The organism is Cryobacterium algoricola, from assembly GCF_004402485.1.
GTDB lineage: Bacteria > Actinomycetota > Actinomycetes > Actinomycetales > Microbacteriaceae > Cryobacterium > Cryobacterium algoricola.
Window position 1 is genome coordinate 1 of record NZ_SOFG01000011.1, and the last position, 113,353, is coordinate 113,353.

General features: G+C 65.3%; 115 protein-coding genes, 2 tRNA genes, 2 pseudogenes and 1 riboswitch (1 of these 120 cut by a window edge). Of the genes and pseudogenes, 51 read left to right on the top strand and 68 right to left on the bottom strand.

The window, feature by feature from the left end; translation table 11 throughout:
• Positions 1 to 843: 843 nt before the first annotated feature.
• On the top strand, positions 844 to 1,599 hold the full coding sequence (locus E3O44_RS06680) for a GDSL-type esterase/lipase family protein (protein ID WP_166792570.1): 756 nt from the start codon (positions 844 to 846) through the stop codon (positions 1,597 to 1,599).
• A gap of 75 nt (positions 1,600 to 1,674) precedes the next feature.
• Here the strand turns inward: E3O44_RS06680 and E3O44_RS06685 are convergent, their stop codons facing one another.
• Positions 1,675 to 2,844, bottom strand: coding sequence for a sensor histidine kinase (locus tag E3O44_RS06685; protein ID WP_134533790.1), 1,170 nt, complete (start codon positions 2,842 to 2,844; stop codon positions 1,675 to 1,677).
• A complete protein-coding gene (locus E3O44_RS06690) occupies positions 2,834 to 3,508 on the bottom strand; it encodes a response regulator transcription factor (protein WP_134533791.1) in 675 nt (224 codons plus the stop codon). Before E3O44_RS06690 ends, E3O44_RS06685 begins: the two co-directional genes overlap by 11 nt.
• Positions 3,509 to 3,665: 157 nt before the next feature.
• Between E3O44_RS06690 and E3O44_RS06695 the strand changes: the two genes are divergently transcribed.
• The 4 genes from E3O44_RS06695 to E3O44_RS06710 are packed head-to-tail and all read left to right on the top strand — an operon-like array spanning position 3,666 to position 7,915.
• Complete coding sequence (locus tag E3O44_RS06695; RefSeq protein WP_134533793.1) at positions 3,666 to 4,868, top strand: acyltransferase family protein; 1,203 nt, start codon at positions 3,666 to 3,668, stop codon at positions 4,866 to 4,868.
• A gap of 3 nt (positions 4,869 to 4,871) precedes the next feature.
• The gene (locus E3O44_RS06700) at positions 4,872 to 5,939 is read left to right on the top strand and encodes an efflux RND transporter periplasmic adaptor subunit (RefSeq protein WP_134533795.1); all 1,068 of its coding nucleotides are present in this window, start codon (positions 4,872 to 4,874) and stop codon (positions 5,937 to 5,939) included.
• Positions 5,940 to 5,942: 3 nt separating this feature from the next.
• Positions 5,943 to 6,692: an ABC transporter ATP-binding protein gene (locus tag E3O44_RS06705; protein ID WP_134533797.1), complete on the top strand. Its 750-nt coding sequence runs from the start codon at positions 5,943 to 5,945 to the stop codon at positions 6,690 to 6,692.
• A complete protein-coding gene (locus E3O44_RS06710; protein ID WP_241976113.1) occupies positions 6,680 to 7,915 on the top strand; it encodes an ABC transporter permease in 1,236 nt (411 codons plus the stop codon). Before E3O44_RS06705 ends, E3O44_RS06710 begins: the two co-directional genes overlap by 13 nt.
• A 912-nt stretch (positions 7,916 to 8,827) precedes the next feature.
• Here E3O44_RS06710 and E3O44_RS06715 read toward each other — a convergent pair.
• Positions 8,828 to 9,247 (bottom strand): YkvA family protein, encoded by a 420-nt coding sequence (locus E3O44_RS06715; RefSeq protein WP_134533799.1) that lies wholly within the window; start codon positions 9,245 to 9,247, stop codon positions 8,828 to 8,830.
• On the bottom strand, positions 9,244 to 9,840 hold the full coding sequence (locus E3O44_RS06720; protein ID WP_134533801.1) for a cation efflux transmembrane domain-containing protein: 597 nt from the start codon (positions 9,838 to 9,840) through the stop codon (positions 9,244 to 9,246). Before E3O44_RS06720 ends, E3O44_RS06715 begins: the two co-directional genes overlap by 4 nt.
• 434 nt (positions 9,841 to 10,274) lie before the next feature.
• Here E3O44_RS06720 and E3O44_RS06725 point away from each other — a divergent pair, with 434 nt between their 5' ends.
• The 15 genes from E3O44_RS06725 (at position 10,275) to E3O44_RS06790 (ending at position 20,691) form a co-directional block, all read left to right on the top strand.
• Complete coding sequence (locus tag E3O44_RS06725; RefSeq protein ID WP_241976115.1) at positions 10,275 to 10,784, top strand: universal stress protein; 510 nt, start codon at positions 10,275 to 10,277, stop codon at positions 10,782 to 10,784.
• Positions 10,785 to 10,797: 13 nt separating this feature from the next.
• A riboswitch (Fluoride riboswitch) is annotated at positions 10,798 to 10,870 on the top strand.
• A 203-nt stretch (positions 10,871 to 11,073) separates the two neighbouring features.
• The gene (gene eno / locus E3O44_RS06730) at positions 11,074 to 12,381 is read left to right on the top strand and encodes a phosphopyruvate hydratase (RefSeq protein ID WP_134533805.1); all 1,308 of its coding nucleotides are present in this window, start codon (positions 11,074 to 11,076) and stop codon (positions 12,379 to 12,381) included.
• Between the two features lie 68 nt (positions 12,382 to 12,449).
• Complete coding sequence (locus E3O44_RS06735) at positions 12,450 to 13,016, top strand: fluoride efflux transporter FluC (RefSeq protein WP_338144727.1); 567 nt, start codon at positions 12,450 to 12,452, stop codon at positions 13,014 to 13,016.
• Complete coding sequence (gene crcB / locus E3O44_RS06740) at positions 13,013 to 13,390, top strand: fluoride efflux transporter CrcB (RefSeq protein ID WP_134533807.1); 378 nt, start codon at positions 13,013 to 13,015, stop codon at positions 13,388 to 13,390. The genes E3O44_RS06735 and crcB overlap by 4 nt, the downstream gene beginning before the upstream one ends.
• The gene (locus E3O44_RS19745) at positions 13,387 to 13,521 is read left to right on the top strand and encodes a hypothetical protein (RefSeq protein WP_255454347.1); all 135 of its coding nucleotides are present in this window, start codon (positions 13,387 to 13,389) and stop codon (positions 13,519 to 13,521) included. Before crcB ends, E3O44_RS19745 begins: the two co-directional genes overlap by 4 nt.
• The gene (locus tag E3O44_RS06745) at positions 13,518 to 13,904 is read left to right on the top strand and encodes a type II toxin-antitoxin system death-on-curing family toxin (RefSeq protein WP_134533808.1); all 387 of its coding nucleotides are present in this window, start codon (positions 13,518 to 13,520) and stop codon (positions 13,902 to 13,904) included. Before E3O44_RS19745 ends, E3O44_RS06745 begins: the two co-directional genes overlap by 4 nt.
• Positions 13,901 to 14,392: an inorganic diphosphatase gene (locus tag E3O44_RS06750; protein WP_134533810.1), complete on the top strand. Its 492-nt coding sequence runs from the start codon at positions 13,901 to 13,903 to the stop codon at positions 14,390 to 14,392. Before E3O44_RS06745 ends, E3O44_RS06750 begins: the two co-directional genes overlap by 4 nt.
• Positions 14,393 to 14,397: 5 nt before the next feature.
• Entirely contained in the window at positions 14,398 to 15,183 is a 786-nt protein-coding gene (locus tag E3O44_RS06755; protein ID WP_134533812.1) for a hypothetical protein, read from the top strand.
• A gap of 269 nt (positions 15,184 to 15,452) precedes the next feature.
• Positions 15,453 to 16,703, top strand: coding sequence for an MFS transporter (locus E3O44_RS06760; protein ID WP_134533814.1), 1,251 nt, complete (start codon positions 15,453 to 15,455; stop codon positions 16,701 to 16,703).
• Between the two features lie 355 nt (positions 16,704 to 17,058).
• Positions 17,059 to 17,781: a phosphatase PAP2 family protein gene (locus E3O44_RS06765; protein WP_241976117.1), complete on the top strand. Its 723-nt coding sequence runs from the start codon at positions 17,059 to 17,061 to the stop codon at positions 17,779 to 17,781.
• A gap of 29 nt (positions 17,782 to 17,810) precedes the next feature.
• Positions 17,811 to 18,119, top strand: a complete 309-nt coding sequence (locus E3O44_RS06770) for an arsenate reductase/protein-tyrosine-phosphatase family protein (RefSeq protein WP_134533818.1) — start codon at positions 17,811 to 17,813, stop codon at positions 18,117 to 18,119.
• 83 nt (positions 18,120 to 18,202) lie between these two features.
• Positions 18,203 to 18,613 (top strand): arsenate reductase ArsC, encoded by a 411-nt coding sequence (locus E3O44_RS06775; RefSeq protein WP_134533820.1) that lies wholly within the window; start codon positions 18,203 to 18,205, stop codon positions 18,611 to 18,613.
• A 10-nt stretch (positions 18,614 to 18,623) separates the two neighbouring features.
• The gene (locus tag E3O44_RS06780; RefSeq protein WP_134533822.1) at positions 18,624 to 19,295 is read left to right on the top strand and encodes an arsenate reductase ArsC; all 672 of its coding nucleotides are present in this window, start codon (positions 18,624 to 18,626) and stop codon (positions 19,293 to 19,295) included.
• The gene (gene trxB, locus E3O44_RS06785) at positions 19,292 to 20,299 is read left to right on the top strand and encodes a thioredoxin-disulfide reductase (RefSeq protein ID WP_134533824.1); all 1,008 of its coding nucleotides are present in this window, start codon (positions 19,292 to 19,294) and stop codon (positions 20,297 to 20,299) included. The genes E3O44_RS06780 and trxB overlap by 4 nt, the downstream gene beginning before the upstream one ends.
• Positions 20,296 to 20,691, top strand: a complete 396-nt coding sequence (locus E3O44_RS06790; RefSeq protein WP_166792571.1) for an arsenate reductase/protein-tyrosine-phosphatase family protein — start codon at positions 20,296 to 20,298, stop codon at positions 20,689 to 20,691. Before trxB ends, E3O44_RS06790 begins: the two co-directional genes overlap by 4 nt.
• Before the next feature lie 16 nt (positions 20,692 to 20,707).
• On the opposite strand, the gene E3O44_RS06795 is transcribed toward E3O44_RS06790, so the two are convergent.
• Complete coding sequence (locus tag E3O44_RS06795; protein ID WP_241976121.1) at positions 20,708 to 20,995, bottom strand: ArsR/SmtB family transcription factor; 288 nt, start codon at positions 20,993 to 20,995, stop codon at positions 20,708 to 20,710.
• 188 nt (positions 20,996 to 21,183) lie between these two features.
• Here E3O44_RS06795 and E3O44_RS06800 point away from each other — a divergent pair, with 188 nt between their 5' ends.
• From E3O44_RS06800 to E3O44_RS06810, 3 genes are all read left to right on the top strand, one after another.
• Positions 21,184 to 22,233 carry a permease gene (locus E3O44_RS06800; RefSeq protein WP_134533830.1) on the top strand — a complete coding sequence of 350 codons (1,050 nt, stop codon included), beginning with the start codon at positions 21,184 to 21,186 and terminating at the stop codon, positions 22,231 to 22,233.
• A gap of 26 nt (positions 22,234 to 22,259) precedes the next feature.
• Positions 22,260 to 22,502, top strand: a complete 243-nt coding sequence (locus tag E3O44_RS06805; RefSeq protein WP_134533832.1) for a thioredoxin family protein — start codon at positions 22,260 to 22,262, stop codon at positions 22,500 to 22,502.
• Positions 22,503 to 22,964: 462 nt separating this feature from the next.
• Entirely contained in the window at positions 22,965 to 24,410 is a 1,446-nt protein-coding gene (locus E3O44_RS06810) for a competence protein CoiA family protein (RefSeq protein WP_134533834.1), read from the top strand.
• Between the two features lie 215 nt (positions 24,411 to 24,625).
• Here E3O44_RS06810 and E3O44_RS06815 read toward each other — a convergent pair whose 3' ends face one another.
• From E3O44_RS06815 to E3O44_RS06845, 7 genes and pseudogenes are all read right to left on the bottom strand, one after another.
• Entirely contained in the window at positions 24,626 to 26,320 is a 1,695-nt protein-coding gene (locus tag E3O44_RS06815; protein WP_134533836.1) for a UvrD-helicase domain-containing protein, read from the bottom strand.
• On the bottom strand, positions 26,317 to 27,966 hold the full coding sequence (locus E3O44_RS06820; protein WP_134533838.1) for an ATP-dependent nuclease: 1,650 nt from the start codon (positions 27,964 to 27,966) through the stop codon (positions 26,317 to 26,319). The genes E3O44_RS06815 and E3O44_RS06820 overlap by 4 nt, the downstream gene beginning before the upstream one ends.
• 194 nt (positions 27,967 to 28,160) lie before the next feature.
• Positions 28,161 to 29,153, bottom strand: a pseudogene (locus E3O44_RS06825) (IS481 family transposase).
• A gap of 130 nt (positions 29,154 to 29,283) precedes the next feature.
• Positions 29,284 to 29,445 (bottom strand): annotated as a pseudogene (locus E3O44_RS06830) (recombinase family protein); the annotation flags it as partial.
• A gap of 44 nt (positions 29,446 to 29,489) precedes the next feature.
• Positions 29,490 to 31,994 (bottom strand): DEAD/DEAH box helicase family protein, encoded by a 2,505-nt coding sequence (locus E3O44_RS06835; protein ID WP_166792572.1) that lies wholly within the window; start codon positions 31,992 to 31,994, stop codon positions 29,490 to 29,492.
• Between the two features lies 1 nt (position 31,995).
• Positions 31,996 to 33,960 carry a site-specific DNA-methyltransferase gene (locus E3O44_RS06840; protein WP_134533843.1) on the bottom strand — a complete coding sequence of 655 codons (1,965 nt, stop codon included), beginning with the start codon at positions 33,958 to 33,960 and terminating at the stop codon, positions 31,996 to 31,998.
• 283 nt (positions 33,961 to 34,243) lie between these two features.
• Positions 34,244 to 34,828 (bottom strand): GIY-YIG nuclease family protein, encoded by a 585-nt coding sequence (locus tag E3O44_RS06845; protein WP_134533845.1) that lies wholly within the window; start codon positions 34,826 to 34,828, stop codon positions 34,244 to 34,246.
• Positions 34,829 to 35,509: 681 nt separating this feature from the next.
• On the opposite strand from E3O44_RS06845, the gene E3O44_RS06850 reads away from it, so the two are divergent.
• On the top strand, positions 35,510 to 36,034 hold the full coding sequence (locus tag E3O44_RS06850; RefSeq protein ID WP_166792573.1) for a hypothetical protein: 525 nt from the start codon (positions 35,510 to 35,512) through the stop codon (positions 36,032 to 36,034).
• A gap of 421 nt (positions 36,035 to 36,455) precedes the next feature.
• Here the strand turns inward: E3O44_RS06850 and E3O44_RS06855 are convergent, their stop codons facing one another.
• From E3O44_RS06855 to E3O44_RS06890, 9 genes are all read right to left on the bottom strand, one after another.
• Entirely contained in the window at positions 36,456 to 36,821 is a 366-nt protein-coding gene (locus E3O44_RS06855; protein WP_134533848.1) for a single-stranded DNA-binding protein, read from the bottom strand.
• A 129-nt stretch (positions 36,822 to 36,950) separates the two neighbouring features.
• Positions 36,951 to 37,385: a DUF3846 domain-containing protein gene (locus E3O44_RS19175; RefSeq protein WP_166792574.1), complete on the bottom strand. Its 435-nt coding sequence runs from the start codon at positions 37,383 to 37,385 to the stop codon at positions 36,951 to 36,953.
• A gap of 278 nt (positions 37,386 to 37,663) precedes the next feature.
• On the bottom strand, positions 37,664 to 38,749 hold the full coding sequence (locus E3O44_RS19180; RefSeq protein WP_166792575.1) for a hypothetical protein: 1,086 nt from the start codon (positions 38,747 to 38,749) through the stop codon (positions 37,664 to 37,666).
• Between the two features lie 7 nt (positions 38,750 to 38,756).
• Complete coding sequence (locus E3O44_RS06865; RefSeq protein WP_166792576.1) at positions 38,757 to 39,914, bottom strand: ATP/GTP-binding protein; 1,158 nt, start codon at positions 39,912 to 39,914, stop codon at positions 38,757 to 38,759.
• 293 nt (positions 39,915 to 40,207) lie between these two features.
• Positions 40,208 to 41,869 (bottom strand): SCO6880 family protein, encoded by a 1,662-nt coding sequence (locus tag E3O44_RS06870; protein ID WP_134533854.1) that lies wholly within the window; start codon positions 41,867 to 41,869, stop codon positions 40,208 to 40,210.
• Positions 41,866 to 43,344: a hypothetical protein gene (locus E3O44_RS06875; RefSeq protein ID WP_134533856.1), complete on the bottom strand. Its 1,479-nt coding sequence runs from the start codon at positions 43,342 to 43,344 to the stop codon at positions 41,866 to 41,868. Before E3O44_RS06875 ends, E3O44_RS06870 begins: the two co-directional genes overlap by 4 nt.
• A gap of 11 nt (positions 43,345 to 43,355) precedes the next feature.
• Positions 43,356 to 43,769, bottom strand: coding sequence for a hypothetical protein (locus E3O44_RS06880; RefSeq protein ID WP_134533858.1), 414 nt, complete (start codon positions 43,767 to 43,769; stop codon positions 43,356 to 43,358).
• Between the two features lie 267 nt (positions 43,770 to 44,036).
• The gene (locus E3O44_RS06885) at positions 44,037 to 44,354 is read right to left on the bottom strand and encodes a pilin (protein ID WP_241976123.1); all 318 of its coding nucleotides are present in this window, start codon (positions 44,352 to 44,354) and stop codon (positions 44,037 to 44,039) included.
• Positions 44,355 to 44,383: 29 nt separating this feature from the next.
• On the bottom strand, positions 44,384 to 45,331 hold the full coding sequence (locus tag E3O44_RS06890) for a hypothetical protein (RefSeq protein WP_134533860.1): 948 nt from the start codon (positions 45,329 to 45,331) through the stop codon (positions 44,384 to 44,386).
• 869 nt (positions 45,332 to 46,200) lie between these two features.
• On the opposite strand from E3O44_RS06890, the gene E3O44_RS06895 reads away from it, so the two are divergent.
• A complete protein-coding gene (locus E3O44_RS06895; protein ID WP_134533862.1) occupies positions 46,201 to 47,124 on the top strand; it encodes a DNA-processing protein DprA in 924 nt (307 codons plus the stop codon).
• An 8-nt stretch (positions 47,125 to 47,132) separates the two neighbouring features.
• On the opposite strand, the gene E3O44_RS06900 is transcribed toward E3O44_RS06895, so the two are convergent.
• The 7 genes from E3O44_RS06900 to E3O44_RS06930 form a co-directional block, all read right to left on the bottom strand.
• Complete coding sequence (locus E3O44_RS06900) at positions 47,133 to 49,058, bottom strand: type IV secretory system conjugative DNA transfer family protein (protein ID WP_134533864.1); 1,926 nt, start codon at positions 49,056 to 49,058, stop codon at positions 47,133 to 47,135.
• Entirely contained in the window at positions 49,055 to 49,786 is a 732-nt protein-coding gene (locus E3O44_RS06905; protein WP_134533866.1) for a hypothetical protein, read from the bottom strand. The genes E3O44_RS06900 and E3O44_RS06905 overlap by 4 nt, the downstream gene beginning before the upstream one ends.
• Before the next feature lie 426 nt (positions 49,787 to 50,212).
• Positions 50,213 to 50,578, bottom strand: a complete 366-nt coding sequence (locus tag E3O44_RS06910; protein ID WP_134533868.1) for a hypothetical protein — start codon at positions 50,576 to 50,578, stop codon at positions 50,213 to 50,215.
• A gap of 28 nt (positions 50,579 to 50,606) precedes the next feature.
• Positions 50,607 to 50,972 carry a single-stranded DNA-binding protein gene (locus E3O44_RS06915; protein WP_134533869.1) on the bottom strand — a complete coding sequence of 122 codons (366 nt, stop codon included), beginning with the start codon at positions 50,970 to 50,972 and terminating at the stop codon, positions 50,607 to 50,609.
• 34 nt (positions 50,973 to 51,006) lie between these two features.
• Positions 51,007 to 51,288, bottom strand: coding sequence for a glutaredoxin domain-containing protein (locus E3O44_RS06920; RefSeq protein ID WP_134533871.1), 282 nt, complete (start codon positions 51,286 to 51,288; stop codon positions 51,007 to 51,009).
• A gap of 139 nt (positions 51,289 to 51,427) precedes the next feature.
• Entirely contained in the window at positions 51,428 to 51,952 is a 525-nt protein-coding gene (locus E3O44_RS06925) for a hypothetical protein (protein WP_134533873.1), read from the bottom strand.
• 143 nt (positions 51,953 to 52,095) lie between these two features.
• Positions 52,096 to 52,290, bottom strand: coding sequence for a helix-turn-helix transcriptional regulator (locus E3O44_RS06930; RefSeq protein ID WP_241976126.1), 195 nt, complete (start codon positions 52,288 to 52,290; stop codon positions 52,096 to 52,098).
• A gap of 102 nt (positions 52,291 to 52,392) precedes the next feature.
• On the opposite strand from E3O44_RS06930, the gene E3O44_RS06935 reads away from it, so the two are divergent.
• Together E3O44_RS06935 and E3O44_RS06940 are read left to right on the top strand one after the other, a co-directional pair.
• Positions 52,393 to 52,992 carry a helix-turn-helix domain-containing protein gene (locus E3O44_RS06935; RefSeq protein ID WP_134533877.1) on the top strand — a complete coding sequence of 200 codons (600 nt, stop codon included), beginning with the start codon at positions 52,393 to 52,395 and terminating at the stop codon, positions 52,990 to 52,992.
• A gap of 119 nt (positions 52,993 to 53,111) precedes the next feature.
• Positions 53,112 to 54,383 carry a tyrosine-type recombinase/integrase gene (locus E3O44_RS06940; RefSeq protein WP_134533879.1) on the top strand — a complete coding sequence of 424 codons (1,272 nt, stop codon included), beginning with the start codon at positions 53,112 to 53,114 and terminating at the stop codon, positions 54,381 to 54,383.
• 115 nt (positions 54,384 to 54,498) lie between these two features.
• Here the strand turns inward: E3O44_RS06940 and E3O44_RS06945 are convergent, their stop codons facing one another.
• The 7 genes from E3O44_RS06945 to E3O44_RS06975 all read right to left on the bottom strand — a co-directional run bounded on the left by E3O44_RS06945 (position 54,499) and on the right by E3O44_RS06975 (position 60,238).
• Entirely contained in the window at positions 54,499 to 54,729 is a 231-nt protein-coding gene (locus tag E3O44_RS06945; protein WP_134533881.1) for a hypothetical protein, read from the bottom strand.
• Between the two features lie 9 nt (positions 54,730 to 54,738).
• A complete protein-coding gene (locus E3O44_RS06950; protein WP_134533883.1) occupies positions 54,739 to 55,632 on the bottom strand; it encodes a hypothetical protein in 894 nt (297 codons plus the stop codon).
• A 721-nt stretch (positions 55,633 to 56,353) separates the two neighbouring features.
• Positions 56,354 to 56,425, bottom strand: a tRNA-Arg gene (locus E3O44_RS06955).
• A 38-nt stretch (positions 56,426 to 56,463) separates the two neighbouring features.
• On the bottom strand, positions 56,464 to 57,321 hold the full coding sequence (locus E3O44_RS06960; protein ID WP_166792577.1) for a CHAP domain-containing protein: 858 nt from the start codon (positions 57,319 to 57,321) through the stop codon (positions 56,464 to 56,466).
• A gap of 196 nt (positions 57,322 to 57,517) precedes the next feature.
• Complete coding sequence (locus E3O44_RS06965) at positions 57,518 to 58,015, bottom strand: HNH endonuclease (RefSeq protein ID WP_134450064.1); 498 nt, start codon at positions 58,013 to 58,015, stop codon at positions 57,518 to 57,520.
• Positions 58,016 to 58,406: 391 nt separating this feature from the next.
• Complete coding sequence (locus E3O44_RS19550) at positions 58,407 to 59,258, bottom strand: C40 family peptidase (RefSeq protein WP_241976128.1); 852 nt, start codon at positions 59,256 to 59,258, stop codon at positions 58,407 to 58,409.
• A gap of 272 nt (positions 59,259 to 59,530) precedes the next feature.
• Complete coding sequence (locus E3O44_RS06975) at positions 59,531 to 60,238, bottom strand: iron-dependent transcriptional repressor DtxR (protein ID WP_134533887.1); 708 nt, start codon at positions 60,236 to 60,238, stop codon at positions 59,531 to 59,533.
• Positions 60,239 to 60,308: 70 nt separating this feature from the next.
• Here E3O44_RS06975 and serC point away from each other — a divergent pair, with 70 nt between their 5' ends.
• A complete protein-coding gene (gene serC / locus E3O44_RS06980; RefSeq protein ID WP_134533889.1) occupies positions 60,309 to 61,427 on the top strand; it encodes a phosphoserine transaminase in 1,119 nt (372 codons plus the stop codon).
• Between the two features lie 9 nt (positions 61,428 to 61,436).
• Positions 61,437 to 61,670, top strand: coding sequence for a DUF2530 domain-containing protein (locus E3O44_RS06985; RefSeq protein ID WP_134533891.1), 234 nt, complete (start codon positions 61,437 to 61,439; stop codon positions 61,668 to 61,670).
• Positions 61,671 to 61,695: 25 nt separating this feature from the next.
• Here the strand turns inward: E3O44_RS06985 and E3O44_RS06990 are convergent, their stop codons facing one another.
• Both E3O44_RS06990 and E3O44_RS06995 read right to left on the bottom strand, forming a co-directional pair.
• Entirely contained in the window at positions 61,696 to 62,301 is a 606-nt protein-coding gene (locus E3O44_RS06990; RefSeq protein WP_134533893.1) for a DUF3027 domain-containing protein, read from the bottom strand.
• On the bottom strand, positions 62,294 to 62,674 hold the full coding sequence (locus E3O44_RS06995) for a cold-shock protein (RefSeq protein WP_134450059.1): 381 nt from the start codon (positions 62,672 to 62,674) through the stop codon (positions 62,294 to 62,296). The genes E3O44_RS06990 and E3O44_RS06995 overlap by 8 nt, the downstream gene beginning before the upstream one ends.
• 93 nt (positions 62,675 to 62,767) lie before the next feature.
• On the opposite strand from E3O44_RS06995, the gene E3O44_RS07000 reads away from it, so the two are divergent.
• From E3O44_RS07000 to E3O44_RS07010, 3 genes are read left to right on the top strand one after another with little or no spacing between them, the layout of a single operon-like run.
• Positions 62,768 to 63,043: a hypothetical protein gene (locus E3O44_RS07000; protein WP_134533895.1), complete on the top strand. Its 276-nt coding sequence runs from the start codon at positions 62,768 to 62,770 to the stop codon at positions 63,041 to 63,043.
• 4 nt (positions 63,044 to 63,047) lie between these two features.
• Entirely contained in the window at positions 63,048 to 64,952 is a 1,905-nt protein-coding gene (locus E3O44_RS07005) for a helicase-associated domain-containing protein (protein WP_134533897.1), read from the top strand.
• Positions 64,953 to 65,006: 54 nt separating this feature from the next.
• Positions 65,007 to 66,683 carry a DNA repair helicase XPB gene (locus E3O44_RS07010; protein WP_134533899.1) on the top strand — a complete coding sequence of 559 codons (1,677 nt, stop codon included), beginning with the start codon at positions 65,007 to 65,009 and terminating at the stop codon, positions 66,681 to 66,683.
• 23 nt (positions 66,684 to 66,706) lie between these two features.
• Here the strand turns inward: E3O44_RS07010 and E3O44_RS07015 are convergent, their stop codons facing one another.
• From E3O44_RS07015 to E3O44_RS07025, 3 genes are read right to left on the bottom strand one after another with little or no spacing between them, the layout of a single operon-like run.
• Positions 66,707 to 67,423, bottom strand: a complete 717-nt coding sequence (locus E3O44_RS07015) for a pyrimidine reductase family protein (RefSeq protein ID WP_134533901.1) — start codon at positions 67,421 to 67,423, stop codon at positions 66,707 to 66,709.
• Positions 67,424 to 67,426: 3 nt separating this feature from the next.
• Positions 67,427 to 68,323 carry a dihydropteroate synthase gene (gene folP / locus E3O44_RS07020; protein WP_134533903.1) on the bottom strand — a complete coding sequence of 299 codons (897 nt, stop codon included), beginning with the start codon at positions 68,321 to 68,323 and terminating at the stop codon, positions 67,427 to 67,429.
• Between the two features lies 1 nt (position 68,324).
• Complete coding sequence (locus E3O44_RS07025; protein ID WP_134533905.1) at positions 68,325 to 69,656, bottom strand: NAD(P)/FAD-dependent oxidoreductase; 1,332 nt, start codon at positions 69,654 to 69,656, stop codon at positions 68,325 to 68,327.
• A 175-nt stretch (positions 69,657 to 69,831) separates the two neighbouring features.
• Between E3O44_RS07025 and E3O44_RS07030 the strand changes: the two genes are divergently transcribed.
• The 3 genes from E3O44_RS07030 to E3O44_RS07040 all read left to right on the top strand — a co-directional run bounded on the left by E3O44_RS07030 (position 69,832) and on the right by E3O44_RS07040 (position 72,698).
• Positions 69,832 to 70,524, top strand: a complete 693-nt coding sequence (locus tag E3O44_RS07030) for a response regulator transcription factor (RefSeq protein ID WP_134450053.1) — start codon at positions 69,832 to 69,834, stop codon at positions 70,522 to 70,524.
• Positions 70,525 to 70,555: 31 nt separating this feature from the next.
• Positions 70,556 to 72,289, top strand: a complete 1,734-nt coding sequence (locus E3O44_RS07035; RefSeq protein ID WP_134533907.1) for a sensor histidine kinase — start codon at positions 70,556 to 70,558, stop codon at positions 72,287 to 72,289.
• Positions 72,290 to 72,407: 118 nt separating this feature from the next.
• A complete protein-coding gene (locus E3O44_RS07040; protein ID WP_134533909.1) occupies positions 72,408 to 72,698 on the top strand; it encodes a WXG100 family type VII secretion target in 291 nt (96 codons plus the stop codon).
• Between the two features lie 112 nt (positions 72,699 to 72,810).
• Here E3O44_RS07040 and groL read toward each other — a convergent pair whose 3' ends face one another.
• The 5 genes from groL to E3O44_RS07065 all read right to left on the bottom strand — a co-directional run bounded on the left by groL (position 72,811) and on the right by E3O44_RS07065 (position 77,121).
• Complete coding sequence (gene groL, locus E3O44_RS07045) at positions 72,811 to 74,430, bottom strand: chaperonin GroEL (RefSeq protein ID WP_134450050.1); 1,620 nt, start codon at positions 74,428 to 74,430, stop codon at positions 72,811 to 72,813.
• Positions 74,431 to 74,559: 129 nt separating this feature from the next.
• Complete coding sequence (locus tag E3O44_RS07050) at positions 74,560 to 75,567, bottom strand: DUF3048 domain-containing protein (RefSeq protein WP_166792578.1); 1,008 nt, start codon at positions 75,565 to 75,567, stop codon at positions 74,560 to 74,562.
• Positions 75,568 to 75,725: 158 nt separating this feature from the next.
• Complete coding sequence (locus E3O44_RS07055; protein ID WP_134362230.1) at positions 75,726 to 75,929, bottom strand: cold-shock protein; 204 nt, start codon at positions 75,927 to 75,929, stop codon at positions 75,726 to 75,728.
• A gap of 225 nt (positions 75,930 to 76,154) precedes the next feature.
• Entirely contained in the window at positions 76,155 to 76,736 is a 582-nt protein-coding gene (locus tag E3O44_RS07060; protein ID WP_134533912.1) for a LytR C-terminal domain-containing protein, read from the bottom strand.
• Between the two features lie 70 nt (positions 76,737 to 76,806).
• Positions 76,807 to 77,121, bottom strand: a complete 315-nt coding sequence (locus E3O44_RS07065) for a DUF3263 domain-containing protein (RefSeq protein WP_134533914.1) — start codon at positions 77,119 to 77,121, stop codon at positions 76,807 to 76,809.
• A 250-nt stretch (positions 77,122 to 77,371) separates the two neighbouring features.
• On the opposite strand from E3O44_RS07065, the gene msrB reads away from it, so the two are divergent.
• From msrB to E3O44_RS07085, 3 genes are all read left to right on the top strand, one after another.
• Positions 77,372 to 77,773: a peptide-methionine (R)-S-oxide reductase MsrB gene (gene msrB / locus E3O44_RS07070; protein ID WP_134533916.1), complete on the top strand. Its 402-nt coding sequence runs from the start codon at positions 77,372 to 77,374 to the stop codon at positions 77,771 to 77,773.
• A 3-nt stretch (positions 77,774 to 77,776) separates the two neighbouring features.
• Positions 77,777 to 78,355 (top strand): nitroreductase family protein, encoded by a 579-nt coding sequence (locus E3O44_RS07075; RefSeq protein WP_134533918.1) that lies wholly within the window; start codon positions 77,777 to 77,779, stop codon positions 78,353 to 78,355.
• Between the two features lie 253 nt (positions 78,356 to 78,608).
• Positions 78,609 to 78,983: a hypothetical protein gene (locus tag E3O44_RS07085; protein WP_134533919.1), complete on the top strand. Its 375-nt coding sequence runs from the start codon at positions 78,609 to 78,611 to the stop codon at positions 78,981 to 78,983.
• Positions 78,984 to 79,030: 47 nt separating this feature from the next.
• On the opposite strand, the gene E3O44_RS07090 is transcribed toward E3O44_RS07085, so the two are convergent.
• Positions 79,031 to 80,356, bottom strand: coding sequence for a glycoside hydrolase family 16 protein (locus E3O44_RS07090; RefSeq protein ID WP_134533921.1), 1,326 nt, complete (start codon positions 80,354 to 80,356; stop codon positions 79,031 to 79,033).
• A gap of 440 nt (positions 80,357 to 80,796) precedes the next feature.
• Here E3O44_RS07090 and E3O44_RS07095 point away from each other — a divergent pair, with 440 nt between their 5' ends.
• Complete coding sequence (locus E3O44_RS07095) at positions 80,797 to 81,396, top strand: DinB family protein (RefSeq protein ID WP_134533923.1); 600 nt, start codon at positions 80,797 to 80,799, stop codon at positions 81,394 to 81,396.
• 130 nt (positions 81,397 to 81,526) lie between these two features.
• Here the strand turns inward: E3O44_RS07095 and E3O44_RS07100 are convergent, their stop codons facing one another.
• The 9 genes from E3O44_RS07100 to E3O44_RS07140 all read right to left on the bottom strand — a co-directional run bounded on the left by E3O44_RS07100 (position 81,527) and on the right by E3O44_RS07140 (position 88,213).
• The gene (locus tag E3O44_RS07100; protein ID WP_241976130.1) at positions 81,527 to 82,459 is read right to left on the bottom strand and encodes a cytochrome b/b6 domain-containing protein; all 933 of its coding nucleotides are present in this window, start codon (positions 82,457 to 82,459) and stop codon (positions 81,527 to 81,529) included.
• 198 nt (positions 82,460 to 82,657) lie between these two features.
• Positions 82,658 to 82,948: a DUF4287 domain-containing protein gene (locus tag E3O44_RS07105; protein WP_134533925.1), complete on the bottom strand. Its 291-nt coding sequence runs from the start codon at positions 82,946 to 82,948 to the stop codon at positions 82,658 to 82,660.
• 173 nt (positions 82,949 to 83,121) lie between these two features.
• Positions 83,122 to 83,358 carry a hypothetical protein gene (locus E3O44_RS07110; RefSeq protein WP_134533927.1) on the bottom strand — a complete coding sequence of 79 codons (237 nt, stop codon included), beginning with the start codon at positions 83,356 to 83,358 and terminating at the stop codon, positions 83,122 to 83,124.
• 160 nt (positions 83,359 to 83,518) lie between these two features.
• Positions 83,519 to 83,767, bottom strand: a complete 249-nt coding sequence (locus tag E3O44_RS07115; protein WP_134533929.1) for a helix-turn-helix domain-containing protein — start codon at positions 83,765 to 83,767, stop codon at positions 83,519 to 83,521.
• Positions 83,768 to 83,771: 4 nt separating this feature from the next.
• Positions 83,772 to 84,365, bottom strand: a complete 594-nt coding sequence (locus E3O44_RS07120; RefSeq protein WP_134533931.1) for a hypothetical protein — start codon at positions 84,363 to 84,365, stop codon at positions 83,772 to 83,774.
• A gap of 227 nt (positions 84,366 to 84,592) precedes the next feature.
• Positions 84,593 to 86,167 (bottom strand): murein biosynthesis integral membrane protein MurJ, encoded by a 1,575-nt coding sequence (gene murJ, locus E3O44_RS07125; RefSeq protein ID WP_134533933.1) that lies wholly within the window; start codon positions 86,165 to 86,167, stop codon positions 84,593 to 84,595.
• A gap of 115 nt (positions 86,168 to 86,282) precedes the next feature.
• Positions 86,283 to 86,660, bottom strand: a complete 378-nt coding sequence (locus E3O44_RS07130; RefSeq protein ID WP_134533935.1) for a hypothetical protein — start codon at positions 86,658 to 86,660, stop codon at positions 86,283 to 86,285.
• Positions 86,661 to 87,096: 436 nt separating this feature from the next.
• A tRNA-Thr gene (locus E3O44_RS07135) sits at positions 87,097 to 87,172 on the bottom strand.
• A gap of 120 nt (positions 87,173 to 87,292) precedes the next feature.
• A complete protein-coding gene (locus E3O44_RS07140) occupies positions 87,293 to 88,213 on the bottom strand; it encodes a DsbA family protein (RefSeq protein WP_134533937.1) in 921 nt (306 codons plus the stop codon).
• Positions 88,214 to 88,468: 255 nt separating this feature from the next.
• On the opposite strand from E3O44_RS07140, the gene E3O44_RS07145 reads away from it, so the two are divergent.
• Both E3O44_RS07145 and E3O44_RS07150 read left to right on the top strand, forming a co-directional pair.
• Positions 88,469 to 89,566: an ABC transporter ATP-binding protein gene (locus tag E3O44_RS07145; RefSeq protein ID WP_134450030.1), complete on the top strand. Its 1,098-nt coding sequence runs from the start codon at positions 88,469 to 88,471 to the stop codon at positions 89,564 to 89,566.
• Between the two features lie 133 nt (positions 89,567 to 89,699).
• On the top strand, positions 89,700 to 91,022 hold the full coding sequence (locus E3O44_RS07150; protein WP_134533939.1) for a DUF4032 domain-containing protein: 1,323 nt from the start codon (positions 89,700 to 89,702) through the stop codon (positions 91,020 to 91,022).
• Positions 91,023 to 91,082: 60 nt separating this feature from the next.
• Here the strand turns inward: E3O44_RS07150 and rlmB are convergent, their stop codons facing one another.
• From rlmB to E3O44_RS07170, 4 genes are all read right to left on the bottom strand, one after another.
• Entirely contained in the window at positions 91,083 to 92,177 is a 1,095-nt protein-coding gene (rlmB, locus tag E3O44_RS07155; RefSeq protein ID WP_134533941.1) for a 23S rRNA (guanosine(2251)-2'-O)-methyltransferase RlmB, read from the bottom strand.
• Positions 92,177 to 93,592 (bottom strand): cysteine--tRNA ligase, encoded by a 1,416-nt coding sequence (cysS, locus tag E3O44_RS07160; protein WP_134533943.1) that lies wholly within the window; start codon positions 93,590 to 93,592, stop codon positions 92,177 to 92,179. Before cysS ends, rlmB begins: the two co-directional genes overlap by 1 nt.
• The gene (ispD, locus tag E3O44_RS07165) at positions 93,589 to 94,848 is read right to left on the bottom strand and encodes a 2-C-methyl-D-erythritol 4-phosphate cytidylyltransferase (RefSeq protein WP_134533945.1); all 1,260 of its coding nucleotides are present in this window, start codon (positions 94,846 to 94,848) and stop codon (positions 93,589 to 93,591) included. Before ispD ends, cysS begins: the two co-directional genes overlap by 4 nt.
• 113 nt (positions 94,849 to 94,961) lie before the next feature.
• A complete protein-coding gene (locus tag E3O44_RS07170; RefSeq protein WP_035879449.1) occupies positions 94,962 to 95,444 on the bottom strand; it encodes a CarD family transcriptional regulator in 483 nt (160 codons plus the stop codon).
• Between the two features lie 178 nt (positions 95,445 to 95,622).
• Between E3O44_RS07170 and E3O44_RS07175 the strand changes: the two genes are divergently transcribed.
• On the top strand, positions 95,623 to 96,102 hold the full coding sequence (locus E3O44_RS07175; RefSeq protein WP_134533947.1) for a hypothetical protein: 480 nt from the start codon (positions 95,623 to 95,625) through the stop codon (positions 96,100 to 96,102).
• Positions 96,103 to 96,240: 138 nt separating this feature from the next.
• Here the strand turns inward: E3O44_RS07175 and E3O44_RS07180 are convergent, their stop codons facing one another.
• Entirely contained in the window at positions 96,241 to 96,921 is a 681-nt protein-coding gene (locus tag E3O44_RS07180) for a response regulator transcription factor (RefSeq protein WP_134533949.1), read from the bottom strand.
• Entirely contained in the window at positions 96,918 to 98,072 is a 1,155-nt protein-coding gene (locus E3O44_RS07185) for a sensor histidine kinase (protein WP_134533951.1), read from the bottom strand. Before E3O44_RS07185 ends, E3O44_RS07180 begins: the two co-directional genes overlap by 4 nt.
• Before the next feature lie 180 nt (positions 98,073 to 98,252).
• On the opposite strand from E3O44_RS07185, the gene phoU reads away from it, so the two are divergent.
• Positions 98,253 to 98,915 (top strand): phosphate signaling complex protein PhoU, encoded by a 663-nt coding sequence (gene phoU / locus E3O44_RS07190; RefSeq protein WP_134533953.1) that lies wholly within the window; start codon positions 98,253 to 98,255, stop codon positions 98,913 to 98,915.
• 92 nt (positions 98,916 to 99,007) lie between these two features.
• Here phoU and E3O44_RS07195 read toward each other — a convergent pair whose 3' ends face one another.
• From E3O44_RS07195 to E3O44_RS07210, 4 genes are all read right to left on the bottom strand, one after another.
• Entirely contained in the window at positions 99,008 to 99,754 is a 747-nt protein-coding gene (locus E3O44_RS07195; RefSeq protein WP_134533955.1) for a phosphoglyceromutase, read from the bottom strand.
• Between the two features lie 45 nt (positions 99,755 to 99,799).
• On the bottom strand, positions 99,800 to 100,981 hold the full coding sequence (gene ygfZ, locus E3O44_RS07200; protein ID WP_134533957.1) for a CAF17-like 4Fe-4S cluster assembly/insertion protein YgfZ: 1,182 nt from the start codon (positions 100,979 to 100,981) through the stop codon (positions 99,800 to 99,802).
• Between the two features lie 67 nt (positions 100,982 to 101,048).
• Entirely contained in the window at positions 101,049 to 101,747 is a 699-nt protein-coding gene (locus E3O44_RS07205; RefSeq protein ID WP_134533958.1) for a heme-binding beta-barrel domain-containing protein, read from the bottom strand.
• 191 nt (positions 101,748 to 101,938) lie between these two features.
• Complete coding sequence (locus E3O44_RS07210) at positions 101,939 to 102,202, bottom strand: hypothetical protein (protein WP_134533960.1); 264 nt, start codon at positions 102,200 to 102,202, stop codon at positions 101,939 to 101,941.
• Between the two features lie 73 nt (positions 102,203 to 102,275).
• Between E3O44_RS07210 and E3O44_RS07215 the strand changes: the two genes are divergently transcribed.
• From E3O44_RS07215 to pstB, 8 genes are all read left to right on the top strand, one after another.
• On the top strand, positions 102,276 to 102,968 hold the full coding sequence (locus E3O44_RS07215) for a winged helix-turn-helix transcriptional regulator (RefSeq protein ID WP_241976132.1): 693 nt from the start codon (positions 102,276 to 102,278) through the stop codon (positions 102,966 to 102,968).
• Positions 102,943 to 103,869, top strand: a complete 927-nt coding sequence (mshD, locus tag E3O44_RS07220) for a mycothiol synthase (RefSeq protein WP_134533963.1) — start codon at positions 102,943 to 102,945, stop codon at positions 103,867 to 103,869. The genes E3O44_RS07215 and mshD overlap by 26 nt, the downstream gene beginning before the upstream one ends.
• Positions 103,870 to 103,925: 56 nt before the next feature.
• A complete protein-coding gene (locus E3O44_RS07225; protein ID WP_134533965.1) occupies positions 103,926 to 106,100 on the top strand; it encodes an RNA degradosome polyphosphate kinase in 2,175 nt (724 codons plus the stop codon).
• Positions 106,097 to 107,047 (top strand): NUDIX hydrolase, encoded by a 951-nt coding sequence (locus E3O44_RS07230; RefSeq protein ID WP_241976134.1) that lies wholly within the window; start codon positions 106,097 to 106,099, stop codon positions 107,045 to 107,047. The genes E3O44_RS07225 and E3O44_RS07230 overlap by 4 nt, the downstream gene beginning before the upstream one ends.
• 158 nt (positions 107,048 to 107,205) lie before the next feature.
• Positions 107,206 to 108,303, top strand: coding sequence for a phosphate ABC transporter substrate-binding protein PstS (gene pstS, locus E3O44_RS07235; protein ID WP_134533967.1), 1,098 nt, complete (start codon positions 107,206 to 107,208; stop codon positions 108,301 to 108,303).
• Between the two features lie 162 nt (positions 108,304 to 108,465).
• Positions 108,466 to 109,410, top strand: a complete 945-nt coding sequence (gene pstC / locus E3O44_RS07240; RefSeq protein ID WP_134533969.1) for a phosphate ABC transporter permease subunit PstC — start codon at positions 108,466 to 108,468, stop codon at positions 109,408 to 109,410.
• A complete protein-coding gene (gene pstA / locus E3O44_RS07245) occupies positions 109,410 to 110,510 on the top strand; it encodes a phosphate ABC transporter permease PstA (protein WP_134533971.1) in 1,101 nt (366 codons plus the stop codon). Before pstC ends, pstA begins: the two co-directional genes overlap by 1 nt.
• Positions 110,511 to 110,547: 37 nt before the next feature.
• Positions 110,548 to 111,327 (top strand): phosphate ABC transporter ATP-binding protein PstB, encoded by a 780-nt coding sequence (gene pstB, locus E3O44_RS07250; RefSeq protein WP_134533973.1) that lies wholly within the window; start codon positions 110,548 to 110,550, stop codon positions 111,325 to 111,327.
• 29 nt (positions 111,328 to 111,356) lie between these two features.
• Here the strand turns inward: pstB and E3O44_RS07255 are convergent, their stop codons facing one another.
• The 3 genes in view from E3O44_RS07255 to E3O44_RS07265 are tightly spaced (at most 20 nt apart) and all read right to left on the bottom strand, a layout consistent with a single transcriptional unit that may run on beyond the window.
• On the bottom strand, positions 111,357 to 112,244 hold the full coding sequence (locus E3O44_RS07255; protein WP_134533975.1) for an aminodeoxychorismate lyase: 888 nt from the start codon (positions 112,242 to 112,244) through the stop codon (positions 111,357 to 111,359).
• Positions 112,245 to 112,264: 20 nt separating this feature from the next.
• The gene (locus E3O44_RS07260) at positions 112,265 to 113,188 is read right to left on the bottom strand and encodes an anti-sigma factor (protein WP_134533977.1); all 924 of its coding nucleotides are present in this window, start codon (positions 113,186 to 113,188) and stop codon (positions 112,265 to 112,267) included.
• Positions 113,185 to 113,353, bottom strand: the final stretch of a protein-coding gene (locus E3O44_RS07265) for a sigma-70 family RNA polymerase sigma factor (RefSeq protein WP_241976136.1). It continues 416 nt past the right edge of the window; 169 of the gene's 585 nt are visible here — the last part of the coding sequence; the start codon falls outside the window, past its right edge — the gene reads right to left on this strand; its stop codon occupies positions 113,185 to 113,187. Before E3O44_RS07265 ends, E3O44_RS07260 begins: the two co-directional genes overlap by 4 nt.

Below are 113,353 nucleotides of genomic sequence, written 5' to 3' on the forward strand. Positions count from 1 at the left end.
AAGGCAGCCCTCAACGCCTTCGACATCACCTTCAACGGCCGACTGTCCATCCGAGACAACTAAAAAATCAAACCCAGTTACACCGAAAACTTGACAGACCCGTGCATTCGCTGCCAGCGATGTACTTTTCCCCTGCGCCAGTTGACACCCCCAGCACTGGGAAGGACAGTGAACGCTGCCAACGCTGGATTTGTTGGGGTCACCTGCTTCGCAACGGTTCCCCAGAGGAGGATCGCGCCAGTCTCGGTGCCTGCGCCTGTGCCTGTGCCTGTGCGGATCTGCCCGAAGTGATTCATGCCGAGAGCGATGAACGGCGGGCCCCCGGGTCGACCTGATCGACCGGGACCGGGCCGCGAGGCCCCCGTTATCGCCGTGTCAGCGTTCTTCGAAAAATAGGACAGTAACGCTGGCAACGAGGCGAAAGGTGGTTCGAAGCGGCATCAAGTCAGCACTCGGGCACGGAACGTCACCGTTCCGGCGAATGCCCCGAGAATATAACAATCTCGTCTTCGAAAATCGAGACGCTGACGCAACGTCGCACCGAATGAGATGGGTGCTGTCCATACTCATGTCGAACGAGCCCACCCGGTTGCCAGCAAATACAGAATTATGAAAGGACAAGATGTCCAGAATCCTCGAAATTTCCGCAGCATTGTCGGAGGCGGCGAGGAGTAGCCGAGTTGGCAACCGGCGGCGTCCCTGGACGGATCGGTACCACGGACTGCTGGGAGATGTTGGTCGCTCTCGGGTCGTTGGTGCAATTGACCTCCTCACGGGATGCATCCGTTGAGCCCCCGCCCAGCGCGAGGACGATTCACGGCGCTGTCTGACCCGATCGCGTGGGTGTCGTTCCTCACATTGGTCCTGATCGTCGTGAGTGGAGCGTTCTGGCTGAATATTGTCGGGAGGACATCGACGGTTTCGGCGCAGGCCAGTTTGTCGGTGTCCCAAGACGCGGGCGGACCGGCTGAAACGGATCGCACAAGCACCGAGCCAGCGGTCGTCGTCATCGGCGCATCAATCTCGGCCGGCCACGCCGTGGGCCCGGGTCAGGCCTGGCCCGATCTCGTGCAACAGCGTCTGGCCGTCTCGGGAGCTCCCCTGCGTGTGGTGAACGCCAGCATCGGCGCGACGCGACTCCTGAACAGTTATCCGGGCCTGCCGAGCAGCCTCTCCCGTGAATCCCGTGATGGTCTCGACGTTCCGGGAGTCCGAACACTCATTCTGACGGATATCATCAACGACATTCAGAACACACCGCACGAGTACGACTCCGGAAAGATTGTCGAGGGAATCCGATCGTTTGTCCAAGCCGCCCACGCCCGGGGCGACCAGGTGACCATACTCACTCTCACGCCGTATGGCGGCTTCGCGACCTTCGAAGTCGCTGGGGAAGCGTGTCGGATTGCCGTCAACGAGGCCTTGCGCACGGATACACTCGCCGACGGCGTCGTCGACGCCGACCTCGCACTGGCCGATCCTGGACAACGCGACAGAATCCGACCCGAGTATGACTCAGGCGACCATCTCCACCCGAACGCCGCCGGTCAGGGCGCCCTCGCTGCCGCCGTCATGCAGACCCTCGCCCCGGCCGGCTAGCTCACCAGGCTGCGATTCACGGCACAATAGTTAGGCGCGACCCGGGGAGGACTAATCAGTCCGCGAACCATCGGCTCAGATCTGTTCGTGCGAAAGGGGATGTTGCCCCACTGGCATTCCTATGTCAGACGTCAGGACAGGAAACCAGACTTCGACGACCAGACCATCGGGGATTCCTGAAACGAGGACCAGCCGGGCACCGTGGGCCTCAACGATGCTCTTGACCAAGGCCAAACCGAGTCCGTGGCCACCAGTGTCCGCGCCACTGGCCGTCCGTAGATCTGACCGGAAGAATGCTTCGGCGAGGAGCGGGATCGTGGCGGCATCGATCACGCTCCCGCTGTTGGCGACCCGCAGGTAGGTGCCCTCTGTGCGTTTCTGCACGAGCACGTTGACGAATCCGTTGTCACGGTTGTGTCGTATGGCATTCTGGATGAGGTTGCGAGCCAGGAGCTGCAAGAGCATCGGCTCCCCGGCTACCAGCGCGTCGTCGACGGAACTGGTCACGCGCAGACCCGCCGCAACCAGGGATGTCGTTTGTTCATCGAGCTCTTCGCGAACGATGCCCGCAAGATCGACCGTGTGTGGACCGTCGAGTCGACTGCTCCCGGCGAGGTTGAGTAGAGCGTGGGTGATGTCAATCGTGCGGTCGTTGGTAATCATCAGTCGCTGCAGGAGTTTGCGGTTCTCCGCGGATTGCGGTCTCTTGTCGGCCACTTGCAGCAGCGTTTTGGTCGTCGCCAGGGGTGTTCGAAGCTCATGGCTGACGTTAGCCCCGAATCTTGCTTGCGTGGCGAAGGAGACTTCAAGTCGCTCGAGCATTCCATCGATGGTGTCCGCGAGGACGTGTACCTCGTCCTTGGGACCCTCAAGGGCGATGCGGGTTCCCAGCGAGCGCCCGTCGAGGGTTTGGGCGGTGTGCGCAATGTCGGTGAGCGGCCGGAGCGCTCGCCCAGTCGTGAACCAACTGACTGCCGCCCCGAGGCCACCAACGACAGTCAGGATGGGGACGGCCACGAAGGCCAGCAATCGTAAGAGGTCACTCTTGTCCTGGACGTTGATGGACGGTGTGCCCATCACGCCACTGGGATATTGACCCTGGGTGAAATAGTACCCAGGAATGATCGCAAGGACGATCGCGACCGCGACCAGCACGCTGAAACCGGTCAGGAGGATCAGGAGCGTGTACGTGATCGTGAGCCGCATCCGCAAGGTGACCCGGGTACGGCGTGCCTCAGTTCTCATCGGGCATCTCCCGAACGCAGTACCCGACTCCCGCGATCGTGGTGACGGGCGAGGGCGCACCCAGCTTTTTCCTCAGGTTGGATATTGTGATGCGGACGGCGTTCGTGAACGGGTTCGCGTTCTCATCCCATGCCTTCTCCAGCAGGGTTTCGGCGCTGACCACACCGCCTCCGGCGCGCACGAGGACCTCCAGAACGGCGAATTCTTTGCGGCTGAGCCGGATGAATCGTCCTTTCCGATACACCTCACGCCGGAACACGTCGACCGTCAGATCTCCGCAGACCAGTGATGGAGGTACAGCGTCCTTGGAGCGACGATTCAGCGCCCGGAGCCGGGCAACAAGCTCCTCCAGATCGAAAGGTTTGGCCAGGTAGTCGTCTGCTCCCAGTTCCAGACCGTCCACTTTGTTCCGCAGCGTTCCGGAGGCGGTCAACATGAGTATCCTTGGCGGTCGCTCCGAAGCAACGAGGCGACGGCACACCTCGTCACCGTGCAGCTTGGGAATGTCTCGATCCAGGACGACGACGTCGTAGTCGTTGACCCACACCTTTTCCAGTGCCATCAGCCCATCGGACGCGATGTCAGCGGCAATCGCCTCCAGCCGAAGACCGGCCTGGATCGCTTCGGCCAAGAAGAGTTCATCTTCCACAATCAAAACCCGCATGCGCTCCGCCTTTCGAAGCCCACTACCAGGCCGTCCCCCCTAGTCGACCACATCCGACCTATGGAAAACGTATGCGGTACCCAAGACGGTGACGCAACAGCCACTCGAGTGTACTTACTCACGGCACCCGAAATCAGGGTTCCGGAAGGAGACATCCATGTACGCCAACGCGACCGTCCGCTTACCAGGACGGCTTCCGTCCCTCACCGGGCTCCGCTGGGTGGCGGCACTGGTCATCTTCGCCTACCACACGCGCAATGTGATCCATTTCCCGGCCTCCGGCCATGCTGTCCTCACCCTGGTCTTTGGCGCTGGCCCGACCGCCGTGTCGCTTTTCTTCATCCTGTCCGGATTCGTCCTCGCCTGGTCGCACGACTCCAGGACCACCGCACGTAAGTTCTGGACGCGCCGTGCCGCCAGCATCGCGCCTGTTCATCTGGCAGCACTGGCTCTGGCACTAGCGCTGGCCGCCACGCTCATTCCCTCCATCCGCACTGAGGATCCCTGGGCCATCCTGGCCAACGGCTTCCTCGTGAACAGCTGGAACCCCCATTGGTGGCAAGCGGGAAACCCCGTGAGCTGGTCCCTAGCCTGCGAAGCCTTCTTCTACGTGGCATTCCCGGTTCTCATTCGAATAATGCGACGCTTCGGCCCAGTGCAACTCTGGGGCGTCCTGGCCTTGCAGGTGGGAATCGTGTTTGCCATCCCCACCTTTCACGACCAGCTCCCCCTCATCATCAGCGCCAATAGTTCCCCCCTAGGCCGGCTTCCCGAATTCATCATCGGCGTCACCCTCGGTCTGATGATCAAAACCGAGGTGTGGCGGGGACCCCGGCTCCGGGTCGGTGTGACCGCAGCCGTCAGCGGATACCTGATCGCGACGCTTGCGCCGGATACGGCCTACACGAATGCCGCGGACACTGTCATCGGATTCGCGCTCCTGATCAGCGCCTCCGCCCGCTGTGACGTCGAAGGACGGCACTCTCCGCTCGGGTCACGAACCATGACGCGATTGGGGACACTCTCTTTCGCGTTCTACCTCATCCATGTCCTCGCGCTGCAAAGTATCTCTTCCCTCTTTCCGGAACAGCTCCCCGAATCGTCCTCCTTCGTCGGAGTCGTCCTCGCCGCGGCAGCATTCGCGGTCTCTCTCGCCGGCGCCGAGTTACTCAATCGAGTGGTGGAGCGCCCGGCAAGGCAGCTGATCCTGCGACGAAAACGCGCTACCCCTTCCGAAAGTGACGTCTCCCCGTCCCGGCGGCCGGTGCTGTGGACATGGAAGCAAGACGAGCGCCGCGACACAGGCACAGGCACAGGCACAGGCACAGGCACAACGCAAACATTGCAAGCAAGGAGATAGAACGTGGACGTAGTTCGTAAATGGGTTTTTCCGATTCTGCGCCTGGTGTTGGTCGCGCTAGTCGCAGTGGCCTTGGGGAAGCTGGCTTTCTTCCCGGACGGCCCGGCCGAGGCGGGCCCGGAGAAGCCGACCGGCCAGGTCACCGAACCTCAAGTCACCGTCACCACAGCAACCATCTCAAATGACGTCACCTTGAAGGGAACGGTGACTTCAGATCCGGCAGTTCCGATTCGCGCCACGAATGCGGGCACAGTCGACGAGCTCGCTGTCACGGTCGGTCAGGCCGTCTCTGCAGGAGACCGGATCCTTGATATCAAGATTGAGACCCAGCGCGACCCGATCGCATCAACCGGACCGGATGGCCTCGTCACCACCACACCTCGAAAGCCGGTCATTACCTACGTTGTCGTCACCGCGCCTATCACCGGTATTGTGAGCGCCCTGCCCGTTCTGGCCGATCAGACCCTCTCCGTCGGAGATATCGTCGGTCGCATTGCCCCACCCAGCTTCTCCGTCACCGGGGCGCTCGCGCCGGCGCAACAGTATCGGCTCGTGAGCAAACCTACGGAGGCGACGGTAACGATCGCGGGTGGCCCTGCACCATTCACGTGCACCGGCCTCACGATCGTCACGCCGCTCGCGGGTGCGGAACCCGGTAACACCTCAGTGGACACCAGTTCTGGAGCCAGCGGTGTCGGGGCGGTGGGCGGTGCCAGTTCGGGCGGAATGAGCACGGTGACCTGCGCGGTACCGCCGGAGGTCACTGTCTTCGGTGGACTCCCTGCTGATGTCAGCATCGCAGCAGGAAAGGCCGAAAACGTCCTAAGCATCCCAACCACGGCCGTCCAGGGGACGGCTGGCACGGGCAACGTGTGGGTCGTTACCCCGGATGGTACCCATGAGACACGGCCCGTCACCCTCGGTATCACCAACGGCCACGAGGTGCAGGTGAGTTCCGGCCTCGTCGCGGGCGACAGCATCCTTCAGTTCGTTCCCGGCGCTCCGGAACCGAATGCCTGCGAGGGCACACCCGGCTGTTCCCCGACCACCAGCGTTCCTACGGCGGGCTAACCGATGCCGTTCCTGGAGCTTCACGGTGTCGGCCGCACGTTAACACGGCTGGATGATCGCCCCCTCACCATCCTCAGCGGCATCGACCTGTCGATCGAACAGGGTGACAGAATCTCCGTCGTCGGCCGATCAGGATCGGGGAAATCCACTCTGTTGAACCTGCTCGGCCTGCTCGATTCACCGACGGAAGGAGAGATTCGCCTCGAAGGCCTTGATGTTTCCCAGTTCTCGAACCGGCGACGCGACCTCACTCGCGGCAGGGATATTGGTTTCGTCTTCCAGCAGTTCAATCTCCTGCACGGACGAACCGCATTGGAAAATGTCTCAACGCCCCTTCTCTATGAGCGTGGAGCAACATTCTGGAAGCGCACAGCGATCGCTGCCGAGATGCTTGAACGCGTCGGTCTCGGGAACCGGCTCTCTTCGACCCCGGTCCAACTGTCCGGAGGAGAACAACAACGCGTCGCGGTGGCCAGAGCCCTCGTCCGGCGCCCCCGGCTGATCCTGGCCGACGAGCCAACCGGCGCCCTGGACATTGAGACCGGCGAGACTGTCATGGCGCTGCTCGACGAGATCGCTACGGCCTCGAACGCGGCCCTGGTAACGATCACACACGACCCGTCGATCGCCGCCCGCGCGCACCGGCAATACACACTAGAAGACGGTGGCCTCATTGCCCGCGATCTGATCACCCCTGACCTGATATCTCGCGGCCCGGTCACCAGGGCCAAGCTGTCCGGATGCAACTCATGACGGGCCTCCTGGCCGCTTGTGTCGGCTCAGTTATTGAAGCCTGGACCGAGTTGCGCGTCCACCGCACCCGGGTGCTTCTCTCCCTGATAGGGGTGGCAGTGGCGGTGTGCTCACTGACGAGCGTCGTAGCGCTGGGCGATATCGCCCAGCAGGCCACGATCGAGTCGAGTGAGCGTTCGAATGGACGCCCGGCGGCCCTGTCGCTGTCTCTGCAATCCCAGGACGACCAGCCCACCGATGACGCACTCGTGCAGACGGCGTGGACGGAGGCACTCACGCGTTACGACGTGACGTTCGCGAGCCGGATCATTCCGCGCCAGGTCGACGTGCAGTTCGTCGATGGTGTGGCCGCGGTTACCTCAACCATGGTCGATCCGGCCTACGGCGCAATGCACCGGGTGTCGCCCGAGCACGGGAGGTGGTTCACCGCGACAGACATCAACCGTCTGGCACCGGCCGTGATCATCGACGAGCGTCTCTGGGCTCGGCTCGGCTCCCCCGACCTCGCTCTGAACCCGACAATCAGCCTCTTTGGCGTCAACCCCGTCACGGCCGTCGTGGTCGGCATCGTGAAGAGCCCGCCGTACAACCTGGAACCGACGATGTTCATGCTCAATGCTGCTTACTCCCGGATCGAGTCGACTCTGCAAGCCGCCACAGTCCAGCCCGCACACCCTGCTTACGAGCTGTGGGTACCCCCCGAAAACGCGGCCGACCTGATGACGCACCTGCAATCGGACTTCACGGCCACACTCGGCGAAGGAACCATCGTCAGCGTCAACCGGCAGGACTACGCGGCCTACGGGCAAGACCCCAATCTGTCCCTCAAACTCTTAGTCAGCGGTGTCTCTGTGCTCCTTCTTCTCCTGGGCGCGCTCGGCCTTCTGAACATCTCACTCGTCACCATCCGCCAGCGCATCCAAGAGATCGGCATCAGACGAAGCTTTGGAGCAACCGCGGCGCGAGTCTTCTTCGCCGTGATGATGGAAAGCGTCGTAGCGACCGTCGCGGCCGGAATCGTGGGAGTGATGTTATCGATGCTCCTCGTGAAGAGCCCCTGGGCCACCGACCTCGTCAGCCAAGGCGCAACTGATCTCCCGCCCTTTCCCCTCGAAGCCGCCGTACTCGGCCTCGGTATCGCGACCCTGGTTGGTGCTCTCGCGGGACTTCTGCCGGCTCTCGTCGCAGTCCGTGTCAAGGTCATCGATGCGATCCGCTACTGAACCGGCAGGGGACGAGGCAATCGAGCACGCCACGCGCTTGACGACTCCGAAGGTAATTTGCCCTCGTTTTCGGAGAATTTAACAGCGGCGGCCTTTTCGCCGACCAGGTCAATCCCGCGTTCCCAAGACTCCCGAACATGGTTCGCGGCGCGACGCCCAATCATTCGTCCGAGCACACATCTGATGTTCACGGGTTGGCATCGAACAAATCAGGGAGCCTGGCACTTATGCGTGGCGGCGACTGCCCCACATCTAGAAAACGAGCTACGTCACTAGTATGAAGGGGGGTACCCTCGCCGCCGTCGGGCCCGAAACGAACCCACCCTGGAACGTTGTTGGTTCGGACGTCGTTGCTGCAGGTGGCACCAATGGTGGCGCCCCGCCGATGAAGTTCAAACCATTCCCCGTTGGTATATACAAGGGTGTACATACTCTCAACAGCAGAAACCGCGGATAGCTACCGTCAAACCAAACAAAAATGCCGATTATGCCCAATTTCACTCGAAAAAGTGTGCTTCTGGAGGGATTCGAACCCTAGTCACGGCCCAGTCAGGGCCTCGCACAGGGCCAACTTCCGCGTAATTTCAACGTTTTTCGGTCACTTCGCTACCATCAGAATCAGGGTGATTTCTTTCAAATGTGGGCAAAATGTGGGCACGATGTCCTGAGACATAACACTGAGGCATTACATCGCATAGCGCCCTGTCCCAACAAGCCATAGTGGCCATACGGACTTGATGCACGTCGCTGATCAGCCTTAGGAACGACATGAGTTGACGTTGGATTCGCCAGTGCCCGATTGGCTCGTGATCACCACAGAGAATGCGTTCCAGGGCCGACTCGTATCACCTCGTATCTGAAATTGAGGTTGGACTCTTTGTCCGACGAGGATGGAGTCGACGGCCGAATCGTCTACAAGCCGCTCAGCCCGGCCAGGCGCAGTATCGCTGCAAGTCCTTCCGGCGTACCCGGCCAGTGGTGTTCCACGGCGTCCCGGCCCGCACGCTGGACCGCGAATCGGAGTGCGATCGCCACCACCAACGCGTCGTCTGCGTAGCCGAGCACCGGTATGAAGTCGGGGATCAGGTCTATCGGCGAGACAAGATAGACCAGCAGGACCCCGAGCCAGATTCGAACGCCGATCGACACAGTCCGATCAGTGGCCAACCGTTTCAGAAGCCGAACGACGTCTGGGGCGAGACGGAGCAGATCGCGAAGGGACGCACCACCGGGGTGACGGCGCTGTTCGACCCACAGGATGAGAACCAGGATCACCCAGAGGAGCGCGAGCCCACCGAGGACTGCCAGCGTGGCCTGCCAGAACGGGGTCATGAGCGGAAAATGTGGCTGGCTTCCCGGGCCGCGTAGTAGACGATCACGTAGCCGGCGAGCGGATCGGCCCACCACCAGCCGAGGAACAGGTCAAGGGCCAAGCCTCCGAGCACGGCGACGGCGAGCAGACCATCGATGAACGTCACGCGCCCCTCCACAACTAGCACGGGATTGCCCAGGGCTCGGCCCGTTCGGGCCTTTCCGAAGGCCAGCGCGAACATGACCGCCGCGGTGACGCCGGTCCAGACTATTCCAGCGATGCTGGGCGACGCGTGGTGATTGGACAGCAATGCCACGGTCGATTGCACGGCGAGGTACACCGCGAGCGCGATGAACGCGATGCCGATCAACCGCAGGGCCCGGCGCTGCCGGGCGTCCCCCGTTCCTGACAGCTCCCAGAGCACGACAGTGCTGGCACCGATTTCGATGAGGCTGTCCAGCCCGAACCCGACGAGAGCTACGGAAGAGGAGGTCACGGCGAGGACGGCCAGTATGCCGACCCCGACAACGTTCCACCCCAGGGTGGCATATTCGAGCAGTCGTCCCCGCCCGACGAGAAGTGCTGTGGCCTGTCCGGCCGGCGTTGAACGCATGCTGCCATTCTCTCAACCATCGCGTGAAGGACGAACCGTCGTCCCGGTCGCCTACGGAACCGGAATGTCAACCCTCTTTTCTCTCCAAGTAGAAATTTCCCCGTGACCGGCTGGAATGTGTCAAGCTGGACCCAGCGCTGATGCGCTACGGCGGTGGGGCTCGCCGTAACCAACTTCGACATTCGTCGACAACAGTCCCTATCTCAAGCCATTTGGCGTGCCATGAGATAGGACCCCACCGTGACCCCCTCCCGCTTTGTTCGCCGCCGGAATCCGTCACCGACCGCCGCGAGATTCAACTCAGCCTCGTCAGCCGCTGATGCCGCGCCCGACCTCGGCCGCACCTGGCTTTCTGGCTATGGTCTCGATGAATGGTCAGGTCACACCCAACAACTCGGGAGCCTCAGCCGATTCGATTCCAGAGGGAGCGCATCGTGAGCGATAGTCGTCCAGCACGTGTCATCGTCGGCGTCACACGTCACCAGCCCGATGCCGTCGTCTTGGAGGCCGCCGTGTTCGCCCGGCATTTCCAGGCCGAACTCGTCTGCGCTTCCGTCGATTCCAGCCGATACATGGTGAGCGAGTCGCCCGATGGCAGCATGACCTCGCTGCCGTTCGATCCGGACCTGCCCGACCTCACGCCGACCGGCTTCGACCCTCGGCTTGAAGCGCGCCTTGCGGCGGCCCTCACAGACCAGGGCGTGGCCTGGTCGACTTTGGCGTTGGCGGGCGACCCCGCGCGAGCCCTCGGCCACCTCGCGGAGACTCTCGGCGCCTCGATGATCGTCGTCGGGACCCGGGAGCCGACCGCCCGACACGGCCTGCAATCCTTCTTCGGGGGATCGGTAGCCGTGCACCTCGCGCACCGTCAGCACCGCCCCGTTGTCATCATTCCGCTCGCTCCCGTTCCCTTCGACGACGCACTGCCGTGGGAATCTGCCTGATGTCGGGTATATCCTGTAATTCGGCGATGGATCCCGCCGGAGCGCAAGCTCGAACGGCACTGTCCGCTAATGGTTCCTACCTTCTCCGCAATCTGAGAACAGGTAGGTGACCCATGCGTACGACAAGCGAGTTGATCCTCTCCCCGTGCCGCACCCGGTTTACCGCCCTTGCGTGCAGCCCTCATCTCCGCGCCCCGTCATCTCGGGCACTCCGCGCCAACTGCCATCCCATTCACGACGTCACCGTGGGAGCAGCCGCTCTCGCGAGGACGAAAACAGGAGGAACCAAATGAGCGAAAACACCACCACCAACACCACCGGCACGCCGGCTGGAGCGATAGAGATCACCGCCGTTACAGCGCGCCAGATCCTGGACTCGCGCGGCAACCCGACCGTGCACGTCAACCTCACCCTGGGTGATGGCACGCTCGTGGAAGCGTCTGCCCCGTCGGGAGCATCCACCGGCGCCTTCGAAGCGATCGAACTGCGCGACGGCGGAAGCTCCTACGGGGGCCTGAGCGTGCACCGTGCCGTGGACGGCGTCAACACCGAGATCGCACCACTTCTCCTGTCGAAGACGTGGACGAGCATCCGTGAGATCGACGACGCGATGCGCGACCTCGACGGCACCCCGAACTACTCGAGGCTCGGTGCCAACGCCACCGTCGCCGTCTCCATCGCCGCGAGCCGTGCCCTGGCGCACGCGGCCGGGCTGCCCCTGCACGCGTGGATCGCGCAGCAGACCGGCAACACCGAGCTCCTTCCGGTGCCGCACTTCAACGTCCTCAACGGCGGAGCCCACGCGGCAAACGACCTCGACTTCCAGGAATTCATGATCGCCCCGGTCGGCGCAGCCAGCGAAGAGCTCGCAGTTCAGGCCGGCGCGGAAATCTATCACGCCCTGGCCAAGCGCATCCGGGCCCGCTACAACGCGACCGGCCTCGGCGACGAGGGCGGCTTCGCCCCGCCCATCAGTAGCCCCGACGAAGCCCTCGAGCTCCTCGTCCAGGCCATCACGGATGCCGGGTACACGCCGGGCATCGACCAGATCGCGATCGCCATGGACCCCGCGGCAAACGGCTTCTACGACGGCGATGGCGTCTACCGGATCGCCGGCGTTGCCAAGTCCCGCGCCGAACTGGCCGACTACTACGCCGAGCTCTGCGCGAAGTACCCGATCTGGAGCATCGAGGACGGCTTCGCCGAAGACGACCACGCAGGCTGGAAAATCCTCTTCGACAAGCTCGGCGACACCGTGCAGCTCGTCGGCGACGACCTCTACGTCACGGATGCTGTTCGGATCCGGGATGGCGCCACGAACGGCTACTCGAACGCGGCGCTCATCAAGCCGAACCAGATCGGCACCGTCAGCCAGACGTTCGACGCGATCGCGGCGGCCCGGGAGACCGGCATGCAGAGCATGGTCTCGCACCGCTCCGGTGAGACGTCCGACACCTTCATCGCCGACCTCGTCGTCGGAACCGGAGTCGGTCAGATCAAGACCGGCGCCCCGGCACGCGGCGAACGGGTCGCCAAGTACAACCGCATGATGGAGATCGAAGCGACCACCACGGGGCTGCGCTACGGACTCAAATAAGCACCCGACCACCCCTTCTCGGTAACAACCACGACCCCTGCCACCGCACAGACACGGAGACCCCGCGCGTGAACACCATCGACCCCTCCCCCACTTCGACCCGGCCAACCGGAACGGCCGACGACACCGAGGGCCTGCTGCCCCTGGACAGCGACCTCGAAGTGGGAGAGACATCGACAGACCACGCGCGGCCCGTGCACCTGCGGTGGCAGTACCTGGGCCTCGTCGCGATCGGGGGAACAGCCGGCACCGCCCTACGGGAGCTGCTCAGCATCACTGTTCCTCCGATCGGTCAGGTGCCCGTCGTGACCATCGGGATCAATATTGCCGGGGCATTCCTGCTCGGCGCACTCCTCGAATCACTCGCCAAACGAGGACCGGATGAAGGCAGACGGCGCCACCTGCGCCTGCTGCTGGGCACCGGAACGTTGGGCGGCTTCACCACCTACAGCGCCCTGGCCACCGATACGAGCCTCCTGATTGCCCGGGACAGTCTCGGCCTTGCGCTGCTCTACGCCCTGGCGACGATCGTTGTCGGCGCCATCGCCACCTGGGCCGGAATCTCCGTCTCCGCAGCCGCACGACAACGGAGTCGTCCCACGGACGCTCCGGGAACGCGGGAGTCGAGCAAGTGACCCCGCTCGTGTTCGCAGGCCTGTCCCTCGCGGGCGGGGTCGGTGCCGCGCTCCGGCTCCTCATCGACGGACTCCTCCGTGCGCGCGTGCGCACCACGCTGCCCGTGGGAACCTTCGCCATCAACCTGACTGGATCGCTCCTCCTCGGCCTCATCACCGGGCTGACCCTGAACAGTCTCCTACCCGAGGAACTGCACCTGATCCTCGGTGGCGGTTTGATGGGCGGCTTCACCACGTTCAGCACCGCAAGCTTCGAGACCGTCCGGCTGGCCCAGGACCGCCGGTACCTCGCAGCCCTGGCCAACGGCCTCGGAATGCTCATCGCCGCCGCGGCCGCCGCCGGACTCGGCCTCTGGATTGGAGTCCAACTATGACCAAGCACGGCGAAGCGAACGATCTCCCGGCGGTACAGGTCACCATCGCAGACAACGCCCGGGTGATCGAATTGGCCCGCGCATCCGTCGAACGCTGGGCCATCGCCCTGGACAGGTTGGCGCGGCAATGACCGCTTTCCTCCTGCCCGAGCAGGTACTCGCGATCCACGACCTCCAGTCCTCTCAACCGCTCCGCAGCGAAGGAGCGCTGAAAGGCGCCGTCACCCGGCCACAATCGGCCTGGTCCGACCAGCTTCTGTATCCGACGACCGTGGCGCAGGCTGCCGTGCTTCTGACGTCCATTTGCCAGGCCCAGGCCTTCCTGGACGGTAACAAACGCACCGCGTGGGTGGCCTGTGACGTCTTCCTGACCCTGAACGGCCTGCACCTCACCCAGGTGTCCGACGACGACGTCGTGGCCCTGATGCACGGCATCAGTCGCGGCACGCGAGACGTGGCCTCCGTGACCGAGTGGATCAGCACCCACACCACAACGAACAGGAGCGAACCATGACGAGCCTCACCATCACGATCGAGATCCCGCGCGGAAGCAACAACAAGTACGAGGTCGATCACGAGAGCGGTCGCATCCGCCTGGACCGCGCCCTCTTCACACCGATGACCTACCCCACCGACTACGGCTTCATCGAGGATTCCCTCGGCGAAGACGGCGATCCTCTCGATGCCCTCGTCCTCCTGCAGAATCCCGTCTTTCCCGGCGTCATGGTCGACGCCCGTCCGGTCGGCGTCTTCAAGATGTCCGACGAAGCGGGCCCGGATGCCAAGATCATCACCGTTCCGGCTACCGACCCCCGGTATCAGCACATCCAGGGCATCGACGACGTCCCCCACGATCTGCGCAACCAGATCGAGCACTTCTTCACCCACTACAAAGACCTCGAACCCGGCAAGCACACCAGCATCAATGGCTGGGGCGATCTCGCCGAAGCCCAGACCCTGATCGATGACGCCTACCGCCGGTTGGCAAACGAGCACAGCTGACAACAATGACCAAGGCTGCAGCGCTGGCGACCGCACGGGAGGACCTCGAGCTCCTCCCCGACCCAGACCACAATCTGTCGGTCGAGGAGGTCAAACTGCTGTGGTCCTTCCTGCACGGCGACATCATGATCGGAGGAATTCGTCAGCGGCTGCGCGAGCACTGGGGGCTCTGCCCCCGGCACTCCTGGGGTCACGCTGTCGTCGAGATCGAGCTCTGGCAAGCCGGCGCCGGCTTGCGCGCCGGCCACCAGCCCTTCGAGATCGGCATCCTCTACGAAGACCTGTTGGAAACGATGATCCGCAAGCTTTCGGACAGCCGGCCGCGGTCGCGAATGTCGGTACTGACCCCGCGTGGCATCTGCCCCATCTGCCGGGATCTCCGCGGACCCGCGATCCCCGGAATCGGAGGCGGTGGCTACGCGGGTTCCGATAGTGCCGCGCTCACCATCGAGGCCAACGAGATGATCCACATGCGGCAATGGGTCGCCGAGACTCGAACTCTGTGGCACGCCTGCCCCTCATGTGCGAGCACTCGCGACGATGTTGACGCCGTTCTCTGCCGCCGCCACATCCTTCAGCGTGGCAGCCTCACGGACGAGGACGCCCGGAGCCTCGTGGTCAAGCTCTCCGACACCCGAGAATTGCTCGTGCCGCTCGTCGAATCAATGACCCAGACAGGGCGTCCAAGCACCGGGCTCGCCGACGCATCCTGGATTCACGCTCTGGGCTGGTTCCACGGCTGGACCTTCCCCCTGGCTCTCGCCCAATGCGGAGCGGAGTCCCCGCTGTGACATCACCTCCATGCCGGCAGCACCCCCGGTATCCAATAGCTGCCCAGACGGCACTCGAAGGTACGTCCACGACCTTCGTCGTTTGGGCTCGAGGGGACACCCTTGGAAAAGGTGTCCCCTCACCCTGTCAAGCCCCGGGTTGCGTAGAGCGTCCAGTGAGCACACCTGATCGGAGTGCTGGCCGCAAGCACCGCATCACCTCACATGCCCAGGCCTGCGAAAGCCGCGTCGTTCCTGGATTGAACTCGGAAGGAGAATAGAGCCTTCCTATGACGAATGAAGAGGTCACACAACCAAGTCAGTCCGACGCTGGTCGCAAAACGGAGGGCCGCCGTACGATCCTCGCCGTCGGATGGGCCAGCTTCTTCGGTGGGGTGAGTCAAGATATCGTCATCCCCATTTTGCCCCTGTACCTGACCCAGGTCCTCGGTCTGGACAAGGCCTTCATCGGTGTCGCGGAGGGGCTCGTGACAGCCGCCTCCAGTGTTTTCAAAATCATCGCCGGACGATTGTCAGATCGTCTGCCATTCCAGAGGCCCCTTGTCGCGGCCGGGTATTCGCTCTCGATGGTAGGGCGACTCGGGTTGGTGTTCGCCAGTGGTACGTTGGCCGTCTTCGCCCTGCGATTCACTGATGGAATCGGCAAGGGCGTCAAAGACCCGCCGAAGGATGTGCTCGTCGCCAATGCGGCCGCGGCAACGACTCGAGGGCGGAGCTTCGGCATCACCCGAATGCTGGATACCTTCGGATCGGCTCTAGGACCCCTCGTGTTGAGCGGGCTGCTGTTCGTATTCGTGCAGAATCACGTGGCGCCAGAAGATTACTACCGTTGGTTGCTGGTGCTCTCAGCTCTTGTTCTTGTCATCACCCTTGCGATCGTGCAGTTAGGAATCAGGGAAAAGAGAAGAACAGTCTCCCGAGGAGACGCAGCCGCTCGCGAGCCTTTAGCACGGTCCTTCTACCTTTTCACTACCCTTGCGGGATTGTTTGCTATCGCGAACTCCTCGGACGCCTTCTTGATTCTCCGAGCCCAGAACCTCGGTCTCGGGGTCATCGTTATTCCACTTGCCTACGCGGTGCTCAATATCATTTATGGCGCCCTAGCACTGCCGGCTGGCATACTCTCCGACAGGGTCGGCCGCATCCCCCTCATAACAGCTGGTTGGACCCTCTATGCCGTTTGCTACCTTGGATTCGCACTGGCCGACAGCGCCTGGCAGGTCTGGCCCCTTTTCGCCCTCTACGGCATCTTCTACGCCGTCACCGAGGGAGTTTCGAAGGCATTGATCGCCGACACCGTTGGCCGGGAGGTACGCGGGCGGGCGTATGGCGTTTACAACATGGTTATTGGCCTTGCCGCGCTCCCGGCCAGCCTGGTCGCAGGCCTACTCTGGGACGGGATTTCCTCCCGCGCGCCTTTCTTCTTTAGCGCCGCTCTGGCTCTTATGGCAGTCGTTCTGATGATCGCATTCAGGCATCAGGTCACTCCCCGCGCGCAACGAAGTTCCATCGCAGGATAGCGGCCGTAATGATTCCGCATACCAAGCCCCGGCACACACCGCTATCGAGCCCAACCCTTGGAAGACCGCGCACCGCCTGAATAACCGATCAGATCACAGGCGGGACACGTACTGTAATCGGATCTCGATATTCGAAACCAACACACCCTCTCGATTGGACCCTCGCGTGATTCGAGCCGACCAGCCCGATAAGGGAGTTCCCGGCGAAATAGCGCAGGAAAGCCAAAACCTCCCCCGTCGAAGCGCCTCACTCTGGCGGCGCCTCGCCCACGGCCTACACCTGCTCAGTGAGCGACTCGGACCTTACGGTGCGCTGATCCTGATTCTGACGTTCGGGTTGATTCTCGTCGTCGCCTTGAGCGTCGCCGTGGCACAGGTGTACGACAACATCACCGACGCAGACGGGGTAGCCGGTCTCGATCGGCCCCTGCTGAACTTTGCCATCTCGCTCCGATCACCCCTACTCGACATGATCCTCACCGGGTACACCGAGATCGCCGGTCCCATCGGCATGCCCATCATCGCCATCGCTGCGATTCTGATTCTTGCCATCCATCGACAGTCCTGGACGCCGGTAATTCTGATCGTCGCTGCCGGTGGCGGGTCGCTCCTCATGACGATCGCAGGAAAGGACTTGTTCGGACGCGACCGTCCTCCGCTCGCCGATGCGGTTCCCCCCTACGAATACTCAGCATCCTTCCCGAGCGGCCACACCCTGAACGCGGTCGCGGTCGTAGGAGTGATCGCCTACCTGCTCATCCTGCGCCAGAAGACCTTCCGGGCCAGGACCGTGACGATCAGCGCCGCAGCAATCTTCGCCATAACGACAGGACTCAATCGGGTCTACCTCGGGCACCACTGGGCAACCGACGTCTTGGGGGCCTGGATGCTCGGCGCCGCATGGCTCGCTCTCGTCATCACCGCACACCGGCTCTACCTCACCGTTCGCGTCCTGCGCGACGGACCAGACCCGTCGCGCCCCGCCCTCCACAGCGTGACCGCTGCGCATAAAACGCGACCCCGACGCGAGCACGTTGCCCCGCCGACCAAGCCTGCCTCCGGAGAGACGGACGTGTAGAGGATGCCAGCAACTACGGCGCCTATGATGTGCCAACTTGCCAGCGAAGTGTTAACGGAAGCGTGGCGGCTCGTCATCGACACAGAACTCACGAGATCGGTGTGGCCCTGGACGGCGCGTACCCGAGACCCCTTACGGACGAGGTCGTGCGTGCAGCCGACGTCGTCATCACAATGGGCTGCGGTGACGCGTGCCCGATCTATCCTGGCCGCACGTACCTCGACTGGGACCTGGCCGACCCGGTCGGCCTCCCCCTCGAAGGCGTCCGCGCAATCCGGGACGACGTCGACACTCGGTTTCGCGCACTCCTGGTCGACCTCGGCATCATCGCGACTTGAACGCCGGATGAACTTTCGCCACAGGCCTTCCAACGCATAGATATGTGTCTATGCTTTAAGGACATCGAGAGTTTGGAATCCCCGTGTCTGAGAAGCCCACCGTCTTGTTCGTCTGCATCCACAACGCCGGTCGCTCGCAGATGGCCGCCGGCTACATGCGCGCCCTCTCCGGCGGCGCCGTCGAGGTGCGCTCCGGCGGTTCGGAGCCCGGTGACCAGATCAACCCGATGGCCATCCAGGCGATGAGCGAAGAGGGCATCGACATATCCCAGGCCGTGCCCCAACTGATGACCACAGACCAGGTGCGCGAGTCGGACGTCGTCATCACCATGGGCTGCGGCGACGTCTGCCCGATCTTCCCCGGCAAGCGCTACGAGGACTGGGAACTCGTCGATCCCAAGGGGAAGAGCATCGACGAGGTCCGCCCGATCCGCGATGACATCAAGGCCCGTATTCAGGCCCTCCTCGCCGAGCTCCTTCCGGCAAGCGTCTAGGACGACGGCCATGACTGATATCGCCGCTCGCCGGGGCCTCCCCGGTCTGAGCTTCCCCGAGGACTACCTCAAGCGCCTCGCCGACGACCTGGCGACAAAGTTCGCGGGCGTCTTCGGCGTCGAAACCGTCGAGCGCTACGTGCTCGAGTCCTACACAGCACTCCTGCGCACTTCGGTCGTCAAGGCGCATCTCGCGACCAACACCATCCGCTTCGCCACGGACCGCCTCACGGCCCTGGCCCAGGCCAAGGGCGCCCTCGATCGGCCCGTGCCCGAGGTGCTGTTCGTCTGCGTGCAGAACGCCGGGCGCTCCCAAATGGCGGCCGCGCTGACGACCGCGCTCTCCGGCGGGGCAGTGCACGTGCGATCCGCTGGGTCCACGCCTGCGGAGCAGCTGAACCCGGCCGTGCTGGCTGTGATGTCCGAACTGGGGATCGATCTCAGCGAGGCGTTCCCAAAGCCGCTCACGGACGATGTCGTGCAGGCGGCAGACGTCGTGGTCACGATGGGCTGCGGCGACGCCTGCCCGATCTACCCGGGCAAGCGCTACCAGGACTGGGCGCTCACTGACCCTGCTGACCTTCCAGTGGAGGGGGTCCGCGCCGTGCGCGACGAGATCCGGGCCAAGGTCGAGGTCATGCTCGCCCTGCTGGGCGTCGAACCAATAGCACTCCCCGCATGAGCGTCACGAAGAGCAGCCTCATTGAGAACGTGGTTGTCGTGGGATCCGGCCCAGCCGGTTACACCGCCGCGATCTACCTCGCCCGGGCCGGACTGAACCCGCTTGTGCTCACCAGCTCGGTCGACGCGGGCGGCGCCTTGGTCAATACCACCGAGGTCGAGAACTTTCCCGGATTCCCCGACGGCATCATGGGCCCGGAACTGATGGAGAACATGCGCCAGCAGGCCGAGCGCTTCGGCGCCCGACTCGTCTACGACGACGCCATCACCCTCGAACTGACCGGCGACGTGAAGACCATCACCACCGGCGCCGGCGCCGGAACGGAGTATCGCGCCCACGCGGTCGTGCTCGCGATGGGCTCGGCCTACCGCAAGCTCGGCGTCGAGGGCGAGCAGCGCCTCACTGGGCACGGGGTCTCCTGGTGCGCAACCTGCGACGGATTCTTCTTCCGCGGCCAGGACATCGTCGTCAGTGGCGGCGGTGACTCCGCCCTGGAAGAAGCCATGTTCCTCACCCGCTTTGCCAACACGGTCACGCTCGTGCACCGCCGCGACACGCTCCGCGCGTCGAAAATCATGCAGGACCGCGCCCTGGCCAATCCGAAGATCATCCCCTGCTGGAACAGCGAAATCACCGAAGTCATGGGGGTCGACACCATGACCGGTCTCGGACTCCGCGACACAGTGACCGGAGCGGAGGCGACGATTCCTGCGACCGGCCTGTTCATCGCGATTGGGCACGACCCGCGCAGCGAACTCGTGCTGGGCCAGGTCGAGGTCGACGACGACAACTACGTGCTCGTTGACCACCCCACTACCCAAACCAACCTCCGCGGCGTGTTCGCCTGCGGCGACCTTGTCGATCACCGCTATCGCCAGGCCATCACGGCCGCCGGAACCGGGTGCGCTGCTGCAGACGACGCCGAGCGCTACCTCGCCGAGACGGGCCTCGCGAGCTACGCCGAGCATCCGTCCGACCCGATCGAAGAACCGGCCAGCGTGTGAGCGGCAGGCCCGAGGTTCTCTTCGTCTGCCGCCACAACTCCGGTCGTTCCCAGATCGCCGCCGGCCTGATGCGGGCGCGCTTCGGTGACGTCGTCACGGTACTCTCCGGGGGCATCGAGCCGGCGGACGCGGTCAACCCCCATGGCGCGGCCGCCCTTCTGGCTCGTGGCATCGACATCCGTCACCAGCTGCCCCGCCGGGTGACGGACGACGAGTTACGCACGGCGGCCGTCGTGGTGACCCTCGTCGACGGCATTGAGCTGCCCCGCCATGATGGGGTGCGCCACGAACGATGGATCCTGCCCGACCCGGCTCAGTGGAGCGCAGTGGAAATCCTGCCGCTGGTGGACGACATCGAACACCGCGTGAGCGACCTCGCGACTAGGGTCTAGCTCCAGGCACGTCGGCTCAGAGCACCCCGCTCAAGTCGAGGGTGCCGGCGTCGAGCGTGCGCGCGATGGCATGGATGGCCTCCGGGACGACGCGGTAGTGCACGCTCATCCCGTGTCGTTCCTTCGTGAGGATGCCGCTAGTCTCGAGTTTCTTGAGGTGGTGGCTGACCGTGGGCTCAGAAAGCTTCACGATCGGAGCGAGGTCACACGTACACGCTTCCTGGTTCGGCTGCGCCAGAAGGTAGGCCAGGAGTTGCAGGCGGGTGGGATCAGCCAGAGCCTTCAGGCGGACGGCGAGGGCCATCGCATCGTCCAGGGAAAGGGTGGCGCTAGCACCCAGGGGATCGCAACAGATCGGCGATGCATCCTCAAGGAGGGGAAGGGTCTTGGGCATGCCAACATCCTGCCACCTTCTTGACATATATCAAAGAGGTGGCACACTAGGAATTAGACGCACGTCGAATATGTGTGCATTCCGAGTCAGGAGTCATCGTGAGCATCGCCGAACGGATACCGACCACGACCCGCGGCCGGGTCGGCGTCCTGGTCACCGGGGTGAGCCTGTGGGCCGTGGCCTATTGGGTCAACGAGTGGCTCTGGAACGTCCTCCTCTTTGACCTGTTCGGCCTCGACCCGAGGAACCAGATCACCGAGACTGTCCACTTCTTCTTCTACGACTCCCTGAAGATCCTGCTCCTGCTGGTCATCATCATCTTCGCCTCCACCGTGCTCCGCTCCTTCATGAGCGTGGAACGTACCCGGGCCTTCCTTGGCGGCAAACGCAAGGGAGTGGGCAACCTCCTCGCGGCCGCCCTCGGCGTGATCACACCGTTTTGCTCCTGCAGCGCCGTGCCCGCGTTCATCGGCTTCGTCGCCGCCGGCGTGCCGATCGGCGTCACGATGAGCTTCCTGATCGCGAGCCCCCTGGTCAACGAGATCGCCATCGGGCTGCTCCTGACCCTCTTCGGCTGGCAGATCACCGCCCTCTACGTGGTCTCCGGCCTGACCATCGCGGTCGTTTCCGGCTACGTCCTGGGCCGCCTGCACGTCGAACGCTGGGTTGAACCGTTCGTCTTCGACGTGAAGCTCGGCGGCCAGGTCATCGACCCCTCCCTCGGCCTGACCTTTGGGCAGCGGATGCAGATGGGCGTCGAGGAGGTCAAGGCTCTGATCGCGAAGATCTGGGTCTACCTCCTGGTCGGCATCGGCCTCGGCGCCCTGATCCACGGCTGGGCCCCGACCGACTTCTTCGCCACCTACGCCGGCCCCGGCAACCCCTTCGGCGTGCTGATCGCCGTTCTCATCGGCATCCCGCTCTACTCCAACGCCGCCGGGGTCATGCCCCTGGTCGCCGCCCTCTACGACAAGGGCCTCCCGATGGGCACCCTGCTCGCCTTCATGATGGCCGTCGTCGCACTGTCCCTGCCAGAGATGATCCTGCTCCGCCGGGTGCTCAAGCCCCAACTCCTCGCGATCTTCATCACGACCACCGGTCTCGGTATCGTCGCCGTCGGCTACCTCTTCAACGCCATCCTGGCTTGATCACCCCACCCGAAAGGAACCCTGCCATGAACATCAAGATCCTCGGCCCCGGCTGCAGCAACTGCGTCAACCTCACCAAGGCCACCACGACCGCCGTCGCCGAACTCGGCCTCGACGCCAGCATCGAAAAAGTCGAGGACTACGCCGCGATCCTCGGCTACGGCGTGATGAGCACGCCCGCCCTCGTCATCAACGAGAGAGTCGTCGTCTCCGGCCGCGTGCCGACCCTGGCCGAAGTGCGCACGCTCCTCACCGCCGCGAACCACTGACCCGCGCCCCATCGACACGTGATCCGCTTTAGTGGCTGCCGAGGAACAGTCGGCGCCCGAGTAGGTATTCCATATTCACAGCACCTGCAGCCGCACGCGTCCTTGAGACCAGCATTGCCGGCCTTGCCTGGTGGATACGAGCGCCACGACCAGTGCGGTCACCTTCCCTAGAGACCAGCGGTCGAGGACGCGAGCCTCGCCACTGTCTCGAAACCCTAGGGAAATAAGACGTCTCAGCGCCGCGACCGTGCCTCCTCAAAATCGGCGGAATCTCGCGGCCTGGCGAGTCTCATAACTACATGGCATAACCATCGGCTTGAATTGGCGCACTCACTGTCAGTTATGAGACACCCCCGAACTGGAGTAGCGAAACAGATCGCGTGCGTTTCGACGCCAGCACCTCCTTCTGGACAGGCCTTTTGTCGGACGCCGCCGGCCGGCGGCGGCGGCTAGCCTGAGCGTATGGTCCATGGACGGAAGGTGCTTCGCGAGTTCCTAGCTGGTGAGGTCAGGCTGATCTACGCACGCGTCCTCGCCAATGGCAAGCTCTACCTGCTACCGGATGGTGACGCGGCCGCGCAACGGGCTTGGACGAAAACGGAGGCGTGCTGCCCGATCCCTGGTTGCGAGAATCCGGCATTGACCACAGTGGCCCGAAAGCGCGGGCGCGACGGGTTCAGACATACCGGCGGTGGTGCCGGCAGTCATTCAGCCGTTGGAGTGTTCCATGTTCAAGCGTCGGAAATGATTTCTCAGTACCTCCAGAAAAAGTACCCCTCCTCGACCGTGACCAAGGAGCAGCCAATAGACCGGGCCCGAACCCGCATTGCCGACGTAATGATTACCGCAAGTACCGGGGAGTCCTTCGCCTTCGAGATCCAATACGCCGGGCTACGTGCCGACGAGTGGGAAGCGCGCCATGCTTCGTACGCGTCAGAATCCATTCCTGAAGTCTGGTTGTTTGGTCACGCAGGCGCGCAGCTTAGACCAGCGCGCGGCCGCGCCAACGAAGGGCTGGTAACCATCAGCCCAGTGCACTCGATGGCCGGCGTAGGTCAAACAATTTTGTGGTTAAACCCGCTGACCGAACAGATCGCGACCGTCATCGAACGCGTGACGGTCAAACACGTCATGTACTCAATCCCGGCCACCGGCCCGACGGGTGAACTTCTGATCATGCCACTCACGGATTTCCGGCTCGCCTCCAGACGCAACGGGACTTTCCACTTCACTTCCGACCGGGTTGAGGAGCTCATCGCCAACGGTCGCGCAGTGCGCAAGATTTGGGCGCATGAAGCGGCGATACTCGCACACCAGGTGGCCGCCGAACAAGCGCGGTTGCAGGCAGCGGCGACGTCCCAGGAAGCGGCTCGACGCGTAGCCGCTGCCAAACAGCTGGCCATGGCGACCGCAGCGACAAAACAAGAACCGGCGTGGGCCGCATCAGAACTTCGCACTCACCTCTTCGAAAGGTTCTCGGGGACGTGGCCGGCATGGTTAGACGTCGAAATTCCACCGGGATTGCCCGTTCCGAATGCACAATGGCAAGCCATGCTTTACTCAGCCATGATCATGGACGTGAAGGAACGCAGGACAGTGACTGCCGCCGCCGGCGAGAGACTACTGGGTCTCGGCGCGAACTTTGATGCGCAGTCGATCATTCGCCAATGGTTCGACGTTCTTGTCGAAAACCAGATTCTGATGACCATGGTCAACCGCCCGCCGGAGTCCGATTCGGGCGTTCCCCGGTACGTGGTCGTAGACGAAGCGGCCCGCTCCTACTGGACGGAAGCATCCCAGTATCGATATACAAAACCGGACATCGGAGCAGGGATCTGTATGGTGTGCGAAGGGCCACTGCGGAGCCAGCCGGACGTCTGGCGTGGAACCCATGGACACTGCTTCTGATGCGTGCCCCCTGTGCGTTCCACGATGGCAAACGTTTGGCTGACTGTCCACGATCGGACGGCTCTCGGAAGGCGACATATCAGGAGGGCTGAAACCCTAGACCACACATCAGGAACACTCCGAGGCTCATTTTCGTCCACCAGTTGGGGACAAAGATTCCCTTTCCGGATTCAATCTCACAGCCTTCCTCCTGTCGCCTTTGTGAGCGGCAGCGATCAGCCAACGATGCGTGCGTGCGTGGAAACTTCAGACTGAGCGACCTCACATTCAACCGGAATACGGCTCACGTGAGCTAGGAATTCCGCGCTATTCGCGCGGAGGGCATCTCTGACGGTTACAGCCCAGCGACTCTGACTAGGCGAATAGGAATTCCCGGCTTTCGAGACCAACTTATTTGCTCTCGTGAGCACAACGCCATGCCGCGCGCGCGACAACATCACCAGCAGGACCCGCTGCTCCTCCTCGATATCTGCGGCTTTCTTCGCCTTGTAACTCGGAATGTTGCCGTGCTCGAACCCGGGTATGAAGACCCAGTCGAACTGCTGGCCTTTCCCAGTATGTGCGTTGAGTAGATGCACACCCGGAGAGATCACCTCCGAGACGTCATTGGAAACCCGTAATTGCGCGAGTGCCGCACCAACCGAACCGGATTGCTCAACCAGACCTTCGATCTGGGCGACGGCGTCAGTCAACTCGGCGGATGTGTCAATATCTGAGGGATCCAGGACGCGTCGTGCTTCCGCGCTGAGGGCTTGGAGCTCAGGATTGCCGCCCAGACGCGCCGCAGCGTCTTGAAGCATTTCCACGATGCGCGCGTCATCGACGGTCAGGTCCCATCGAATGCAAGGGAGGTCGGATTCCGCAAAGGCGGAATCTATCTGTTTCCGCCGCCAGCCGTTCCGACAAATTACGCCAATAGTGTCGTTCGGGCGTCGGGCAAGGATTTCCGCTGACGCATGGAGTACGAAGTTTGCCTCTGCTTCGGCGGTCGGATACATCCCTCCAGCCGCGATTCCGCCCTCGAACCAGCCATCTGGATCGTGTGGATCAAGAAGCTGGCCGCCAAGGGGTCGCGCGACCGCAGCAAGAACCTGAAGGACCGCGGGTGACGAACGGTACGATACCCCGAGTCCGTGCGCCTCTCCGGTAATCAGTCGGAGCACGCGTTCCACATGGACTGGTTTAGCGCCGGTCCAGCTGTAGATGCCCTGCATCGGATCGCCCACGAATGTGCGTGACTTACTCGAGCTACGGAGTGCAATCTCGAGTTGTTGGGGCGACAGATCCTGAAACTCGTCGACGAGTACCGCCGCATAATGGCTTTGGTAAAGACGGGCGATCTCGGGCACGCGCAGGAGCCGCTGTGAGTGACGGAGTAGGTCGTCGTAAAAATACGTCCCATTCGCTTGCCTGGCCGTCTCAACTGCAAGACTGCGAGCGTCGCCGTCAGAGAGCCGATCGAGCACCTCCTGGTCATTCCATGCGCCGCGCTTGGCTTCCCGCAGCTCTTCTTCGATGCGGTCTTTCATCGCGTAATAGGCGTCGCCTGCTAGACCCTCAAGAAATGGCTCAACAGCAACGGCCTGTGTGTGTTTGTCGGGCATCGCTCCGAGCGGATCGATTCCTGCTGTCCAGCCATGTGAGCGGACAATTTCTGCTGCGTGCCCGTGGAAATTGTGCACTGATACATATCGACGTTTGCGCTCGGTTCCGAGCACCGACAAGAGACGACTGTTCAGGTTCGCTTTTGCTTTGTTCGAGAAGGTCAGCGCCAGTATCCGCTGGTTTGGCATCAGCATTGGAATGATCGCTTCCGCCCGGCGGGCGAGCAGCTCAGTCTTTCCGCACCCGGGCGGGGCGATAACGAGCAAGTTCCCGACCGCCGACAGGTCGATTGTCGCCTCGCTCACAAAGCTGCCCTGCGTTCAAGCTCGTCGAGAAGTGCCGCCACGCTCACGATTTCGGCAGCTTCAGCCTTTGTGAGCCCTTTTGTCACTGCGAGGGCAGACGGAACTTTTCGATTTCCACCGTTCTTGGGCGTCGTCCGACAGAATTTGGCGAGACCCTCAACGTTCAAGTCCGCTTCATTGTCGACTCCGCACGCACCCGTGAGCGCTCGCATGTCCCTTGCAACCCCACTCGCGATCAGACGCACGGCCATGGCTCTTGGTCCAAATGCACGGCAGTACTCGTCCTCAAGGTCCGTTTCGGAAACGAAGATAGTGTGCCCTAAGACGTCATTCGGCTTGCCCTTGACTGCGCCCAGCCACGAACCCTGTTCAGCCTTATCAACGAGGCCGAGAACCTCAACGTCAAAGGCTTTCGGGCCGATCAGTTTGTATACGGCGGGAAATTTGTCGGCTCCATCAAGCTCGAAAACAACGGCGCCTAGACGATCAAGTGACATTCCACGAGCCTGCGCCGCGCCCTCAACGATGAGTCGGTCAGCGATCCCTTCGACCACGATCGCGAAGCGTGCTGTCAAGGTTTCAAGCATTCGCGGAGACCACCAATGAGCCTGCATCTTGTCCTCAATAGTGAGCACGTTCGGATCGATCTGCCGAAATTCGCCGTTTCCGCGGACCGTCACGACTTGAATTGGATCGAACTTTTGCACGATATAGGGCGAATGAGTGACCAGGATTTTCTGGTTCGTTTCTCGAGCCAGCAGCTCCGCCACGGTGCGCTGACTTGAGGGATGAAGATGCAGCTCGGGCTCGTCGATTGCGATCACATTGGCGCCACCTTCGGCAAGATCGAAAAGCGTCATTGACACTAATTGCCGGACGCCATCTGACTGCTCGGACAGGGGCACAAATGTGCCGTTGCGAGACATGAACATGGACACGTTTTCGAGAACGGAATCAGCCGGATCCGAGGAGGTGCGCACAGCTAAGTCCCCAGCACCAATCGCCCGCGGCATTGAATTAGATAGGTGCTCGGCCATCCCTTCGCGCAGCGCAGTCAGCGTCTCACTGCTTGCGAGCCTGGCGTTGAAATCATCCAGCAATCCACCCATCGCCTTCTTCTCATCGCCCAATTCGGGTTCTACAGCTCGCAGAAGCGTACGGATCGCCCCGGAGGCGCCATCGAAATGAGCGGCGCTTGTCTGGCGAAGAGCTGGCAAGTATCTCCAGCCAAGTGCAGACAGTTGCTCGCGAGACAGGTTCCGGACTTCACCACGCCCGGGTGCCCATCGCTGGATCACTACTGATTCCAAATCCTCGGGGTCGACGGCAACCTCCAGCCTGATCTCAAGTGATTCAACTTTAGTTATGGGGTCGACGTCGATCTCACGGGTGAAGATTCGGCGATCGCTGTCATTGAAATCTTCAAACTGTACCGTCACCCCGAGAGCTCGTTCGCTGTCCCGCAGATCAGCCACGCCAAGCATCTGGTAGAGCTGCGCCGTCGGACCAAGAGTCAGATTTAGGAGATGGAGCAACGATGTCTTCCCGACATCGTTTGCGCCGATTAGCACGAGGTGGCCGCGAACGTTGAGATTCAAGTCAGCCAAGCGCGCGAAATTCTGTGCCGTAATATGCCTAATCCGCATGCATCCCCCATTGTGCCCGGAAGCTCTCCCGCTCACCGCTGGCTTAATTCATTCTCCTCGGTACGCAGGTAGGCATAGACAGTTTCGCGGCTTATCACAAAATCTCGAGCCAGGGCTGCCTTCGGCACACCGTCGGCAGCCTTCTTCCTCAACTCCTCAGCGCGAACCGCATCGAGTCATCGACTGCGGCCGCGCTAGCTGCACTGCCCAGGCAGGTTGATTAAGCGGCGGATGGGCGGGACGTTGCCGATCGCGGTGTGGGGCCTGTGGTGATTGTATTCATGGAGCCAGGCTGGGAGGGCGTTTCGGCGGGCTGATTCCGTGGCGTAGAACCTGCTGAATGCCCACCCGTTGGCCAGGGTGCGGTGGAAGCGGTCGATCTTCCCGTTGGTTTGTGGCCGGTAGGGGCGCGTTTTCCTCACCTTGATGCCGAGGTCGTGGCAAGTGTCTCGCCAGAGATGGGATTTGTAGGCGGAGCCATTGTCGGACAAGACGGGCTCGACGGTGATTCCGCGTGCGGCGAACCAGGACACGGCCCGTGGTAGGACACCCACGGCGGTAAGAGCTGGTTCAGCGTCGTGGATCTCGGCGTAGGCGACTCGGGAGTGGTCGTCGATGACGGTGTGGACAAACGCGGTGCCCACCTTCGGGTTGCGCCACTAGTTCCGCGCCACGCCCGGTGTCGCGGCCCGGTTCTTGTCGTCTTGCTGGCGGCCGACAAATCGATGGCCGCCGCCGACAGAAATATTGCCGAGCTTCTTCACGCTCACGTGGATTAGCGAGCCGGGTGTGTCGTGCTCATAGCGGCGCACGACTTCACCGGTCCGAACATCGACGTGGTGTAGTTTGTTCAGTCGCCAGCGGACCAGGACCGCGTGCACGGTCGAGGCTGGCATGTCGAGTTTCGCCCCGATCGCGACCGGTCCGAGACGCTTCTTCCAACGCAGATGCACGACCTTGCGCACGATTGGCTGCGGGGTCTTGGTGGGCATGTGGTGCGAGCGTGAGGATCGGTCCTGCTTCCCTTCCGCGCCCATCGCGGCATACCGTTCGGCCCACCGTTTCGCGGTCGGCCACGACACGTTGAACACGCGAGCGGCGAAAACAATCGACTGATGATCATCGACGATCAGGCGCGCGAGTCGCAAACGGTGACGAGGAGTCAAAGCGGCGTTTGCGTGGGACACGAGGACCACCTGGTTTCTGAAGTGGACAGCCTTTGACAGCTCCACTCCACAACCGGAGGTCCTCGCTCACCCTCAACGACTACAGCGAGTCGTCACATCCACTCAACCAACCTGCCTGGGCAGTACAGCTAGCCCCGCGCGTCTTTGCCGGAGTGATGCCCTCGCGTTGACGTTCTCGGATCAGCGAATGCTCGAACTCTGCAAAGGCACACCTCACGTTAGGAAGCAGGTTCGCCATCGCGTTGTCTTCACCGGTAAAAGACAACTGCTCCTTCACGAACTCGACCCGAACCTGCTATGTAGCCAGCCGGCGTACGATCGACCCCGGAGTTCGACCTATTCAAGCATCACCCGAGGGTCGGACATCTGACGGAGATTCGTCCAGGACTGTGCCATCTTCACATCATCCTCGTAAGCAATGAGGTAGCCCCACCGACTCTTCTGCCACCCAGGCTCGGCCTCCATCATCCGCAGCACTCGCTCGGCAGCGGCACGCTTGGCTTTCACAGTTTCATCGTTGCGGCCACGCACGTCTTTGCCTTCGATGATCCAGTGCACGCCGTCACGGTCTAACGCTACGAAATCGGGATAGTAAGAGCGCCCCGCCCCGTACTCGATCTTGGCTCCGTCTCCTTGCTCGAGACGCATCCACCACACGATCTGGTCTGAGCGGTCGAGCATCTGAGCAACCAGTATTTCAGCGCTGAAAGAGTCGAATTGAGAGGCAGAGTAGAGGCTGCGCTGCCATCCGTCGTAGTTCTGGCGCGGCTTGAACTTAGTGATGTCTGTCACCGCATGTTGTGATTCAATTGTGCGCCCGATGGCGAGTTCGTAGTCTCCACGTTTCGGCAGCATAAGTTCATGAATCCGAGGCTTCTCCTGCATTTGCCTCGCCGCTTCGTCGGAAGCCTGATTCACGGCGGCCTTCAAACGCATGACAGCCACGGCGATTCGCTTGCCGGTCCAGTCACCCCCGACCATGCTCGCAAATCTTTTGACGAATTGGACCAAGTAGCGACGGTTCACGTCACCTGATTGACCGTTCTTAAGTGCCGCCAGCTTGCGAAGATTTAGCTCAAGCGAGTTCTGGGCGTCCTTCGCTGTCACCACCTCTTCGAAGAGCTCTACCTGGGTGGTCGCTTCCAAGCGGACTGCTCCGTACTTGTCGGTGACTACAATCGTCTCGCGGTCGATCTGCTCGGTGAAGTCGCTGCCCACGGAGGCAGCGACTGTCTTGTGCCAATCGTCATTCAGATTTACGAGCTCGAGGCGATTTGGCGTCGTCTCGAAGGTAGTGAGCGGGAATGCGAATTGCTTCCCGTCGCTCAAGCGCACCGATTCGCGCGGTACCTCGACCTCGACCTCGGTCTCGTTCTCCACCAGGCTTTCGATGGCACGGACACCGCCGCCGAGCGCGGCCACTGTACCTAGGGTTGGGTCAATAGCAGCCGCCTGATCCACTGTTCCAGGTGTCAGCCAGAACACTTCGTCCTCCGATACCTCGCTTGAACCGTTAGTGGCACCGGCCGTGGTCGGCACTGGAGGTTTCTCGGGTATGGTCGGCACCTCAGATATTGCGCGCTCGTGGCCACTGAGCCCGTTCTTCCTCAGCGCTTCATAGATCGACTTATGGGAAAGTATGTCGAGCGAGTCGATCCACTCATCACCCGTGTACTTTCCGTATGGCAGGCGTAGTCCGCGGCCGATCATCTGCTCGGTCAGTGTGTCTGATTCGAGGGCTCGGATCGGCACCAGGACCGCTACGTTGTGCACGTTCCAACCCTCGTTGAGCATGCTCACCTGCACGATGGCGCGCACCGGCGAGTCTGGCTCCTGCACTAGTGCTAATTGTTCTTCGACGGCCTCGCTTATTGCGTTTGAGTGAACGACAAGCACCTGACCGCTACCAGGGAACATGTCGCCGCCACGGAGGATGTTTGCGATCTCATCCGCGTGTTCGGTGTCCTGACATGTGACGAGCATGATCGGATTGATTCGCGGAACGTCAGGGTGTTCAACCTCGTAGTCCCGATAGGCAGAAGCCTTTCGTTCGAGGATCTTTTTCGCGTCCTTCAGCTGACCGAGAGCCTCACCGTCCCGGTACCCACCCTTGCGGTGCGCGACGACCGGTGTCTTCACGAACTTTTCAGCAATCGCATCGTGAAGTGTGTATTCGAAGATCACGTGATCGTCCTCGGCTGGGGTGGCAGTCAGACCGACGCGCGCCGCAGGCTTTAACAGGCTGAGCGCAGCAGACCAAGTGGCAGCAGAACCACCGTACCTGTGCGACTCGTCCAACACGACAAGGAGGTCGTCCGCCGCGGTCAAGTGGCTAAGCAGCGACTTACCCAACATCTCCTGAGGGCGAGCAGTACGCAGATTCTTAGCTGTCGTCGAGTCAGGCTTCACATAGTCGTTCGTGTCCTGCTGAACGAGGTGGTGGACATTCATCAAGAAGAGTTTGACCACGTCTTTGTCACGGATTGTCGCGGAGTGCTGATCGAAGTTCTGCGGCGTGATGACGGACTTCTCGATCTCGGCCCCCTCAATGAAACCGGAGGCGCCGCGCGTGAAGTTGGCGATCGTCTTCGTGCGCACGGTCTTGCCAGGAAGTACTACCAGCAGATTCTTCACACCACTGGCCGCCGCGTACTCAAGGAGAGCAGCCAACAGCCATGTCTTCCCAACGCCGGTTGCGATATCCAAAACCACTTGCTGGCATTCGTCCTGGCGCGAAAGAGCGTGGATAACTGTATCCAAGCCGTCAGCGTTTGGCTTCCGCAGTTGGAACCGCGAAGTGAGATCGTCAACCAGAGGTTGGTCATACCCGAAAATTGCCACGCTAGGCCGTTCCTCCAGTTGCTTTGAACAAGTCATCGGGCATCTGCAATAGCCGGCTGCCCGGGGCCCGCCTACGCAGCTCTCGGTCAAGGTTAGGGGCTGCACCGTCGCACACGACGGTCAAAGAGTGGCCCTTGGGCAAGTCGACTAGCAGCTCAGAGAGCAGGCTCCCACTCAACTGGCCTTCAAGTACTGCCAGCCACTGTCTCCCTTTCACACCCGTGAACCGAGGTGATTCCGGCGTGAGCCTGAAGCCAAGATGCGCCGCGACCGAGCGTTCGAGCACATCGCCTGTTGCCTCCGGAGTAATGAAAAAAGTCTTCGTGTCGCTGCTGTACGGGTCCTCGTCGACGCCCACCCAGACAGGCGAAAGGCGGTGAACGGAAAAGCCACCGCCGCCGGCCCACTGCACCGTGCTGATCTTCTTGGTGGATGTTGCGTCGCGAAGGGCTCTTATCTTGTCGTTGTCGAATTCGATCCCCGATTCCTTCAATTGCGCAAGAACTCGTCCGAGTACGGTGTTGAAGCTGCGGGCTTCTGCGACCGTGGTGTTGCCCGGCAGCTCGGTGTCTGCCTCGTAAATCACGGTCGTCGTCACACCGCCGGAGTCGGCGCCGGCCACAACCTTCTCCAGGCGCGGCTTGGTGAATGTGGCAACGTTGTTTTCTGAGAGCTCACAGGTGACCCATCGTCTCCCGAGCTTGTGAGCAACCGCAGCGGTGGTGCCGGAACCGGCGAAGCAATCCAGCACGATGTCACCGGGATTTGTCGCGATGCGAATGATCCGCTCCAGCAAACGCTCTGGTTTTGGCGTGTCAAAGAGCTTCTTCCCAGGGAACAGTGCCTTTATCTCAGACTTAGCCTGTCGGTTATGACCGACCTCGGTGTTTGCCCACCATGTTCGAGGGTTATTGCCGTCTTCTGGGACATACGCTTTGCGCCCGATGCCACCCGACGCACGAATCAGAATCTCAGGCAGCGGTCCAGCGGAGCGTCGCGCTTCCACGAGCCTGCGTGCCTCTTCGAGGGGGACGTCAAGCACGAGTGCGCATACGCTATTGGATGCCTTTTCGTGTGGTACGCCTTCGTTGTCAGCACGCCACTCCGCGTCATTAAGATTTTCGAGTTTGTACGGCGCCCATTCATTCAGCCCTGCCAGAATGCGCAGCTGCGAATACCGCCAGCTCGATCCACGCGGCGGACGTAGCATCTTCCCTGTCATGGGGCTCTGGATTGCATAACACATACCGCCTGACCCGTCACCGTGGTTACCCGACGGGTTGTCATCCCACCACGGGCCGTTCGGGTCGTTATCAGGATTAGTGAACCGGGCATTGTGCTCTTCTGTCCGGATTGATTTGTTCGGAGAAAATGCATCCGACTTCCGATAGACGATTATGACGTCCTGATCGACCGAGAACCCTGCGCCTCGGCGTGGTGAATCTGCTTTTTGCCAAACTACCTCCGCGACGAAGTTACCTGGCCCAAACTCTTCATCGAGCAATGCGCGCATCCGGTGGTTCTCAGAATCATCCAGATGTACCCAGATCGAACCGTCGTCCGACAGAAGCTTTTTTAACAGTACGAGCCGGTCTCGCATGAATGTCAGCCATACCGAATGCTCGAGGTTATCTTCGTAGTGTGCGAAGACGCCACCTGTGTTGAAGGGCGGGTCGATGTAAACGCATTTCACGCGTCCTACATACCGTTCAGCGAGTTCAGGCACGCGGGTCAACGCCTCGAGAATGTCCCCAGATTCTCCCGTGACAAGCATGTTGTCATGGAGGCCACCGTCTCGAGGATTGCCCACGTGACCATCAGAGATAAGGTAATGCGTTTGGCAGGCCCGCGGATCATTCTTGTCGACCCAAGCGTAGTCGTATGCACCTTCTCTAGTCGGAATCAGCGCCTGATCTTTACCCATCCATGTGAGTTCTAGGCGCCCTTGCAGGTCCCGTTGTGTCATCTAGATGGCTCCTACGATTCTCTTTTTCGCCTAACTGGCAACCCTACACGGGCGTTATGTCCAAGAGGCCGTCGTACTACCCTGCCGAACGTGCCAACCGCGCAGGTCAACGCGCCCCCGAGCGTCGGCGACCTTGCGGTGCCCTGACGAACCTGAAGATCGCCGGGACTCAGCCGGGGCAGCGGCCATCCGGGCCTAGTCCACGCCGATAGCGTCTTTATACGTCAGCCAACCCGGGTGATCTCGGCTCACGTTTGAAGGGATTGGCGTCGGCGACTCTGAATCACGCTATATCTGGCAAAGCTGTGACATCCGGCCTCACTAGCTTTCGCCGCTTGAGTTCCGCCTCGAGGAACATCACCCGTATCCCGTCCGGTTTGCCGCCGCCGATGCGATTCACGGTGTAATCGGCTGGGAACATCTTGACGACTCTGGCTTCCAGCTGGTCGCGTCGGCTCGTCCGCGCGGCGAAGATGCGGGTGGTGTCAAGGGAGCGGAATGAGTCGATCGAAAGGACTGACTCGTCCGGGTTCCCCCACAGCAGCCGGTCGAACGATTTCGTACCGGTCCAGTGTTTCTTGATGCGCGTCCGCATGTCAACGGATTGACCGATGTAAGCCTGCCGGTACTCGTCCAGCACCATCACGTACACCCCTTCTTCCCCGTCCAAGGCCCGCAGATCGCTGACAGGTCGAAGTCCCTTGTTCTTCCGGACGATCTCGTGGAGTGAGTTCTCGAAGTCCGCTGGTGGGATGTGCGCGAAGAACGCCATGTTCAGATCGAAATTGTCCAAGGCCTGCTCGCGTTGTCGTGCGCAGAATTCGTCGGAGAGCAGTGTGTGGTCGTCGTCCTCGTAAGCCCAGGACATGCTGGCCCACTGGCTTTCTGAGAAGAGACTCCGGGGTCCCGGAGTGACGGTGTCTTGTTGGGTAGTGCGTACTGCTCCCGGGTCAGCCTGTGACCGTACTTTCCGGGCCGCATCTGCTCACCGAAATGCTCGACAACCACTCCAACGGCGCGCCGCCCCGGCATTGGTCTGACAGAACGGGAAGCATTCACAGCGCTGATGCAGGCGTCGCAGTCACAGCCGCGCAGGTCTACGCCTAGGACGCCCGGAGGGAACAGGTCGGTCATCGGGCGACCGGCATGTCGAACGTTTCGGTGTTCGCAATCTGCTGAGCGAGGCCTAGGCGGTGCGCAACTCCTTGCTCACGGTCGACCTGACGGTAATCCCTCATGGAAAGAACTATGCTCGGCTCGTTTGACGTTGTCCAACCGAGGTCCGCCTTGAGCATCGGTCCTCACTCGCCTGCCCTTGGGCGATGTTGCTAGCTGGGCAATCTCAACTTGCCGAAGAAGGCCCTGTTCCGCCGCGTAGCCGAGTTGACCAGCCCGTCGAAACTCATGACCTCGATGTACGCCTTGGCGGATTTGCTGAAGCCAAAGTACCTGAGACCGTCGTGCGTCGGGCTCAGGTCCGAGACATTCGCAATCAGGGCGGACTTACACAGGAGTTAAAGTCACGCGCTTGTACTTTATTTTTTAAAAGATGTGGAGTACGGTCTATATAAAAGTTCACCGGATTTCGACGAAAGGCTATCCAATGGTAAATCCAACAACGCAGCTGGTCATTGACATAAGTGACATCAGCACGGATTGCATTGCGCGCCTTCACAGAGCAATTGCCGACGTTCTAGCGCAGCCCGGTAACTCCAGCGAGGCGCTCGGCTGGACGCACTCCGTTGCCGTTGAACTCATCAATCGGCTGCGGGCAATGGACCGCCCCATACAAGAAGCCGTGCTTCGTCGCGAGGTGGAGAACGGCGGTGCAGCCTCGCGCGAAGAGGTTTACGACATCGGTGGCTACGCCCAGGACAGGCAGCTCAAAGGCTTCACTCGAGCGGTCAACACCATTGTTCGCGATCTCGTTGAGGAAGGTCAACTTCCGTCTCACGCACCCAACCCGATGGAACCGCTCTGGGAATTTGGCGGCGCGACGTCGAAATCAGCGCTCGCTTTTGCAATGCCCGCCGACCTCGTCGCACTGTTCCGCGACGCTTTCCAGTCCGTCTAGGCGGGTAGCGACCTCGGCAGGCGTTCGCGCACCGTCGCCTGGCCGCCGTCGCGCCTGCCTGTTCGCTCTACAGCCCTCGGGCTCGCGGGGAGCCGAAAGGTGCCGTCCTTCCTCCTTGCGAAGTCATCCCGGGTCGATTCAGGCAACGAACGGGTCCGGGATGACTATGACCAGGCCGCACGCGGGGCAGTGGCGCCAAACTCGCAATCGGCGCGTGGTCGAGATCGCGTGAAACGCCATCTCGCGTCCGCAGCCTGGGCATAGCGAAGAGTCCCCGCCCAGATCATCATCTTGATCGTCTTCCATTTTGTTACCTGTCTGCTCCGCCATCTTTTCAATCGAACTGGGTGGCCTCGCTACACGGACCGGCCGCTTGGCCGGTCCGTGTAGTGACCAGACGTCGAGTTCTATCTCGAAGCGACTATTCTTCGTCGTCGGCCTTTGGGGTGCGCTGGATTTGGGCGGTGGCCCGGTTGAGGTCGACGCCGATGTTGTCGGCGTCGATGACGCGGACGTAGTGTTTGGCGCCGTCGTCTCCCCAGCTGTTGGTGTGTTCGCGGCCGATGACGATGACCGGGTCTCCCTTGTGGAGTGTGGTTGCGGCGTTGTCGCCGAGGGCGAATCGGGCTTCGACGAAGTGGGTGGTGGCGTCGGGGTGGGCGTGCCATTTTCCGGTGCGGTATTCGCCGGTGTTTTCGATGACGCGCAGCTTGGTGATGTTGATGCTGCCGGCCTGGACGATTTCGGGGTCGGTGGCCAGGTTTCCGGTGATGGTGCGTGTGCTCATCGGTTCGTCTCCTCAGTTTGAATAGTTGATTTGCTGGTAGTGCGATCGGTCTGGTGCTTTCGGAGCTGTGTATCGGTGGGTGATGCTGGGGTGCGGCTGCCCGACTGGGTGGCGGGCAGCCGCTTCTTGTCAGTCTCGGCGGAGTAGGGCGACGAGGGCGGGGAAGGGGGCGAGGCTTTCAGCGAGGCGGTCGACGATCTTCGGGTCGGGCTTGCTCTTGAAGATGCGGTCGATGTGGGCGAGCTGGGTGTCGGTGAGGCTGATGGTGTCGCCGGTGTTGGGGTTGCAGCCGAGGGCGATGCCGGTTCCGAAGAGGACGGCGGGGGTGCCGAGGGCGTGGGCGACGATGGTGAGGTAGAGGTTCAGTGGCGATCCGTTGATGGCGCCTTCGTCGTCGACGAAGAGGTCGATGTTGCCGTTGAGGCGGACGACGTCGAAGTAGTCGCAGGGGATGCTGCGCTGGAGGGCTTCGACGCTGCTGGGTTCGGGCTGGATGTGGACGTACTGGATCTGCTCGTGGGTGATGCGCAGGGCCCGGAGCGGGGTCTTGGGTGTGGTGGTCATTGTTCTCTCCTTCTCGATCGACTGATTTTTTTGCCTTCCGGCGAGAGAATCGATAGCGAGCGGGAGTGGCGGAGTGCCCAGAATTTCGGGCGAAATAAGGGAGCTTGCGACCGCGTCCGAAAATCTGGGCACGGAGCCGCGGAGCGAGCTACGGTCGAGAGCCGGAAAGGTCAAAAAAGCCCCACCAGCACAGCGCCGCGTAGCGGCTCCACTCAGCACTGGCTTGAGGCCCTTTGTCCTGGGCGTGAGCGCGTCCTTCCTTGAGCGGTGCGAGCGGGTCATGGGCTGGTCTGGGCGTTGCCGGTCGGATTGAGCGGGTCTTTTGTGTAGGCGACGTCGATGTGGAGGTGGTCGCAGCTGTCGTCGAGTTGGGCGGCGTGGAGCAGGGTGACGGTTGTTCCGGCTTGGGCTCGGCATTGGGCTTGGCCGACTCTCGCACCGGTCGGTAGTACGGGGTCGAGCACGCCGATGAGTCGGAGGGAGAGTCCGTCGGCGCCGGTGATGCCGCTCCCACCGAGGGAGTAGATGTCGACGGCTTGCCCGCCACCGTTGATCCAGTGCGAGGAGGCGGTGCCGGCGCCTTCGATTTGGCCGGTGCATTTGCGGTTGAGGTCGCTGACTCCGATGCGATGGAACGTCTGCAGTGCCAGGACGAGGATGTGCAGGATGCGGGTGTCGATTCCGCAGTCGGGCACGGTCTTGCCTTGGGCGATCCACCGGATTTCTTTGATGTGGTCGGGGACGAAACCGCGGAGGTTCCCGTTGTCGGCAGCCGCGACTAGCTCCGCCGCCAGACTGGCGGGGTCACCGTTAGTGCCGCAGCTTCCGGCGTTCGCTGTGCCGGTGAGTGCGGCGACGATCTGGGCGGCGGGTGCGTAGAACGGTGTGTAGTAATTCGGGTCCGCATTGTTCTGCACAGCGTGCGCTGCCAGCGTCGGGGGCAAGGATTGCCAACCGGGTACCGCGAGCAGGTGGCTGAAGAAGAGTTGCGCGGACGTGGTCGGGTCCATGCGCTGCGCGAGGGAGCCCCATCCGGCGCGTTGTTGGAAGAGCCCGCGACTGTCGGGTCCAGCTGCGTCGCCGTGGTCGAGGATGCGGAGACCGGACTCCCCCAGAGCCGTCATCACGCCGATCGCTTGGGCAGGGGCATTCAGACCGAGTTGGATGCCGGCGTTGACGATCGCCGCCGCGTTCCCTAGCTGATCCTTCGAGTACCCCGAGACGGTCGCGCTGCCTTGCCCTGGTGCGGCGCGGACCGTACTTCCGGGGCAGCTGCTGCCAGTACCGGAGGAGAGCGCGAGCGAGCTTCCGGTCACGAAGACCAGCGCGGCTGTGCCGGCGACGATCGCTTTAAGGAGTGCCATGTGCGCTTCAGTCGGCGGTACCGGCTGCGAGGCCTTCGTCGGTGTTAGTGAGTTCGCGTTCCCAGCTCGAGCGGATGTGTTGGACGTGGGTTTCGGGGTGGGAGCCGTATTTGAAGATGTAGTGGCCGTCGGCAAGGTTCTCGATGGTGCGCGCGGTCTCCGGGGCCAGTCCGAAGGTTTGTTGGCACCAGAGGGCGTCGTCGGGTCGGGATTGCCGGTAGACGACGACGGTTTGTGCTTCCTGGATGATGGCCATGCCCGGTGAGTCTGTGGGGATGTCGGTGCCTTTATGCATCACGAACACGTTGGAGATCCCGAGGCCCCTTGAGAGTTTCTGGTTCGATTTGATCAGTTGAGCGCCGGGGCCCCCGATCATGTGCCAGCCCTCTTCATAGACGACGGTGGTGGCGGAATCGCGTTCGTGGCGGAGACGGCCGAGCATCCACATGTTCCCGATCGCCATCACCACGGGCACCACCGGCCCATCGTCGGGCAGCTGAGACAGGTCGAAGGAGGTTAGTTTGCCGCTCAGGTCCACAGACTTCGAAGTCTCGCCGTCGAGGAGGCCGGTGTACTCGTCGAGCAGCCCGTTCAGGGTCCATTTCACGGAGAGCCCGGCCTTGTGGAGGTCATCTCGCGCGGTCGGCGAGAGTGCGTGGTATTCGGGGTCGTCGGTGATGTTGCCAAGGTTGGGCAGCACGTCGGCGAGGACGGGCGCGCGGCCTTGGATGCGGTCGACGGTCGCGCGGAGGGCGGCACGGAGGGCTTCTTCTTCCCACCCGTCCAAGGGCTGGTCGCCGCGGGCGAGCCGGGTGACGATGTTCAACAGCCGCGCCTGGCCTTGGATGCCCGTGCCCCTCGCGATCATGGGATCGAGCAAGTTCAGAGTGGTTCCGGTGCCGTCGACGGTGAATCGGATGGGTTCGAACCCGTAGTGGCGGACGACGTTGGAGTATTCGCCTTCCCCGTTCTGGTCCTTCTTGTCGAACACGACCGCGCGCCGTCCCTTGAGGAGCAGGGGGCGGACGACGTAGTTGCATTTGGTGTGGGAGCTTTTCCCGGCGCCGACGTCGCCCATCACGATCACGTTCGGGCTCGACACCTCGCGGGGTTCCGAGTTGTAGGCGGTGACCGGATCGTGGGAAATCGGGGTACGGGAGAGCATGTCACGCCCGTTGACCACACCACGGGTCCCAGTCGGCGGTCCGATCAGTGCCGTGTTCAGGATTTCGGCCTGTCTGGTCGTCGTCGGCGCTCCATCCAGTGCTGGTGCGTACAAGCCGCGGCGCGCCGCCCCGGCGTTCGTCCGGAGCGGTGTGCCAGGTAGTGACCAGGGCACGATCTCCGTGCCATCGCCCTGCGCGTTGCCTTCGGCCGTGGCGTCTGTGGGTGGAGCGAACTTGCGCAGCCCGGGCAATGCCCAGAGCCGTGATTTCGACGTCGGTGTAGCGTCACTGCTCACGAGATTGCTTCCTTGTCGGATCGACCGGCCAATCGGGTGTAGACGCGGCTCGAGAAGGAGGGTGCCGCCGCTCGGAGACCGCGCCCGATGGGCCAGGTGGTGCCGGAGGCGGCGGCTTGGTACGAGTCCAGCCAGTCCAGGCGCTCGATGCCGAGCCCAGTGGAGCAGGTCTCCTCAAGCTGTCGCGAGGCCCGGGCGAGTTCGTCACGGGTGCGAGCGGAGATGGTGACGTATCCGATCCAAGTCGCCCCGTGGTGGTGAGATCCGGCGACGAGGTCCTGCCCGCGTCGCCGCGCCGCCGTCATCTGCACGTCCGTGTCATCCGTGTCGACCTGGCCGCCTTCGCGCCGGGAGAGGGCTTCGGCGGTGTCACGGGTCAAGTCTTGGCGGGCAGCGGCTTTCGCTTCGACAGCGGGGACGAGGTGCAGGTGGAAGGACACGGTCCGGATGAACTGCAGGTCTCGGCCGACGAGCAGGTCGAGCACCCAGAGTTGGGTGCGCGGCGCGGTTGACAGGGCCTCGGCGCGGATAGCCGCGGTGCGATGCCACCACTCCACCGGGGCGCCCGTGCTCGGATCGGTGCCGTCAACCACATGCGCCGAGTACTCATCGTGGGACGCTTCGCCGAGGCGTTCCGGGACCACGTCGGCGACGAAGTCCAAGGGGCGAGTCGGGTTCTGTTGGTGGCGGATCAGGGCGGTGGTCTGCCGGGCCGTGAGGACGTCGATGCGACCCATCTTTGCTTCTCCGAGCCCGCGGGCGGTGGAGGCGATCTCTTGGCGCATCAGGCCGCGCCACCCCTCCCGGCCGGCCCCGTACTTCGCGGCCGCGTCGTGGAAGGCGCCGGTCAGCGGCCACGTGACAGTGACGAAGTGGCGCTGCACCATCGCGTCAGTCCCCGTCAGGCGGAGCACCTCTTCGTAAGAGCTGATGGCTTCGCGGGGTGCCGCGGGATCGAGGCTGTTCAACACCCAGAACTCCTGCAATGCACTATCGGACGGCAACACACGCGTCGTGACCTGCACGTCGCTGACCAGGACGGAGGGCGCGGCACGGACGGCCAGGAAAACACCCCAACCGTGGGCGGCGCGCGCCATCACCGACGCGGATTCGATCCCCCGGAGCTGTCCGGTGACGGCGAACGTCACCGAGAGGTACGGCTGCTCCCCTATGGGCGCATGCCAGGCAATTCCCGGCTCTCCGCGCCCGTGCTGCAGCCAACCGAGCCCGTCGGACCCGTCCGGGTTAGCCCGCATCGCCGTCACTGCCCGATCTGCCGCCCGCGCGGCCTGCCGACCGGCCTTGCCGCGCACAGTCAAAGCGTCGTCGAGGGTTTGCTGCAGTTGGTCCCAAGCCCCGACCTCGTAGGGCACGAAGGTATCGGTGCCGGTCCGACGCCGGTGGTTCCACCGGAACCTTTTGCGGCGGCGGTCGACGATTGAGCCTCGATGAGTGCGCGCCGTCACCAGGAGCGTGACCCCGCAGCTGCCGGCCGTGACGGCCAGGGCAGGCCAGCCGATCAGCGGAGTCAGGACCATGCCGGCCAGCACGGACACCGTGAGGAACACGACCCGGGTGCGTGAATGGGTGCCGCCGAAGAAGGAGCGGTGCCCGCTCTCACCTCCCAAATAGCGGATCACGGTTCTCGGGTCGCTCACGAGCCGCCCACGTTCGGAGTGTCGTCCATCGACGCGGCCGCTTTCTCGCCGGCCTGCTGAACGAGCTGGGCGCCCTTGTGCACGGCCGCGATGCCGAGCGCGGCGATCAACGTCGGCGCTCCGACGACGGCACCAGCACCAGTCGCCGATTCCGCGGTACCCGCGGCCGCGAGGGCTCCTTCCGCACCAACGGTGGCGGTACTGCCCGCGGCTCCCTCCGTCCCAGCAGCCCCGAGTGTCGCCGCCACCCCGGTTCCGGCCGCCGTGTGATCGCTCGCACCCTGCTCCCTTGCGGATCCGGATGTGATAACTGTCCGGCCGCCACCAGTGCCTTTAGCCCCTGCGGTTTCAGTACTCGCGCCGGTAGTCGCGCCAGCCGTGCCGGCGGCCTCGGCCAGGCTCGCGGTAGTCGTACCGGCGGGAGCGGGAGCTCCGGCACTGTCGGGCGGAGATGACGGCGATGTGGGCTTGACCGGGGCGTCTTCAGTGTTGGCTTGGTAGAAGCGGCTGGTGGCTTCGGTGATGTTCGGCGCCCCGATTGGGCCAATGGTGCCGGCCGAGGGCCCGTTGGTGCCGCCGAAGGCCATCGGGATGACCGGGGCGAACTTCATCAGCAGCACGGGCGAGAACGCGGCCATCATCAGCGCAATGATCGCGACGAGCAGGGTGACCATCGATTGCAGGCTGAAGTTGTTGCCGAACGCGTTCAGCTGGTTCGCCATCATCGAGAATGCCAATCCCAGCAGCAGGAACAGCAAGGGGTGTGCGGCCAGGATGCCGATCCACAGCGTCGCGATCTTCAGGCCGAAGCCGCGTTTGTTTTTGTCGATGATCCAGACCAGACCCAGGGGGAACAAGACTCCGGTGAAGTACAGCGTCACCAGTTGGACCAGCAGCATCAGCAGGACGAGGAAGAGGCCGAGGATGATGCAGGTCATCAGCGGTACGGCCATGACCACGCCGCCGGAGATACCGACCGGGTCCGTCTGGTTCAGCATGGTCTCAAACTGGACGGTGATGGAGTCCAGAGTTCCGGTCAGGCCGGCTGCGACGAACACGTCGGTGAGGGAATGGAAGAACTGGATCAAGATTATGCCCAGCGCGGGCCCGAACATCGCCCCGACCAGGAACAGCCCGAAATAGAGTCCGATCGATTCCACGAGGTCACGGCCGGCCTGTGCGCCTCGAGCGGTGCGCACGGCTTGCGGGATGAGGAGCAAGACTGCGACGAAGATCGCCGTTGCGAAGGAGATCTTGTAGGCGTTGATGAACCAGTCGGTTGTGAGGTCCGGCAGGGTCGCGCTCGTCAGCGCCGGCATGATGTCGCGGGTCATGCTCACAGCCGCGCCCTGCAGAGCTTTGAACGTATTCCCCCACGGGTCCGACCAGTAGTTGACGGTTGCGGTCACATTGTTGACAATGTCGCCGACACCGCCGAGGATGCCTCCGATCCCGGGATCATCGCCGTTGGCCATTGGAATCATGGTCAGCATCCGCTCGCGAATGGCTTGCCGATCGCATATAGATCTTCAGTTGATCGTGTCCCGACGGACTTTACGAATTTCCACTTGCCGCCCTCCCACCGGAGAGTGACGGTAATTGATCCGCGGAGGTTGGGGCTCAATTCGCCGTTGATCACAACGCCGGTCCCTATTGTCGCCTCCACCTCGGTGCCGGACGATGACTCCAGGTGCCAGACACCTGGGATTGTCGACAGGTAGTAGTCGGTCGAATCCGGAACGAGCCCACCCGAAAGGTTCGGTCCTGTTGCGAAGAAGCCGGTGAGATCCTTTGTCGGCGCGTCCGAAGCGAGGCCAGTCGTGGCAAGTCTGTCTGAATCAGAAGCGGTCGGGTACGGATATTGGATAAGCCACCGAACAAATGCCGCGGCGACGTCCACTCCCCCTCCTGTCGTTTGAGGTGCTAGTTCTTGGGCCACGCTCACCATCGCTGCGTCACGAACTGGACCGCCCAAACATCCAGTGGGCACGGTATCCGCGCCCTCCGTCGGTGAATTCCCGCCGATGCCCGTTGACTGTCCAGCAATTTGGGTGGGCGTTGGGCCTCTGGTGGAGAAGAAGCCGATGGCGCCTGCAGTGACCAGGAGCACGAGGAAGGCTCCGAGGATCCATCGTCTGGGGCGGCGGCGGGTGCGGGTGCGCATGGGTCAGCCGAAGACCGTGAGGATGGCGCCGACGATGACGGCGAGGGAGGCGAGGACGCCCATGGAGATGCCGGCCCAGAGGGATTGGTTGCGTGCGGTTTTGTATTCGTTGGGGTTGCCGCCGCTGGAGGCGCTGGCCATCCGGGTGACGCCGATGATGAGGAAGGCGACGGCGAGGATGATGCCGATGCCCCAAATTCCGGCGAGGAGTTTTTGCCAGAGTTGGGTGAATTCGGCGCCGAAGATCGTGAAGTTGGGCAGGATCCCGTTGAGTGGGTTGTCGATGGTGTGCACGATCTGGGACAGGATTTCGGGGGCCACGTGTTCGCCTTTCGCCGGGTGCCTCGGGGTTATCGGACGCTGTCCTGGAGGGACCGGACGACGGCGGCCGACGCGGTCGCGAATGCCCGGTAGGTTCCCGGGTCCAGGTGCGCGAGCGTGATCTGGCCGCGTTCAGCGATGTGTGCGTCATACGGGATCTCGAACACGTGGCTAACCTCGGCTGCGTCGATGATGCGGCCGACGCGGTCAACGACCTTCGGGTTCTCAGGACGCCCGTCGGTCAGGCGCAGGATGATGGCCCGGTTGGCCAGGCTTTCAGCCTTCCCACCGGCCGCGCGGAGAACATCGAGTAGCGCAACAGCCTCCAGGACGGCGTCGCCCGCGTTGAAGACCGGGATGATCAGCGCGTCGGCGGTGTCGATGGCGCCTTGGAACGCGGAGGACGAAGGTTGGTTGCCGCTGTCCATGACGCGGATGCCGTAGTACCGGTCGACGACCGCGGCGACGGCTATCACGTCGCCTGCGGTGAGGCGTGGGCGTCGTCCGACGGTGCCGATGACGGACGCGAAGGAGGTTTGCGGGGCGGTGTAGCCGGCGAGTTGTCCGGCGCTGCCGATTGTGGTGATGTCGCGGACGAGTTCGCCGATGCCGCGGTTGGGGTTTCCTTCGGCGCGGAACATCAGGGCGCCGGGGTCGTCGGAGACTTCCATGATGCAGACGGAGCCGCCGCGGACTGCGGCGAGGACCCCGCCGGTGATGATCGCGGTCGGGGTCTTCCCGACGCCGCCTTTCTGGTTGGCGACGAGGACGCTCACGGCGCGGGTCCAGGTGGCCTGCCGGATGGTTTCTTCGTCGCGGCGGAGTTGTTCGGCCAGCTGCAGGTCCCGTTGCTCCGAACGCCCCGGCTCCGGGTGGAAGCCAAGCCGGGCGAGCAGCCCGCGGAGCCCTCGGGTCGCCTGCTTCGGCGGAGGTGTTATGGCGACAATGCCGAGGTCGTCGAGGGGTTCACGAAGCATTCCGCTGGCCCCCGGGCTGACCGGACGGGTCTCCTCCGCGGCACTTACGAACGGCTCGGGAACCGACCCGGCAGACTGATCCCCCCACTCGATTTCAGTTGCAGGTGCGGGTGGAGTCGGCTCCGGCGGGAGGGTTTCCACATACTGATGCGCCCGGCTGGCGCCAGCGAATGCGGTCGGCGTCGGCGCAGCGGCGTCGGTCGGCGTGAGTTCGTCAGCACTACTCACGCGCGAGTCCACCTTCCCGGACTGTCGCAGCCGAGTTCGTAGCTGTGTACGCTCTCCGGCCGAGGCACCGAGGTGTGCGTTCTGCCGGGCCGACTCTGACCGGGTCCGTGACCCAGGCGTGCGTGGGTGGTGTTTGGTAGGTGGTGCGGTGCAGTTGCGACATGATCCCTCATCCATGGCGTCGTCTAACCTCAGGGTGAGAGTAAACCTCACCTCCGACATTGGGTAGGACTCTCCGTCTGATCGGCTAAATATTTTCCGACCGGCGCATGTGGTTCTTCGTGGTTGTACACAAGTTCGCCTCGAGATGCCCTCCGAGCTTCATCCCCAGTACTGTCCGTCCGGACTTGGGATGCAGAATTTCAGGGGCGAGGGACCAAAGATCAGGGGCCTGTGGGGAAGCGGCCTCGGCCGCTCTGATTGTTTGAGCGGAGCCGCTGCGCGGCCGGGTTTTTCTTGTTTTGTTTACCTTTCGGCTGCCGATCGTAGCTCGCTTCGATCCTGCGTTCCCAGATTTTCGGGCGCGGTCGCAAGCTCCCTTATTTCGCCCGAAATTCTGGGCACTTCGGCTCTCCCGCTCGCTATCGATTCTCTCGCCGGAAGGCAAACAAAATTGTCGGTTGAGTAGAGGGAGCGAGATCATGACGTACGCCAGCGTTGTCGAGACACTCAGCACCACAACCAGTACTTCCCTGACCCGGGACACGGTCGCCCGGATCATCTGGGCTACCGTGGCCGATCCCGGAGATCCCCGCGTCGGCGCCTTGGTGGCTGCTCTCGGGGCCGAGACTGCGCTCGCGCTGCTCCTGGACGGGCCCAGCAGTGCGATTGTCGGGTTCGGTCTCGCCGGGCTGCGCGCTCAGCTCAGGGCTCGCTTTGAACGTGCGGGCGCCGCGGAGACCGTCCGGGCCAGCGCCGAGTCCGGATATCACGTCCTCACCCCGTCCCTCCAGGACTGGCCGGCCCAGCTCGAGGACCTCCGCCTCGCGGCGCCGCTGGCCTTGTGGGTGCGCGGCGACCCGGCGGTGCTCTCGATGCGCAGCGTGCTGCTGACCGGGGGTCAGGACTCGACCGGGTACGGGCGTCACGTGGCGATTGACCTGGCGTCCGGGCTCGGGGCCCGCGGGTATGCGATTGTGTCCGGTGCTGCCCGCGGCATCGACCACGCAGCCCTGGCCTCGGCGGTCGCGTCCGGCGGGCACCCGATCGCCGTACTCGCGGGCCGAGTGAACACGCGTTTCCCGGCAGACCGCGGCGCTCTCCTGGACGACGTCGCCGCGAACGGTGCTGTCGTCAGTGAGGTGCCGCCGGGAGCGACGCCAATTTGGTGGCAGTTCGCTCGACGCGGCCAGCTGATGGCCGCTCTGGCGTCGAAGACCATCGTCGTCGAAGCGAGCGCTTCGTCCGATGCACTCACTGCGGCCGAGCACGCCGTCGAGCTGGGTCGCCCGCTCGGTGCCGTACCCGGGTCGACCTCCTACGCGGCCGGGGCCGGCTACCAGGTCTTGACGGGCGAGTTCGGTGCGCGTTCAGTCACGAGCCCGCACGATGCCGACTGGCTCTGACGACGCGGCTACCGGGTAAGTTCCGCGTCCGGGTCCTCGTTCCAGATCTCCCCCGTGTCGATGTCGACGCCCGCAGCGTCGACATCGACCGGATCAACTGCGGCGCCGGCTGTCTTGTACGCCGGCGTCTGCTGAAAGGTGATGGTCCGGTTCGGGAGGGCACGAAAGGGGGCGATGGCGCCGCCTTGGACGATCCAGAAGGCGCCGTCGGCGGCTTCCCGGACGTCCTGGGGTGGGATCACGAACGAGTGTTGGGCGCGCGCGCTGCCGAGTTCGTCGCCACTGGCCCGACCGGCGGCTTCCATCCGCATTACCGTCCCGGCGTACTTGACGATCTCTTCCGGGTCTTTGGATCGGCCGAAGATCAGCGCGGCCCCGCTTGTGAGAGCCCGGCGCCGGCGGACCTCCTCGTTCGAGAGCCCGGCCGGACTCTGCGTGGCCAGGACCAGGCCGACGCCGGCGCTGCGTGCGGTTTCGAACAGGCTGCCGGCGGTGTCGCCGGGGTCTTGGGCGCCGGTGACGAGTTGCGGGAACTCATCCACGATCACGACCACCGGGCTCTTGTCGCGTCGTTCGAGGCGGGAGGCCAGGAAGTTCCGCAGGTCCAGCAGTAATAGGTCGCCCAGGCGTGCCTGGGCGTCGTCGACCGGAGACAGCGGAACGATGGTCACGTTGGCGCGCGGGGCGTCGTAGGACCAGCCGTCGGGTCCGATCCAACGCTCCAGCGGGCGGAGTGCCACCAGGAGGCTCTGGAGGGCGCGTTCTCCGGCGGTGGTGCCGTCCCGGTCGATGACCTTGTTCACCATTGACAGGTCGTACTGGTCCCGCGCATGCGGGCCCGGGTCCGTCAACCGTTCCCGCAACTCGGTCACGCTCCGGATCGGCGTCCTGTCCTGAACGGCTTGGAGGACACCGCGGATCTCGTTAAGGTAGTGCTGGTTCGCGCCATCAGGGGCGGGCATCAGCCGCATCAGCTTCGCGGTGACCTGCTCCGCAGTGCCGTTGAAGAAGTCCCACGTCCCGCCGGCGACCGCGGTGCGACCGTAGGATTCGGCGACGGCGACGAGGTCCGCGGCGTCGGCCGGGTCGCCCTTGGCGTCGATCACGAACACGGGCCACCCGTACTCGAGGGCGCAGAGCACCAGCCCGGTGATCAGGACGCTTTTGCCGCTGCCGGATTCCGCGATGATCAACGCCCGCAGCGCCGACGAGGTCCCGGGCAGGACCAGGTAGGTGCCGGTGGGGTCGACCCAGTCCCGCACCCGCCGGGCATCGTAGAACCGGTCCGCGAGAGTCCGCACGGTCACCCGGCTCGTCACGCCGAACGCGCTCCGCCCCTCGTCCAGGTGCAACGGAACGGTGACGGCGCTTCGGGTCGTGCCGGTGATGCGGCCGGTGTTCCGGTCCAGGAGCACTCCGATGCTGCGGGCGACGTTGCTGTCCGCGGCGCGCTTCCGCGCGGTCTCGATCTTCTCCTGCCGCACCACGTCCAGGATCCGGCGCGACCGCACCCGGTCCGCGATCCGCCGGCGCCGGATCGACCACGCCACCGGCAACAGCAACACCCCCGCGACCAAGTTCAGCAGCATCCACGGGACGAGAGTGGGTGCCAGGTCCGTCCGCCAGTCCACTCCGGAGAAGTACGCGTGCGCCTGCCCGGACTGCACCCACACGGTGACGAGGACGATCTCCGTTCCGACGAGGGCGGTGACGAGGGTGATGCCGATCGTGTTGGCAAGCCAGTGCCAGCGCCAGACCAGCCAGAACCGGGTCCGGGTCGCGATCCCGTCGCCGGCGATCCGCCCGGCCAGGACCGGCACCACCAGCGGGAGAGCGACCAGCACCAGCAGAACCGTGAAGATCGCTTTGAGGACACCGGCGATCGCGTCGCTGGCGGCGTCCTCGCTCCCGGCCACGAACTGGTTGCCGCTCATCGCGTCACTCCCCCAGCCGGTTGCCCGTCGACCCCGTCGAGCTCAGTCAGGACCGACGCGCCCGGGAGAACCTCGGGGCGCGGCCGGTCGAGTGCGGGACCGACCCATTGGCCGCGGATATCGAACACCGTCTCCGCCACGAGGCCAGGGCGTTCGGTGCGGAACACGTATTTGTCCGCAGCGCGGGTCACGGCCCGAGTTGCGTCCTCGGTGCAGAAGTACGCGACCCGGGTGACGCCGTCGTGGGCGAGGCGGTGTGAGTGGTTCTCGCAGATCATCTTGTAGCGTTGCCAGGTCTTCGGTGTCAGCTCCACTTCGATCAGTTCCACCTCGCCGTTCCGGATCGCGACCCCGTCGGCCTGATGGTCCAGGCGGGCGACCGGTTTCCGGTCCCGCTGCCACGTGTACCCGTGGGCGAGGTAGCGGGCGGAGACCGCGGACACGGCGACCTCGTGCCGGATCGTCTGCCGGAACAAGTTCGGCGCCGGCCTCCCGATCGCCGCGGCGGTCGCCCACACGATGGACGTGTCCCGGTACGTCGGCCGGGCCCGTTCCACCAGCCCCGCACCCTCGAGCCGGACGACCCACTGCTGCGCCTTCCGCGTGCTCACAGGAACCCCGGACCCGGAGAGTGCACCGAGTGCCCAGCGGATTGCATCCATTTCTGCCAGACGCACGACCAACAGCCAGTCGACCATTGACTCGTCTCGGTCTGTCCACTGCACCATCGTCACAATCTCCGTCCGCTCTGAAACGCCTGATTTTCTGACTTAGCTCGTCCTGTTTCTCTTGTTCCTTGTTCTTGTTTTTTGTACTTAGTTTTGTTTTTGTTTTTGTTTTTTTCTTTTACTTATCTCTCTCATACACTTCTTCCTCTTTCCCTGTCCCACCACTACCCCTTTACTTCCCAACCCCCCACACAAAGCCGTTGGGTGTGGGGGGTTGGGAAGCGAGCGCAGCGAGGGGGTCGCGGTGGGACAGGGAAAGAGGCCCCTTACCTATTCGTTTGGGTATTCGCTCTTAACGAATACCCAAACGAATACCCAAACGAATAGGCAGCCCCAAAGACCGACCTCCTAGACCGCCGATTCCTGCCCGGAATTCGTGCGTCAGAATCACCCCGCAGGGCGGCGGCGGATGCTTCCGGATCGGTTTCAGGAGTAGTCGTACCAGCGGATGACGCCGTTCGCAGTCAGTGCCAGCATCAGGGCGTCGTCGGCCTTGTCGGCGAGGTCCGCGGCGTCCCGGAGGGCCAGCTCGGCCCGGATCACGCCGGCGACCTGGCCGGCACCGCGACCGTCTTCACCGTCGTATTGGATACCATCCTGCGTTTGGGCATGCCAGGTGGCGAGCTGCTCGAACACCTGCCCCAGCAAGCATTGGGCGTTCATTAGCCGTCCGAGGAGCTCGTAGGAGTCCCCCGGATGCTCAACTGTTCGGGTGCTGTGCGCGAGCTCGCGGGCGGCGCGGCGGAGTTGCTCGGCGCTGATCAGTTGCGCGCTCTCGGCGCTGATGTCCATCAGAATCTCCTTCACGTTTGCGTTCCAGTTACTCGTCGGTGTCGGGTGTGCGGGTGCGGCGGACTTGGGCGACGGCGCGGTTCAGGTCCGGTCCGACGACGTCTGCCTGCAGAACTCGACCGGAGCGTCGCGCTTCAGGGTCGCCCCAAGTCTCGGTGTGTTCGCGGCCGACAACCACGACCGGGTCGCCCTTGTGCAGGGTCGCAGCGACGTTCTCGCCGAGTTCGAATCGGGCCTCGACGAAGTGTGTCGTCGGCGCCTCGTGGGCCTGCCAGGTGCCGGCACGGTACTCGCCGGTGTTCTCGATCACCCGGATCTTCGTGATCAGGATCGATCCGGCCGGGACTACCTCCGGATCGGCGGCGAGGTTACCGGTGATGGTGCGTGTAGACATGATGTGCTCCTTCTCGATGGGTGGTGCGCGGGTATTACTGGGGTTGTGCGGTAGTTGCCGCGGCTGCGCTCTCGACGAGGTCGAGGCGCGTTCTGAGGGCGTTGATCAGGTCGGGCCGGTAGCCGCTCCAGCTGGCGCCAGGCGCCTCGACGATAGGCGCTTGGACGTGGCCGAGGCCGGTGACGTACTCGTGCGCGACCGGGTCCTGGGTGACGTCGATGAGGGTGAACTCGATGCCGAGCAGAGTGAGTTTCCGGAGGGTGGCGGCGCACTGTACGCAGCCGGGCTTGCTGTACACGGTGACGGTGTCGGTCATGGTGTTCTCCCTGTCAGCGTTTGCGGGTCCGTCGAGTGGATCCCGGGCGGTACGGAACTGCGGTGTCGCGACTCAGCCGAGGCCCATGTGAGAGTTATCCACAGGCTGGTATCGCGCGCGCGTACTGCTCCGTTGTTGTTCATTCCTGCTCCTTACTGTTAGGGGGGTCATTTTCTGGTCCCCTTTGAGACAACTTTCTGGTCCCCTTCAGGGACGAATTTTTGGTCCCCAGGAGGGACGAATAATTGGTCCCCTTACGGTCTGAACCGCGGAAGTTATCCACAGCCCGGGTCGTCCACGACAGTGGTCTCGAACTGGCCAAGTTGAGTTCGAATTCGGCGGTGGTGCCCTTGTGCGCCGACCTGACCCGGGTGATGGCACCGGTATCGACGAGTTCCTTGACAGCGCGTTTCACGGCCCGGTGCGCGGCTTCACTCGCGTTCTCCGGGGCCAGGAACCCCAGGGCGATCGCGGACGCTTCCCGGCCCGCGAAGTAGCGACGCGGAGGCTGCCGGGCCGGGTTGTCGGCGTCATCCCAGCATTCCAAGGCCATGTGCACGAGCAGCACGGTCGCCGTAGAGCCGAGGTTCAACCGGGCGGCAACCAGAAGGGCGTTCTTCGCCGCGAAAAGACCCACGGTCCCCTCACCGCGCTTCGCGGACATGAGCCGGTGCGGTGTCAGTGGTGCCCGATAGCGTGAGCATCGATCCCATCCTCTGCTGGTGACGATCAGGGCCCCGGGCGACCACCCGGGGCCTTCCCACGCCTGCAACTCACGAGAGTCGCGACGGGGTCGGCCGGTCACTGCTACGCTTCGGCGTCGCCGCTATTGGCGCTGGCTTCGATCCACGCCATCACCTCGGAGCGCTTGTAGAGCACCGTGCGCGGAGTGGGCTTATAGAACCGCGGGCCGCGTCCCATGTATCGCAGCTGGGCCAGAGCACCGGTCTTCAGGCCGGTGATCTCACCGACGGTGGCCGGGAGGATAAATTCGTCGTCCATGATCATCCTGTCTCGATGACAACCTTTCGGCTGTTCCAATGTTGAAGTCACAATATGATGACTTCTGACATTTGACAAGGCTTTGCGTAGTATCTTGTCCGCATGACAGATTTTCGGACTGAGACGAGCATCGGCACCCGGATCCAGGCCGTGCGGAAACATCGTGGCATCCGGACCACGAAGGAGCTCGCGGACAAGATCCCAGGCGGAAACGTGACTGAGGCGGTCCTGCAGAACATCGAAGCCGGCCGGAAATCCGACCTGTCTGTCAGCCAACTGCTCAACATCGCCAACGCACTGAGCGTCTCCCCGTTATTCCTGCTGGCACCAGTCGGCCATCCAACCAGCACGCTGGATCTGCCGAATCTGGGCGACGCATTCGACGGCATGACCGTCCTCGAGTTCGACGCCTGGGTATCCGGCGAGACCGACGGAGCCTACCGGTGGACCACCACCGACGAACGCTCCGAACGCTCCGAACTGCAGGCCATGCGCGAACTAGACGGCCTCATTCGGGAGCGCAAGCGTCTCGCGAGCAACCTCGAGGTCGAGGCATCACTGGACGCTCTGCACGGCGAGTCCGAGATGGGGCAACCCTGGAACACGACCGCGGCACGACTCGAAGAGGCCACCCGCCGGATTGCCCAGCTGTCGTCCTACCTCACCTCGGCGGGCTGGGACCTCGAGGGTTGGACGGACTAAGCACGCTCCATGACCATCTAGTCGGGCGGCCGAACGTCTGACGTAGCCGCAATAGTGATCGACAGCAAGGAACCGAGAAACTCCAATAGACCAACGGACACAGAGACCGAGGTGGAGCCATGGGAAGCATCACTCCGTACGAAACCAGCCTGGGCAAGCGATACCGGGTGCGGTACCGCAAACCCGACCACACCCAGACCGACAAACGCGGATTCAGGACAAAACGTGACGCGGAACTCTTCCTCGCGGCCACCGAAGTGCGCAAGGCCACCGGTGAATACATCGACGCGAAGGCGTCCAGAATCACAGTTACCGAGTTCGGCACGCGGTGGCTGCGCACGCAGACTCACCTCAAGCCCAGCTCCTACAGCGTTATCGAGATCGCCTGGCGTGTGCACGTCCAACCGCTGTGGGGCCATCGGCTGATCGGCGAGATTCGCCACGGCGAAGTTCAAGAGTGGATCAGCACGCTGTCCGCCTCCAAGAGTCCAACTGTAGTGCTGCGAGCGTACGGCGTCTTAGCCGGAATAGTGGACGCCGCGGTCAAGGACCGCCGACTACCCTCCAATCCTGCCCGAGGCGTGAATCTGCCCCGGAAGGTCGGGAAGCAACGGCACTATCTCAGCCACGAACAGGTCCAGGTGCTCGCGGACGAAGCCGGCAAGAATGCCACCCTGGTCCTCTTCCTCGCCTACACCGGTCTGCGCTGGGGCGAGGCTGTCGGATTGCGGGTCGACAGCGTCGATCTCGTCCGGCGCCGTGTCCTCGTGCAAACCAACGCGGTCAATGTGCGCGGGCGCATCGTGAGCGGCTCACCCAAAGGGTACGAGGTACGCAGCGTGCCGTTCCCGGCGTTCCTGGCCAAACCAATGGGTGCCCTGTGCGCTGGCAAAGACCGAAGCCTGCTCGTGTTCGGCAGCGGGCATGAATTCCAGCCGACACCCACTCACGGCGACGGGTGGTTCGCCGGCGCTCGAAAACGAGCACGTCTGAGCGACCCTGCAATCCCGGCTGGACTGACCTTGCACGACCTGCGTCACACGGCGGCGTCCCTGGCCATTTCGGCGGGCGCAAACGTTAAAGCCGTGCAGCGAATGCTCGGCCACGCCTCCGCAGCGATGACTCTGGACACCTACGCCGACCTCTTCGACGACGACCTAGATGCCGTTGCAACCGCCCTCGATCACGCGAAAACTATTTCAAGTGTGGGCAAAATGTGGGCACGGGCCAATTCGCCGGCGAGCGAACAGCCCTACATCCCAGTGTTTCATTGGGAAGTAGGGGGTGAAGTGAGTGTGCCCCTGGAGGGATTCGAACCCCCAACCGTTTCCTTAGGACACAACCGAAAATGCTATCTATTTCGCCAAGATTATCGTTTTGATCAGGGATAATAAGTAGCGATATGGTCCTGGTGTACACAACGGTGTACACATACAGACTGATCGAAAACGCACGCCTCGCGCGCAGCAGTAGACCCGACGGTCCAAGCACATACGACAAAGCCGATTAGTGCTCTTCCTTCGTTCTCGCCGCGATGGTGAAGACAACTGCGAGGTAGGCAATCACAGCCACGGGGACCACCGTCGAGACGATCGGCATCAAAGCCGGGATGGGTGCGATCCAGTAGAGAACAAGTGCGACTACGGATAGGACCCCGATGACGATGCCAATTGCCGCGTACACGGGTGTCCTGATGACTCGCCGCGCTTGGCGTCCTAGTGTTTCACTGTCTTTCACGATTGCCTCCTACGCATAGCAGTTGATGATCACGGGATGGGCGGAGCCACCAATGGTGAGCATTCGGAATCCCACGCACTGTCCCGTGTTCTTGGCCTGTACTGCGGCGACCCAGAAAGCAGCGCTATACACACCGCATGCGAAGCCGACAATGGGGTTGAGGAGGGCGGCGCCACCGCACAGCACGGCGCCCGCCCCGACGGCGGTCTCACTGGCCGTTTGCGTTTCGGTCTTAGTGAATTCAAGCGTGCACCAAACGAAGTCACACTGCACTCTCGGATCAGCGACGACAGGAAAAGCCGTGGAACTGGTTGGCGCGACAGATTGGATGAGCGTGTTTCCATCGATCGTGTACGACGTTTCGACGGGACTGCCTTGAGCGTCCTTCGCCCATGCCGAGCCGATCACGTTCACAGCAATTCCGTTTTGATCCGAAACCAGAATCCGGCCGTCAATTTCGGAGAGTACTGCTGGCTTGTCGTTCGCAGTGATCTGGAATCGATAGTCCGTTGGGGCGTTCTTGTTGTGGAGGACGATGTAGCCAGCATTGGCTTGTGCTCCTCCTGACTGACTCGTAAGGGCATACGAAGAATCAGGCCCAGCGAGAATTGTTACCTTCGAGTCCGCGGATAGTGCACCTGACAAGGTCGAAACCGGGGCGATTTCAACCGTGCCCGTCTTCGATCGCACCTGGAGACGCTCGGCAGTCAGAACGGTTGTCGCGGGGTCCGCCACCGTGGCACGCGCAGCACCCGAGCCGAGGGTATTTGACAGTAGTCCGAGACTATTCAGGGCGTCGGTCACGGCATCTGAGTTCGGGGCCGCTGACGCGGGTGCCGCCGAGATCCCCCCGACAATGACTGCGCCTATAACAGCGCTGGCGAGAATGTTCTTGAATTTCATCTCTGGTTCCCCCATCTACAGGTGTCCACGCCTACCTGACGCGAGCACGCGTCACCCCAAAACGTGAATCACTTCTGTTCAATGGAACAGCTCAACCGCCGCGCCAGCAAGTCGGCAGATATGCCGACTTGAATGTCTAAGCGCCACCCGATATGGTCACGATCAGGAATTTCTGAATGTCTGCCCCGACTACTGAAGGAGCCAACGGTGGACTACCAACGGTGGCACAATGCACATCAACCAGCGTCCCAACCCTTGGGAGCGCGTGCATCAGGCTTCCAAACCCGAGCTGAGGCATTAGATGACGGCGCTAGCGGATTTCATCGAGGCTGACATCGATCACCGCGCCGAAGACGCCCGAGCCCTTCCACGATCGGTCAGCGCTACAGGCCCGCGGCGAATCCACTCGTTGGCCAAGCGAACGTGTCAAAAGGCACCCTGAGAGGGTATCCGCGATTTCACACCGACATAAGTCGAAACCATCGCCGTCGCCGCGCATATCGCTGGAAGGCCGGCAGTTCAGCGCAGTGAACGCAGGTAGCGTTTGCGCACGATCTGTTGTGCGATAAGCATCCACGGGCAGAGGACTCGCCAGGGCTACGTGGCGCGGGGCTTTTTGGTGTACACAGCGGTGTACACATGGGCAGCAGTAGAAATGGCGGATATCGGCTACAGAACTGACCGAAAATGCCAATTAAGCGTGATCTGGTGAGGAAAGGTGTGCCCCTGGAGGGATTCGAACCCCCAACCGTTTCCTTAGGACGGAACTGCTCTTCCGTTGAGCTACAGAGGCTGGCTGTCAAAGTTTAGCTGGTGCGAGCCCGTTCGGGATTACGCGGGCGGGTACAGGAACAGCGCGACGTCACTCGGCGAGACCGTGCGCTTGTGATACGTGTGACTGCCCATCCAGTTGTACTCCTCGAGTACGACGGATCCGTCACCGCCGATCGACTGCACATAGGCGACGTGGTTGTAGTTGAACCAAGCGACCGCGCCGACGACGGGGGTTTTGCTCGTGGTCCAGCCATGGTTGGACCAGGCGCTCGCCCAGGCGCTCGCGTTGCCGCCGCCGGGGGTCAGACTGTTCCAGGTCCAGCGCCAGGAGGAACCGGTCGAACCGGCGTCGCGGTTGAGGCGCCAGGCTACGAAGTCGACACACTCGCGGTAGTAGTAGCTGAGCGGGGACAGGCCGCCGCCCTGCGACTCGGTGGGCATGTTGTACCAGGGGTAGTCGTCACCCTCTGCCCGTACGCCGTAGACGGCGAAGGCAGCCGCAGCGGCACGGGCAGTTGCGGCCTGCTGGGCCGCGAGGGCCTTCTTCGTGGCGAGTGCCTGAGCCGCCAGCTGCTCTTTCGTGGTGGCAGCGAAGCCGTCACGCGATACGGTCACCGCTGTCGCGGCTGCTGCGACGGTGAGGCCCTGAACGACCTTGTTCCCTGAGGAATGCGTGGCGCTGGTGAGATCGCCGGCTGCACGCGGTGTGAAGGCGTATGCGGGCAGTGCCGCAGTGAGGAAGATGGCCGGGATGGCGAGCACGGCGATCGCGATCTTGACTGGATGCCGCCGCTTGCGTGGGAAACGACCGACGGGCTTCGACGGCGAGGCCGGAAGACGTCCGCGCGAGCGCACCGTGGGAACGACGACGGGCTCGGGCTTCGGGGCCAGGAACTGCTCCGTGGCCGGGCTCAAAGCCGGGAGCGCCTCGCGCTGAGCCCGGAGTTCGCGGCGAGTGAGAAAAACCTCGGGGCTCGCTGCGGAATCGGACACGCCAGACTCGGGCAAAAGTTTTCCTCTGGATCGTGGCGTATCGTTCGGGTTCATCCCACCCTAGGGGAAACCGCCGAAGAAGTCACCCCCGGCGTTACACATCCGTTACATTTCCTGATCAGGCGGCAGGCGCAAGATATTCATCCCACTGCGGCAGGGGTCGCTCGACACCGCGCACGACCCAGCTGGACCCGATCGGGATCTTCGGGTGGAAGAGCAGGTCCCAACCCATCTCCGCGGGAGTGCGGTCGCTCTTGATGTTGTTGCACCTCAGGCAGCAGGCCACGAGGTTGTCCCAGCTGTCGCGGCCACCGCGCGAACGCGGCTGCACATGGTCGATCGTGTTCGCGGTGCGGCCGCAGTACGCGCAGCGATGGTCATCCCGGCGGAGGACGCCGCGCCGGCTCACCGGCAGCGAACGCGACCGCGGGAGGTGCACGTACCGCGTGAGGATGATCACGCTGGGCCGGTCCCAGGAACCGGTCGTCGCCCAGACCGGGTGGGCCTGGTCGGCGGCCACGATGGTGGCCTTCTGATTCATGACGAGCACGATGGCCCGTTTGAACGAGACCACGGCGAGGGGCTCGTAGCCCGCGTTCAGAACAAGTGTGCGCATGCGTTCCCTTTCGAAAAGGGCTGGACGGCTTCCAGCCATTCGATCTACTCCCTCGCACCGAGAGTCAGGGGCAAACGGGCAAACAAAAAGGGCGCTGTCACAATGACAACGCCCTACGGGCTGCAACGCGAGAACACGCGCAACTCAGACATGTTTGACTGCCGTGCCGCAGCGCAAAGCGGCAGCGCACATCCATGGTGTGGATCGTGCATCGCTCGCGCATTGGCTCTCCCAAAAAACTCGCAGTACTACAGAGCATCAGGTTAACTCACAAGCGACACGCCGCGCAGCACCCGCAACACTTCGTGGGCAAGCTGTTACGCATTGTTCACATCGGCGCCGCCCGGCGAGGCAGCAGTCGTTCCTACCGAGCGGTCTCCGTCGCAGTGCTTCAGATCCCGAGGCGAACGATGTAGTACGAGCTCGTCCAGATCGGCTGCACGCGCACGGCAGCCCCCTCGTAGGGTGCGTGCAGGATGTTGCCGTTGCCGGCGTAGATCCCGTCGTGACCGTCCATGATGACGAGGTCACCCGGCTGCGCGTCGGCGACGGAGATCCGGGTGCCCGCTGCGCCCTGGCCTGCGGAAGAATGCGGCAGGCTGATCCCGAACTGGGCGTAGACGTACATGACGAAACCGGAGCAGTCGAAGCCGGCGGGCGTTGACCCGCCGTAGACATAGGGAACACCCTGGTACTGCAGGCCGACGTTGTAGACGGATGCGAGGCTGAACGTCGGGTAGGACGGGTTGGCCAGGAAGTCGGAGACCGACGGTCCGGAGTATGCGGATGCGTAAGTCGTCATGGAGGCGGCCGCGGCGACGCGGCGTGCTTCGGCTGCTGCTGCGGCGGCCGCGGCAGCTGCAGCCGCCTTGGCCGCGGCGATCTCTTCCGGCGTCGTGGCGGTGAATCCGTCTCGGGCGACGCTGACGGTCGAGGCCTGGTCCGCGACGGTGAGTGACTGGGCACCCGCTCGGGTGAGGGCTGTGGATGCCGTCCTGCCGTGCGCGGTGTCCGTGCCGGGAGCACTCGGCGCGAACGCGTACGCCGGGATCGCCATGGTGGCGACGAGCCCGCCGGCGAGGGTCATCATCACGATGTTGGCGATGGCTCCGTGCCGGCGTGAGGGGCGGGTGAAGATCCCGCGCGCGGGGGCCTCCTCACGCTGCGCCGGCTTCGGGGCCGGCAGTGCGGGAGTCGGGGCGGAACCTCGACGGGACAGTCTTCTACCTAATTCTTCGGCCAAAGTGTGTACCTCCGGCGCCTCGACAGCACTAGGTAGTTGCCCCGTCCAATGCGTTGGTCGCATGTGTTACCGAACCAGGAGACGGGAAGAGAGACGTCCTGTTTCGAGCCCGGCGGCCGGTTCTGGCCTGTGGGACTCGTCCGACAGTACGTGAGGTTTCTCCGTTTGTCACCCCTTGGTGACGATTTAATAACGAACGCGTAACGAAACGGTCATATTCCGATCGACGAAAACCCGGCATCCGCTCGGATTCGGAGCCTCGAAATCGGCGGTCAGAGCTCGGCGACGGGAGTGGTGACGAAGATGTGGCTCGCGACTTCGTTGGGCAGTTCGAGACCCTCGTCGAACCCCGCAACCTCGACGAGGACGTAGGACCCCAGCGCGGAGAAGACCCCCGAATTGCCCGGCATCACGCCGGCGTTCTTGAGCTGTGCGAGCAGCTCCGGGTCGAACTGCACGGGTTCGCCGAGGCGGCGGATGACCGCGGTCACCGGCGCCGTCGACCCTGCGACGACCTCGACCAGGTTCGTCACTCCGGCCATGAATGCGACGGCCGGCGAGTCGCCCAGTTCGTCGAGCCCGGGGATCGGGTTGCCATACGGCGACTCGGTCGGGTGCCCGAGCATCTCCAGGATCTTGCGTTCGACCTGCTCGCTCATGACGTGTTCCCACCGGCAGGCTTCGTCGTGGACGAACTCCCACTCGAGGCCGATCACGTCGCTCAGCAGGCGCTCGGCGAGGCGGTGCTTGCGCATCACGTGCACGGCCTTACGGCGGCCGTTGATCGTGAGTTCGAGGTGGCGGTCGCCGGAAACGACGACGAGCCCGTCCCTCTCCATACGCGCGACGGTCTGCGAAACGGTCGGGCCGGAATGACCCAGGCGTTCGGAGATCCGGGCCCGGAGGGGGACGATGCTTTCCTCCTCCAGATCGAGGATGGTGCGGAGATACATTTCGGTCGTGTCGATCAGATCAGTCATCGCCGGCCTCCCAGTGCCTCCGTGTGCGTCACAACCTTATCGCCGTGTTAGGGGTCGTTAGAATCGCCTCATGTCGAATCTGATAATTCCCTCCGAACTCTTGCCCGTTGACGGACGATTTGGCTGCGGCCCGTCCAAGGTCCGTCAGGAACAGCTTGAGTACCTCCTTAAATCTGGCACGTCCATTATCGGCACCTCCCACCGTCAGGCGCCGGTGAAGAACCTGGTCGGCCGGGTCCGAACCGGCCTGGCGGAGCTGCTTCGCGCTCCGGAAGGCTACGAAGTCGTCCTCGGCAACGGCGGGTCCACCGCCTTCTGGGATGCAGCCGCGTTCTCCCTTATCTCCAAGAAAGCCCAGAACCTCGTCTTCGGCGAGTTCGGCGGCAAGTTCGCCGCCGCGGCGAGCGCACCGTTCCTCGAAGCACCCGACGTCATCAAGGCGCCGGCAGGCTCGCTGAGCGAGGCCGTCCCGACCGAGGGCGTCGACGTGTACGCCTGGCCGCAGAACGAGACCTCGACCGGTGTAATGGCTCCCGTCACCCGCGTGCACGGCGACGCCGGAGCCCTGACCGTCATCGACGCAACGAGCGCGGCCGCCGGCATCGACTACGCCGCCGACCAGGCGGATGCCTATTACTTCGCCCCGCAGAAGAACCTCGCCTCCGATGGCGGCCTCTGGATGGCGCTCCTCTCCCCCGCTGCCATCGAGCGCGTCGAGCAGATCGCGGCGAGCGGCCGGTACATCCCGGAATTCCTCAGCCTGAAGAACGCGATCGACAACTCGCGTCTCAACCAGACCCTGAACACCCCGGCCGTGGCCACCCTGCTCCTGATCGAGAACCAGCTCGACTGGATCAACGGCAACGGCGGACTCGCCTGGGCCTCCGCGCGCACGCGCGAGTCCTCCTCAGTGCTCTACGACTGGGCGACGAGCGTGGACTACGCGACGCCGTACGTCGTCAACCCCGACCACCGTTCGCAGGTCGTCGCGACGATCGACTTCGACGACGCGATCGACGCATCCGCCGTGGCCAAGGCGCTGCGTGCGAACGGCATCTCCGACACCGAGCCGTACCGCAAGCTCGGCCGCAACCAGTTGCGCGTCGCGACGTTCACGGCCATCGAGCCGGACGATGTGCGTCAGCTGGTCAAGTCCATCGAATTCGTCGTCGCGAACCTCGGCAAATAGCGGTTTCGCGTGCGCCTCTGGTTGAAAGACAGCGAGCGCCGGCCCGATCCTGAGCCGGCGAAAGCGGATGCGCGCACGCCGATCCTGATCGGAGCCCTCGCCTGGCTCGTGGCCGCGGGTCTCGCCCTGGTTTTCCAGGGCGAGCTCGCGGCCCGCGGGCTGGGCTGGTGGATGTGGTGCGCGGTCGCCGGGGTCGGCCTCGGCATCGCGGGGCTGGCCTGGCTGCGCCTGAGGCGCCGGTAGTTCTTTGTTCGTTCGGCGCTAGGCGCTATTCGTCTTCGTCTTCGTCTTCGTCGACATCGTCCGGGTCGATGTCGTCGTCTTCTTCTTCGTCTTCTTCGTCTTCATCGTCGTCAGTGTCGTCGTCATCACTGTCGTCGTCATCGTCGTCGTCATCATCGGCGTCGTCGTCGTCGCCGAGGGCGTCGGCGGCCGCAGTCGCGGCGACCAGGTCCTGAGCCGTGCGGTAGTCGGCGAGGCGATCGGACCACGGCACCCACTCGGGCGCGACGAGGGCCTCGTCTCCCGGAGTGAGCTCGGTCTCGAGCACCTGCGGCACGGATTCCCCATCGATGCGCGAGAGCGTCACAGTCCAGCGCCAGCCCGGATACCCGGTCATGGTGCAGTCGAAGAGCAACGACACGACCCGGTCACCCTCGACGATGTGTCCGAGGGGTTCACCGATGGTGTCTTCCGGAGTGAAGGTGAGCAAGGCCGCCCTGGCCACCTCGACGGCCGCGACGAGTGTCTCGTCGGTCGGAACGACATCCGCTGCCGAGGAATCGGCGGCATCGGTCACGGCGTCGTTCACGGCGGCGTTCACGGCGTCGACGGTCAGGACGTCGAGTGTGGTGTCTTCGGTCTGCTCAGGCATCGAGTTCCTCTGCGACCTTGCGAAGCATGGCGGCGATCTTGTGGCTGTGGGCGCTGTCGGGGTAACGGCCGCGCCGCAGGCTCGCACCGATGCCGTCGAGCACCTTGACGAGGTCCTCGATGATGATCGCCATGTCGTCTGCGGGCTTGCGGCTGAGCTTGACGAGGCTCGGCGGCGCTTCGATGATGCGCACGGAGAGCGCCTGGGCGCCACGCTTGCCATCGGCGATGCCGAACTCGAGCTTCGTTCCTGGCTTGACCGTCACTCCGGTGGGCAGCGCAGAAGCGTGGAGAAAGACCTCCTGGCCGTCATCGGAACTGATGAAGCCAAAACCCTTCTCCTCGTCGTAGAACTTGACCTTGCCGGTGGGCATCTGGACCTCGCTGAATTCCGGGCGCGCGACATGCGCGCCAACCGCACCCAGCTTATTCGGTTGCACCCGTCGCCGCCCCGTATCCTTGACACTGTGACCAATCAAACTCCACATGCCGCCGGCCGGCCGGAACGCATCCTTGCCTATATGGTCGCCGCCACCGTCGGCTTGTCGATCCTCGCGTTCTTCGCCGTCATCATCGGCACCTGGCTCGGCGCCGGCGCGAACAACGGCTTCGGCCAGGGTGTCTGGCCCGCGATCCTCGCGCTCCCGCTCGTCGGGCTGCCGATTGGATTCATCCTGATCATCGTTCTCCTGGTGACGACCACTGTCCGCCGCGCTCGCGAGGCACGACAGAACGGGAAGTAACGCCGTGCTGACGCTCGCCTCTCGCCTTCGTGCACTCGACGACGCGGCGTTGCGCCGCACGATCGAGATCCGTGCGATCTCAGCCCACGGCATCCGGGATTTCTTCGACCTCGCCGAAGCCCTGCTGAACCCGACCGCGGTCCAGGCAGCGCTCTCCCGGCTCGACCGGTCGACCCTGGCCGTGCTGGCGATCACCGCCACCGAGGCACCGGCCGACCCGACCGACTCTGCCACCTCGTCAACCCCGACGTCCACGATCGGCGGGTCGCTCGGCCTCGATGCGCTCGCCACCCGCCTCGCGGAGCTCGGCGGCGTGACCGTCACCCGAGCGGATGTCGCTGCGCGCGCCGCCGTCCTCGACGAGCTGATGCTCGCACACCTGTCCGACGACGGGCTCAGGGTCTATGCGGCCGTCGCCGAACACCTGGCGACCTGGCCAGACCTGGGCTTGCCGTCCGCCCTCGAGCTCGCCTCGATACCAGCGCCCTCCGCACTTGCGACCGTGATCGCGACCGACAGCCGCTTCACGGACCGCCTCGCCGCGGAACGCGCCTTCGCGGCGGTCTCCTCCATCGCCGAGCTCGTCACAGAGCTCTCCCGCGAGCCCGTGCGGGAGCTCAGCCGCGGCGGACTCGGCCTGCCGGACACCAAGCGCCTCTCCACGGTCATGGGCGTCGAACTCGACGCCGTCGCCACTTACGTCGCCACAGCGGCCAGGGCGCAGCTCATCGCGCATTCCACCGGCTACTGGAACGAGACAGAGGCCGGCGAGGCCTGGCTCCTCGAGGGCACCGCGCACCGCTGGGCGGCCCTGGCCGGCTCCTGGCAGGCGGCACTGCCCGCCGATGTGCGCAGCATCCTGGCGCACCGCCCCGGCGTCTCCTGGGGCGAGGGCCTGCGCAGTTTCGTGACCTGGCTCTACCCGGCCGGCGGAGAGTGGATGGACACCCGCGTCACCGAGTTCGCCCGCGACGCCGAGCTGATCGGCATCACGGCGCACCAGACCACGAGCCCGGCCGGTGCCGCGGTCCTCGCCGAAGACCTCGAGGGCGCCATCGCCACAATCGGGGCGTCACTGCCCGCAGAAGTCGGGGCCGTCTACCTGCAGAACGACCTCTCGATCGTCTCCCCCGGCCCCCTCGCCCCCTCGATCGACGCCCGGCTCCGCGGTCTCGCCGACGTCGAGAGCCGCGAACTCGCTCTCAGCTACCGAATCTCGGCGACCTCGGTCAACCGGGCACTCGCCGCGGGTGAAACCGCCGAGTCACTCCTCGACTTCCTGCGCGCGATCTCGCTGACGGGCATCCCGCAGCCGATCGAGTACCTGATCCGGGAGTCCGCCGGCCGGTACGGACGGATCCGGGTCGGCGAAGCGGCCGCGCCGACCGCGCTCAGCCGCAGCTACGTCCGATCGGACGATGAGGAGCTCCTCGGCACCCTCGCCGTCGACCAGACCCTCAGCCCGCTCGGACTCGTCCGCGCGGACGCCCACCGTCTCACGAGCCGGTTCACCTCGGACGTCGTGTTCTGGGCGCTCAACGACGCCAAGTATCCCGTCGCCGCCGAGAACGCCGACGGGGAGATCCTGCATCTCCGCCGGCACCAGCTCGCGAGGGTCCTCCCCCCTGATGCCCCCGACCTCGCTCTCATCCTGGTCGAAAAGCTTCGCGCCGCCGACGGCGGCGAAGATGTCGCCGCCGACGCCTGGCTCGCCCGCCAGCTCGATTCGGCGATCAAGTCCAAGCAGACCGTCATCGTCAGCATCGCCATGCCGGGTGGGGTCGTCGTCGACTACCTGCTCGAACCGGCGAGCGTCGGCGGCGGCCGTTTCCGGGCCAGGGACCGCCGGGCCGACATCGAACGGACCCTGCCGCTCTCGAGCATCATCAGCATCACCCCCGCCCCGTAAGCGGGGGTCGGCCGATGGGAGGCTCTCAGCCGCGCGGGCGTAGGATTAGCGGCTATGTCTGATGGTCCACTGATTGTCCAGAGCGACCGCACGGTTCTGCTCGAAGTCGCCCACCCCCTCGCCGAAGATGCGCGCCATGACCTCGCCGTCTTCGCGGAGTTGGAACGGGCCCCTGAGCACATCCACACCTACCGGATCACCCGGCTCGGACTCTGGAATGCCCGGGCAGCGGGACACGGCGCCTCTGACATGCTCGCGACCCTCGAGAAGTATTCCAAGTTCGCGATCCCGCAGACCGTTCGGATCGACATCGAGGAGACCGTCGGGCGCTACGGCCGCCTGATCATCGAGCGCGACGACGAGGGCCAGCTCGTCCTGCAGAGCAACGACCGGGCCGTGCTGATGGAGATCTCCGGCGCCAAGCGGATCGCTCCCCTGCTGATCGGCCACCCGACCCCTGATTCCTTCCTCGTCGAACCCTGGGCCCGCGGGCAGCTCAAGCAGGAGCTCGTCAAGCTCGGCTGGCCGGCCGAGGACCTCGCCGGGTACACGCCGGGCACCCCGCACGACATCGCCCTGCTCGAGAACGGCTGGGCCCTGCGCGACTACCAGAACAAGGCCGTCGCGAGCTTCTTCGACGGCGGTTCCGGCGTCGTCGTGCTGCCCTGTGGGGCGGGCAAGACCCTCGTCGGCGCCGGAGCGATGGCGACGGCGAAGACCAACACGCTCATCCTCGTCACCAACACGGTCTCGGCCAGGCAGTGGCGCGACGAACTGCTCAAGCGCACCACCCTGACCCAGGACGAGATCGGCGAATACTCCGGGCAAGTCAAGGAAGTCAAGCCCGTCACGATCGCGACGTACCAGATCCTCACGGCGAAGCGGAAGGGCGAGTACGCCCACCTCGAACTCCTCGACGCGATGGACTGGGGCCTCGTCATCTACGACGAGGTGCACCTCCTTCCCGCACCGGTGTTCAAGCTCACGGCCGAGCTGCAGGCCCGCCGCCGCCTCGGCCTCACCGCGACGCTCGTCCGCGAGGACGGTCGCGAGGGCGACGTGTTCAGCCTGATCGGCCCCAAGCGGTTCGACGCACCCTGGAAGGAGATCGAGGCCCAGGGCTTCATCTCCCCCGCCTCCTGCTACGAGGTGCGGATCGACCTGCCGCAGTCCGAGCGCCTCACCTATGCCGCCGCTGCGGACGACGAGCGGTACCGGCTCGCCGCGACCGCCCCGGCCAAGCTCGACGTGGTCAAGCGCCTCGTCGAGAAGCACCACGGCGAACGCATCCTCGTGATCGGCCAGTACCTCGACCAGATCGACGAACTCGCCGATGCTCTCAACGCGCCGAAACTCACCGGGGCCACGCCCGTCGACGAACGCGAACGGCTCTATCAGGCGTTCCGGGTCGGCGAGGAGAACCTGCTCGTCGTCTCCAAGGTCGCGAACTTCTCCGTCGACCTGCCGGAGGCGACCGTGGCCATCCAGGTCTCCGGGTCGTTCGGGTCCCGCCAGGAGGAGGCACAGCGGCTCGGCCGTCTGCTCCGCCCCAAGGAATCCGGCCTCGCCGCGAACTTCTACACGCTCGTCGCCCGAGACACCGTCGACCAGGACTTCGCGCAGAACCGCCAGCGCTTCCTCGCGGAGCAGGGGTACAGCTACACGATCCTCGACGCGAACAACCTCGACACTGACGCCCTCATCGGCGAGGCGGCCGCCGGCATCCGCTGACCGAACCAATCCGACGGAATCGGTCAGACCGCCGGGCGGGTGTAGCGCAGGAAGAGCATGTCTCCGGCGGTGAGCACGTGGCCCAGGCGCATCGGTCGCGACGTGGTCTCTGCGCTGCGGGCGATGCGGCCAGAGGTGCCCGCCTCGAGCACCGGGCTCAGGCTCAGGCAGAGTTCGTCGACGGCATCGACGGCGAGCAGGGCCCCGAACAGGCTCGGGCCGCCCTCGCAGAGCACCTGGCGCAAGCCCCGAGCGGCGAGCCCGCGGAGCGCGAGCGGAAGATCGATCGACGCCGCCCCAGAGACGAGCACGTCGGCCACGGCCTCGAGGTCGGCGCGCCTGTCGGCCGGTGACCCCGCGTGCGTGATGACGATCGGGCGCGTCGCGGCGTCGGTGAACAGCGGATGCCCGGCGTCCAGGTCCAGACGCCCGCTCACGACCGCGATCCGCGGCTGCGGCGGGAGCCCGTGCGCGACGCGCCAGGCCTCGGCGGCGGCGTCCAGGCGAATGCCGCCATAGCCCTCGGCGCGGACCGTGCCCGCCCCGACCAGGATCACGTCCGTGAGGGACCGGAGCGTATCGAAGACGAGTTTGTCGTCGGCGTTGTTCAGGCCACCGCTCAGGCCGTCGTGGGTCGCGGCGCCGTCGAGGCTCGCGATGAAGTTGACGCGCACCCGCGGGTCGGCCCTGTCCTCGATGCGATAGGCGTTGAGGAGAGCTGCCTGGCTGAAGTCGGTCATCGCTCAGGCCAGGTTGTGGCGCTCGTACGCCGGTTCGCGGAAGCCCAGGATCGCCTCGGTCATCCGGACGGCGTCCACGGCGGCGCGCACGTTGTGCATCCGCACGATCCGGGCGCCCTGCATGATGCTGAACACGGCGGCGGCAAGGGAACCCTCAACGCGTTCCCCCCTCGGGCGATCGAGAGTCTCGCCGATGAAGTCCTTGTTGGACACCGCGACGAGGGTCGGGTACCCGAGCGCGGCGATCTCGGGGAGGCGCCGGGTCAGTTCGAGCGAGTGGCGGGTGTTCTTGTTGAGGTCATGGCCGGGATCGATGATGATCCGCTCCGCGGGGATCCCGTGGGACAGGGCCAGGTCGGTGCGCTCCCGGAGGAACGCGGCGACCTCGCTCACGACGTCGCCGTAGCGCGGGGCCGGGTGCGGCATCCGTGGGCGGGCGAGGCTGTGCGTCACGACGAGGGTCGCCTCGCTGTCCGCGACGACGTCCGCCATCAGCGGGTCGTGGATGCCGGTGGTGTCGTTGATGACGTCTGCGCCGGCCTCGATGGCCGCCCGTGCAACGGCCGGGTGGAACGTGTCGACGGAGATGACCGCGCCGGCGCCGCGCAGCGCCAGGACGACTGGGACGACCCGGTCGATCTCCTGGTCGACGGGGACCGGCGGACCGGGCGCGAACTTGACCCCGCCGATGTCGACCCAGTCGGCACCGTCGGAGATCGCCTGGAGCGCGGCTGCGACGGCCTTGTCCAGCGCGAACGTTGCGCCCTGGTCGAAGAACGAGTCCGGAGTGCGATTGATGATCGCCATGACCGCGACTTCACGGTCGAAATCGAATTCGCGTCCGCCGATCGTGCGCCGGGGGTGGATCAGAACGGGTAACGCCGCGGTGCCGCCCGTCATGTCAGGAGCCCGCGCCCGGCGCTTCGACCGCCTGGCCGATGATGCTCTCGAGGCTGCGCGTCCCGTCGCGGAGCACGGACGGATCGACGCGCATGCGCGATCGGATCAGGGTCTGGACCGAGTCGTTGACACCCCACACGTTGACGTTCATGCCCGCGACCACACGGCCGTCGGCGACCCAGAACGCGAGGAACTCGCGGGCCGACCGGTCACCGCGGAACACGAGTTCCGCATCCCTCGCCAATTCGCCATACCCCGAGTATTCCATTCCCAGGTCGAATTGATCGGTGTAGAAGTAGGGAATCTCCTCGTAACTCACCGCGCGGTCCAACATCGAGAGCGCGGCGGCCCGGCCGGCATTCTCGGCGTTCGCCCAGTGCTCTACCCGGAGGTGGTGTCCGAGCACGGGGTGGAACACGCTCGCGACGTCGCCGACCGCGTAGACACCGGGCTCGTTCGTGCGGAAGGCCGCGTCGACGACGATGCCATCGGCGACCTCGAGCCCCGCGTCGAGGGCCAGCCGAGTATTGGGCGTCGCGCCGATCCCTATCACGACGACGTCCGCAGGGACCACCTCGCCGCGCTCCCCGTCCGTGCCGGATCCGACGCCCTCCGCCGCCTCCTCGCCTGCAGTGGCCTGGCCAGCAGCGGCCTCGAGCCGGACACCCGTGACCCGTCCGTCCGCACCGAGGATCTCGGCCACGCCGGTCTCCATCCGCAGGTCGACCCCGTTGTCGCGGTGCAGCTGGGCGAAGATGGCGCCGATCTCCGCTCCGACGGCGCGCTCCAGCGGCACACCCCCCTGCCCGAGCACCGTCACGTCATTGCCGTAGCCGCGGGCGGCCGCCGCGACTTCGAGGCCGATCCAGCCGGCACCGACCACGACGACCCGGCGTCGGCCCGGCTTGAGCGTTTCCTTCAGCCGGGTCGAGTCACCGACCGTCCGCAGCAGGTGCACGCCGGCCAGGTCTCCCCCGTCGCCCGGGAACGGCCGCGCTGCCGCCCCGGTCGAGAGCAGGAGCCGGTCGTAGCGCAGCGTCCCGCCGTCGGCGAAGGTCAGGCGCCGCGCATCAAGCGTGAGTGCCGTCACGGCTCGCCCCGGCAGGACCTCGATGTCCTGCCCCGCGTACCACTCGGCCTGGTGCACGTCGATCGAGTGGCGAGCGGATGTCCCTGCGAGGTAGTCCTTGGACAGCGGCGGCCGGATATACGGGTACTCAGCCTCCTCGCCGACCAGAACGACTCGTCCGTCGAAGCCTTCGGCCCGGAGCGCCTCGGCCGCGCGTGCGCCAGCGAGGCCGGCTCCGACGATCACATATGTTTCGCTTTTCATGGCCTTCTCCATTCGAATCCGTGTCGACAACCGCTCGACATCCGACTCGGCAGCGGCTTCGACCTCCGCGTCCGAGTCGCCCCGGCAGCTTCACACCCCACCAACAATCTACCCACGCCTTAACCACACCGGGCACTCCCAGCGAAGGTCCAGCTAACGCGCAGATACTGGTCCAATGACTGATGGCCCCCGCATTCTTATTGTCGACGACGAGCCCAACATCCGGGACCTCCTCACCACCAGCTTGCGCTTCGCCGGCTTCGCCGTGCGGGCCGTTGGCAACGGTGCCCAGGCGATCTCGGCCGTGCTCGAAGAGGAACCCGACCTGATCATCCTCGACGTCATGCTTCCCGACATGAACGGCTTCGGCGTGACCAAACGCCTCCGTTCCGCCGGCTACACGGCGCCGATCCTGTTCCTCACCGCCAAGGACGACACCGAAGACAAGATCACCGGCCTCACGGTCGGCGGCGACGACTACGTGACCAAGCCGTTCAGCCTCGACGAGATCGTGGCCCGGATCAAGGCCATCCTCCGCCGCACGATGCACGCCGACGAAGACGCCGTCATCCGCGCCGGCGAACTGACCATGGACCAGGACACCCACGAGGTGCTCGTCGGCGAAGAACCCATCGAGCTCAGCCCGACCGAGTTCAAGCTGCTCCGCTACCTGATGCTCAACCCGAACCGGGTGCTCTCGAAGGCGCAGATCCTGGACCACGTCTGGGAGTACGACTTCAACGGCGACGCCGGCATCGTCGAGTCCTACATCTCGTACCTGCGCCGCAAGGTCGACGCGCACTCCTCAGAGCCGCTGATCCAGACCAAGCGCGGCTTCGGCTACATGCTCAAGGCTGCCAAGGCATAGTCCCAGACTGCGCAAATAGACTGGCAGCCTGATGCATCAGTCACTCACGGAGCGGTGGAACCGCATATCCCTCAGGTCCAAGATCACCGGCGTGACCGTTCTCATGCTCACGCTCGGTCTCTTGGTCTCCGGGATCGGCACGATGGCCATGCTCCGGCAGTACGTGATCCAGCAGGTTGACGCGCAGCTGCAGGCGGATGCCCAGACGACGTCGGTCGCGTACACCGCGAACGCCCTCGGGCAGAACACCGGCACCGTCGTACCGTCCGATTACTACGTCGCCCTGTACGACGAGAACGGTGATCTCCGGTACCAGTCCTGGACCGACGTTCCCGCGCGGGAGCTCCCGCAGATCACCATGCCGCTCGACCTGCAGTCGGTCAACGCGCTCAACGGCCAGACCATGCGCCTGCAGGACGCCTCGCATGACACCGAGTTCCTTGCGGTCGCGGTGCCGCTGGTCACGAACGTCCACGGCACATACGGCACGCTCGTCATGGCGGTCTCGCTCAAGACGGCCGAGAATACCGTCGGCACGTATCTCACGATCTTCCTGGGCTTCGGCCTGGGTGTCGTGCTCCTGGGCGGCCTGATCACCCGGTTGCTTGTGACGAGCACCTTCGCTCCCCTGCGGGAAGTGGAGCGCACGGCCGCGGCGATCGCCGACGGCGACTTCAGCCAGCGGCTCGGCGGGGCCACGCCCAATACCGAGGTCGGCCGGCTCAACCGTTCCCTCAACACCATGCTCAGCCGGATCGACCGGCTGTTCAAGGAACGGGCCCGCACGATCGACCAGATGCGTCGTTTCGTCGGCGATGCGAGCCACGAGCTCCGCACTCCCCTCGTCTCCGTCCGCGGCTACGCCGAGCTCTACCGGATGGGCGCCCTGCAGACGCCCGAAGAGGTCGCCCAGGCGATGGAACGCATCGAGAAGGAAGCGATCCGGATGGGTGGTCTCGTCGAAGACCTCCTCGAACTCGCCCGTCTCGACGAGACGAAGCCGCTCGCCCTCACTCCCGTCGACCTGCTCCCCCTCGCCCGCGATGCCGCCCTCGACGCGATGGCCTCCGCCCCCGGTCGCACCATCACGGTCGTCACGAAGGCTCCCGACACCGACGAGGAGCCCGTCGTTCCGCTGGCCTCCGCCATCGATCTCGCGCACTCGACCGGCGAGGTCCCGACCTCCACCCTCGTGACGGTCCCCGAACGCGTCGGCGAGGCCGTGGCCGTTCCGCACACCACCACCGTCTCCTTCGCCGGCGCGACCCTCGCGCGGTTGCGTACCCGCCGCCCCCGGAAAACGGATGCTGTCGCCACCCTCCCCGAGCCGGTGCCCGCCGAGGCGCAGACCACCGCCATCCCGGCCGTCGTCATGGCCGAGGAGAACAAGATCCGCCAGGTCATCACCAACCTGATGGGCAACGCCCTCCGGTTCAGTCCGCCCGACAGTCCCATCGAGCTCGAGGTCGCCGTCGACCGGCGGAACCAGCGCGCATCCGTCGCCGTGATCGACCACGGCGAGGGCATCCCGCCGCAGATCCGCGACAAGATCTTCCAGCGCTTCTGGCGCGCCGACACATCGCGCGCCCGGGAGACCGGCGGCAGTGGACTCGGACTGGCGATCGTGGCTTCGATCGTCGCGAGCCACAACGGCACCGTCCAGGTCGTCGAGACGCCGGGTGGCGGAGCGACCTTCCGGGTCTGGTTCCCGCTCGCCGAGTCCCCGAACGCTCCGCAGCGCCTCGCGATCACCCCGGCCCCGTAGCCCCGCCGCCGCCTCACCGGGCAGGGGTAGGGGCGAGTTGTGCACAGCGGGGCGTACTGGCCGGGCCGCGCTCGGCATCCGCCTTACGGTGACAGGACACCCCTCGAAAGGACTGCGGATGCCCCGGTACCAGGTAGACAGTGAACTCGTGCTCAGCACCACAACGACGGCCAGAGCGACCCTCGGTCGGATCCAGGCGGAGGTCGCCGCGCTGCTCGGTCAACTGACCGGGCTGGAGGGATCGTGGACCGGGCAGGCGGCGGCCGCGTTCCAGGCCGCGGTGACGGACTGGCGGGCGACCCAGCACCAGGTTGCGCAGAGCGCAGAAAGCCTCGGCCAGGCGCTCAATCAGGCCGGTCAGCAGTACGCCGAGATCGAGCAGGCGAACGCGCGGCTCTTCGCCCGGTAGTGGCGTGCAGCGGACGCGAAAACAGGGCGCCTCCCGGAGGAGACGCCCTGTTGGCGGTGAAGCGGTGAAGCGGTGAAGCGGTGAAGCGGTCTAGCTATCGAGCAGGGTGGACTTAGAAGTCCATTCCGCCGGACGGGTCGCCGACCGGAGCAGCGTTCTTCTCGGGCTTGTCGGCGACGACGGCCTCGGTGGTGAGGAACAGTCCGGCGATCGACGCGGCGTTGAGCAGCGCGGAGCGGGTGACCTTCACCGGGTCGTTGATGCCGGCGAGGAGCATGTCAACGTACTCACCGGTCGCGGCGTTGAGGCCCCAACCGATCGGCAGGTTGCGCACCTTGTCGGCGACGACGCCGGGCTCGAGGCCCGCGTTGAGGGCGATCTGCTTGAGCGGGGCGTCGATGGCGACCTTGACGATGTTCGCGCCGGTCGCCTCGTCTCCGACGAGCTCGAGCTTCTCGAATGCGGTCTTGCCGGCCTGGATGAGGGCGACGCCACCACCGGCGACGATGCCCTCTTCGACGGCTGCCTTCGCGTTGCGGACGGCGTCCTCGATGCGGTGCTTGCGCTCCTTGAGCTCAACCTCCGTCGCGGCGCCGGCCTTGATGACGGCAACGCCGCCGGCGAGCTTGGCGAGACGCTCCTGGAGCTTCTCACGGTCGTAGTCGCTGTCGGTGTTCTCGATCTCGTTGCGGATCTGCTGAACGCGACCGGCGATGGCTTCGGGGTCTCCGGCGCCTTCGACGATGGTGGTCTCGTCCTTGGTGATGACGATCTTGCGCGCGTTGCCGAGCAGGTCGAGGGTGACGTTCTCAAGCTTGAGGCCGACCTCCTCGGAGATGACCTGGCCACCGGTGAGGATGGCGATGTCCTGCAGCTGAGCCTTGCGACGGTCGCCGAAGCCGGGAGCCTTGACGGCAACGGACTTGAAGATGCCACGGATCTTGTTCACAACGAGCGTGGCCAGGGCCTCGCCGTCGACGTCCTCGGCGATGATGAGGAGCTGCTTGCCGGTCTGGATGACTTTGTCCACGATCGGGAGGAGGTCCTTGATGTTGGAGACCTTGGAGTTGACGATCAGGATGTAGGGGTCTTCGAAGACAGCTTCCTGACGGTCGGGGTCGGTCACGAAGTACGCGGACAGGAAGCCCTTGTCGAAACGCATGCCTTCGGTGAGCTCGAGCTCGGTGCCGAGGGTGTTGGACTCCTCGACGGTGACAACGCCTTCCTTGCCGACCTTGTCGATGGCTTCGGCGATGATCGCGCCGATTTCAGCATCGCCGGCAGAGATGGATGCGGTGGCCGCGATCTCTTCCTTGGTCTCGACCTCTTTGGCGTTCGCGATCAGCTCTGCGATAACCGCAGCGGTGGCCTTCTCGATGCCGCGCTTGAGGCTGATCGGGTCTGCACCGGCTGCGACGTTACGCAGGCCTTCGCGGACGAGCGCCTGGGCGAGGACGGTCGCGGTGGTCGTTCCGTCGCCGGCGACGTCATCGGTCTTCTTGGCGACCTCTTTGACGAGCTCCGCACCGATCTTCTCGTACGGGTCGTCGAGTTCGATTTCCTTGGCGATGGAAACACCGTCGTTGGTGATCGTGGGGGCGCCCCACTTCTTCTCCAATACGACGTTACGTCCGCGCGGGCCGAGGGTGACCTTGACAGTGTCAGCGAGGATGTTCAGGCCACGCTCAAGGCCACGACGGGCCTCTTCGTTGAAAGCAATGATCTTTGCCATATGTGTTTCTCGTCCCTCCCGGACGTTACCAAAACGGTGATGGGTTGGCACTCAAAAGGAGAGAGTGCCAAGTCGATTCTGGCACTCAGGGGTCGAGAGTGCAAGTGAGCGCCGGGAAGCGTCGGGAGGCTACGGGACGAGTTCGACGGAGCCGGTGCCGTTCGGCACGAGTTCGATCCAGGTATTGCCGGCGGCAAGGCGAATGGTGACCCCGTTGTCGTCGACCAACCGGATCGGGTCGGCCTGTCCGGCCTTCGACCAGGCGGCGTGCACGGTCTTGCCGCCGGCGGACACCCAGCCCTCTCCCGAGCCGATCATGACGGTTTTCGGCACCTCGCCGTAGGTGCCGTCGATGTCGACCCGGAGCACGAGCACGTTGGTCGCGGCCCGGCGGGCGCCGGCCGTATCGAGGTCGGGGGCGCCTTCCTGCGAACGCAGGTAGGCCTGTGAGGCCGCGTCCCAGCTCCAGCCGGGGTACCGCGCCGAGGAGAACCGTGCGTTGATCTGGGTGATCGGACTGCCGTCGGTCCCCGCGGTCGATGCCGCGATCGTGCCCGCGTACGCGAACTGCTGCACCGGCGGTGCGACGGACGCGTTCCGTCCGACGAGTTCGGCCGCCTTCAGCACGACGTTGTGCGGCGCATCCCGGTCGGCAACACGGGAGAACAGGCCGGTCGTGTCGTAGTCGAAGACCGAGTTGATGACGGGGGTGGCCTTCATCATGTCGACGAAGACCTGCTGTCCGCCGGAATACGCGACGATCCCGCCGAACGGCGTGATGATGTCGGGGTCCATCGGCCGGATCGACCGCACCGGGCCGATCGCGTCGGGGATGTCGGACTGCCAGACGCCGACGTAGCGGGTCAGCCCGCCCTCGACGAGTTCCTCGAAGACGATGTCCGCGCGCTCGAGGGCGATCTGGGGCCTGGCTGCCTCGTGGTTGTCGATCTTCACCGCCAGGGACGGGTTCGCGGTCTTCCCCGCGGGCACGATCGTGCCACGCAAAGGCGCGATCGCCAGCGGTGCCGGGGCGTCGACCGCAGCCGCGGAGGGTTCCACGGTCGCCGTCGGCGTCGCCGTCGGCGCCTCGCTTCCGGTGCACGCCGTCATCACGAGAAGAAGGCACGGAAAAAGCACGGCACCCACAAACCGTGCCGTGCTTCGCCCGTATCGTGTCTCAGTTCTTTTCGCTGTCACGCCCCACACACTAACGCGGCAAACTCGCGGATGCCGCGCGGCTCGGGGCTTTGCCCGAGATTGGTGCGCTCGACGTGGGTGCGCCCGGCCTTTTCAGGTCAGACGGGACGTACCGACTCGGCCTGTGGGCCCTTTGCTCCGGTTCCCAGTTCGAAGATGACGTGCTGTCCCTCTTCCAAAACCTTGTACCCGTGCATGTCGATGGCGGAATAGTGGACGAAGACGTCCTGTCCGCCGCCATCGACGGTGATGAAGCCGAAACCCTTTTCAGCGTTGAACCATTTGACGGTTCCGTTCGCCATGTGTAACTCCCCAGTGCTTTGATATTTTCGGCACCCGCCCGTTGGCCGTACCGGGCCTGGCGCATGTGACTGCGTCCATCTGATCCGACCGGTCGGATGCCCCGAGGGACAACCGGACGAACCCGATGAGCGACCTGAGACAAAGAGTACTGAAGCCGAGAAAGAAGAAAAGGGGGTTGACGAATAGCCCGGAATGGCGTTATAGAACCGCCGTCGAATCGCGGGTCAGGACGTCGGTGTGGTGCTGGGGACGAAGTCGGATCCGACGACGACCGTGAGGTCGGCCCCCGAGGTGGCGAAGTCGGTGGCGAGGAGCACCGTGGCTCCCGGCAACGATGCCGCGACCCCGCGCGCGGCACCCTCGAGGGTCGCGTCGGCGTAGTACACGGTCGTCTTGGTCACGTCTTCGGTGCTCGCGTTGCTGAGCGCGCCGACGGTCCACCCCGCTGCGGAGAGCAGGTCTCCTACGTCCTTGGCGATGCCCGTGCCCTTGGTCCCATTGAGCACGGTGACGGTGAGGCCCGGATCGACCGTCGCTACGGCCGCCGGGACGCCGGTCGCGGCATCCGTTGCCGCTGCCGTGTCGGTCGCCGAGCTGGAGGACAGGCCGGGGATCGCGATGTTCAGCTTGTTGTTGAGGGAGGCCATTCCGAAGACTCCGAGACCGATCAAGACGGCCGTGGCTCCGAGTGCCCACCAGAACGCGACCCAGTGGCGCCCCTTCTTACCGGGGGCGCGATGGGCGCCCACTCTGTCGAGGGAGTGCGGCAGGTGGTCGAAGCGGTCTTTCGGATAGGTGGGAGGCATTGTGGGGCTGAGTCGATCCTCTTGTTGCGGGCGAATGGGTGGAACGTCGGGGTCGGACATCCGGCTGCGTTTATGGGGCGGGGCTGGTTCGGTGCTCCGGAGCGCGTACCGTTCGGCGTTCCCGTGCCTGCGCGCGGGCCGCACGCATCCGCTGCAGGCGTTTCACCAGCATGGGATCGTGAGCCAGGGCAAGCGGGGAGTCGATCAAAACACCCAATAGTTGATAGTACCGGGCCGAGGACAGAGCAAACTCGGAGCGGATCGCCTGTTCTTTGGCACCGGCATGCGTGAACCAGCGCCGTTCGAAGCTCAGGATGCCGAGGTCCCGGTCGGTCAGGCCGCCCGGGGAGTCGGCGGGATCCGGGTCACGTGCGCCGTCCACCATCCACCTCTTCCACCGTCGTCGTCTGGTCGAATCCTATTTGGCGTCGGCTATGGATTCGCTGGGCCACGCGGGCCGCACCGTGGTCGTGCAGGAAAGTGCCGCGGCAGGCGGGTCAGTGTCCGGCGTCCGGTGTGAAAGTGCTGAACGGCCTCGGGATCCGGAATACGGCCCGACCCGGCTGAGTTTACGATTGCTGGGAGGGTCGCCGTGTTCGCTCAGCTGCGCCCTCGCCCGATGGGAAGGATGAACCATGGACTACGAAGTCACGAAGTCAGACGCTGAATGGGCCGCGGAACTCGGGCCGGAGAAGTTCGCCGTACTGCGGCAGGCCGCCACCGAGCGCGCCTGGACCGGGGAGCTGCTCGACGAGAGTCGCTCCGGCGTTTATACCTGTGGCGCCTGCCACGCCGAGCTCTTCAAGAGCGGCACGAAGTTCGACTCCGGCTGCGGCTGGCCGAGCTTCTACGAGTCGGTGCGCCCGGAGGCCGTCGAACTCATCGAGGACACGTCCCTCGGCGTCGTCCGCACCGAGGTTCGTTGCGCGAACTGCGGCTCCCACCTGGGGCACGTCTTCGACGACGGCTTCGGCACCCCGACCGGAGACCGCTACTGCATGAACTCCATCTCGCTCGAGTTCAAGCCGGTCGACTAGACGGTGTCCACGCCGCTCGAGGCGATCGGCGGGCGGCGTTCGCTGTCCGCCGTGACAGCGGATGCCCCCACGCACGAGGAGCTGCTCCCTCTCGTCGCCGCGTGCGCGCGGGTGGCCGACCACGGTGCCCTGCGACCCTGGCGCCTGATCGAGGTGCGCGGCGATTCCCGCTCGCGGCTCGGGGCGGCGTTCGCCGCTGCATCCGCCCGGCTCGCCGCGGAGGCCGGTGCGGAACCGCCGTCCGCTGCTGAGCTGGCCAAGCTCGCAGGCAAGCCGCTCCGGGCCTCCCTGCTGATCGCGGTGGTCGCGAGCCACCGGTTGAGCGACAAGGTCGAGGACTGGGAGCAGGACGTCACCGCGGCGGGGGTCGGGCACGCCCTGAGCCTGTTGCTGGCACACGCCGGCTGGGGCGTGATGTGGCGAACGGGCACGTTCACCCGCACCCCGGAGGTACACCGGATGCACGATCTCACGGACTCGGAAGTACTGCTCGGCTGGCTCTATGTCGGCGGAGTGCCCGCGGGCGCGAAGCCGGGCACCCGGCTCCCGATCGACCCCGCCGCCCACCTGACCGCGCTCTGACCGGCGCCCTGACCGGCGCCCTGACCGGCGCCCTGACCGGCGCCCTGACCGGCGCCCTGACCGCCCCTTTTTCGGTCTCTCATGCGCGACGCGCCAGTTGCGCCGTTTCGCGCCAGGCAGGCCTGGCGCGAAACGGCGCAACTGGTGCGCGTTGATCACGTGGCGGACCGGCGCCCGCAAGCTTCACCGTTTCTTCACCTCAGCGTCGGCGGAATGTCCCGGATCCGGCGAGCGCGGGTCGTATCCTCGTGGCGTGAGCGTAGAAATCAGCACACTCGTCCAGCCCGACTCCGTCTATCTCGGAGCACTCACCATCCTGAGGCCGGCCACGACCGGCCGGACGGCCGGGCCGGCCGCAGTCCTGACCGCGGTCGCTCCTGCGGCGGCACCTGCCCGGCGCCCGGACGCCGGTATTCCCGCGCCAACGGCGCTGGAACCACTCGTCGACGTCGTGCTCCGGCTTCTCTGGGTGCTCGTGGGCGTCTACGTCTGGGTGGTCCTGCTCGTCAAAGGACCGCCGTCGCGCTCCGCGAGCCGGGAGCTCGAACCGATCGTCTGGCCGCAGGCGGACTACCCCGCTGTGGGACTCCCGGCTGTGGGGCTGACGGGCGCAGGCCGCATCCACTGACCTGATCACCCGTGTCGTTCCCGCCCCGTGTCAGGTCGATTCGCCGCTCAACTCGCCGGCGTGCCCGGGGTGTATGACCAGGCCCTGACCTGGTCGACCAGGATGTGTCCGGCTGAGCCGGCCGGAACGGCGACACCGTCGAGGTTCGTCTCGGCCTGCAGCGTCCAGCGCATCGGCTTCGTGGGAACGCCGCTCGGAATCGCGGTGCGACCGATCAGCGCTCCGTCCCAGTAGTAGGCGACGGAACCCGGGGTCCACTCCGTCGTGGCGGTGTGCCAGCTCGCCGCATTCGTAGGGGTGTACGGCTTGGCCGGATCCCACGACATCCGTCCGGAACCGTACGAGCCGGCGATCGCCGAGGCCCCGTAGAACGTGGTGCCGCCGAGGTTGCCTTCCGGAAAGTCGATCTCGCCGTCGTTCCAGACGTCCGACGTCGGCCACATCAGGAACGCGATCTTGTATCCCGGGATGACATCGGTCCGGAAGCGGACGGAGTACCGGCCGTAGCTGGTGCCGCTGTAGCCGTTCGGGAGCGGTGCCGCGACGAGGTGGACGCCGTTCTCGGTGTGCAGGTAGATGTCGAGGGCGGAGTCGTGCACGGAGAGGACCTTGTCCGGCGCGTAGGTTCCCTGGCCCGACGTGTCCCGCAGGCCGGCGTAGCCGTTCCAGGCGGCGCCGTAGATGCGGCCGAACTGCCCCAGCGCTGCCGGTGTCGTGAAGTCCTGCGTGTACAGGGGCGTCCACCCGGCGGGATTCGTCGGGGTGGGGGTCGGCGTCGGTGTCGGGGCTGGCGCCGGGATCGGCGTCGGGGTCGGCGTCGGGGCGGGCGCCGGGATCGAGGCGGCCATCGTGATGGTGTCGACGTAGAACCCGTCCCCGGCGACGGCGTTTCGGGCCTGCAGCACGTAGACCTCGATCGTGTCGCCCGCCGCAGTCGCCGCCGCGGCCACCTGCAGTCGCTGGTAGGAAGCCGCGAGGGTGACCGGCGCGGACGTCGTCCATTTCACGCCGGTGCCCGCCGCCGTGTTTTCGCGCAGCACCAGCACGACCTGCTTCCCCACGGCAGAGGCGGATGCCGCGGCGACGGACGCCGTGGCGGCGTACGTGGCCGCCGCATCCGTCGAGGCCACAGTGGGGGTGCGGTCGTCGATGGAGTATGCCGAGCCGGATGCACGCATCACCCGTGCGACGTACGCGCCGCTCGGGGCGTTGCTCGCACAGACCCGGGACACGGTCGCTTGCCAGCCGGCCCAGGCGCCGACACCCGTCTCGAATGACTCACTCGCGATTGTCGTCGTTGCCGCCCGCGCCAAGGTTCCGGGTGAGAACACCACTCCCCCGGCTACCAGGGCGGCCAGGACCAGGATCAGCACGGACTTCGATCGGTGACGTGGTGGGGCCGACTGCCTCCGTTGGTCTCCAGCTGGGACGGAAAAGGACAGGGGTGTGGAGCTTTGGAACATGGGAACTTGGAACTCGGATCTCGGCCACACAATGCATACAAAATGCTTAAGAACCATGCACCGTGTGTACCGTCACGTCAGTGCGTTGTTACCTGAGTATTTCTCAGGACAACTGGATCCCTTGAGGCTACACCCGCGACACTGACCCGTGTCCAGCCAATTCTTGCCGCATCGCCCCGCGTGGATGATGGGAACTCCGCCCGCCCCCTACTCACAACCGGCCGGGTGCTGGCCGGGACCCGCCCGCATAAGCCGTCAATGGTGTCCAATATGCGCGTAAGCTCCCTGCCGATCGGCCCATCGGCAGCGGATCGCTTGGCCCGCAGCACCGAATCTGCGAGGCTGACGGAATGAGTGATGCATCGGACGCTGCGGCCAAGACCGATCTGAAGCGGTACCTCGTGTCGGGGCGGGAGGCCCTGATCTGGAAGCTCGACGGGCTCAGCGAGTACGACGTACGACGTCCGCTCGTTCCGACCGGCACCAACCTGCTCGGGCTGGTCAAGCACATGGCCGGCGTCGAGGCCGGATATCTCGGGCTCGTCTTCGGCCGGCCTTTCCCGGAACCGCTGCCGTGGACGGCGGACGGCCTCGAGTTCAACACGGACATGTGGGCGACGCCGGACCAGACCCGCGAGTCGCTCATCTCCCTCTACCGCCGGGTCGGGGCGCACTCGAGCGAGACAATCGAGGCGCTCAGCCTCGACACCATCGGCCGGGTTCCCTGGTGGACGGGCGATCGGAGCGCCGCGAGCCTGCACGAGATCCTCGTGCACCTGATCGCGGAGACGCACCGGCACGCCGGGCACGCCGACCTCGTCCGGGAGCTCATCGACGGGGAGGTCGGGCTCCGGCAGGGCAACGACAACCTGCCGCCGGCCGACCGCGGCTGGTGGGACGAGTACCGCGAACGCGTCGAGGCGGCCGCACGGGAAGCCGCGGAAGGCTGAGGGGACCGCCCGAGAACGCAAGGTCGGAGTTTTTCGTGACCCGGTGCATCCGCTGCCCGGATTCGCGGCGTGTCGCGAAAATCTCCGACTTTACGACCGAGCGGATGCAGCGAAGCCGTGCCAGAGCGGCTCAGCGCGAGATGACGGTGCCGCCGAGCGAGGCGATCGCCCGCAGAAGACGGGGGCCGGCGGCGAACCACGCCACGATCATCGCGGCGAGGGAGGCGGCGAAGATCCAGAATCCGGTCCAGCCGTCGTCGCTCTGCACGGCGTACATGTGATTGAGGTTGCGCAGCGCCCCGGTCGCGAAGACCAGGGTCACGTGCACGACGATGAAGATCAGGAAGGCGACCATCACGCCGACGTGTACCGCCTTGGTCGGGCGGAGCGGAACGAGTTCGCCGAGCCGACGCGATGTCCACAGCGGTGACAGGCGGATGCCGGTGGCCAGCGCGAGCGGAGCGGCCACGAACACGATGGTGAAGTAGCTCAGGGTCTGGAGGGCGTTGTAGTTCACCCAGCCGTCGGCGACCGGCCAGTCCAGCGAGACGTACTGGAGCGCGGCTGACGCGGCGTTGGGGATGATGTCCCAGCTCACGGGGACGATGCGCACCCACTGGCCGGTGGCAAAGAGCAGCACGTAGAAGATCAGGCCGTTGACAACCCAGAGCACGTCGACCGTGAGGTGGAGCCAGACGTTGATGCCCATGCGGGTGGGCGGTCGTTTCGTGCGGATGAGCCCGGTGTTGCGCCGGGTCCAGAACATGGTCGGCCGCCCGGCCGTGCGCACCTGCCAGCCCGAACGCACGATGAAGAGGAGGAAGAAGACGTTGAGCCCGTGCTGCCAGGCAAGCCAGGCCGGGAAACCAACGGGCGCCCCGGAGGGCAGGGGGGATGCTCCCGGGAATTCGGTCAGGAAGGACTGCGCGGCCGGCAGCGAGCGAACACCCTTGGCGGCGAGCACGGCGCCCGCGAGCAGGCCGATCGCGAGGATGATCGCCGCGGCGAGCCGGAACCAGGCGGTTCGACCGAAGCCGAACAACCCGGAGCGCTCTGCTGTCACCGGTCGCCCACTCGGGCGATCGCGTCGTGCGGCATGGGCGTGCATCCTTCTGGTCTGGCCGGTCTGGCACCGGACTGGCGGCATCCGTCGGCTTCGTGGCGCGTTTGAGCGCAACTATGCCATCATCGACCATTTCACGGGCGCCGTCTGCCCGCTCAGTCAAACTACGACATCTTCAGGGCGCCTCAGTGCACCCCTTTACTCGGGGCGGTTCAGTCTTCCGTCCAGCCAGAGCGTGTCGGAAGCGTCGCTGTGCGTAGTCCCGGTGCCGACATGCTTGGCGTCGATCTTCTCGTCGTTCTTGATCACGTGCACGAGCGCCATCGCGTGGCCGCGGCCCAGGTCGAAGTCCGCCTTCAGCCAGTCGACGATCACCCCTGCCTTCGTGGACGGGGCGTCGAACCCTTTCTCGTGGGCGAGGGTGATGAACTCGCGCGGCGTCAGTCCGGTCTTGTCCTCGATGTTGTCGAGGTACGCCTGGAACGACATCTCTGCTCCTTCATCGCTGGAATCCGGAATCCCGTCCGATCCAGTCCATCAAATCTCCTTCGCGCCCGGGTCGCAATTGATTCGACCGGATGCCTCCCACCTTCGCGGATTCTGGAGCCCGAATCCGCCCCCTCGGGGGCGAATCCCGGTCGTGTCGATCCCGCCCGGTGCGGTCAGTGTCCGCGAATTCTCCAGAGCAGCCAGAGCGCGACGACGGCATTCGGGACGATGAGGGCGAACACTGTCACGAGCACGGGGGCGCCCAGCAGGGCTTGCCCGTGGATGACGCCATGGCTTGCAACCGCCGCAAGGATGATGATTGCCACCGACGCCGACGGACCGGCCAGCGTCGCGACCAGCTTTTCCCACACGCGCCAGCTCTGAGACAGCCAGACCAGGAAAACGCCCACTACCCATCCAACGACTGGGACCAGAACCCCACCTACCGCGATAAGGACAACCGCAGCCAGCGCGAAGCCGCGGAATCGTGTCACGGAGCTGTGCGCCCTACCCCGGGACGCGGCATCCTCAGAGCCTGATCCTCGTTCTGCCGTTTCGTCGACCGACATCTCACTCCTCGTCCATGGTGAAGAGCTCTGCGGGTTGCGTCTGAAGGGCGTCGCAGATCAGGGTGAGGCTCGTGAAGCGCACGGCCTTGGCCCGGTTGTTCTTCAGGATGGACAGATTCGCGATCGTGATGCCCGTGCGGGCCGAGAGCTCGGTGAGCGTCATGCCGCGTTCAGCGAGCACGGCGTCGAGATGACAGCGGATGCGGTGCGCTGACGCACCGGAATCGGCCTCACCGTCGGTCGTGGGCATTTCCCTAGACGACACCATCGGCCTCCTCGACGAGTCGGGCACCGGCCCGGAAGGCGACGCCCAGGGCCAGGGCGATGATCCCACCGAGAAGGATCGGGATTGGCAACTGCGGCGCATTGGTGCTGATGATGGAGTAGTCCCCGCCCAGGAATGACACGATGTCCTCTCGAGGCATAGATCCGGCCGTCAAGAGACCGATGTGGAGACTCAGATAGAGGATGGCTCCGGTGTCAGCCAGCGATTGGAGGACGCCGCCGATCAGGAGGACGGCGGTCAACCAGCGCCACCGACGCAGGACCTGGCTGGAGAACGGCCTCCCCAGCGCAACGCGGTACAAGATCCCGATCAGGAGAATCGCGGCAGCCGTGACGGTGACGGCGTGCAGGACTATCGGTAAAGCAGCGAGCAAACGCAGGCCCAGATCCGCATCGGCAAGAGTCCCCTGGGTGCCCTCGCGCAGCTCCGCCTGGAGCAGCTGCGGCAAATGACTCAGCGGAAGCCGCCCGTCCGCGCCGCCCAGAGCAGCAAGCACCCGTCCTGTACTGATTGTGATCGCTCGCGGAATATCGTTCAGGAGCGTCAGAACGAGCACGATCATGATCGCGCCTTCGGCGAAGCGACCCGTTCGTGGAAGACGCACTGAGCGTGTGGACGAAGCCGGTGACGACTCAGACAGGTGCTTCATCGGATACCCCCGTATCGATAATCAACATTATTGATAAACGATACATCGAGGCCCGGGCCCGCGCAACGAAACCGCCCGCGAGCCCCGATAAGCTCCGCCGTCACTGGTCTTGGTCGCGCATCGAGCCGCGCACGGCGGTGCTACCCGTGCCATGGGTCCAGCGTCCGATCTCCCAGTATCCAGTTCACCGCGACGAAGAGTGCCACCACTCCGATGCCTGCTGTGGCCAGGAGGGCGACCTGACTCAGGAATCCGGTCGGAGTGCCGATGCAGCTGACGATGGCAGCCCCGCCGCCGATACTCACGAAAACCGCGGCGAGCAGGCGAGCGGCGACCAGGAGCGCACCGGGCCCGCCAGCGGGCAGTTGGCCGTACTTCTGGAGCATCCGTCTCAACATCAGATGAGCGGCTACCCAGCCGGCGTAGTTCGCGAGGGCGATTCCTGCTGCGATTCCGATCACAGTGAGTTCGGGCGGAAGGAGCAACGCCAACAGGGAGCCGATGGTCGAGATCCCGGCGATGACGAGTTGGGTGACGAAAGGTCCCCGGGCGTCTTGCAGCGCGAAGGAGGTGCGATTGAGCACGTAGGCCTGGCTGAAGCCGACGAGTCCGATCGCGAGAACCTGGAGCACATGCCCGATGATGGGACTGCCGAACAGCACCTGCGTGATCAGCGGGCCGAGCACGACGAAGACGGCCGTGGCGGCGATCGACACGTACGCGACCGGCTTCGTGGCCCGCTGTGAGAGCGCACCGATCTCGGTGAGGTCCTTCCGTGCGGCTGCCGCGCTCATCCGCGTGTAGAGAGCCGTCGTCACGGACACGGTGACGATCCCGTGGGGAACGAGCATCAGCAGGTACGCGATCGAGAGGGAGTTGAGACTGGGGCCGTCGATGCCCAGAACCTTGAGGGTCTTTCCTGCGTTACTGGCGACGTTGGACGTGACCAGGTAGGCGGCCTGGCCTGCGACGACCCCGAGGAAGGTCCAAGCCGCCAGCGTCGACATCTGCCCGAGGCCGGCGAAACCCCACCGAAATCGAACGCGAAAACCGATTCGCCGGAGTGGCACCAGGAGCAGGAGGGCCTGGATCGCGATGGCCAGAGTCGCGGACCCGCACAACACCGCGACCATTCCGGGAGTCCAGGTGTCCGCGTCCCCCCGCCCGGACGGCAGCAGAGCAAGGAACACCAGGATCCCGCCGATTCCCAGCAGATTGGAAATCGCGGGTGCCCACGCGGGGGCGCCGAAGACGCCACGCGCGTTCAAGATCTGCGACAGGACGGCAAAGGCGATCAAGAAGAAGATCTGCGGCAGGCACCAGTACGCCATCGACGTGGCCAGATCCCGCCACTCCGCGGACCAGCCCGTCGCGAAGATCCAGACGATCCCAGGAGCGCACAGCGTAAGGACGACGGTGGCCAGGGCGCCGCCCAGAAGCACCACCGTGAGGAGCCGATCGGTATTCTCCTGACCCGTCGGGCCGCCGTGCAGGTTTCGAACGATCTGGGGGACGAGTACCGCCCCCAGGACGCCGCCGGCGATCAGAGCGAACAGGTAGGTCGGCGCCGAGTTGGCGTTCTCGAAAGTCTGCCCGCCCACAGCAGCGCTCGTCCCACCGATCGCAGCCACGAGCAGGATCGCCCTGAGGAACCCCAAGCCCCGGGAGACAAGTGTGGCCGCCATCATCGACCCGATGGCGCTACGCGCGCTCACCCGCGTTCCGAACCGGTCGAACAAAGTCGGCTGGCCGACACGAAATCCCCCATTGGCCTACGCTCCCACAGCATCCGGCCATATGACGCGAATCAGGACGAAATATATCGCCCGGTCAGGGAAGATTCCGGGCCGGACCCTGCTCGCCTGCGTCCAGCTCCGTATGGGCGGCCACGTCCGCGGCATCGTCAGCCGGAGCGCGCGTGGACGCCGCCGGGTCCAGCAGCACTACGCCATTCCAGTACTGCTCGATGTCCGCGATTTCCCGTTCGAGTGCGTCACCGCGACGGTACATGCGCAACGGTGTCGAAATGACATGATGCGCTGCGATCTCTGAGCAGCCCAGCAGGCGACGCACACGGTCCGCGGCATCTTCATCACTCGACGCGGCAACGACCTCCCGGGCAACGTCCTCGATGCGGTTCCGAGCCGCGAGCAGCGCTCTCAGCCGCTCCAACCGATCACGCTCCCGCGCGCGCTCCTCTGCATTCATGCCAGCCAGCGTATCCACCCCAGTGGCGCGCTGCGGTCACCGCGGCCCTCCGAGTGGCGCGCGCTGTTGCTCGAGTCCTACGCGCCGTACCCGACAGTTGAGCACTTTGTGGAAATTGCGCCGTGAACTGGGGAATGATTCCTCGACGTTTACCCCTTGGTCAATGTCACACACGCAGGTATCGTGCGAGCGTGCGCTGGTTCTTGAGACTCTCACTGCCCCTTGGGATAGGCGTTTTCTTCATGATGTCCGGAATCTTCGCTTTGGCCCTGTCAACGCCGGGACTGCGAATCCTTGGCGCAACGGTCGGCTTCGGCGTAGCACTGTGGGCGATCCTTGCCGCCGTCGCGCGTTGCCTGACGTTTCGGCGAGACGCACGTCCAGCCACAATCCAGCGCCACTGAATCGGCGTCGGTCCCAGTGTTTTCAAGGGGTGTGGGGCCGGCCACGGGACTTGAACCCGTAACCCCCACTTTACAAGAGTGGTGCGCTACCAATTGCGCCAGGCCGGCATGAGGCGGATTCCCGCCTCGGTCCCCCATCCTAAATGACGAACGGGGTCTGCGGGGCCAGACCGGCAGCATCCGCCGACCGGGACCGGTCAGGAACGAACTGCTGCGGACCGGCCGGGGTCAGCCCGCGGGTATCGGCGTGGGCGTCGGAGTCGGTGTCGACGTCGAGTAGGTCTCGCCTGCGGACTGCAACACGAATGCGGCGAACTCCTTCGGGTCGTCCAGCGCACCCGAGTACTGCTTGCCGTTCACGAGCACGGTCGGTGTGCCCGTCACCGCTTCGACGGTGGTGTTCGGCAGCGGCCCGGACAACGCCCGGTTGGTCGCCGCGACGACCCAGGCCTTGTACTTCACGTCGGTGATGCAGGCGTCGATCTCGGCAACGGATGCCGACACTCCCGAGCTCGTCACGAGCCCCATGATGGCGGCGTCGTCGAGGCCTGCTGTGCCTTCCTTGGGCTGGTTGGCGAACAGTGCGGCGTTGAAGGCGAAGAAGTCGTTCGGGGAATAGTTGGCGACGCACGCGGCCGCATTCGCCGAGCGGAGCGAGTACTGGGTTCCAGCTGACTTGCTGGTCAGGATAGAAATCGGGTGAATCTCGACGGTTGCGGCACCCGCGGTGACCCACTTCACGATCTGGTCACTGTTGGTGGTCTCGAACTGGCCGCAGAAGGGGCAGAGGTAGTCGACGTACACGCGGATGTCGGCGACGGTTCCGGTCGCGTCCGGAGTGGACGGCACGGCGTCGGCGCCGGCCTTGAGCGCGGTGGTCTCGGCTATCTTCATGCCCTCGCCGATGAGGATGCCGTCGCTGGCCATGTTCGCGGGGCCGGGGCCCGCCGGGCGGATGGAATTCATGACGACGAGCGCGATGACCGCAACGATCGCGAGTACGACCACCAGGATGCCGCCCTGAAGGAGGAACCGGTTGCGCCGGTTCTTCTTCTTCTGCTCGACACGCAGCTGGGTAGCCTTCGTGCGGACCGCGTCGCGTCGCTTATTTCGGGAAGGTCGACTCTCGCCAGATCCGCCAATTGTCATGAATGCTCGCTTCGGGTAGGTCTACGTACCGACATTTCCTAAATAAATGCCCTCCAGATAATAGGACTCCAGTCTGGGAAATGACCAGACAGGGGCGGTCTTGTGAAGCATCCGCTCGACAAAAGCGCCGCAGACCCCCTGTTCGGGCGTGTCATACTGGAACAGTCGGCTCCTGCCATGATGCGCAGGCCGACAGTAAATCCCATCACAACGGATCGTCCGGCACGTACCTGCCGGTGAAGGAGAATACCAATAATGGCTTCAGTCACCTTTGACAAAGCAACTCGCCTGTACCCGGGTTCCACCCGCCCCGCCGTCGATCACCTCGACCTGTCGGTTGCCGATGGTGAGTTCCTCGTCCTCGTCGGTCCGTCCGGCTGTGGAAAGTCCACCTCCCTGCGCATGCTCGCCGGCCTCGAAGAGGTCAACGACGGCAACATCTTCATCGGTGAGCGCAACGTGACGGATGTTCCCCCGAAGGACCGCGACATCGCGATGGTCTTCCAGAACTACGCTCTGTACCCGCACATGACTGTTGCCGAGAACATGGGCTTCGCGCTCAAGATCGCCGGCGTCAACAAGGACGAGCGCGCCGCCCGCGTTCTCGAGGCAGCCAAGCTGCTCGACCTCGAGCCCTACCTGAGCCGTAAGCCGAAGGCCCTCTCGGGTGGCCAGCGTCAGCGCGTCGCCATGGGCCGTGCCATCGTGCGTCAGCCCCAGGTGTTCCTCATGGACGAGCCGCTGTCGAACCTTGACGCCAAGCTCCGCGTCCAGACCCGTACCCAGATCGCGTCGCTGCAGCGCCGCCTCGGCGTCACGACGGTCTACGTCACCCACGACCAGACGGAAGCCCTCACCATGGGTGACCGCATCGCGGTGCTCAAGGATGGCGTGCTCCAGCAGGTCGGCACCCCCCGCGACCTGTACGCCAAGCCGAACAACGTCTTCGTCGCCGGCTTCATCGGCAGCCCGGCCATGAACCTCTTCCTCGCGGACACCGTCGAGGGTGGCATCAAGTTCGGCACCGCGACGATCCCCGTCGCCCGCGAGATCATCGCCGGCGCGACCGGCCCGAAGGTCACCATCGGTGTCCGCCCCGAGGACATCCACCTCTCGACCACGCACGGCGAGGGCCTCGAGGTGAGCGTCGACCTGGTCGAAGAGCTCGGCGCCGACGGTTACCTCTACGGTCACTCCACGGTCGAGGGCAAGCGCACCGACATCGTCGCCCGCGTCGACGGCCGTTCACACCCGAACGCCGGAGAGACGGTCTACCTGACGCCGACCGCGCACCACCTGCACGTCTTCGACGCCGAGAGCGGCCTCCGCCTCGGTGGCGCCGTCGCCGACTAGTCGACACAGCTGCACACGAACGGCCGGGCGGATTCATTCCGCCCGGCCGTTCTGCGTTCCGGCGTCCCGGGATAGCCCCTGTCCGCGGGGCATCCGGGCACCGGCCGCCAACCCGCACCGGTAGGCTCAATCCATGAGCGGTTCTGTCAATATCACCTCGGCCACGGCCGACCCGGCCCTCCTCGACCTACCCTGGCACCTGCCGCTGGATGCCTGGCCGAACGAGAACATCGCGGCCCTTCCGAAGGGCCTTTCCCGTCACCTCGTGCGCTTCGCCCACCTGAGCGGTCGCGTCGTCGCGATCAAGGAAACCACGAGCGAAATGGCCAAGCGCGAGTACGAGATGCTCCGCACCCTGCAGGGACTCGAGATCCCCTGCGTCGAGCCGCTCGCCGTGATCACGAACCGCACCAACGAGGACGGCGAGCCGCTGAACTCGGTGCTCGTCACCCGGCACCTCAAGTTCTCACTGCCCTACCGCGCCCTCTACTCGCAGACCCTCCGTCCGACGACGGCGACCCGCCTCGTCGACGCCCTCGCCCTGCTGCTCGTCCGCGTACACATGGCCGGCCTGTTCTGGGGCGACGTCTCGCTCTCGAACACGCTGTTCCGTCGCGACGCAGGCGCCTTCGCCGCGTACCTCGTCGATGCGGAGACCGGGCAGCTCTACCCGGGCGGCCTGTCCAAGGGCCAGCGCGAGAACGACCTCGAAATCGCCAGGGTCAACATCGCCGGCGAGCTGATGGACCTCGAGGCCGGCGGCCGTGCCGCAGACGAGCTCGACCCGATCCGGGTCAGCAACGGCATCGTGAACGCCTACCGGCTGCTCTGGACCGAGCTGACCGGCTCCGAATCGTTCGCGAGCTCGGAGCGCTGGCGCATCACCGAGCGGGTCGAGCGTCTGAACGATCTCGGCTTCGATATCGAGGAACTCGCCATCAAGACGGATGCGACCGGCTCGACCGTGCGCATCCAGCCCAAGGTCGTGGACGCGGGCCACCACCAGCGCCGCCTGCTGCGCCTGACCGGCCTCGACGCCGAGGAGAACCAAGCCCGGCGACTGCTCAATGACCTCGACGCCTACCGCCTCGCGTACGGCGACCCGGCGAGCGACGAGGAAGCCCTCGCCCACGAGTGGGTCGTCCGGGTCTTCGAACCGGTGATCCGCGCGATTCCCCGTGACCTCAAGGGCAAGCTCGAGCCGGCAGAGGTATTCCACCAGCTGCTCGACCACCGCTGGTACATGGCCCAGAACCAGTCCAGGGACATTCCGCTCGCCGAAGCGGTCACGTCCTACGTGCAGGATGTCCTGCGTCACCGCCGCGACGAGGCGACCGTGATCGAACCCGCGACCGGGTCCATCACGATCCCGATCGACGTCACGAACGACGACGTCGCCGCGGCCGCCGGCGACACGAGCGCCGACGACGCCCAGGACTGGCGCCTCAAGGTCTAGTCGACCGCTCCGGGCGACGTCCGGATGCCGCGACTCGCGGCATCCGGTTCAGGGTCAGGGTCAGGCGGTGGCTGCTGCCTTGGCGGTGGCGAGCTTGACGGCCTTGGCGACCTTCGCTGCGGCACGCAGGCGGGAGATCTCGTAGAGCGTGACGCTCGCGGCGATGCCGGCGTTGAGGGACTCGGTGCTCGCGCTGATCGGGATCGAGACGATCGCGTCGCAGGTCTCGGTGACGAGGCGCGACAGGCCCTTGCCCTCGCTGCCGACGACGACGACGATCGGGCGCTCCGCGAAGCCGAGGCCGAGCTCGGGCAGCGACGTGTCTCCGCCGCCGTCGAGGCCGATCACGAGCACACCGACCTCCTTGAGCGACTTGAGCGTCTGGGTGAGGTTGCTCGCCATCGCAACGGGCGTGCGCGCGGCCGCACCGGCGGAGGTCTTCCACGCGGAGGCCGTGACGCCGACGGACCGGCGCTGGGGCACGATCACGCCGTGGCCACCGAAGGCCGCTGTCGAGCGGATGATGGCACCCAGGTTGCGGGGATCGGTGATGCCGTCGAGGGCGACGAACAACGGCTTGAAACCGCGGCTGATCGTGAGCTCGAGCAGTTCCATCGGGTGCGCGTACTCGTACGCGGGCACCTTGAGCGCGAGGCCCTGGTGCACGGCGTCGCGACCGGCGAGGCGGTCGAGTTCCGGGCGCATCACTTCGAGCACGGGGATGCCGCGGCCGGTCGCGAGGGTCAGGACTTCCTTGACCCGGTCATCCATTTCGATGCGGGTCGCGATGTAGAGGGTGCTCGCGGGGATCTTCGCGCGCAGGGCCTCGAGCACCGAGTTGCGCCCGGTGACGATCTCGTGCTCGTCGATCGACTTGGCCTTGCGCGTTGAGGTGCCGCCGCCGCCGGAGTTGGCGGTGGAGCGCTGCCCGCCCTGCGAACCCGTCGTGGGACGGCTGCGGCCGCCGCCGGCCGCTGCGAAGCGGTCCTGGGCTGCCTTGCGCTTCCCCGCGGGATGGTACGGACGGTCTTCAGCCTTGGGCGTGGGCTTCTTGCCCTCGAGGGCCTGGCGGCCCTGGCCGCCGGAGCCGACCTGGGGGCCGCGGCTGCCCTTGCGCACGGACCCGGTGCGAGCCTTACGGTCTGTGTTCTTCATCAGTCAAAACTCCAATGCGCACCCGAGGGGGTGTCTTCGATGGTAATTCCGGCGGCGACGAGCTCGTCCCGGATACGGTCTGCGGCCTTGTAGTCGCGGCTTTCCCTGGCGGTCTCCCGGTCGGAGAGCAGGCGCTCGACGAGGGCGGTGAGCGCGACCATGGCTGGTTCGTCCGTTGAGACGGCCCAGCCGGGCGACAGGGGGTTGATGCCGAGGACCTCGCTCATGGCGAGCACCTGGCCACGGGCGGCCGCGGCGGCGCGGAGGTCTTCGGCGTCGAGCGCCGCGTTGCCGGTGCGCACGGTCTCGTGCAGCACGGCGAGGGCCTGGGGCACGGCGAGGTCGTCGTCCATGGCGATCGCGAACTCATCGGGGACGAGCTCGACGCCGCTCGAGGCGAAACGCGTCTCGGCGAGGCGGCGGTCCGCCCGGTCGAGGAAGCTCTCGATGCGTTCGAGGGCGGCTTCGGCCTCTGCGAGGGAATGGTCGGTGTAGTCGATCGTGGAGCGGTAGTGTGCGGCACCGAGGTAGTAGCGCACGACGATGGCCCTGGCCTGGTCGAGCAACTCGGCCGCGAAGACGGAGTTGCCGAGGGACTTGGACATCTTCTGGCCGTGCACGTGCACGAGGCCGTTGTGCATCCAGTACTTCGCGAACGCGTCGCCGGCCGCCGTGGACTGGGCGAGTTCGTTCTCGTGGTGCGGGAAGCGCAGGTCGAGTCCGCCGCCGTGGATGTCGAAGCCCGCGCCGAGGTAGCGGCTCGCCATCGCGGAGCACTCGATGTGCCAGCCGGGCCGGCCGGGTCCCCAGGGGGACGGCCAGGAGGCCGAGGCCGGTTCGTCGGCCTTGTGTCCCTTCCAGAGGGCGAAGTCGCGCGGGTCGTTCTTGCCGCGCGGGTCGGCGTCCGCCGCCGCTTCCATGTCGCCGCGGCCCTGACGGGTGAGCGCCCCGTACTCCGCCCAGCTGTGGGTGTCGAAGTAGACGTCGCCGGAGCCGTCGTCGGCCGGGTATGCGTGGCCGCGGTCGATCAGGCGGGTGATCAGGTCCTGCATCTGCTGGATGCTCGCTGTCGCGCGCGGCTCGTATGTCGGGGCGAGGATGCCGAGACGCTGGTACCCGGCGGTGAACTCGAGCTCGTAGCGGTATGCGAGCGCCCACCACTGCTCCGCGGTGCCCGCTGCGTTGGCGAGGATCTTGTCGTCGATGTCGGTGACGTTGCGGATGAAGGTGACGTCGAAGCCGCGATAGGTGAGCCAGCGGCGGAGCTGGTCGTAGACCAGGGCGCTGCGCAGGTGGCCGATGTGCGGAGACGACTGCACGGTGGGTCCGCACACGTAGATCCCGACCGCACCGGGGGTCGTCGGAATGAAGTCGCGTAAGGCCTGGGCCCGGGAATCGTACAGTTGGATCGTCACACGTCCCAGCTTAGAACAGGGCCGGTTTCCGGCAGCGGGAACTGGGGCATGAGCAGGGCCGTCGCGAGGGAAGCGAGACCCTCGCCGCGTCCGGTGAAGCCGAGCCGGTCCGTCGTCGTCGCGGACACGCTGACCGGCGCGGACAGGATCCCGCTGAGGTACGCCTCGGCCTCGAGACGGCGCGGGCCGACCTTCGGGCGGTTACCGATGATCTGCACGGTGACGTTGCCGACCCGGAACCCGGCAGCGGTGACCAGGCGGAGGGTCTCGCGGAGGAACACGTCGCCGTGCGCCCCCTCGAGCCGGGGATCGGCCACGCCGAAGACGCCGCCGACATCGCCGAGGCCGGCGGCGGACAACAGCGCGTCGCAGATGGCGTGCACGGCGGCATCGCCGTCGCTGTGCCCGGAGAGGCCGCGCTCCCCCGGCCAGTGCAGGCCGGCGAGCCATAGCGGCGCGTCCTCGGAGTACGCATGCACGTCGAGACCCGAACCGATCCGCGGCGAGGTGGCGGCTGCCTGCCGGCCGGCCGCTGCGGCATCCGTGCGGGCGAGCTCGTCGAGGAGCGCTTCGGCCCGGTGCAGGTCCCAGGGGGTGGTGATCTTGAACGCGAGCGGGTCGCCGGGGATGACTCCGACGGAATTCCCGGCGGCCGCGACGATCTCGGCGTCGTCGGTGGGGGTCCCCGCCGGGTCGGCGGCGCTCATGGCTGCGAGCAGTACCCCGCGGGGGAAGCCCTGCGGCGTCTGCACGGCCGAGAGGGCCGAGCGGTCGACCGTCGCAAGGATCGTACCGTCTGAGTCGACGTGCTTGATGGTGTCGACCAGGGCGAGACCGGGAACGATGCCGTGCCCGGTCCGGCGCACGGCGGCGACGACGGCGTCGCACAGGCCGGAGGGGGTGAGGGCGCGGGCCGCGTCGTGAACGAGCACGGTCTCGACGCCGGGGCGCAGCAGGGCGAGGCCCCGGTCGACGGAGTCCGCGCGGGTGTCCCCGCCGACCACGACGTCGACGTACTCAGCCGCGGCCCCGGCAGCGGATGCCGCGATCGCCCGGGCCTCGGAGAGGTGGCTCTGCGGGGCGACCACGATCACCTGCGCAGGTTCGACCATGCCGAACACGGACCCGAGGGCCCGCTCGAGGAGGGTGCGGCCCTTGAGCAGCACGAAGGCCTTGGGTTCCGCGGCGCCGAGCCTCGCCCCGCTGCCTGCGGCGACGACGATGACCGCGACCGCGGGGGCTGCGTATTCAGTCATGTCTGGAGGCTATCTGCTGGAGGGAGGATGCTGCGGGATACGTCACACCGGAACGTGCGAAAGGCGGCACCTCGCGGCGCCGCCTTTCAGCGTGTGAATGACAGTGGGGTGGGCTAGGAGGCCAGGACCTCGTCGAGGACCGTGGAGGCCTTCTCTTCGTCGGTCTTTTCGGCGAGGGCCAGCTCGCTGATCAGGATCTGGCGGGCCTTGGCGAGCATCCGCTTCTCGCCGGCGGACAGGCCGCGGTCCTGGTCACGGCGCCACAGGTCGCGGACGACCTCTGAGACCTTGATGACGTCACCGGACGCGAGCTTCTCGAGGTTGGCCTTGTACCGGCGGGACCAGTTGGTGGGCTCTTCGGTGAACGGGGCGCGCAGCACCTCGAACACCTTGTCGAGGCCCTCACGGCCGATCACGTCGCGCACGCCGACGAGGTCGACGTTCTCGGCGGGAACTTCGATGGTGAGGTCGCCCTGAGTCACGTTGAGCTTCAGGTACAGTTTTTCCTCACCTTTGATGATCCGCGTTTTCACTTCCGTGATTGTCGCGGCACCGTGGTGGGGATAAACGACGGTTTCGCCTACTTCAAAAAGCATGTATGGATATCCCTTCAGCAACGTCTAGGATACCACAGCGAGGGGTGATAGGGTTTGCGACCCTGACCGGCGCCTGGGCTCGAACTGCCGTCTGGCCCGACTCCCCGATACGCTAGGCTCGAAGCGAAATCTGCGGCGTTCGCGCCTTCAGGCGCACCGTCGAACCGTTGGAGGTCTTGTGAGGGCTCGAGTCTTGCTGTCCGTGTTGTTGACGGCCGGGATCCTGCTGGGTACCAGCGGATGCAACCTGTTGGCCCCGCAGTCGACGACCAATCACTACGACGCGAGCGACGGGGTCAGCGGCAACGTCGGCGACCTGCAGGTCCGCAACGCGATCGTGCTCTCGACGGACGGAAAGACCGGCAGCCTCCTCGTCACCGTCGTCAATGCGAGCGACTCCGCGCACAGCCTGTCCGTGCAGTACACGGCCGCGACCGGCAAGGTCACCCAGCAGGTGACCCTGAAGCCGCAGTCGAGCACCGCGATCGGTACCACCGGCGGTCCCGTGATCACCCTCGAGAACATCGACGCCCCGCTCGGCTCGCTGTTCCCCGTCTACTTCCAGTACGGCACCGAGACCGGCCTGCAGCTGCTCGCGCCGGTACTCGACGGCACCCTCCCCCAGTACTCGACCCTGCTGCCGACCACGGCCCCGTAGCGCCCGCCGGCACGAGCCGGTCGGGGCGCCACCGCCGGGTCCGTACCGATCAGGTCCGTCCGATCGGGTCCTTCCGACCGGGTCCTTCCGACCGGGTCCTTCCGACCGGGTCCGTCCGACCGGGTACGTCCGTGCCGGTCAGGCTTCGAAGCGGTAGCCGAGGCCGCGCACGGTGACGAGCATGGTCGGCTCGGACGGCGTCGCCTCGATGCGCGAACGAATCCGCTTGATGTGCACGTCGAGCGTCTTCGTGTCGCCGAAGTAGTCGGTGCCCCAGACCCGGTCGATCAGCTGGCCGCGAGTCAGCACCCGGCCGGCGTTCCGCAGCAGGAACTCGAGGAGTTCGAACTCCTTGAGCGGCATGTTCACCACGGTGCCGCTGACCGCGACGGTGTGGCGTTCGATGTCCATCCGCACAGTCCCCGCCGTGAGCATGTTCTCGTCGTCCTCGGTCTGGTCGATACGCCGACGCGACACGGCACGGATGCGCGCGAGCAGTTCCCTGGTCGAGTACGGCTTCGTGACGTAGTCGTCCGCTCCGAGCTCGAGCCCGACGACGATGTCGACCTCGGAGTCCTTCGCGGTGAGCATGATGATCGGAACCTGGGAGCGGGTGCGGATCTCTCGGCACACCTCTGTTCCGGGGATGCCGGGCAGCATCAGGTCCAACAGGATCAGGTCAGGGCCCAGCCGGTCGAACTCGCTGATGGCGCTCGGCCCGTCCTCGGCGACGGTGACCTCGTAGCCTTCGCGTTCGAGCAGGAAGCTCAACGGTTCGCTCAGCGCTTGTTCGTCCTCAACCAAAAGAATGTGGGTCACGGGGTCTCTCCTGTTTTGGCCAGGGCGGTGTGACTCGCCTCAGGCAGCCGGATGGTGAACGTCGAACCGCTGCCTGGCTGGGACCAGACGCGGATGTCGCCACCGTGGATCTGCACGATGTGTTTCACGATGGAGAGACCGAGGCCCGTTCCACCGGTGTGACGGGACCGGGCCTGGTCGACCCGGAAGAATCGTTCGAAGATGCGGTCGAGGTCGGCCTCCTGGATGCCGACGCCCTGGTCGGTCACCGTGACCTCGACGACGCCGTCGTGGTGCCGCACCCCCACACCCACCCGGGAGCCCTCAGCGGAGTAGTGCACCGCGTTTGCAACGAGGTTGTGCACGGCCATCACCAGAAGGCGTTCGTCGCCCGTGACGAGGGCGCCGGAGGGCTGGCCGACGGCGAGGGTGATGTGTGCGGCATCCGCGACGACCCTGCTCTGGTCGACGGCCGAAGCGACGATATCGTCGATATCGAGGTCCTCCGGCTCGGAGAGCGCATCCTGCGCCTGGAGGCGGGAGAGCTCGATGATCTCCTGCGTCAACCGGGTCAGACGCCCGGACTCCGTCGTAAGCCGGCTGGCGAACCTGCGCACCTGCGCGGGTTCGTCCGCCGCCTGGTTGAGTGCCTCCGCGAGCAGGCCGACGGCGGCGATCGGGGTCTTGAGCTCGTGGCTGATGTTGGCCACGAAGTCCCGGCGCACCTCGTCGAGACGGAAGGCCTCCGTGCGGTCTTCGGCGAGCAGCAGCACGTACCGGGTGCCGAGCGTCGCGAGGCGCACGCGCACCCGCATGCTCGCATCGCCGAACGGGCCGCGGGAGAGGATCAGGTCTTCGGCGATCGGTTCGCCGGAACGCCGCACCTTCGCGGCGAGATCGAGGAGTTCCGGATGCACGATCTGCCGGTTCCAGACCATGCCCATCGACACGGCAGCCGGGGACGTCTTCATCACGTTGTTGGACGGGTCGAGCACAACGGCTGCGGTGTCGAGCGCGTCGAGGACCTGGTCGATGCCGTCGGGCACGGCGGGGTTCACCACCTCGGAGGCGCGACGGCCATGGCGTTCCGCGATCTGGAGCAGGCTGATGAACCCGGCACCGACCATGAGGCCCAGTGCCAGAGACACCAGCACGAGCCACGATGATTCCATTCCCCCAGATTACTGACACAAAAAAGCGGAACGAACCGTGCCGGGCCGCTGGGCGGCTACTTTAGGTAGTATTCAACACTCCGGCACCTGCCGTTAACCTCAGTCGACGAAGATTCGCTGGGGGCCAGGTGGCTGCCACGTTTCTGCGCGTACCGCGCGCCCAGGAAGGAACACAGACATATGCGTGAAGTATTCCAGCAGGAACTCGCCGAGGTTCAGGACCGCCTCGTCGAGATTTCTCGTCTCGTCGGCATCTCGATCGCCAAGTCGACGAGGGCCTTCAACGAATCCGACGTCAACCTCGCCGAAGAGGCCATCAGCGAAGACGACAAGATCGACGAACTGACCATCGAACTCGACGAACTCGCGATCACGATCCTGGCTCGCCAGCAGCCGGTCGCCCGCGACCTGCGCATTGTGGTGAGCGCGCTCCGGATCAGTTCGTCCCTCGAGAGGATGGGCGACCTCTCCACGCACATCGCCCAGCTCGCCCGCTACCGTTTCCCGGACAAGGTGGTTCCGAAGAGCCTGCGCGGCACCTTCGGTGAGATGGGCGCCCTGCTCGTGACCATCTCGACGATGCTCACCGAGCTGCTCACCACGCAGGACGTCAAACTCGCCGAGGTCATCCGCAACGAGGACGACAAGGTCGACGCACTGCACCTCAGCGTCTTCGACGCCGTCCTCGCCGAGACCTGGAACGGCGCGGCGGCCGACACGGTCGACTCGACCCTCGCAAGCCGGTACCACGAGCGCTTCGCTGACCACGCCGTCTCGATCGCCAAGAAGATCCAGTACCTTGGCACCGGCGCCTGGCAGCAGAGCACGACCGGCGTCCAGTAACCGCCTGAACCACACGGAACGGCCCCGGAAGCGAATGCTTCCGGGGCCGTTTCGGTTGGGACGGTTGAGAGTGGGCTAATTGAGCGGGAGTGCTACTTCTTGCTGCCCTGGGCCGCGACGGCCGCGGCGCCGGCGGCTGCGGCCTCGGGGTCGAGGTACTGGCCTGCGCCGATCGGGACGAGGTTCTCGTCGAGGCGGTAGACGAGCGGGATTCCGGTCGGGATGTTGAGCTCGGCGATGTCGGCGTCGCTGATGTTGTCGAGGTGCTTCACGAGGGCGCGCAGCGAGTTGCCGTGGGCGGTGACGAGAACGGTCTTGCCCGCGCGGAGGTCCGTCGCGATGTCGGACTCCCAGTAGGGCAGCATCCGGTCGACGACGTCGCTCAGGCACTCGGTGCGGGGCAGCTCGTCGCCGAGGCCGGCGTACCGCGGGTCGTGCGCCTGGGACCAGGGGGAATCGTCGGCGAGCACGGGCGGCGGCACGTCGAAGGAGCGGCGCCAGAGCTGGAACTGCTCTGGGCCGAACTTGGCGAGGGTCTCCGCCTTGTCGAGGCCCTGCAGGGCGCCGTAGTGGCGCTCGTTGAGGCGCCAGGAGCGCTTCACGGGGATCCAGAGGCGGTCGGCTTCGTCGAGCGCGATGTTCGCGGTCTGGATGGCACGGCTAAGGAGTGACGTGTGCAGGACGTCGGGCAGGAGGCCGGACTCGGCGAGGAGCTCGCCGGCGCGCTTGGCCTCCGCGGCTCCCTGCTCGCTCAGGCGAACGTCGACCCAACCGGTGAAGAGGTTCTCTTGGTTCCATAGGCTCTGGCCATGGCGAAGGAGGATGAGATTGTATGACATGACTCCAACTCTATCGAGAGCCGGGGCGGTGTTGATCGGCTGGGTTCAGTGCCCGGGGGTGCGGATGCCCAGCCGCGGCAGCCGGGGGATCTCGGCGACAGAGCCGGCCGACTGCGGAACGATGACCTGCTGGGTCGCGGCGACCGCGATCTCCTCGCTGAGCACCTGGAGCACCACGGTGGCCGGTACGGTGCGTTTGACGACGGCGAGGGCGATCGGCCCGAGCTCGTGGTGGATCGCGCTCGAGGTGATCGTGCCGACGCCGCGGCGTTCGGTGTCGCCGTCGGGGAGCCGGCGGACGGCCTGGACTTCGTCGCCGTGCACGGGCAGCACGCCCTGGGAGCCGTCGAGGTGGAGAAGCACGAGCCGCCGCGGCGGGTGCCCGAGGTTGTGCACCTTCGCGACGGTCTCCTGGCCGCGGTAGCAGCCCTTGTTCAGGTGCACGGCGCTGCGCAGCCAGTCGAGCTCGTGCGGGAGGGTCCTGTCGTCGACCTCCGTCGCCCGGCGGGGCCGCCAGGCGGCGATCCGAAGCGCCTCGAGGGCGAGCAGGCCGGCCGCGCGCACGGCGCCGCGGCGGACGGCACCCGTCACGGCGGGAAGCGCGGTCCGGGGCACGAGCGACTCGGTCCAGTGCCAGTCCGCGCCGGGATGCGCCGGGTCTTCCGAGTACTGGAAGCCACCGGTGACGACGGCAGCCCACGGGTCGTGCCAGACCAGGGGGGTTCCGTTCGGTGCCGCGGGTTCGAGCGCGGGCACGGCGCCGGCGAGGCCGTCGATGCTGCCCATCGTGCCGATCACGGCGTACTCGTCGGTGCGGTCGCGCAGTTCGACCCGCAGCATGAAACGCATCCGGTCGAGCCACGCCTGCAGCGCGGGCAGTTCGGCGGCCTCGACGATGAGCCACGCCTCCGTGCCGTCGTCGACGAGCCGCACCGCATGCTCGATGTGGCCGGTGGGGTCGAGCACGAGGGTCTCCGCCGATTCCCCCGGCTTGAGGAACCGCAGTTCCTGGCTCGTGATCGAGTTGAGCCAGGTCAGCCGGTCCGGGCCGGAAACGCCGAGCACCGCACGGTGGGAGAGGTCGACGATGGCCTCGCCGGCGAGCAGGTGCCGTTGTTCGATCATGGGGTTGCCGTAGTGGGCGGCGACGCCGGCATCGAGGCCGGTGGCCTGCACGGCACCGGGCAAGTCGAGCAGGGCTGAAGCGGATGCTGTCTGCGGGGTCATGAGGACTTCTTCCGGGGTTTGCGTAACGCGAAGGCGCGCATCGGGGACAACGCGGGAACCGCCGGGATTATTCGACCCGTTTGAGCCGGCCGGAGGCGTGGGTGCGCAGGCTCTGCCCGAGGGCGGCGATGTCCCAGGCCCAGAGCAGGTGGCCGTCGACGAGGCCGTAGAGCCGGGTCGCCGCCGAGTACGCCTTCGCGCCCTGGGTACGCATCACCGCGTCGGTCGCGAGGTCGATCCGCGGCCCCTTGACCTGGCCGAGGTAGATCTCGGCGACACCGCCGGGGTGCACGAGGGTCACGTCGATGTCGAAGCCGCCGTCGGCGTTGCGGAGGGTCTCGACCGCGGACGCCGTCGTGAACGGATGCGTGCCCTCTGCCGGAAGCAGACCGGGCCCCGGGTCGCCTGCGCCCTGGGGACGGCTCAGACGCCAGTACCCCGTCTCGGTCATGAGCGGGGTCTTACCGCCGAGGGCGGCCGCGGTGCTGTCTGCGGCAGCGGCGGTGTCGGCAGCATCGGCGGTGTCAGCAGCAGCGGCGGCGTCCTCGCCGGCGTTCGCTGCGGCATCCGCTTCGAGCCAGGTATAGGAGCTGTAGTTCAGGTGCGGAAGGCCGTCGTGGCTGAAACTCAGCCGGTGGCCGAATTCACGCGTGACCGATCGCCCGGAAGGAAGGACGTAGTCGATGACGCCGGACCCTTCCCAGACGCCGAGAAGCCACGAGAGCGGAACCAGTTCGGACGGGAGCTGGGTCGGAAGCTCGAACATCGAGGGTTACCGCTGCCCCCGGAACAGCTTGAACAACACGACGCCGGAGACCCAGGCGATCGACAGGCTCGCGAGCGCGAGGAGGCCCAGGAAGAAGATTTCGAGCGCGAGGATTGACATGACACCACCTTAGCTCCCGGCGGGGGTCGAACTGCCTGTGCGCCGACCGCCGCGACAGCTTTATCAGTTCGTTATAGAAGCCCGGCGAGCGCGAAGATCCCGGTCGCGGCGGCGAGGACGACGACCACGCCGACGAGGCTCACGGTCACCCGGTGCACGTAGCCCTCTTTTTGGCCGGTCGCGAGCTGGATAGAGAGGGTAGCGATGGTGCACCCCGCGAGGGAGAGGCCGATCCAGACGATGGAGTGTCCGGGGGCCGCGAGCGCCCCGGTGAGCACCGAACAGACGACAGCGAACGCCCAGACCAGGCCGATGCTTCTCCACTGCCACTTCACTCTCCCATTCTGCCCTGCCCTGAGAGCAATTGGCTGCACGCTAGGATTGGCCAACAATGGTTGGAGGGCCCGAGTGGCGCAATTATTGATCCTGACCTCCGCGGTCGGCGGGGAGGTCCTGCCGGCACTGGCGTTGCTCTCGCACGGAATCCGTGTCATCCCTGCCCAGCCGGACCAGCTCATCACCGCCCCGGACTCCGATGTCATCCTCGTCGATGCCCGCACCAACCTGATGGCTGCCAAGTCCCTGTGCCAGATCATGCAGACGACGGGCAGCCAGGTCCCGCTGCTGCTCGTGATCACCGAGGGCGGCCTCGCCGCCGTCAGTCCCGGCTGGGGCATCGACGACGTCATCCTCGACACGGCCGGTCCCGCGGAGGTCGATGCCCGCATCCGCCTCGCCGCCGGACGCACGCCGCGGGCCGAGGAGTCCGCGCTGATCCGCGCCGCCGGCGTCGTCATCGACGAGGCCAGCTATTCGGCGAAGGTCTACGGCCGGCCGCTCGACCTCACCTACAAGGAATTCGAACTGCTCCGCTTCCTCGCGGCCCATCCCTCCCGCGTTTTCACGCGCGAGCAGCTGCTCAGCGAGGTCTGGGGCTACGACTACTTCGGTGGCACCCGCACGGTCGACGTGCACGTCCGACGCCTCCGCGCCAAACTCGGCGACCAGGAATCGCTGATCGGCACCGTGCGCAACGTCGGATACCGCTTCAACGTGCAGGAACCAGAGGCCGTCCGTGATCCGTCCGTCGCACGGGCCTGACGACAGCAGCTTCGCGCTCTCCTGGGCCGCGGTGACGGATGCCGCCGCCCGCGTCGACGGCTACGCCCCGCTCAACGAGCAGACCACCCTCGACGTCGCGGCCGGGCGCCGCACTCCCCTGTTGCTCCGGGACGGTGAGGCGATCGGGGACCCCGTCGTCGGGGCGCTCGTCCTCGGCGCCGGAGAACTCGACCTCGTCGTGCACCCCGACGTCCGCAGGAACGGCCACGCCACCGCGGCCCTGACCGAGCTCTTCGGCGACCCCGCGTACGCGGCGGATGTTCCGGACGGCCTGACCGCCTGGGCGCACGGCGATCATCCGGCGGCCCGCGCCCTCGCTCAGCGTTTCGGCTTCGACGCGGTCCGGCGCCTCCTGCAGCTGGAACTGACGCTCGACGCAGCCGCTCCCCCGGCATCCGCTGTCGCGACGACGACGGAGGCTGCGGTGACGGCAGCCGACGGCATCGTGATCACGGCCTTCGACTCCGACACGGATGCGGACGCCTGGATCGCCCTGAACGCCCGCACCTTCGCCACGCACCCCGAGCAGGGCGGCATCACTGCGGCCGACCTCGCCGACCGCATGGACGAGGACTGGTTCGACGCGGGCGACTTCCTCGTCGCCCGCCACGGCGCCGCCCTCGTCGGCTACAACTGGCTGAAGATCGAGCCGGGAGCAGCGGAGGGGGAGGTCTACGTGGTGGGGGTGAGCCCCGAGTGGAGCGGGCACGGGCTCGGACGCCGGCTGATGACCGCCGGACTCGAGCGACTGCGTCTGCGCGGGGTGACGAGCGCGACGCTCTATGTCGAAGGCGACAATGTGCCCGCCGTGCGGCTGTATCGCTCCCTCGGATTCACGGACCGCGCTGTCGACGTGCAGTACCGCCGCCGAACCCGATAGGCACTGTTCACCCGGAACCGTCGCACCGGCAGGTCCCACGGTGTCAGGATGGACACATGGACGGCGAAAACATTCAGGACGAATCGGGTCTCGGAAGCGACTTCGATGACGATTTCGATCCCCTGACCGGCAAGGACGACCCGGCACTCCCCACCAACCGGTATCTCGACCGGGAATTGAGCTGGCTCGCGTTCAACCAGAGGGTGCTCGAACTCGCCGAGGACCCGCTGCTCCCGGTGCTCGAGCGCGCGAACTTCCTCGCCATCTTCTCGAGCAACCTCGACGAGTTCTTCATGGTCCGCGTCGCCGGACTCAAGCGCCGTATCCTGACCGGACTCGCCGTACCGACGAACATCGGCACCGCCCCGCAGGATGCCCTCTCCGACATCTCGGCGATGGCGCACGTGCTCCAGGACCGGCACGCCCGCGCGTTCCAGGACCTGGTCAGCCCGGCCATGATGGACGCCGGCATCCACATCGCCACCTGGGACAGCCTCGACGAGGCCGACCACCGATCGCTCCGCGACTACTTCTCCAACCAGATCTTCCCGGTGCTGATGCCCCTCGCGGTCGACCCGGTGCATCCGTTTCCCTACATCTCGGGCCTCTCGCTCAACCTCGCCGTGCGGGTGCGTAACTCGAAGACCGGCAAGCAGGAGTTCGCCAGGCTCAAGGTGCCGACGATGCTGCCGCGCTTCGTGCGCGTCGACCGCCGTGAGGGCTTCGAGAGTGTGCGCTTCATCATGCTCGAGGACCTGATCGCCAATCACCTCGGCGACCTGTTCCCCGGCATGGACATCCTCGAACACCACGTCTTCCGGGTGACCAGGAACGAGGACGTCGAGATCGAGGAAGACGAGACCGAGAACCTGATCAAGGCCCTCGAGAAGGAGCTGCTGCGCCGCCGATTCGGCCCGCCCATCCGCCTCGAGATCACCGAGGACATGGACGAGGTCACCCTCGGCCTGCTCGTGCGCGAGCTCGACGTCACCGAGCAGGAGGTGTACCGGCTGCCCGCACCGCTCGACCTCGGCGGGCTGTTCGACCTGCGCGTCGACCGCCCGGACCTGCGCTACGTCAAGCACGTCCCGACGACGGCCGTGCAGCTGCTCGCGCCGGAGCCGAACGCCGAGCCCGACATCTTCAGCTCGATCGCGCGCCGCGACATCCTGTTGCACCACCCGTACGAGTCTTTCGCGACGAGCGTGCAGGCGTTCCTCGAACAGGCCGCCGCGGACCCGGACGTGCTCGCGATCAAGCAGACCCTGTACCGCACCTCCGGCGACAGCCCGATCGTCGAGGCGCTCATCGCGGCCGCCGAATCCGGCAAGCAGGTGCTCGCCCTCGTCGAGATCAAGGCCCGCTTCGACGAGCAGGCGAACATCTCCTGGGCGCGCAAGCTCGAGAAGGCCGGCGTGCACGTCGTCTACGGCCTCGTCGGCCTCAAGACGCACTGCAAGCTCGCCCTTGTCGTACGCAACGAGAACGGCGTGCTGCGGCACTACAGCCACATCGGCACCGGCAACTACAACCCGAAGACCAGCAGGCTCTACGAGGACCTCGGCCTTCTGACGGCGGACCCCCAGGTCGGCAAGGACCTGACCCGTCTGTTCAACGAGCTGTCCGGGTACGCGATCGAGAAGAAGTTCAAGCGGCTCCTCGTCGCGCCCCTGCACCTGCGTCGCGGGCTATTGAAGGCGATCAACCTGGAGACGCAGGCCGCCCTCGACGGCAAGCCCTCCGGCATCCGCATCAAGGTCAACTCGATGGTCGACGAGGCCATCATCGACGCGCTCTACCGGGCCAGCCAGGCCAGGGTTCCCGTCGAGGTCTGGGTGCGCGGCATCTGCAGCCTGACGCCGGGCATCCCCAGGGTCAGCGAGACGATCAAGGTGCGGTCGATCCTCGGCCGCTACCTCGAGCACTCCCGGATCTTCTCCTTCCACAACGGCGGGGACACCCAGGTGTACATCGGCAGCGCCGACATGATGCACCGCAACCTCGACCGACGCGTCGAAGCACTCGTGCGCCTCGTCGACCCCGATCACCTGATCGAAATCGATGGGCTGTTCAACCGGGCCATGGACGACCGCACGGCGTCCTGGTGGCTCGACAACACCGGCGAATGGACCCGCCACCACCTCGATGATTCCGGAAAGCCGCTCGACGACATGCAGGACCGATTGATGCAGCAGATCTCCCGACGCGTGCGGCCGACGGGTCGCCGATGAGTGCGGTCCTGCCGAACGGAGCGATCTACGCCGCCGGTGCGGTCTGCTGGCGCCTGATCGACGGCAAGATGCACATCCTGCTCGTGCACCGCACGGTCTACGGCGACGTGACCATCCCCAAGGGGAAGGTCGACCCCGGCGAGACCATGCCGCAAACGGCGGTGCGGGAGATCGAGGAAGAGACCGGCCTCGCGGTCGCCCTCGGCGTGCCTCTCGGCGAATCGCGGTATTCGCTCGGCAACGGCCGGGAGAAGGTCGTGCAGTACTGGGCTGCCGAAGTGCACCCCGCGGAGATCCAGCGCTCGACCTTCGTGCCGAACAGCGAGATCGCGGCGATCGAATGGGTCACGATCAAGAAGGCCCGCAGTTACCTCAGCTATGCCCAGGACGTCGAGATCATCGACGCCTTCGCCGAACTCGTCGACCGGGGAGTGACGACGACCTTCGCCCTCATCGCCCTCCGGCACGGCAAGGCGGTCACCGGGTCGAGCTGGGCCGGCCCGGACAGCACACGGCCCCTTACCGAACGCGGCGTCGCCCAGGCCGTCGAACTCGTACCGACCGTGACAGCATGGCGCCCGCGCCGCATCGTGTCGAGCACGGCCACCCGGTGCATCACGACCGTCGCCCCGCTCGCGGCCGCGACCGGCATCCCGATCAAGCGCACGGAGCTGTTCAGCCAGGACGCCTTCGAACAGGGCGTTGCGGATGTCCGCGCCGGCATCGGCAAGCGCATCCGCTCCCGCAAGACCGCCGTCATCTGCAGCCACGGTCCGGTGCTGCCCGAGATCCTGCACGAGATCGCGCTCGCCACCGGGAGCACCTTCGGTTCGTACATCGAGGACGCCTCCCACCTCGACATCGGCTCGTTCTCGGTCGTGCACCTCTCCCACGAGAACCCCAGCGCCGGGATCCTCGGCATCGAGACCTACCGCCCGAGCGTCTGACCGCCCGCAGGCCCGTTGAACAGCCCGTTCACGTTAACCTTCCGTTCATCTTCCGGAGGGGGTGTCGTTAAGCCGTCGCATTATCGTCTGACCGGGGCCAGCACCGGCTCCACCCTGCAGTCAGTTTCACTGCTGTCAACCCTCGAAAGGGAAAATTCGTGAATCTCAAGCGTTTTGGCCGACCCGCAGTCATCGCCGTCGCCGCCGCTCTCGCTCTGTCCTCGTGTGCCTCCAACGAAGCCGGAACCGGCTCGAGCACCACCGCAGCGACCACAAGCACCCTCACCGGAACGCTCACCGGCGCCGGCTCGTCCGCCCAGGGCTCGGCCCAGGAAGCCTGGATCAAAGCGTTCCAGACCGCCAACCCGAACGTCACGGTCAACTACGACCCGACCGGCTCCGGAGCTGGCCGCTCGACCTTCATCGCCGGCGGCTCCGACTTCGCCGGCAGCGACTCTGCGCTCAACGACACCGAGCTCGCCGGAACCTTCGCCGCCTGCGCCCCCGGCGCCAAGGCCGTGGACCTGCCCGTCTACATCTCCCCGATCGCGGTCATCTTCAACGTCGCCGGCGTCACGGACCTGAAGCTCGACTCCGCGACCCTCGCGCACATCTTCCGCGGCGAGATCAAGACCTGGAACGACCCGGCCATCGCCGCGCTCAACTCCGGCGTCACCCTCCCGGCAACGGCGATCACCGCCGTGCACCGCTCGGACGACTCCGGCACCACGAAGAACTTCACCGACTACCTCTTCCAGACCGCACCGACCGTGTGGACCGACAAGGCTGCCGACGCTTTCCCGATCCAGGGCGGCGAAGGCGCCAAGGGTACCTCCGGTGTCGTTGACGCCGTGACCAACGGCGTTGGCACCATCGGCTACGCGGACGCATCCAAGGCCGGCAAGCTCGGCGTCGCGAAGATCAAGGTCGGCGACTCGTTCGTCGGTTACACCGCTGAAGCTGCGGCCGCCGTCGTCGCCGAGTCCCCGCTCGTCACGGGCCGCGACGCGAGCGACCTCGCCATCAAGATCAACCGCACCACGACCGACGCGACGCACTACCCGCTCGTTCTGGTCAGCTACGCGATCGTCTGCACCGAATACGCCAAGCCCGCCCAGGGCGAGCTCGCCAAGGCCTACGTGACCTACATGGCCAGCGCAGACGGCCAGAAGGTCGCCGCATCCGCCGGCGGCGCCGCACCGCTTTCGACCGACCTGGCCGACAAGGTCGCCGCGGTTCTCGCGACCGTCAAGTAACACCCGCTCCACCGGCATCACCAGCATCACCAGCATCACCGAAGTCTGCCCGGCCAGGGTCCGCGTCGTATCAGCGGCCCGGACCGGGCAGACTGGGGTGTACGGCCCCCGGACCGCACACCGTTTTCGCTCCACCACCCGAACCTCAGGGAGACGCCCGGCATGACCTCCGTAGTTGCCCGCGATCGCATCCGAGCCCCGCAACGTCCCGGCGATGTGATCTTCTCCACGGCGACCGTCGTCGCCGGCAGCCTCATCCTCGCCGTGCTCGCCGCCGTCGCCGGGTTCCTGCTGATCCAGAGCCTGCCCGCGTTCGTCGCGACACCCGCCGACTTCAGCGGTGGATTCACCAACTTCTGGGCCTACGTCTGGCCCCTCGCGTTCGGCACGCTCTGGTCGGCACTCCTGGCGATGATCATCGCGATCCCGCTCGCGATCGGCATCGCCCTCTTCATCTCCCATTACGCCCCGCGGCGGATCGCCCAGGGCCTGGGCTACGTCATCGACCTCCTCGCCGCCGTTCCCTCCGTGGTCTTCGGCCTCTGGGGCATCGGCGTGCTGGCCCCGCTCGTGCAGCCCTTCTACGCGAACCTCGTCGACTGGTTCGGCTGGTTCCCGCTCTTCGCCGGACCGGTCTCCGGAACCGGCCGCACCATCCTGACCGTCGCCATCGTGCTTGCGGTCATGGTGCTCCCGATCATCACCGCTCTCTGCCGGGAGATCTTCCTGCAGACCCCGGTGCTCTACGAGGAAGCCTCCCTCGCCCTCGGCGCCACCCGCTGGGAGATGATCTCGATGGCGGTCCTCCCCTTCGGCCGCTCCGGCATCATCTCCGCATCGATGCTCGGCCTCGGCCGCGCCCTCGGCGAGACGATGGCGGTCGCGATGGTGCTCTCGCCGAGCCCGACGGTGCTCTTCCAGCTGCTGACGTCGCAGAACCCCACGACGATCGCCGCGAACATCGCACTCAACTTCCCGGAGGCGCACGGCGTCGGCGTGAACATCCTGCTCGCGACCGGCCTCGTCCTCTTCGTCATCACCCTCGGGGTCAACATGATCGCCCGATACATCATCAACCGCCGCAAGGCATTCTCGGGAGCGAACTGATGAGCAGCACGACCGCCACCCGGACCGCGAACACGCCCCAGGCCAACGCATACGCCGCAGGCAAACTACCCAAGAACTCCACGCTCTACGTGCTGCTCGCGAGCTGGATCGTCACCGGAGCGGTCTTCCTCGTGCTGCAGCTCTCGGGGACCACGTCCGGCTTCAACATCGTCGGCACGATCTTCTTCGGCACCGTGCTTTACTGCATCGCCATCTACGCGCTCTCCTACGCCGTCGAAGGCGCCCGCAGGGCCAAGGACCGCCTCGTCACGTCGCTCGTCACCGCGGCCTTCGTGATCGCGCTGCTCCCGCTGATTTCCCTGGTCTTCACGACCGTCGTCAACGGGCTCCCGGCCTTCCTCACCCCGACGTTCTTCACCGAGTCCCAGCGCAACGTCGTCGGTGCGGGCGGCGGCGCCCTGCACGCGATCATGGGCACCCTCGAGATCACCGGCGTCGCCACACTCATCTCGGTGCCGATCGGCCTGCTCGCCGCGGTCTACCTCACCGAGTACGGACGCGGCCGCCTCGCCCAGGCGATCACCTTCTTCGTCGACGTGATGACCGGCATCCCCTCGATCGTGGCCGGCCTGTTTTCGTTCGCCTTCTTCTCGCTGCTGTTCCACGATGCGGGCATCCGCTTCGGCTTCGGCGGTGCCGTCGCACTGTCGGTGCTGATGATCCCGGTCGTGGTGCGCTCGAGCGAGGAAATGCTCAAGCTCGTGCCGAACGAACTGCGCGAGGCCGCGTACGCCCTCGGTGTCCCGAAGTGGCTGACCATTCTGAAGGTCGTGCTGCCGACCTCGATCGCCGGTATCGTGACGGGCATCATGATCTCGATCTCCCGCGTCATCGGCGAGACGGCCCCGCTGCTGATCATCTCCGGCTTCACGGCGAGCATGAACTACGACCTGTTCAGCCAGCGGATGATGACCCTTCCGGTATTCGTGTACACCCAGTACGCGAACCAGGGCACAGACACCCAGGCGTACCTCGACCGGGCCTGGGCCGGCGCACTCACCCTCGTTCTCATCGTGATGCTCCTCAACGGCCTCGCGCGGCTCATCGCCAGAATCTTCTCCCCCAAGCTCGGCCGCTAGGCCCCACCCGGCCGCTGGCCGCAACTCGAAGGATCACATGTCCAAGCGCATTGAAGTCAACGACCTCAACGTCTACTACAGCAAGTTCCTCGCGGTCGAGAACGTCACGCTGACGATCGAGCCCCGCACGGTGACCGCCCTGATCGGGCCGAGCGGCTGCGGCAAGTCCACCTTCCTCCGCACCCTGAACCGGATGCACGAGGTCATCCCCGGCGCCTACGTCACGGGTGAGGTGCTCATCGACGGCAACAACCTCTACGGGCCCGGCGTCGACCCGGTGCTCGTGCGCCGCCAGGTCGGCATGGTGTTCCAGCGGCCGAACCCGTTCCCGACGATGTCGATCGGCGACAACGTCCTCGCCGGCGTGAAGCTCAACAACCGCCGCATCTCCAAGCCCGACGCGGACGCCCTGATCGAGAAGTCCCTCCAGGGCGCCAACCTCTGGAACGAGGTCAAGGACCGCCTCGACAAGCCAGGATCGAGCCTCTCCGGCGGCCAACAGCAGCGGCTCTGCATCGCCCGCGCCATCGCCGTGCAGCCGGACGTGATCCTGATGGACGAGCCGTGCTCGGCCCTCGACCCGATCTCCACCCTCGCGATCGAGGACCTCATCGAGGAGATGAAGGCGGAATACACGATCGTGATCGTCACGCACAACATGCAGCAGGCATCCCGTGTCTCCGACCGCACCGGCTTCTTCAACATCGCCGGCACCGGCAAGCCGGGCAAGCTCATCGAGTACAACGACACCACGACGATCTTCTCGAACCCGTCGGTGCAGGCGACCGAGGACTACGTCTCCGGCCGATTCGGCTAAACCCGGGCCCCCTGACCGTTTCGGCCGTTCTAGTCGGTGCGGCCGAGCAGGTACGCGTTGAACGCGCGGGTACGCGGCAGGTCGGCCGCGAGCGGCAGGCCGTCGAGTTCGGTCACGGCAACGACCAGGCGGATGCTCGACAACAGCCAGACGGCATCCGCTGCCCGCAGCTCCGCGACCGTGATGTCCCGGTATTCCACCGGTTCACCCTGCTCCCTCAGGTACTCGAAGAGGCTCTGCTGGGTGGTGCCGTGCAGGATCGCACCGCTCGGCGCCGGCGTCACGTACACACCGTTCGAGCGGATCACCACGCTCGACGTCGGCCCCTCCATCACGTAGCCGTCGTGGGTGAGGAAGATCGCGTCGTCGGCGCCGCGACCCCTGGCCTCGCGGAGCGCGGCCATGTTGATCGCGTAGCTGAGCGTCTTCGCGCCCATCAGCAGCCAGGGGGCGACCTCGGCAACGCCGCGCGGGTACCCGCGGTCGAGGGTGATCGCCCGCACCCCGGTGTCGCGCACGGCGGAGTGGTCGGGGGCGCGGGTCGCGTGCAGCCACGCTGTCGGTGCCGGCCCGGACTGGACACCCCGGCTGAGCACGAATTTGAGGGCGAGCTCGCCCTCGTGGGGCACCCGGGACACCGCGTAGGCGATGGCCTCACGCCATTGTTCCGCGTTCGGCACCGGGAGGTCGCAGATCTCCGCCGAATGCCGCAGCCGATCGATGTGCGCCTCGACCTCCTGCGGGTGCCCGTCGACGACGCTGAGGGTCTCGAAGATGCCGTCGCCGCGCTGGGTGCTCAGCTCCCCCACCCGGAGCGCGGGGGCGCTCGAGTCCATCTCGTGGAAGGTGCCCGCAAACTCCGTCTGGGCGGAATCGGCGGGCACCGGGTCGATCAGCAGGGTGAATGGCAGCGTCATGCCCCGAGCCTAGTTGCGGATCAGGAACTCTGGATGGCCAGGACCGGGGTCGTTGTCGGCTGTGTCGAGCCGCCCTTGGGCTCGACGGTCAGGCCGATCGTGTCTCCCGCGGTGAGGCTGCCGTCCAGGACCCGCCAGGCGGTACCGCTACTCGCGCTGACGCTCGTGTCGAGGAGGCCGGCCGAAACCGCTCCCCCGGCTCCGATGTACCAGAGCTGATAGTCCTTGTCGCCGGAAAGCGCGGGCAGACCGTCGACGACGAGCGCCGAGAGACTGCTCGTGTCCGACCAGACCAGGGTGGCCTGATGGCCGTCCGCGGTCGTCGCCGACGCGCGCTGCACGTCGGGCGCGGCGTTGAGCTGGGCGAAGGAGGACGCCTGCTGGGCCACGAAGGAATCGGACGTTCCTGCCATGCCCTGGCCGAAGAACGTGCCCCCGACGAAGAGCGCAGCGGCGGCGGCCGCGGCGAGCAGGAGGCTGGCCGGACGCTGGAACCAGCGCTTGCGGGCCCGCTCGGCCGCGCTCGGGCCGGAACCCGACCCGGAACCGGCCGCGGTCGCCGGCTCCGCCGCAGTGGACGGGGAGGGGGCACCGGGCGGGGGAACCGGTGGGACCGCAGCCAGCCGCGGGGCCGAAGGGGCGGCATCCGCTGCGGGTGCGCTCACGGCCTCCGCACGGGGTGCGAGCTGCGGGGTCGAGGACAGTTTCGCCATCAGCGAGGCCTTGAGGGCCGCTGAGGGTTGCACCGGCGCCGTGGCGAGGCCGAGCGCCACAGCGGTGTCGCTGAGCTCTGCGGCCTCGATGCGGGCCTCCTCCGACGACTCGAGGTGCGCCTCGAACGCCGCACGCTCCCGGGCGTCCAGGGCGTTGAGGGCGTATGCGCCGGTCAGTTCGCCGGCGTTGCGCTCCGGGGTGCCTGCTCCGGTGTTCTCCGTGCCGGTCATGAGGCCACGCCCAGTTCGTCGCGCAGGCGGATGAGACCGTCCCGAAGCCGGGTCTTCACGGTCCCGAGCGGGATATGCAGTTGGGCGGCGACTTCGCTCTGACTGAAGCCCCCGTAGTAGGCAAGACTGATCGCCTGGCGTTGCAGTTCGGTCAGTCTGGACATC

Coding starts and splice junctions, on each gene's coding strand:
- E3O44_RS06685 (WP_134533790.1), bottom strand. CDS start 2,844: ATGAGAACTGAGGCACGCCGTACCCGGGTCACCTTGCGGATGCGGCTC.
- E3O44_RS06690 (WP_134533791.1), bottom strand. CDS start 3,508: ATGCGGGTTTTGATTGTGGAAGATGAACTCTTCTTGGCCGAAGCGATC.
- E3O44_RS06695 (WP_134533793.1), top strand. CDS start 3,666: ATGTACGCCAACGCGACCGTCCGCTTACCAGGACGGCTTCCGTCCCTC.
- E3O44_RS06705 (WP_134533797.1), top strand. CDS start 5,943: ATGCCGTTCCTGGAGCTTCACGGTGTCGGCCGCACGTTAACACGGCTG.
- E3O44_RS06710 (WP_241976113.1), top strand. CDS start 6,680: ATGCAACTCATGACGGGCCTCCTGGCCGCTTGTGTCGGCTCAGTTATT.
- E3O44_RS06715 (WP_134533799.1), bottom strand. CDS start 9,247: ATGACCCCGTTCTGGCAGGCCACGCTGGCAGTCCTCGGTGGGCTCGCG.
- E3O44_RS06720 (WP_134533801.1), bottom strand. CDS start 9,840: ATGCGTTCAACGCCGGCCGGACAGGCCACAGCACTTCTCGTCGGGCGG.
- eno (WP_134533805.1), top strand. CDS start 11,074: ATGAGCGAAAACACCACCACCAACACCACCGGCACGCCGGCTGGAGCG.
- E3O44_RS19745 (WP_255454347.1), top strand. CDS start 13,387: ATGACCAAGCACGGCGAAGCGAACGATCTCCCGGCGGTACAGGTCACC.
- E3O44_RS06745 (WP_134533808.1), top strand. CDS start 13,518: ATGACCGCTTTCCTCCTGCCCGAGCAGGTACTCGCGATCCACGACCTC.
- E3O44_RS06750 (WP_134533810.1), top strand. CDS start 13,901: ATGACGAGCCTCACCATCACGATCGAGATCCCGCGCGGAAGCAACAAC.
- E3O44_RS06755 (WP_134533812.1), top strand. CDS start 14,398: ATGACCAAGGCTGCAGCGCTGGCGACCGCACGGGAGGACCTCGAGCTC.
- E3O44_RS06760 (WP_134533814.1), top strand. CDS start 15,453: ATGACGAATGAAGAGGTCACACAACCAAGTCAGTCCGACGCTGGTCGC.
- E3O44_RS06780 (WP_134533822.1), top strand. CDS start 18,624: ATGACTGATATCGCCGCTCGCCGGGGCCTCCCCGGTCTGAGCTTCCCC.
- trxB (WP_134533824.1), top strand. CDS start 19,292: ATGAGCGTCACGAAGAGCAGCCTCATTGAGAACGTGGTTGTCGTGGGA.
- E3O44_RS06795 (WP_241976121.1), bottom strand. CDS start 20,995: ATGGCCCTCGCCGTCCGCCTGAAGGCTCTGGCTGATCCCACCCGCCTG.
- E3O44_RS06805 (WP_134533832.1), top strand. CDS start 22,260: ATGAACATCAAGATCCTCGGCCCCGGCTGCAGCAACTGCGTCAACCTC.
- E3O44_RS06810 (WP_134533834.1), top strand. CDS start 22,965: ATGGTCCATGGACGGAAGGTGCTTCGCGAGTTCCTAGCTGGTGAGGTC.
- E3O44_RS06820 (WP_134533838.1), bottom strand. CDS start 27,966: ATGCGGATTAGGCATATTACGGCACAGAATTTCGCGCGCTTGGCTGAC.
- E3O44_RS06840 (WP_134533843.1), bottom strand. CDS start 33,960: ATGACACAACGGGACCTGCAAGGGCGCCTAGAACTCACATGGATGGGT.
- E3O44_RS06845 (WP_134533845.1), bottom strand. CDS start 34,828: ATGTCCTGGGCTTACGAGGACGACGACCACACACTGCTCTCCGACGAA.
- E3O44_RS06850 (WP_166792573.1), top strand. CDS start 35,510: ATGTGGAGTACGGTCTATATAAAAGTTCACCGGATTTCGACGAAAGGC.
- E3O44_RS06855 (WP_134533848.1), bottom strand. CDS start 36,821: ATGAGCACACGCACCATCACCGGAAACCTGGCCACCGACCCCGAAATC.
- E3O44_RS19175 (WP_166792574.1), bottom strand. CDS start 37,385: ATGACCACCACACCCAAGACCCCGCTCCGGGCCCTGCGCATCACCCAC.
- E3O44_RS19180 (WP_166792575.1), bottom strand. CDS start 38,749: ATGGCACTCCTTAAAGCGATCGTCGCCGGCACAGCCGCGCTGGTCTTC.
- E3O44_RS06865 (WP_166792576.1), bottom strand. CDS start 39,914: ATGCTCTCCCGTACCCCGATTTCCCACGATCCGGTCACCGCCTACAAC.
- E3O44_RS06875 (WP_134533856.1), bottom strand. CDS start 43,344: ATGGCCAACGGCGATGATCCCGGGATCGGAGGCATCCTCGGCGGTGTC.
- E3O44_RS06890 (WP_134533860.1), bottom strand. CDS start 45,331: ATGCTTCGTGAACCCCTCGACGACCTCGGCATTGTCGCCATAACACCT.
- E3O44_RS06895 (WP_134533862.1), top strand. CDS start 46,201: ATGACGTACGCCAGCGTTGTCGAGACACTCAGCACCACAACCAGTACT.
- E3O44_RS06900 (WP_134533864.1), bottom strand. CDS start 49,058: ATGAGCGGCAACCAGTTCGTGGCCGGGAGCGAGGACGCCGCCAGCGAC.
- E3O44_RS06905 (WP_134533866.1), bottom strand. CDS start 49,786: ATGGTGCAGTGGACAGACCGAGACGAGTCAATGGTCGACTGGCTGTTG.
- E3O44_RS06910 (WP_134533868.1), bottom strand. CDS start 50,578: ATGGACATCAGCGCCGAGAGCGCGCAACTGATCAGCGCCGAGCAACTC.
- E3O44_RS06915 (WP_134533869.1), bottom strand. CDS start 50,972: ATGTCTACACGCACCATCACCGGTAACCTCGCCGCCGATCCGGAGGTA.
- E3O44_RS06920 (WP_134533871.1), bottom strand. CDS start 51,288: ATGACCGACACCGTCACCGTGTACAGCAAGCCCGGCTGCGTACAGTGC.
- E3O44_RS06925 (WP_134533873.1), bottom strand. CDS start 51,952: ATGTCCGCGAAGCGCGGTGAGGGGACCGTGGGTCTTTTCGCGGCGAAG.
- E3O44_RS06930 (WP_241976126.1), bottom strand. CDS start 52,290: ATGGACGACGAATTTATCCTCCCGGCCACCGTCGGTGAGATCACCGGC.
- E3O44_RS06935 (WP_134533877.1), top strand. CDS start 52,393: ATGACAGATTTTCGGACTGAGACGAGCATCGGCACCCGGATCCAGGCC.
- E3O44_RS06940 (WP_134533879.1), top strand. CDS start 53,112: ATGGGAAGCATCACTCCGTACGAAACCAGCCTGGGCAAGCGATACCGG.
- E3O44_RS06950 (WP_134533883.1), bottom strand. CDS start 55,632: ATGAAATTCAAGAACATTCTCGCCAGCGCTGTTATAGGCGCAGTCATT.
- E3O44_RS06965 (WP_134450064.1), bottom strand. CDS start 58,015: ATGCGCACACTTGTTCTGAACGCGGGCTACGAGCCCCTCGCCGTGGTC.
- E3O44_RS06975 (WP_134533887.1), bottom strand. CDS start 60,238: ATGACTGATCTGATCGACACGACCGAAATGTATCTCCGCACCATCCTC.
- serC (WP_134533889.1), top strand. CDS start 60,309: ATGTCGAATCTGATAATTCCCTCCGAACTCTTGCCCGTTGACGGACGA.
- E3O44_RS06990 (WP_134533893.1), bottom strand. CDS start 62,301: ATGCCTGAGCAGACCGAAGACACCACACTCGACGTCCTGACCGTCGAC.
- E3O44_RS06995 (WP_134450059.1), bottom strand. CDS start 62,674: ATGCCCACCGGCAAGGTCAAGTTCTACGACGAGGAGAAGGGTTTTGGC.
- E3O44_RS07010 (WP_134533899.1), top strand. CDS start 65,007: ATGTCTGATGGTCCACTGATTGTCCAGAGCGACCGCACGGTTCTGCTC.
- E3O44_RS07015 (WP_134533901.1), bottom strand. CDS start 67,423: ATGACCGACTTCAGCCAGGCAGCTCTCCTCAACGCCTATCGCATCGAG.
- folP (WP_134533903.1), bottom strand. CDS start 68,323: ATGACGGGCGGCACCGCGGCGTTACCCGTTCTGATCCACCCCCGGCGC.
- E3O44_RS07025 (WP_134533905.1), bottom strand. CDS start 69,656: ATGAAAAGCGAAACATATGTGATCGTCGGAGCCGGCCTCGCTGGCGCA.
- E3O44_RS07030 (WP_134450053.1), top strand. CDS start 69,832: ATGACTGATGGCCCCCGCATTCTTATTGTCGACGACGAGCCCAACATC.
- E3O44_RS07035 (WP_134533907.1), top strand. CDS start 70,556: ATGCATCAGTCACTCACGGAGCGGTGGAACCGCATATCCCTCAGGTCC.
- E3O44_RS07040 (WP_134533909.1), top strand. CDS start 72,408: ATGCCCCGGTACCAGGTAGACAGTGAACTCGTGCTCAGCACCACAACG.
- groL (WP_134450050.1), bottom strand. CDS start 74,430: ATGGCAAAGATCATTGCTTTCAACGAAGAGGCCCGTCGTGGCCTTGAG.
- E3O44_RS07055 (WP_134362230.1), bottom strand. CDS start 75,929: ATGGCGAACGGAACCGTCAAATGGTTCAACGCTGAAAAGGGTTTCGGC.
- E3O44_RS07060 (WP_134533912.1), bottom strand. CDS start 76,736: ATGCCTCCCACCTATCCGAAAGACCGCTTCGACCACCTGCCGCACTCC.
- E3O44_RS07065 (WP_134533914.1), bottom strand. CDS start 77,121: ATGGTGGACGGCGCACGTGACCCGGATCCCGCCGACTCCCCGGGCGGC.
- msrB (WP_134533916.1), top strand. CDS start 77,372: ATGGACTACGAAGTCACGAAGTCAGACGCTGAATGGGCCGCGGAACTC.
- E3O44_RS07095 (WP_134533923.1), top strand. CDS start 80,797: ATGAGTGATGCATCGGACGCTGCGGCCAAGACCGATCTGAAGCGGTAC.
- E3O44_RS07105 (WP_134533925.1), bottom strand. CDS start 82,948: ATGTCGTTCCAGGCGTACCTCGACAACATCGAGGACAAGACCGGACTG.
- E3O44_RS07115 (WP_134533929.1), bottom strand. CDS start 83,767: ATGCCCACGACCGACGGTGAGGCCGATTCCGGTGCGTCAGCGCACCGC.
- E3O44_RS07120 (WP_134533931.1), bottom strand. CDS start 84,365: ATGATCGTGCTCGTTCTGACGCTCCTGAACGATATTCCGCGAGCGATC.
- E3O44_RS07130 (WP_134533935.1), bottom strand. CDS start 86,660: ATGAATGCAGAGGAGCGCGCGCGGGAGCGTGATCGGTTGGAGCGGCTG.
- E3O44_RS07140 (WP_134533937.1), bottom strand. CDS start 88,213: ATGACAATTGGCGGATCTGGCGAGAGTCGACCTTCCCGAAATAAGCGA.
- E3O44_RS07145 (WP_134450030.1), top strand. CDS start 88,469: ATGGCTTCAGTCACCTTTGACAAAGCAACTCGCCTGTACCCGGGTTCC.
- E3O44_RS07150 (WP_134533939.1), top strand. CDS start 89,700: ATGAGCGGTTCTGTCAATATCACCTCGGCCACGGCCGACCCGGCCCTC.
- rlmB (WP_134533941.1), bottom strand. CDS start 92,177: ATGAAGAACACAGACCGTAAGGCTCGCACCGGGTCCGTGCGCAAGGGC.
- ispD (WP_134533945.1), bottom strand. CDS start 94,848: ATGACTGAATACGCAGCCCCCGCGGTCGCGGTCATCGTCGTCGCCGCA.
- E3O44_RS07170 (WP_035879449.1), bottom strand. CDS start 95,444: ATGCTTTTTGAAGTAGGCGAAACCGTCGTTTATCCCCACCACGGTGCC.
- E3O44_RS07185 (WP_134533951.1), bottom strand. CDS start 98,072: ATGGAATCATCGTGGCTCGTGCTGGTGTCTCTGGCACTGGGCCTCATG.
- phoU (WP_134533953.1), top strand. CDS start 98,253: ATGCGTGAAGTATTCCAGCAGGAACTCGCCGAGGTTCAGGACCGCCTC.
- E3O44_RS07195 (WP_134533955.1), bottom strand. CDS start 99,754: ATGTCATACAATCTCATCCTCCTTCGCCATGGCCAGAGCCTATGGAAC.
- ygfZ (WP_134533957.1), bottom strand. CDS start 100,981: ATGACCCCGCAGACAGCATCCGCTTCAGCCCTGCTCGACTTGCCCGGT.
- E3O44_RS07205 (WP_134533958.1), bottom strand. CDS start 101,747: ATGTTCGAGCTTCCGACCCAGCTCCCGTCCGAACTGGTTCCGCTCTCG.
- E3O44_RS07225 (WP_134533965.1), top strand. CDS start 103,926: ATGGACGGCGAAAACATTCAGGACGAATCGGGTCTCGGAAGCGACTTC.
- E3O44_RS07230 (WP_241976134.1), top strand. CDS start 106,097: ATGAGTGCGGTCCTGCCGAACGGAGCGATCTACGCCGCCGGTGCGGTC.
- pstC (WP_134533969.1), top strand. CDS start 108,466: ATGACCTCCGTAGTTGCCCGCGATCGCATCCGAGCCCCGCAACGTCCC.
- pstA (WP_134533971.1), top strand. CDS start 109,410: ATGAGCAGCACGACCGCCACCCGGACCGCGAACACGCCCCAGGCCAAC.
- pstB (WP_134533973.1), top strand. CDS start 110,548: ATGTCCAAGCGCATTGAAGTCAACGACCTCAACGTCTACTACAGCAAG.
- E3O44_RS07255 (WP_134533975.1), bottom strand. CDS start 112,244: ATGACGCTGCCATTCACCCTGCTGATCGACCCGGTGCCCGCCGATTCC.
- E3O44_RS07260 (WP_134533977.1), bottom strand. CDS start 113,188: ATGACCGGCACGGAGAACACCGGAGCAGGCACCCCGGAGCGCAACGCC.